The following is a 115,343-nucleotide window of genomic DNA, read 5'->3' on the forward strand; positions in this document are numbered from 1 at the left end:
CGCAAAACAGACCTCGATCATATTGTGCTAAACTCTGATATAAAAGCCATCGCTATTGTAAATAAAAAGCACCAGATGTTAGACAAATTTATACAGACCGAGCCGGGTAAAGAAAGGGCCTACCACCAATTACCTTTATTAATTGTGCCCTATATGGACCGTAACTGGTAATATCCATTATTCGAATACGGCGCGGCGGTTAATTATACGGCCCTGCTCGCTTGAGTTATTTGCTCTTGGATCCATTTCGCCATAACCTTTTGCAGTTACCTGCGCTTCGGGAACGCCATTTGCTACCAGGTACATTTTAACGGCACGTGCACGCGCTACTGATAAACTGATGTTATGGCCAACTATACCCTCTGATGATGCATAACCCCTTATGGTAACCTTTTTAGCGGGGTGCGCTATCAGATCCTTAACTACAACATCCAACTGCTGATAATATGAGGAAGGAATTGTTGAGCTGTTATAATCGAACATCACAATAGGATAAACAATAGTTTTTGCCATCGTATCCAGTTTATTTAAACGGGCAAGTAATGCACTGTCAGGTTTATTAACAATAACTATAGGGCATCCAGAACCATCAACTGTAGTGCCTTTTGGCGTGTGTAAACATTTATCAAAGTAATCGGGCACACCATCACCATCCTCATCATTTTTAAGGCTGTCAATTTTATGCTGAAAACTCAGCAGGCGGGTTTTAAGCGTGCTATCAACACGTACCGAATCTTTTACCCGTTCGTAAACCGATGGCATGCTGCTTACCCAGTCGATATTGGGTTTTGATTTTTTGCCGATAGACATTTCCAGGCCAAAGTACCCGTAAGAGAATTTGTTTTTGCGTGATGAACGGGCAAAATTGGTAGAACTAAGTGTTTTCCCGACTTCGCCCAAATTGAAGGTGTTACCATAAGTGCCGTCAAAAAAGTCATCGTCAACAAAGTTTGCGGTATAGCCGCTATTAAATGTAAACCTGTCATTAATACGGATTTTTAAACCAATGCCGGCTTGTGTGGTTAACTCATGCACAAATGTTTTATCGCGCGTAAAGCCTACATGGCCCTCATAGCTTACTGTGGTACCATCAACATAATTAACCGTAGGTGCAAACCCGATAAAGCCCGAGCCTGCCAAAACAAAAAAGTTAAGCGCGTTGCGGTGCTTAAAAATATCTAAGGAGCCAATTTGTATAATACTTGTTAAAGATAGAGAATAAGCAAGATTGGTATTAAATGATTGTACTATTGATGCATTCCCTTTATAATATGGAGGATTTGAGCCTGCAACATGCCCCGTTAAAGCATCGAATTGAAAACCAACCGAATGTATTAATTGCTTACGGACAGATATGCCAAACCCTTGTTTAATTGATACATTGGTAAAGTTGTTTGAACCGCCAATTACTAAGAATGGTGATAATATGCCTGTATTTATACCGATGTTCCATGTCCTGAAATCTTGTATACGGTTAATTGCTTTCAGCTTAACGGCTTTCAGATCGTGCCAAACCAGGTCTTGCGGGATAGTTCGATACGCTGTTATTGTATCCTGTCTGGCAGCACCCGTTTTATGGGCTGATGCAGTATCTTGCGTGGCTTTTGGTTTAGCCAGTATATAACGCTTAACCAGGGTGTCATGCTGCATTGTATCCCTAAGAGATGTTACCTGCGCATTTGCAGCCATACTGAATATGCTGAGGCATAAAAATATACGCAAACGTAATTTCATTTTTTATTCAATTAATCGGGGGAACCAAAATTTTACAGAAAGCTTTGGTTTTTGAAAAGCATTAGACAAACATCAAGCCACCCAAACCCAAAAAAAACAAGTAAAACGCAAAATCCGCGGGTATGTACGCTTTTTTACTAAAGGCAGATTTCATTAAAAATCATTTTTTGTTTTTTGGAATAAAAAAACGCGGAACAGGATGTGAGATTTCAGGATAGTAAACTGCTTTTATCCGGTAACAACATTCGCGGAATAATTTACTGTGTTATAATTTTTTAATTATATGCTTTAAATCACCAGCATCCATTATCAATTTATTAATAATCTGAAAGAAATTTACCAATATCAAAACACAAAATAAACCGGCAATTAAACAGCGTGCATTTTGCGTCGTTAAAATATAGTTGTCTTTTTTGTGATGCCGACCTAACAAAAAATTTTATTTTGTTAAATTATTTTACGTCCTGCTCTGGTAAACAGGCCAAAACATTACAAAAAAATAACAATCCAACGCTAAAAAAATCTATTCGCAAAGTAATCGCTGTAAAATCATTGTTGAAAAATGTAGAGGTTTTTACCAGTCAGCTATCGTTTTCAAAAGCATTCCCCAAAAGTGTTGCTTTTTTTCCCCATGCAAAATCAATATGGAATTACATTATGTCATTTGATAAGCCTAATTTTACCGTTATAACAAAGCTAAGGCAACAACGCCTGATAAAAATTTGAAACATCAACATGTGGTATAACAATATATTAGAAACCATAGGCCATACCCCACTGGTAAAGCTTAATAAGATAGTAAAAGATATACCGGCAACGGTTTTGGCAAAAGTGGAGACTACAAACCCGGGCAACTCCATAAAAGACCGAATGGCGCTTAAAATGATAGAAGACGCCGAACAAAACGGGCTGCTGAAACCCGGAGGTACTATTATAGAAGGTACATCGGGCAATACTGGCATGGGCTTGGCTATGGCGGCCATTATTAAAGGGTATAAATGTATTTTTACCACAACGGATAAACAATCGAAAGAGAAAGTGGATGCCTTACGTGCTTTTGGTGCAGAAGTAATTGTTTGCCCCACCAATGTTGACCCTGAAGATGCCCGCTCCTATTATTCGGTATCATCGCGCCTGGTGCGGGAAACGCCAAATTCCTGGAAACCTAACCAGTACGATAACCTGTCGAACTCGCAGGCGCATTATGAGCAAACCGGCCCGGAGATATGGGAACAAACTGAAGGCAAAGTAACCCACCTGGTTTGCGGTGTGGGTACCGGGGGAACCATAAGCGGTACAGCAAAATATTTAAAAGAAAAGAACCCCAACATTAAAGTACTGGGTATTGATACTTATGGCTCTGTATTTAAAAAATATAAAGAAACCGGCATTTTTGATAAGAACGAGATATACCCATACATTACCGAAGGTATTGGCGAAGACTTTTTACCGGAGAACGTAGATTTTAACCTGATAGACCATTTTGAAAAAGTAACTGATAAAGATGCCGCATTAATGACCCGCGATATATCTTTAAAAGAAGGCATTTTTGTGGGTAACTCATCAGGATCTGCCATAGCCGGGCTATTGCAGATGAAAGGTATGTTTAAAGAGGGCGATGTAGTGGTAGTAATATTCCCGGACCATGGGTCGCGCTATATGGGCAAAATGTTTAACGAGGACTGGCTGCGCGAGCGCGGCTTTTTAACCGATGCCAAACTTACCGCCCGCAGCATCATAGCCAAAAAAGAAAAAACCGAGATAGTGACCATTGATTGTGAAAAAAGCATAATGGAAGCCATCAGTACCATAAAAAGCCTTAATATATCGCAAATACCTGTTACTCAAAAAGGTATGGTGATAGGTAAAATAACAGAAAGCGGTATTTTAGATGCCTTGCTTGAAAATCCATCACTGCGTTCATCAACCGTGAAAAGCATTGCTACGGGCAGTTTCCCATTTGTGGATCTGAATACGAGTATTGATAAGATATCGGCGTTGATCAATAAGGATAACAGCGCGGTGCTGGTTGAAGATGAGCAAGGGCGGATAGAGATTATTACGCAGTATGATATTATAAATGCGATAAGCGGGTAATCCTGCTGCAGTATAACCAAGACGTCTTTGCGAGGCACGAAGCAATCCTAAACTATTCATTAGCGCTTTGCATGTCGCAAACCTTTCTATCGAGGATTGCTTCGTTCCTCGCAATGACGAAAAAACACTAAACAAATATTAGCGAATTGAGATTGCCGGAAAGAAATATAGTACCGTTTTAAACAAAATAAAGATAACTACAACAAAGAGAGTTACCAGACCGCTACGTTTGGTTTTTAATTGAAAAGCGATTAGGAATGCTATTATGGAATAAATAATGCCATTAGCAAATAAACTTCGCACATATAAAAAGAGCCTATCACTGTCGAAAGTTTGGACCCTCACCAATTGAAATTGCATTTCAGAAATGAAGCAAGTTATTGCTCCCAACAACGTAAGGTTCAGGATAGTAATATCTCGGTTTACTTTTAGAAAAGCTTTTTCGGTATAGGTCAATATCAATAGCGTGGAACCCGTAAATATTAAGCCATATAATTTTATAGGTGTATTTGGTATGTATTCCGGCAAAACGAAAAACAGGTCCGCGTAAAACGTTGCTGTCATTGCGGAAAACAAAAGCAGACTAAATATCAGTACATTATTTACCTGCCCGGCCCACATCTTCCGTCTCACATCATCCATCTGATCCTAATACTCCAAAGGCACAGTAGGCTCCTTTTTACTGGTACTCATAATCATCATCGTCTGGAAAGTTTTTACAACCGTTATTTTACTGATCTTATCCATGATCAGTTGCTCATAGGCTTTAATATCGCGAACGTAAACCTTTAGCAAAAAATCGCACTGGCCGGTTACGTGGTGGCATTCGGTTACTTCTTTAATGGCTTTTATCTCGTCAACAAAAACCTGGATGGTGTTGTTCTTATGAAAATCGAGCGATACCTGGATAAAAGTTTTGATACCCAGCCCCAATTTTTCCTCGTCAACCAAAGCATGATAGCTTTTTATAAAACCTGAATTTTCAAGCTTACGCACACGCTCTAAAGTAGGTGCCGGCGAAAGCCCTATTTCTGTTGATAACTGGAGGTTGGTTATACGCCCGTTCTCTTGCAGTGTTTTTAAAATAGTCAGGTCTATTTTGTCTATATCGGTAGTTGCCATAATGGTTACAAATATATATTTTACATTTAAACAAAATAAAATTTTTTAAAATAGATATTCTAACAAAATAAATTTGTTACAACAGCTTTCATTTCATAAAATTTAGGCAAGTCTAAAAATTTAATTAGATTTGTTGAAATGAACTCATACACAGAAGAGAATTACCTTAAATCTATCTATCACCTATCGGTACCAACTGATGAAAGTGTGAGTACAAACAGCATAGCGGCGTCAGTAAATACCAAGGCAGCCTCGGTAACCGATATGTTGAAAAAACTGGCTGATAAAAAGCTTATTAATTATACCAAATACCAGGGTGTTAGCTTAACCGAAGAAGGCAAAGCCATTGCTATTAATATTGTGCGTAAACATAGGTTGTGGGAGTTTTTTTTGGTAGAGAAACTCCACTTTAAGTGGGACGAAGTGCATGAATTAGCCGAAGAGCTTGAACATATTACATCGGTTGAATTGATAGACAGGCTGGATAAGTTTTTGGGCAACCCCAAATACGACCCGCACGGCGACCCTATACCTGACAGTACAGGCTGTATAAAAAAAGACGAGTTGATACCCATATCAACCCTACAGCCCGGGCAAAGCGCCATTATTATGGGTGTACGCGAGCACGCCCCTGTATTTTTACAGTATCTCGAAAAAATGAATTTAACCATAGGCAAACAAATTAAGCCAATTGAGGTAATAGCATTCGACCATTCGGTGTTGTTAAGCGTTAACAACAATACAGTGAGTATTAGCCGCGATGTGGCAAAAAATATATTAGTTACCATATGAGCAGGCAAGAAAAATCATTAGGCAATGTACATAGTTCGGTAGCTACCGAAAACAAAACAGGCTGGCGCAAGGTAATGGCCTTTTTAGGCCCGGCATATTTAGTGAGCGTTGGCTACATGGACCCGGGAAACTGGGCAACAGATATTGCCGGCGGCAGCGCCTTTGGCTACAGACTGATATGGGTATTGCTGTTATCAAACATGATAGCGTTGCTGTTGCAATCGTTAAGTACAAGGCTGGGTATTGTGCGCGGGCTTGATCTGGCACAAGCCTCAAAAAACACCTACACCCGTTTTGTAAACTTTTGGCTGTACATACTGGCACAAATAGCCATTATCGCCTGCGATCTGGCCGAAGTAATAGGTATGGCCATTGGCTTGCAATTGCTTTTCCACCTGCCGTTATTGTGGGGTATATCATTAACCGTGAGCGACACCCTGCTCCTGCTGTTTTTAATGAATAAAGGCATGCGCAAGCTGGAAGGCTTTATTATTTCCATGATATTTGTGATAGGACTGGCATTTTTGATAGAGATGTTTATTGTGAAGCCGGATATAGTTGAAGTAGCCAAAGGCTTTTTCCCGCATAATATGAAGGGGGCCGAGCTGTACATCGCTATCGGGATATTAGGTGCTACAGTGATGCCGCATAATTTATACCTGCATTCTTCGCTGGTGCAAACCCGTAAGATAGACCGCAGTGATGAAGGTATAAGCAACGCGCTTAAGTTTAACTTTATAGATACTACCATTGCCTTAAACCTGGCATTTTTTGTAAACGCGGCCATATTGATACTCGCGGCAAGCGCGTTCTTCCGTAATGGTTATTTCCAGGTTGCCGAGATAAAAGACGCTTATAAACTGCTCGATCATATTTTTGGCGCGGTGGCGCCGGTGCTGTTCGCGGTGGCGCTGATCGCTTCGGGCCAAAGCTCAACCATTACCGGTACTTTGGCCGGGCAGATCATTATGGAAGGCCATATTAACCTGCGTGTACAGCCCTGGCTGCGCCGCTTGTTAACGCGTCTGTTAGCCATTGTACCTGCAGTATTAACCATTGTTTACTTTGGGGACGATGCGCTCACCAGTCTTATTATATTAAGCCAGGTGGTATTGAGCCTGCAGTTAGGTTTCGCGGTTATTCCGCTGATCCACTTTACAGCCGATAAAGAGCAGATGGGCAAATTTGCCATTGGTCCGGTTGTTAAAATACTGGCATGGCTAAGCGCGTTAATCATTGTAGGGTTAAATGCCAAGCTGGTGTATGAGCAAATAGGCACCTGGCTTAAAGATTACCCGGCATCCGCAATGTGGATATATACTTTAGTGATACCACTTACTATCGGAATAGCAATACTGTTGTTGTATGTATTTTTCAGGCCAATATTCTTTAAACACCATAAATCACCATTAATGCGTGTGCCGCATGGTGTTGCTGCCGTACTTACCGATTTTGAGAACACGGTATATAAAAAGATAGCCATTACCATTGATTTTTCGAATAACGATAAGGATTCTCTCCGCCATGCTATTATGCAGGGCGGAAAAAAAGCCGAATACACGCTGATTCATATTGTAGAAACCGCGGCAGCAAGCTATCACGGTACAGAAACGCTCGACCATGAAACGCAAAGTGATAAAGAGAATCTGGATAAATATGTAGCCGCGTTAGAGGCAATGGGCTATCAATCGCATTCCATCATAGGCTATGGCAAGGCATCCAACGCAATAGCGGATATTGTAAAGAAAGAAAGCATAGATTTTATTGTGATGGGATCGCACGGGCACAAGGCTTTGAAGGATTTGATATTTGGCACTACCGTGGATGCGGTAAGGCATAAGGTAAATGTACCGATATTGATCGTTAGGCCGGGGGCTAAAATATAAAATCCGAAATCAAACATCCAAAATCCGAAATCGCATTATCTTTGCACCGTTATGGCCGAGGAGAAGATTTACATCAAGAATAAAAAAGCATACTTTGAATACCAGATACTGGATAAATATGTAGCTGGCTTAAAGCTACTGGGCACCGAGATAAAATCCATCCGTGACAATAAGGCAAACCTGAACGATGCTTTCTGCACCTTTATCGGTAGCGAGTTATTTGTGCGCAACCTGCATATTGCAGAGTACTCGCATGGCTCATTTTATAACCATGAGCAAAAGCGCGACCGGGTGCTGCTCCTCAACAAAAAAGAACTCAAAAAACTACAAACCCGTACTGAAGAAAAGGGTTTCACCATAGTCCCGCTTGCCATCTTCATTAACGAACGAGGCTTTGCCAAACTCGAAATAGCCTTAGCCCAGGGTAAAAAAACCTTTGATAAACGCGAAACGATGAAAGAACGGGATAGTAAGATTGAGATGGACAGGGCTTTGAAAAGATAGAATCAAGAGCCGAGAATCAAGATGCAAGACAATAAGACTAACTGTAAAAATCTTGATTCCTGATTCTAAATTCTTGCCTCTTTTCTCTACCAGGCTCTATCACCTACCAAGGGTACAAACCTAAAGGTATCAAGTACTATCTTTTCGTAGTCGGTTTCGCTAACTTTGAGTACCGTTACCATTTTCTGACTCTGCTCATCGCCTACGGGAATAACCAGTATGCCACCTATAGCGAGTTGCTTAAGCAAATCCTCTGGTACAAAAGGTGCCCCGGCGGTTACAATGATCTTGTTAAAGGGTGCGTGTTTGGGGATACCTTTTGAGCCATCACCACAAAAGAAATTAGTTTTATAACCTATATGGGGTAATACCTGTTTGGTACGATGATACAGCTTTTCCTGGCGCTCTATAGTGTACACCTTAGCGCCTAATTCCAGTAACACACAGGTTTGATAACCACAGCCGGTACCTATTTCAAGCACCTTATCACCTTTGCTGATGTGGAGCAGTTCGGTTTGGTAAGCTACAGTATAGGGTTGCGAAATGGTTTGCCCTTCGCCGATAGGGAAAGCGATATCCTTATAAGCCTGGTTCCAAAAAGTTTCATCGAAGAAATAATGTCGTGGTACTTTACCCATGGCAGCAAGCACCTGCGCATCTTCAATGCCTTTTTTGTTCAGTAATTCAACCAGGCGTTTACGGGCGCCCTGCTCCCTGTAGTTATCAATATACTTGTAAGCCATTCTGTGTGCGAAGTTATAAGAAAGGCCAATACAGATATCCACAAAAGGGAAAATGTGAAGAAAAAGATGGTTGGACTTACTCCGTATACTTTATCTTGATCACCAACTTTTTATCATGCTCAGCACCATCAACCTTAATATTCACTCGGTGCGCATCCGACGGGAAGAACAGATAAAATGTGCCGGGGCGCGCATCATATTGCTTGCCTTCAACTTCGTAATGAGCAACATCTTTAGCCTCATTGTACGGGTCGGTTACTTTAGCAGCTGCAACAGGCGCAACAGCCATTCCCTCGCCACCCTGAACTACGTATTGAAAATCAATGTATTTGCGGTGCGATTCCCAGTTGGTTTGATCGTAAGCTTTAGTAGGGTTATCGGTAACTGATGCAAAGGCATTAGTGCCGTCGATAGGATATTTACCTACAGGCAGCGAGTCGAGGTTGGTACGTTTGATATAGGCGAATACTTTATCCCAAATATCTTTGTTCAGCTTGTATTGTTTGGCAAACTCAACGGTGTTGGTTAAAGGGGCCGGTACAATTTTCACACCGTTAAGGTAAGTGTGTGCAGTAAACCATTTATCGGCTTCGGCTTTAGTTTGGGCCGATGCGGCTTGATTTGTTATAAAAAGAGTGATTATAGCTACGGTAGCCGATAAAAGTAATTTTTTCATAAATTATTTGTTCAGTATTGGTGAGGTAAATATAGATAATAGCTTATTTATTTAACAAGCAATTAAGTAACGATATTATGGTAATTACAATAACTAAAAAGTCGCCCTGATTATGGGGGGCGACTTTCTAATTAATTATCAAGCCGAAGTTCGGCACTGTTGACTATAGCCATTTTACGGTCGCCTTCCTCTTTGTGAAGTTTCTTGCTGAACCGGTGGCTGTTGTTGTTCTTGTTGTTGCGGTGCAGCCGTTGCCGCAGGCTTTTGCTGATTGTTTTCTACCGGCCTCGGGCGCTCAACTGTTGTTCTTGGCTGTTGCTGCGGAGCTTGTTGAGGTTGCTGTTGTACCGGCGGCTGTTGCTGATTACCCTGCCCCCTAACCGGGCGCTGGTTTCCTTGCTGTCCATTGTTGTTGTTGTTGTTGTTGTTACCCTGGTTGCCATTATTTGCCGGCGGCTGTGTTACAACCGGCTGTTGGGCAGGAGGCGTTGTTGCAGGCTGCTGCTGGTTACCATAACCACCATTACGGCCCGGGCGTTGCTGATTATTCTGGTTGCCATTGTTGTTACCCTGGTTACCATTATTTGCCGGCGGCTGTGTTACAACCGGCTGTTGGGCAGGGGGATTTGTGGCAGGCTGTTGCTGATTACCGTAACCACCATTACGACCAGGGCGTTGCTGATTATTCTGGTTGCCATTGTTGTTACCCTGGTTACCATTGTTTGCCGGCGGCTGTGTTACAACCGGCTGTTGGGCAGGGGGATTTGTGGCAGGCTGTTGCTGATTACCGTAACCACCATTACGACCAGGGCGTTGCTGGTTATTCTGGTTGCCATAACCGTTGTTGCCCTGGTTGTTATTTGGGTTACCATTGTTTGCAGGTGGGTTTACCACAGGCTGCTGGCCGGTGGTAGCAGGTGGCGGATTAGTACCACTGCGTACCGGTCGTTGGTTACCATTATTACCGTAGTTGCCGTTATTATTCCCTTGGTTATTGTTACCATTGCCTTGTTGATTACCCGGCCTTCCCTGCCCATAGTTCTGTACATTACGTGGCGCCGGCCTTGAACCTGAGTTTTGGTTGGTTGGCCTGATGGTAGGGCGATAAACCGTTAAGCCACCGTTACCATAAGTTTCGCCGGGGCGGTTATTGTTACGGATAACCACGGGACGCACCCTATCATGAATAGAGCGCTCCACATCAGCCACTACCGGGCCACGGTTGTACCTACCATTACCATAACCTTTGGTTTGGTACATGTTATCAATGATCACTACGTTGCGGTTAATTACTGTGGTATTGTTTATCACCACGTAATTATAAACGTCGTTACGGTATATGTGCTGACTCGGTACGTAGGTCCAATAGTTAGACGGCGGGTTCCAGCCAACGCTGATACTTACACCAGGCGAAAGCGGTGCCCAGCCATAATAGTCGCCGCTTTGGCCCCATGTTACCCAGGCAGGTGCCCACTCGTTGCCGGGAGCCCACATCCAGCCGTAGCCATTCTGGTAAAACCAGCGGCCATAGTGAAATGCTGCCCATCCCCATTGGTAATTTGAGGCCCAGGTCCAGCCATAATCAGAGTATACCCAATGGCCATTTGTAGCATATGGCCTAAAATCGGGGCCCGCATTAGGTTGCCATACGTAACCATAGTTAGGGTCGTTTATCCAATTGCCGTAAGGGCTCAGGTCATCATAAAAGGTTTGATAATCTCCGTCGGCCTGGTATACCTGTTCTGGCTGAGCAACCGGGCCCTGTGGATTCTGACTATAATATTGCACATCGCAACCCGCTAAAAAGAGGGTTGATATAATTAAGGTGCTTAACTTTTTCATCTTATTTAGTATTTGTATAATGTTATGACGATGGGAAATTGCAAAGGTTGCATGACATCTAAGTTATTTATGCATGCATAGTAAATTGTTACGTATAGCCAGTACAATTAATACGGGTCAACATCTGGTTGTACTATACAACCCTTACTAAACTTGATTGTTTGGTTGATATGATTTATGTGGTATCAATCATTAGTCTTTTTTACAAAACGGCTACTTATCCAGCCCATTTTGGAGGCAGGATGTTTATCGTCATCATCGTAAAAAACATCGCTTTTCACCTTGCTTTTTACATCCATCTCAACTAACCACCAAATCCGGCCTGTATTATCAGTTTGTGAGGCGATAGCCCTACCGTTTGAGCCTTTAGCCAACTCACCAACAGCGTCGCCTTTCAAAGGCTCTCCGCTAATGAAGGTTTTACAAGTATCATCTATCATCGGCTTGGTACGTATCTTATAATGATCATCTAACACGCAAAATTTGATGGGTTTGTCAAAATATTCTTTAGGAAAATAAGTATCCTGGTGATGACCTGTAAAGTATATTAGCTTAAACTTCGGGATATTATTCATAAAACTAACCGTATAAATTTTATTGAAAGTCATATGTGCTGCACAACACCCCCAATCCTTAATATATAATCTCGAAACCTTACTACTCTCAAAATCAATCCTGTCCACTCCTTGAAAATCCTTAAAAATAATTTTGAATCCCTTACCTGTATTTAATATAAAAGCAATCTCCTTTGGCTCACCTCCGCTATCTCCGTCAAATATTAGGTCATTTTTGCCATCACCATTAAAATCTACCACGTGCAATGCTTTTTTAAACTCATCTATCCGAGGGTCAAAACTTAGGTTATATACTCTATATTCATCAGTTAAAAAGCTTTGCGCTACTTTCATAAAACTGTTTTTAAGCTCATCGTCCCGCTTCTCAATATCTTTCCACTCAAACTTTCTATCACAGTAAGGATATAGTAACACTTCATTTCCTGATAATACTGCTCTTGGGTCAGAATGGCAGGCGCAAAATAACACCAGTATAATAAAGGCAGCTCTTCTCATAGGTAAGGATCAGGCTTTAAAGATAATATTTCGTTGATTGCTTATCAATACGGGTCAACATCCGGCTGTACGATACAACCCTTACTCAGCTTAGTTGTTTGAAATTGTAATAAAACATCCTGCAATATGGCTTTTACTTTGGTGATGGATACGGTATCCTTCTCAAACTTGAGCATGATGTTTTTTATGTAGTAATTGCGGATACGGTTAATGAGCGGAAATTCGGGGCCTATCACCCTGTCGCCAAAATGCTTGCGCAACTCCTTGGCAATATATTCTGCCTGCAGGTATAGCTTTTCGGGTTCTTTGTGTTTGATGTTAAGTTCGATGATACGATAGAACGGCGGGTATTTGAAAGCCTTACGTTCTTCCATTTCGGTATTGTACAGATCAGTATAATCATTTTCTATCACCTGTTTGATCACACGATGGTTTGGATCGTAAGTTTGGATAACCACCTTACCCTGCTTACCTCGGCGGCCTGCACGTCCGCTTACCTGCGCCAATAGCTGGAAACTGCGCTCGTTGGCGCGATAATCCGGGTACTTGAGCAGGCTATCAGCACTGATGATACCAATAACGGTAATATCCGGAAAATCGAGTCCCTTGGCTACCATTTGTGTCCCGACAAGGATATCTATCTTTTTCTCCTCAACATCATTCAGGATATTTTGGAAAGCCATTTTGGAACGGGTGGTATCCAAATCCATACGGGCGATGCGGGCATCGGGCATTAACAGGCTCAGCTCATCTTCCACCTTTTCGGTACCAAAACCTTTTTGTTCCAGATGCGCCGAACCGCAGGCGGGGCAAATATTTGGCGTATCCTCTTTATAGCCGCAATAGTGGCAATGCAGTTTACCACTGCTTTTATGGTAGGTAAGCGTTACATCGCAATTGATACATTTTGGCGAGTAGGCGCAGGTTTTACAAAGGATTACCGGTGCATATCCCCGACGGTTTTGGAAAAGGATGACTTGTTCTTTTTTCTCCAAAGCCAAAGCCATATCTGCCATCAATACGCTGCTGAAATGCGATTGCATGGTTTTGTTCTTGGTTTCCTGCGTAATGCTGACTACTTCTATCTGTGGGAGCTGTACACCACCAAAGCGTTCAGTAATTTCTACCAAGCCATACTTATCGGTTTTGGCGTTGTAATACGATTCGAAGGATGGCGTGGCCGAACCCAACAACACTTTTGCATGGTGCACATGGCTCAGGTATATGGATGCATCGCGAGCGTTGTAGCGTGGGGCCGGATCGAACTGCTTGTACGAGCTTTCGTGCTCTTCATCAACGATGATGAGGCCAAGATCCTCAAAAGGCAAAAAAACGGATGACCGTGCGCCAAGCACAATCCTGAAATCGCCTTTGAGTACTTTTTGCCACACCTCAACCCGTTCATTATCGTTAAAACGGGAATGGTAAACGCCTATAATATTGCCAAAATACTTGCGCAGGCGCTCGATGATATGGGTGGTAAGCGCTATCTCCGGCAAGAGGTAAAGTACCTGCCTGTCATTAGCCAACATTTGCTCAATAAGGCGGATATACACCTGCGTTTTTCCCGATGAGGTTACGCCATGTAACAGCACCACATCTTTTTGCTCAAACTGCGCTTTGATGCTGCTTAATGCTGTTTGCTGCATTTCGCTCAGGGTAAAGCCTTCACTTAGTTCGTCCTCTTCGGCATACAGGCGGCTTACGTTCTTTTCATCGGCAATAAGTACGTCTTTATCAAGCAAGGCTTTTATCGCCGCAGGGCCTGCACCACTGGCTTCGGTGAGTTCGGTTTTTGATATGAGCTTTTGCTTGCGCGATAATTGAATGTAAGCTAGCACCGCGTCGGCCTGTTTGGGTGCCCGTTCCAAAATCATGAGCAGCTCACGCATTTGGTCCGGGTTGTTATATACCGGATTGAGCGACAAAAAAGTGCGTTTGCGTGGTTTGTACCGGTCGCTTACTTCTTCGGATATATGAATGATGTTCTTTTCGAATAGCTGCTTCAATATCGGCATCACTGTTTTTTGCCCGAGTAATTTGGCTATATCGCTAACGGTAAGCTCGGGCTGCAGATCGAGGGCATCAACTATCAGGTACTCCTTATCGTTCAGTATGCTCTTATCATATTCAAAACCTTTATTTAGTGTAACTTTAGTTTCGCTGGCAAGTTTTAAGGCAGATGGTAAAGCAGCGTTCATTACTTCGCCAACATGGCAGAGGTAATAATCGGCAATCCATTTCCAAAAACTTAGCTGAGCAGGATTAACTATCGGCTCGTTATCCAATATATCAATGATATATTTCGCCTCGTACTTTTCGGGAACCTGGTTACCTATGGATGCGATGATGGCCGTGTATAGCTTGCTTTTACCAAATTGCACCACTACCCTTTTACCTATAGCTACAGCGCTGTTCAAATCAAACGGTACGCGGTAGGTGTAGTTTTTAGCGATAGCCAAAGGCAATATCACCTCAACAAAAAGAGTTTCTCTTTCGGTAAGTGTTGGTTCGGCAAAGTCGAGCATGCTATTTGTTCCTAAATCCGGCAACTGCTAATGTAACCCATCCGGCAATAAATAACAAGCCGCCAATAGGTGTAATTGGCCCCGCAATACTTATACAGCCCCAGTTTAAAACATCGCGACAAGCCAGCAAGTATAGCGAACCCGAAAACAGGATAATACCAAACGAGAATAAATAGAACGTGGTATTAATGATCTTACTTTTAAAGCGCGAAAATGTAGACAGGAAAAGCAAAGCGAAAACGTGGTAAAACTGGTACTCTACGGCGGTATGCCAAATGGCGAGCTGATCGGCGGTGAGCACTTTTTTTAAAGCATGCGCACCAAAAGCACCGGCAATTACAGCCAATAATCCGAAAAAAGAAGCGGTTACGATGATGCGTTTATTCATTGGAAATTTGCGCTAAGTTAACAAGTTGAAAAGAATTACTTAGACAAGGCAGCGTAAAAATATACATTTGCACTGCCGACTATGATACGTAACCTGATTATTACCCTGATATTGATCCTTGCCGTTGCAGGGATAACGGTTAAGTATTTTAAAAACCTTAACCCACCGGGAAAACGATCGGGCAAGGTGATGACGGATATCCCTGCCGATGCCGCGCTAATATTTGAGTATAAGAACGATGGCAGCTTTTATGATATTTTTAAAGGCAATACCCTGCTCAGCACCCTTATTGGCGATGTGCGTACCAATGAGCTGACTGACCTGAAGACACATTTACTGGATAACCCGCAATTGAAGCCCTTATTTGATGGTAGCAGCATATTTATATCGCTGCACCCGCAAAGCGGATCGGACAACCTTGATTTTTTGATAACGGCAACGGGCAATGATAAGCTATCGGGATATGTTGAGGCTTTGGCCAAACGCCCGGATAGCAGCGGCATGATCATTCACGATCTGAAAATTGGTGGTAAGCCAGGATTTAATATTTACCTCAACAGTACCAAACGCAGCCTCTACCTAATTACCGATGGGGATAATAACGTATCGGCAAGTTTTTCGAAAGCGCTGGTGGAGGCATCGGTTTTGTATCGCGATAAAAAGCATGAGAATGTGTTTGTACAGTTATCCGACCAGCAAAATGCCAACTCGATAGCTAATTTGTATGTGAACTATCTGCAGCTATCGCCCCTGTTCGATAAAATGTTCAAAAACACGAATACCGACATTTTCCGGAGTTTTAGGCAGCTTAATTCGGGTGGCGCGCTTACACTGAATTATAAAACCGATGCGCTGATGTTTAACGGTATCAGCAAAGTTGATGGCGCGGATACAAAGAGCTATCTCAGCCTGTTTCGTTACCAGCAGCCCGAGCAAAACGAATTGAAGGATATTTTCCCGGCTACAACGGCTTACAGCATTAATTTCGCGGTATCGGATGCTGTTAAGTTTGAAAACAACTTGTTTCAATGGCAAATACAAAACGGCTACAGTACAGAAAAAGGCCAGGTATTTAGCCGTATAAAAAAAGAAACCGGTGTTGAGCTTACCAAAGCCTTTATGGACGCTTTGGGTACAGAGTTTGCCGTCATCACCACCAAATACCAGGAAAAGATAGCGTTGGTTAAGATAAAGAACGGGCTTAAATTTCGCCCGTATATGGTAAACATCAGTAAAATGCTGAATGATGATGTTGGGCAATTTAATTATGATAAAATACCTTTTTACCTGCTTGGCGAGGCCTTCAGCATTTTCAGGAGACCCTATTTTATGATCGTTGATAATTACCTGATGATCTGTAACTCGCAGGAAGGTTTATCGGGCTATTATAATAACTATACCAAAGGCAACCTTTTGAGTCACAATGAAGAGTACCGCCGTTTTGATAACCTTCAGGCCGAGCGCAGCAACGTATCGTTTTTTGTGCATTTTAAAAATGCAGGGCAATTGTTGAAAACAGACCTAAAGCCTGAATACGCCATGGCCTTTGCTGCAGATAAAACCGGTTGGAACAACTATTACGCTGCCGCGTATCAGTTCACAGCATCCGAAAATAATTTTTACACCAATTTTTACATGCGGGTTAATATGCCCGATAGTTTGAAAGTGGCGAGGATGGATACGGCGGCGGTGGCGGTTTCGCAACCATAGCCTTATTTAGTTCCCCTCCTGAGATGGGGCACGTTGGATTGCGAAGTTGCAGGGGTGTGTTGGTCGCACGGTTAAGGACACACCCCTCCACCCCTCTCAAGAGGGGAATCGCACTTATCCCACCCTCTTTTTCGATTGCAATTTCAAATGATTTATTTTCCTATTTTCGCAGCCATATGGAAGCTAAGACTAAGGCCGTTTTTTTAGATCGTGATGGTGTTTTGAATAAGGAGTTGGGCGATTACGTTTGCCGTGTTGACGACTTTAAAGTGCTTGATAATTTTGAAGCATTAAAAACACTGCAAGACCGTGGCTATTTACTTATTGTGGCTACCAACCAGGGCGGCTTAGCTAAAGGGTGGTATACCGAAGCCGACCTTGCCACTATGCACCAGCACCTACGCGATACCTACAAAGCGCATGGCGTTGAGTTTACCGATATGTTCTATTGCCCGCATCACCCCGATTTTACCGGCGACTGCGATTGCCGTAAGCCTAAACCGGGCCTGCTGTTGCAAGGCATAGCCAAATACAATATCGACCCGGCACAATCCTATTTTATTGGCGACCGTGAACGGGATGTAATAGCCGGTACTGCCGCTGGTGTTAAAGGGATATTGATCGATAGCGATCAGCCGATCAGTTCGGTGTTGGATCAAATCAAATAATCCGTCATTGCGAGGCACGAAGCAATCCTAAACTTTACTTTCGTGCCATGCATGATTGCGATATATGATTGCTTCGTTCCTCGTAATGACGCGTTGGAAGTTTACTTACTCAAATACTTCCCCATCGCCTTTTCTAAATCTGCATCCATGCGGTAAGCGTCAAAGTAGAATACCGGTTTCCCGCTTGCATCAGGCAAGCAGGTGTAGTAGTCGATGAAAAGCTGTACCTGCTTATCCAGCGTCAAAAATTTTGATTGAAGCTCAAAACCCGGTGCGGCACGTTTGGCTAATAGCTTGGCATACCTGGCTTTCTTGGTAGTATCCATCGGCGCAAGGCCAACCTCCATACGTATGTTATCCATTTTGGTGGTATCGCCAACCAGTAAGCGGGCAAGCATCATAGGGTCCTGCACACGCACGCAGCCATGGCTTACGGCACGCCAATCGCCTAAAAACGCTTTTTTATTGGGGGTATCGTGCAGGTAAACGCTGTTATCGTTATCAAAAATAAACTTGAATTTGCCCAAGGCGTTCAGGTCGCTGGCATCCTGTTTAAAGGTGTATGGAATATGCTCGCGTTTGATGTGCGCCCAGGTAATGGTATCGGGCCGTTTTATCTCAATATCATGATAATACACCCTGATGTTATTGTTATCAAAATAATCCGGATTTTTTTGGGCAGCATAATAGATCTCGTTTTGGGCTATACTGCTGGGTATGCGCCATGTTGGATTAAGCTGTATGGTATTGATATGGCTGGTTAAAACCGGGGTTTGGTGGTTTTGGGGCTTATCATCAATATTATGCGTTTCCAGGAAGTGTTTTAGCCTGTCATCATAATCAAGCGGGCGTGGTTCGCCAACGCAAACCCGCATGTTGAGCATGGCCTTGCCATTTTGCACCCACTCTAAATTAAACGCGGGTATATTCACAAAAATATAGCTATCTTCTTTAGCCGGTATTTGCCAGCGCAGGCGCTCCATGTTCAGCTTAATTGTTTTTATACGGAACAGCTTTGGGCTATCCACTACATCCATATTAACATCGGCCAAAGCCTTTTTCAGTTGCAGGTAGGCTATGCTTTTAGGTTGTACCTGGTCCAGGTAAGCCATCAGGTTATCAGTGTCAAGCGCTTTTTTAAAACTTGTACTATCAGGGCGCTGTGGCGCGGTTTCGTAGCGGCGGTAAAGTCTGTGCGGGTTAATCACACCAAACTGCAATACACTCGAATAACTTATTAAAGCGTTAGCGGCTTGCAGTTCCAGCTTTGCTAAAACAGGGTAAACCTCCGTAATAGTTTTAAAGCGATTGGCTTGTATGGTATCTAACAAGGCCGCTATATCGGCTCCTTTAAAAATTTCGGGGTTAATGCCGTGCTCATTGGCATGGTTAAGATATTGTACCAGTTTACGCAGTTGGCCATCCGTTAAAAAGTTTTGTACCAGCCGTGGCTCAAAATTATTATTGGTATAATAGTTTTCAATAGCACCGGCGTAATGCAATTTTGGCTTGAGCAGATCGAATTGTTTTATAAACTCGGCATGGAAAGCTGCGGTATCATAATCCTTATATACATCGTTTTTATAATGCTCCGTAAGTTTGGTAGCTATTACTGGTTTGTGCTTACAACCGGTAATAACTATAAAGGCAACAACAAGTACTAAAAAAACTCTTTTGGGTATATTTTTTATCATCCGGATCCGATCATCAATTCGGCAACAAAAGTAATACGGATAATTGGATTAAAAGGATATATTTATTTCGATAATATAAACTTAAGTATTTATACCTAAATGATCAGCTTCAGCAAAGGCGAAATACCATTCATCAGGCTAGTAGTACCCTTTTTAACGGGGTTATGCCTGGCGGCGTATTTTTCTTGGGCAGGATATGACAGGTTATTACTATGGTTGTTTGGCGGCGTAATGTTGTTATTTATCATGCTCAACATAGCTTACAAAAGGCTTAACATTTACAAACAACGCTGGCTTGGCGGCCTGTTGATGCATTTTTTATTGATGATAGCCGGGGTTTATTGTTTTGATGCTAACTCAGAAATAACGCGGGATGACCATTTTTCGAAAATCAAATCGCGCTACCTTATTGCTACGGTAAGCAGCGAACCTAAACTAACCGGACAAACTTTAAAGTTTGTTGCTAAAGTTGAGCGATCATACCAAAACAAAGGCCTGCAAACTGTAAGCGGCCATTTAATGGTTTCGGTTAAAACGGACAGTACTTTTAATCCTCATTTGAAATATGGCGACAGGCTGCTGATCCCGGCAAATTATACTGCAATAGCTGCACCTCTAAACCCCGCGGAGTTCAATTACAAAAGCTATATGGCCAACCAAAACATTTACCAACAGGCGTATCTGAATGGTAAGCAAATAACGGTTTTAGAAAGCGATAAAGGCAACCCCATTATCAGCTTTGCATTAGGGCTGCGCCAATACCTGGTGAATAAACTAAAAGTCAACATGCGCGATACCGATGCCATTGCCGTAGCATCAACCATCATATTAGGTTACCGGGCCGATTTGAAAGCTGACGTGCGTGAGGCCTATGCCAAAACAGGTACAATGCACCTGCTGTCTGTCGCTGGTATGCATGTAGGGCTCATCTATTTTTTTGTGAGTTTCTTTTTAAGTTTTTTATTAAGATTTAAGCACGGTAAATTATTAAAGGTTGTGTTGAGCATCGTGCTGATATGGTGCTACGCTTTAATAACCGGCTTTTCGCCGGCGGTGTGCAGGGCGGTTTTGATGCTGAGCATGGTAATTATAGGAATGAGCTTTAGCAGGCATATCAATAAGCTGAATGTATTGGCAGTATCGGCCTTTATACTGTTGCTGTACAACCCGTTCTATATTATGGATGTGGGCTTTCAGTTATCGTACATAGCGGTTGGTGGCATTATTATCATTCAGCCTTATATATACCGGTGGCTGAGTTTTAAAAACAAAATAGCCAATGAGTTTTGGCTGGTAACTTCTGTATCTGTGGCGGCGCAACTGGTATTGTTTCCGTTAGGGGCCTTTTACTTTCATGATTTTCCGGTTTACTTTTTGGTGAGTAATTTATTTATTGTGCTGCCATCGGCTATTGTGATGTATGTGGGCATCATCTATATGGCTTTGCCTGCAATACCCCTGCTATCAACCTGCATGGCATGGGTGCTTGAGCATACTGTCATCATCATGACAAAAACATTGCTTTATATTGAACATGCTCCATTTGGCAGCATCGAAAAAATATGGCTGACTTATACCGAGCTACTATTACTGTATGCTTTATTGGCAGCTATACTTATTTTCCTGCTCACCAAAAATAAGGTATGGTTTAAAACAAGCTTTGCTTTAATGCTAATATTTATTGCACTCACAAGTGTTAAACAACTTGCCAGGGCCGATGAAAACACAGTAGCATTTTGCAGTATCAGCAAGCACCCTGCAATAATGTTCCGCAACGGTAATAAGAGTATAGTTTTAACCGATCTGAAAACGGATGACAAAAGCTATCAGTACGCTATCCAACCAATGTTGGATAGCTGCGGCATTACCGAAGTGAGCAATTATGATGTGAACGCCAGCATCAGCAATGCCTTTTTAATGAAGAGCGGAAACCTTATTCAAATAGGCGATAACAAAATACTCATCATCAATAAAAGGTTTGGTAAAAGGCTTTTCCCACAAAAATTAGCGGTTGATTATATTTACATTACAGGCAGCCCTGCTATTAATTTGCAATATCTGATGGAAAACTATAACTTTAGAATGGCAATTGCAGGGAATAATAATTCGTCCCAATTGTTAAAAAAGCTTGATGATGAAGCATCGGCCAAAAATATACCTTTTTATAATTTAAAACGTAACAAAGCGTTCATCACAACATCTAATATTAATTAAAACACAAACACGTAAAAAATATAATAATGAATATTCTATCAATTAAAAACGTTGCCTTAACTATTACATTGGCTGCAAGCATTTTTACAGCATCGGCGCAAAAAAAATATAACGAAGGAATTATCAGCTACAATATTAGTGTGGCCGGACAAAATGTAGAAAGCAAATGTAGTTTTAAAGGCGATTCGAGTCTAATATCCAACCAGTACGGCCCGGCTAAAGTACAGATGGTAATAAAAGGAAACTTTGATTATTTTGCTGTATTAGTTGATGTCCCTGTTGCATCTATAAAAAAAGCTGCTGTTATGACTCCCGGTGAATTAGAAGAAGCCGCATCTTCTGCACCTGAATACACGATTACAGCCACAACCGAAACAAAGAAAATTGGCGATTACAATTGTAAAAAATATATAGAAAAAGATAATAAAAGCGGAGTTTCATTTGATGCCTGGATAACTACGGACATTAGCTTACCTGCGAATATTTTAACAGGCGCTTTTAAAGACATAACAGGTACACCTATTCAATTCACTTATGTACAGCAAGGTACACCTCAATCAATCACCTTAGTATCCGTTAGCGAAGTAAAAATTCCTGCGGAGACTTTTAGCATCCCTAAAGATTTTGAAAGAGTGAGCATGGATGACATGAAAGCAATGATGAACCGCGGAAAGAAATAACGATAACAATTAAATAACACATTAATAAAGGTTTTTTAACATGGAGTTAAATAGTTAATTTAGCGGCCCATGTTAAAAAACCTTTTTGCTTTAGCAAGATTCTATATTTTCTGGTTGTTATTTTTCTTTTTGACGAGAGTTAGCTTTATGCTTTACTTTCGCAATAAGCTAAAAATAGCCAGTCTCGGCGAAATATTAGAGGTGTTTTTTTACGCCATCAGGCTTGATTGCTCAACTATAGGGTATATAGTAATTATCCCGCTTTTGATATCTGTTTTGGGATGGTTCATCCCGGGGTTTCACATAAAAACTGTTTGGTATAAGGCTTATATATGGACATGCCTTGTATTAGTTTGCTTTTTAACCATACTGGATTATAATATTTTTCAGGAATGGGGCACTAAGGTTAATTACCGGGTTTTTGACTCTATCATTCACCAGTTTTCAGAGTCGATGGCATCAAGCGGCTCTGCGCCTGTTGCTTTATGTGTTACTATTGGGGTTATTTTATTGGTGTCGGGCATATTACTATCCAACCGGATCATTGATTATAAATACCAGGGGCCTAAACTGAGCATACCGTTAAAAATCACCTCTTCGGCCCTGCTTATCCTCATCAATTTCTTTATTATCCGTGGTGGTACGCAGGATACGCCCATTAACCAGAGCATGGCTTATTTTTCTAATAAGCAGATACTTAACCAATCGGCTTTAAATACAGAATGGAACCTGTTTGATAATATTTACCAAAACCTTCGTGCACAACACAATCCTTACATTTATATGGATGCTAATGTAGCCGATAGCTTAACACGCGAGCTTTTTGTTACCAAATCTGATTCAACGGTTCATATTTTAAATACACGCAGGCCCAATATAGTTATCATACAGTTGGAAAGCTTTACCGCCGACCTGATCGAATCATTAGGCGGTGAAAAATGTGTTTGTCCAAACTTTGAGAAATTTATACACCAGGGCGTATTGTTTGATAGTGTTTATGCCGCCGGCGATAGAACAGATAAAGGTATTGTAGCGATATTGAGTGGTTTCCCATCGCAGGCAATACGTACCATTATCACCAATAATACCAAGCAGGAAAAACTCCCCTCTATACCGGGCGTATTGCAGCCTGTAGGTTATGCTAATTCGTTTTTTTATGGTGGCGAAGTAGAGTATATGAACTTCAAATCATATATGCTGACCCATAAAATTGACCATATTACCGGCATGGATAACTTTGACCGCAGCCAGATCGATTCGAAATGGGGCGTGAATGACGGTACATTGTTTGACACACATGTTCAATACCTGAATAAAGAGCGTAAGCCTTTCTTTTCGCTAATTGAAACACTCACTAACCACGAGCCCTTTGATATGCCGGCCAAACCCCACTTTCCGGGCGATAGCGTAACCAACAGGTTCAGGAGCACAGCGTATTATACAGACTCGTGCCTGAACGCTTACTTTGAGCATGCTAAAAAGCAGGATTGGTATAAAAACACGCTGTTTGTTTTAGTTGCCGACCACGGGCACCGTTTGCCGCGTAATACTTCAGAATCATATCAGCCGGCTAAATATCATATCCCCTTGTTATTTTTTGGCGGCGCAATAAAAGATGAGTATCGCGGTAAGCATGTTATTAAATTGGGTAACCAAACTGATATAGCGGCTACCGTTTTAGCACAAATGGATATTCCTTACCGGGCTTACTTCCGTTGGTCAAAAGACCTGTTAAATCCCACAAGTCAACCATTCGCATTTTTTGATTGGGACAATGGTTTTGGCTTTATGACACCGCAGCAAGCCATATCATTTGATAATCTGGGTAAAGAAGTTATTTATACCAAACACCCTAATGTGCCAAAAGCTGTAAACGAAAAAAAACTGCTTTACGGCAAAGCTTATTTACAACAGGTTTTTACCGAATATATGGCTTATTAAGCTTTAGTATTGGGCTTTACTTTTGATGATTCGTGCAGCATGCCGCTCATATCAATAATATTCTCATCAATATCCGATACGCATTTGTTCATCAGTTTAATACATTCTTCCTGCTCTATTAACTTATCACGCTCCAGGTTAAGCAAGCCCTTTAAAGTAGCTATGGGGCCGCGTATCTGGTGCGAAAGATGCAGCGAGTAATCGGCAAGCTTTTTGTTTTTCACCTGCAGATCTTTAGTACGCTCATCAATAATCTCTTCAAGGTGATGATTGATCTGGTTAAGGTTTTCTTTCTGCTCGGATATTTGTTCGTTAAGTTCGGTTAAATGTTTATTAATTTTTGCCTTGCGATTAACGTTATTTACCAGCAAGAATATTACTACAGCCAACAAGGCAGCTACTATGCTACTGGCAATAAATAATGTACGGCTATATTTTTGTTGCGCTATGATTTGCAGATTCTTTTGATCTTGTTCGTTTTGTTTATACCCGGCTTCGCGCAAAGTTAGCCTCACCGATTCATTTTGGATATAGCTTGTACTATCCTGCTTATATATATCTCTTAAGTTTTCTAAGGCACCTTTATAATCTTTTAGTTTAAACAGCATTTCATACCGTAAAAACTTATAATCGTGCTGCATACGGTCTGTTTTAAGGATATCAACATATGTTTGCCCCTGGTTATAGTATTGCTTGGCTTGCTCAAATTGCCCCTGGGCTAAAAATATACGCACCAAGGTAATATTTGTACCGGCAACAGTTGAATTAAGATCGCGCTCGATAGCCCGCTGATTAGCCTGCAAAAGAAGAGCCTTGGCTGTATCCAACTCATGCTTCTCATAATATATAACCCCCAAGTTTTGAAGACACTGAATGATCAATACATCATTTTTTGTTTTAGTAAATAAATCATAGCTCTGTTTATAATCATCCAGCGCTATAGTGTAACTCTTTTTTTTGAGGTAAGCAGTACCCAGGTTAAGGTAACAAGTAGCTACCAGGTCATCATCCTTAAGTGCCTTGGCAACATTCAACGCTTCTTTAAAATAAACTATAGCCTGGTCATAATCAGTCTCGCGGTATAAGTTACCTATGTTGTTTAATACCCTCGACTGGCCTTTCAAATCGTGCGTGTCGTCGTAAAACTTTTTAGCTGTAAGATAGTATTGAATGGCCGAGTCGGGCTGGTTAATATAATAATAACCTATACCTAACTCGCGGTTTGCCTCGGCTACACCTTTTGAAAATTCCAACTTTTCGGCCAAGGCTAAAGCCTTTCGTGCCTGTATGATAGTTTGTTTAGGGTTAGTTAACCTATTATCAAAAGCCTGCCTGTTTATCTTCTTCACCTCGTTAGTGTCATTCCCCATAATGGGTGCTGCTTTAACTGATATAAAAGTTAATAACAAAGCAATAAAATATAAACAGGGGCGCAGAAAAATAATTTTCATTAAATAAAAATACTATATTCAAATCTTGTACACAAATTAAACAATTTGTTTTGTACGGCGTATAAATAAAAAAGTTATTTTTCCGGGATAAAAAGAGCGTAAAAAAAATATTTTAAAAAAAAGTCGCAAATTTAGAAAAAAAAATTTGGTAATTAAAAATTTGTTTTTACTTTTGCTTAAACAAACTATTGAAATAAACACATCAAAGAATTTACATTTAGCTACTTATGAAAAAAATTATCGTAGTCGCATTTGCGATTTTAACAACAGGATTCATTTCTTCCTGCACTAAAGACAACAGTGTTAAACCGGCTATCAAAGCTACCACACTTACTTCAGGCGATTTAACTACCGGTTCTGCTGACGGTACTCCTCCGCCTCAATAGTCTTAATTATACATCTATACCTTAATACCTATTTAAAACATAATAAAATTTACTAAAATGAAAAAGATCATCATCATAGCTTTCGCAGTATTAACAACAGGGTTTGTTTCTTCTTGCACTAAAGACAACAGCGTTAAACCGGCTATCAAAGCTACCACACTTACTTCAGGCGATTTAACCACCGGTTCTGCTGACGGTACTCCTCCTCCTCAATAGTCTGCTAATTATACATCTATACCTTAATACCTATTTAAAACATAATAAAATTTACTAAAATGAAAAAGATCATCATCATAGCTTTCGCAGTATTAACAACAGGGTTTGTTTCTTCTTGCACTAAAGACAACAGTGTTAAACCGGCTATCAAAGCTACTACATTTACTTCAGGCGATTTAACCACTGGTTCTGCTGACGGTACTCCTCCTCCTCAATAGTCACAATTAATATATCCGACAAACAACATCCGTTAATCCTTTAAATCACACACCATGAAAAAGATCATTATCCTCGTTATTGCATTATTATCAACAGGCATTGTATTTTCTGCTATCAACAACAAAAAAGAAGAAACCGCTAAACCGGTTGTTGTTAAGGTACAAAAGGGAGATTTTACCGCAAGAGCTACCGGCGATAACAATACCAACACACTTGCTTCTGCCGACTAATTCTGATATTGGTAGAGAAAAAACACACTCTTATATTGAGAGAGATAAATATGTGTGCTATAAGTAGCTTAATTAAAACTATTTAACTACGATCATTTTCTTACTCAGCTGCCTGCCTGCTATATTCATTACATAGATGTATATTCCCGGCGACACATTGGTAAGATCAACAACAACTTGATGATAACCGCTATTATAGGCACTTTGAGTAATAGTTTTTGTGAGCGCACCTGTAATACTATATAACTCAATATCAACACTACCAGCTTGCGACATGCTAAAACCTATTGTAGTTTTAGTATTTGCCGGGTTAGGAAAATTCTGGTCCAGCCCTATCAGCAATAACTTGCTTTCAATAGCAAAGTTTATTACATCAAACAAAATATAAGCTATAAACTTATTTCCTGCAGCATTAGGGTGTATGCCATCGGCCTGGTAATACTTTTTAAAGTCGTTACCCAAACCCGCGTTAATATCAGCAAAGTAAATATGATTTTGAGCCGCAAGCTTTTTGTAGCCCGCATTTATAAGTGCTATTTGCTTGTTAATAGTTTTATAATAGATTCCTTTGGTTGGGTCGAGGTTTTGTAAGCTGCCTATCACAGTGGTTAAACCATGCCTGGCTGCAATATCAACCATCTTCTGCATGTTCTGTATAGTCAACTTGTAACTGGCATTTAATTGTGCAGGTGTTGGCGGAACTTTTTGACTGATAAGTTGAATGGCATCATTGATACCCATCAAAATAAATACAAACCCCGTGCGCCCGTTTATAGCGCTTTCAAAACGCGCCAGGCCCTGGGTTGTGGTTTCGCCTGATATACCATTATTGGTTATAGATACCTGTTTGCCAACGTAACAGTATTGAAAATTTTGCTGTAGATAAGGTTGGAAGGTAAAGCCTGCAATACCCTGAACCGTACTGGCCCCAAATGTGGTAACATTTATGGTATCCTTAATATAAAACTTTGAGGCAGCACTACAACTTGGGGTTTGGCTAAAACCCTTAAATGTGCCAAAGCAAGCAAAAGCAAGTAATAAAATTATCTTTCGATAATGCATTGAGTTAATTTTAATAGCTTAAACGCAGGTAACCAAACAAATATACAATGTTAAAACTAAATTCAGGGTAGCTTATTACAATTAATGCGCCAATTTTAACTATCGCGCTAAGCCGATAAGGGAATAAAAGTTAAATTCTATATTTGCATTCATATTTTTGAAGCATGAACACCATTAAACAATACGTTACAGAACACAAAGACAGGTTGTTAAACGAGCTATTTGAACTGCTCAGGTTCCCGTCGGTAAGTGCCGACCCCAAATACAAGGAACATGTGCTACAAACTGCGGATTATGTTGCCCAAAAGTTAAAAGATGCCGGTGCCGACAATGTTGAAGTTTGCCAAACTGCCGGTTACCCCATTGTTTATGGTGAGAAGATAATTGACCCTACCTTACCAACTGTATTAACCTACGGCCATTACGATGTGCAGCCACCAGACCCCCTGGAGCTTTGGAAAACCCCTCCTTTTGAGCCAACCCTGCGCGATGGTAAAATATACGCCCGCGGCGCTTGTGATGATAAGGGCCAGTTTTACATGCACGTAAAAGCTTTTGAACTGATGATGCAGACCAATACCCTGCCCTGCAATATCAAATTTATGATAGAAGGCGAAGAAGAAGTAGGCTCTGATAACTTGGGTACTTTTGTAAAGGCAAATAAAGAGCGTTTAAAAGCCGATGTAGTATTGATATCCGATACATCAATGATTAGCATGGAACACCCGAGCCTGGAAACCGGCTTACGCGGCCTGTCATACCTTGAAGTTGAGGTTGTTGGCCCCAACCGCGATCTGCACTCGGGCGTATATGGTGGCGCCGTGGCTAACCCTGCTACTATTTTGGCTAAAATGATAGCTTCATTACATGATGAGGATAACCATATTACCATTCCGGGTTTTTATGATGACGTGTTGGAACTTAGCGCCGATGAACGCAAAGCCTTGAACGAAGCGCCATACGATGAAGAGGAATACAAAACCGACCTTGATATAAAAGAGGTTTGGGGCGAAAAGGGCTACAGTACTTTAGAGCGTACCGGCACCCGCCCTACTTTAGAAGTGAACGGCATTTGGGGTGGCTACATTGGCGAAGGTGCCAAAACCGTACTGCCATCAAAAGCGAACGCTAAAATATCAATGCGCTTGGTGCCTAACCAACACTCCGATAAAATAACCAAACTGTTTACCGAGCACTTTACCAAAATAGCGCCCCCTTACGTTAAGGTTAAGGTTACCCCGCACCATGGCGGCGAGCCTGTGGTTACGCCAACAGAAAGCGTAGCTTTCCGCGCTGCCGAAAAAGCCATCGAGGCGTCGTTCGGTAAAAAACCTATACCAACACGGGGCGGCGGCAGCATACCAATTGTAGCTTTATTTGAGGCCGAACTGGGTATTAAAACCGTACTGATGGGTTTTGGTTTAGATAGCGATGCCCTGCACTCGCCAAACGAAAAATATGATATTTTTAACTACTATAAAGGCATAGAAACAATACCTTTATTTCATAAATATTTTGCAGAACTGAGTAAGGCTTAATTGTCGAAGCATTTTGACTTTTAACTTTTGACTTTTAACTTTCTAAATGGATATATCTGTTGTAGTACCCTTATATAATGAAGTAGAATCGTTGCCCGAGTTAACCAGTTGGATAGCCAAGGTAATGGCCGCCAATAGCTTTACTTACGAAATTATCCTGGTGGATGATGGCAGTAACGATGGCTCGTGGGAAATGATACATAAGCTAAGCGAGGGAAACCGTTTTATCAAAGGCATACGCTTCCGCAGAAATTACGGTAAATCGGCCGCGCTGAATACCGGCTTTGGTAAAGCGGAGGGCAATGTGGTAATTACCATGGATGCCGACCTGCAGGATAGCCCCGATGAGATACCCGAACTGTACCGCCGCATCACCGAAGAGAAATACGACCTGATATCGGGATGGAAAGCCAAACGGCACGATCCGCTCAGCAAAACCATCCCAACAAAACTGTTTAACGGCGTAACCCGCCGCATGAGCGGCATACACAACCTGCACGATTTTAACTGCGGGCTAAAAGCTTACCGTAAGGCTGTTATTAAAAACATAGAGGTATATGGCGAAATGCACCGCTATATCCCGGTTTTAGCAAAATGGGCCGGCTTTACTAAAATTGGCGAGCAGGTGGTAGAGCATTTCCCGCGCAAATACGGCACAACCAAATTTGGCTTGAGCAGGTTTATTAATGGTTTTTTAGATCTGTTATCGATATTCTTCGTTGGTAAGTTTGCTAAGCGCCCAATGCATTTTTTTGGCAGCCTGGGTGTGTTGAGTTTTTTGGTGGGTTTTATAGCAATTATTTGGATCATATCGGATAAATTGTACAACATAGCACATCACCAGGTGTACCGCGATGCTACAGAACAACCTTTGTTCTACATTTCGCTGGTGGCCATAATTGTAGGTTTTCAATTGTTCCTTACGGGATTTGTATCCGAATTAGTATCGCGCAACGGTACTGACAGAAATAAGTACCAGGTTGACGAAGTGATTTAGTTATTAAAGCGTCATTGCGAGGTACGAAGCAATCCTAAACTTTGTATGTTTGCTACATGCCGCTTTAGGATTGCCACTCTATCGCTCACAATGACGTGGTTTTTTTTAAAAGACATCTATAATAACACATGTTTTTCTCCATTATCATTCCACTATATAACCGTCCGCAGGAGATAAAAGAACTGCTGGAAACCCTCGTAAAACAAACATATACCCAGTTTGAGGTTTTGGTAATTGAGGATGGGTCTGTTGATGATGCGAAGGATATTGTTACCACATTTACCAATAAGCTTGATATCAGTTATTATGTAAAGCCAAACGAAGGCCAGGGTTTTGCACGTAATTTTGGTTTTGCGAGGGCTAAAGGTGATTACTTTATCGTTTTTGATTCCGACTGTTTAATACCATCGCATTATTTGGATAACGTAAAAAACTACCTGTACACCCATCACCTGGATGCCTACGGTGGCCCGGATGCCGCCCACCCATCCTTTACACCTATCCAACGCGCCATCAGCTACAGCATGACATCGCCTTTTACTACGGGCGGTATTCGCGGCAATAAAAAATCTATCGGGCAGTTTCACCCGCGCAGCTTTAATATGGGCATATCGCGCGAGGTTTGGGAGAAAACAGGCGGCTACATCATTACCCGCTTAGGCGAAGATATTGAGTTGAGCATTCGTATCCATAAAATGGGCTTCACTATCGGCCTGATACCCAATGCTGTGGTTTACCATAAACGCCGCACCAATTTTTTGCGTTTCTACAAGCAGATTCACTTTTTTGGCAGGGCGCGTATCAATATCTACAAATTTTTCCCATCCGAATTAAAGGCGGTTCACTTTTTCCCTGCTCTTGTAACACTGGGCTTGCTTTTCATTATTTTAATTAATATATTTAATAGCCCGATAGCCCAAATTTTCAACCTTTTGTTAGCTATTTACGTATTGTTAATATTTATCCATTCGTGGATCAAAAATAGTTCGGTAAAAATTGCATTTTTGAGCATAATAGCCGCATTTATACAATTAACAGCTTACGGGCTGGGCTTTATGGAGGATTTGTGGAAACGAGTAATAATTAAATCATCATAAATGTATCACCCATTTACCATAGCAGAAACCTTATCAACTGCCTGGAATATTTTTAAAAAGCACTTTGTTACCATTATTGTTTATTCGGTAGTGGTATTTTTTATCCTGCTTATACTTGGTGTTATACTGGGCTTATTATTTACTGCCCAGGATTTTTATATTGATATGCTGGTTTCGCTTATTGTAGTAGTACTACAGGCCTATACCACTTTAGGGCTGTATAAACTCATTTTCACACTCATAGACAGCGAATTTTATGAGTTCCACATCTCACAGATATTCCCCAAGTTTACCATGCTGGTAAGTTACGTAGTTATCGAGTTTATATTGGCTGCATTAGTGGTTACCTATAAACTGTTTTTAGATAAGGTAACATTAAACGAAATGGTACGCAACATCGCCATTATTTTAGGCACAGTGGCAGGTTTGGTGTGTGTACTCAGGATACTGTTCTTCAATTCCTTTATTGCCGATGATGATTCGGGTCCGTTTGAATCGATAAGTCAAAGTATAAAATTAACAAAAGGCCATATTGTACATGTGCTTTCTATTTTAGGAATTATTATACTCCTGATAGCCATACCGGCAAAGCTGGCGCAGTATTTCCCTCCTGCTTCATTATTCATTATTTTTAGCTATCCGTTTGTTAACATATTTTTAGCGGTAACTTATCGCAAGCTGGTATACAGCCATAAAGACGTTGACGACCTGGACTCTGAAACCATTTAAACATGGGATTAAAAGCTTTATTAAGTAAACCCTTTGCCGCATGGGCCAACAGGGGCATCAATAAACTGCGCACCAACGCGGTTGAACTGCAGCAAAAAACATTCGAAAAATTAATAGCCGATGCCAAAAACACCGCTTTTGGCCGCGCCTATAATTTCCGCGATATTAACAGCTATTCCGTTTTTACCAAAAATGTACCCATAAGCGATTATGAGGACCTGCGGCCTTACATTGACCGTGTAGTTAACGGCGAAGAAAACGTACTATGGCCGGGCAAGCCTGCTTACCTCGCTAAAACATCGGGCACAACATCGGGCGTAAAATATATCCCGATAAGTAAAGAGAGTATGCCCGAGCATATCAAAGCCGCGCGCAATGCTTTATTAAGCTACATACACGAAACAGGTAACGCCGATTTTGTTGATGGCAGCATGATATTTTTGCAGGGCAGCCCCATAATGGCCGAAAAGCATGGCATACAAACCGGTCGCCTGTCGGGCATAGTTGCTCACCACGTACCGGCTTACCTGCAAAAGAACCGCAAGCCCAGCTATGAAGTGAATTGTATTGATGATTGGGAGCAAAAGGTTGATGCCATTGTTGATGAAACGCTGAACGAAGATATGCGCCTCATATCGGGCATACCGCCCTGGTGCCAGATGTATTTCGACAGGTTATCCGCGAAAGCCGGGGGCAAAAAAATAAAGGACATTTTCCCCAACTTTAAGTTGTATGTATATGGCGGTGTAAATTACGAGCCGTACCGCGCGCGTATTGAAGAAAGCATTGGCTTTGGTATTGATACGATAGAAACCTACCCGGCATCCGAAGGATTTATCGCTTTCCAGGATTCGCAAAAAGAAAAGGGCTTGTTGCTGATGGTAGATTCCGGCATATTTTACGAGTTTATTCCCGTTGATGAATACTTTAACGCTAATCCAACCCGCCTGAGTTTGGGCCAGGTTGAACTGGATAAGAACTACGCCCTGATACTGAACACCAACGCCGGGCTTTGGGGCTACAGCATTGGCGATACGGTAAAGTTTGTATCTAAAAACCCCTACAAAATTGTAGTGACGGGCCGTATAAAACACTACATCAGCGCCTTTGGCGAGCATGTTATTGGCGAAGAAGTAGAACATGCACTGCTCAGCGTTGCCAAAGCCGAAGGTGTGGATATTACCGAGTTTACCGTTGCCCCGCAGGTAAACCCATTGCAAGGGCAGCTACCCTACCACGAGTGGTTTATAGAGTTTGGCACCGCGCCGAAGGATATGGTGGCATTTGCCTTAAAAGTGGATGCCGCGCTGCAGAAAAAGAACATCTACTACTTCGACCTGATAAAAGGCAGCATATTGCAGCCCTTGGTTATACGCAGTTTACAAAAAGATGCCTTTATTAATTATATGCGCAGCAAAGGCAAATTGGGTGGGCAAAACAAAGTACCCCGCCTGGCAGATAACCGGAATATTGCGGATGAGTTGGGTGAGTTTGTGATAAAGGAATAAAGAGCAAGGAATAGGGGTTTAGCTTTACACATTATTCTTCATTTGCACATTTACTCATACACACATTTACACATTGAATGCCATGTGTTTATTCATAATATTGTTATTTTTGTAACCGCGCTTAATTTGCAGCGATAGAATTTGTTGATACGTACAATGCACCCTAACGATAGTAGTATTAAAAACATAGCCATTCTTGGCTCAACGGGCAGCATTGGCACACAGGCGCTTGAAGTTATTGCTCAAAACCCAGGCAGGTTCAGGGCTTACGCGCTAACTGCACTATCCAACGCCGACCTGCTTATAAAACAAGCCATAGCCTTTTTACCCGAATATGTAATTATTGCCGATACCCATAAATACCCATACGTTAAGGCCGCGCTGAGCCATGTACCGGTAAAAGTACTGTCGGGATATGATGCCCTTACCGAGGTGGTAACTGTTGCCGAAATTGATACCGTGCTTACCGCTTTGGTTGGCTTCGCGGGCTTAGAGCCTACCATCGCTGCCATTAAGGCAGGTAAAACCATTGCCTTAGCCAATAAAGAAACCCTGGTGGTAGCAGGTGAATTAATTACCGACCTGGCTAAACAGCACGAGGTAAAGATACTCCCTGTTGACAGCGAACACTCAGCCATTTTTCAGTGCCTTGCGGGAGAAGAAAATAACGCGATAGAGAAGTTGATACTCACCGCTTCGGGTGGCCCCTTCCGCGGTAAGAGCAGCGAATTTTTAGCTGGCGTTACTCGTGCGCAGGCATTAAATCATCCCAACTGGGTAATGGGCGCCAAGATCACTATCGACTCGGCTTCGCTGATGAACAAAGGCCTGGAAGTGATAGAGGCCAAATGGCTGTTTGATGTAAGCTTTGAGCAAATAGACGTTATTGTGCACCCTCAATCTATCATCCATTCAATGGTGCAGTTTGAGGATGGATCAATAAAAGCGCAAATGGGCTTACCCGATATGCGCCTGCCCATACAATTCGCCCTCACCTATCCCGAAAGAATAAAGAGCGATTTTAAACGTTTTGACTTTGCAAATTACCCTAACCTGAGTTTTGAAAAACCGGACATGGAGACCTTTCGTAATTTAGCTTTGGCTTACGAGGCGCTCAATAAAGGAGGTAATATGCCATGCATTATTAATGCCGCCAATGAGGTAGCCGTTGCCGGGTTTTTAAACGGCGATGTTGGCTTTTTACACATGAGCGATGTGATTGAGACCTGCATGCAGAAAATTACTTACCTGACAAAACCACAATTGGCAGACTATTTGAATACTGATAAAGAAACACGCATATTAGCGCAAAGTTTAATACAACAAATGCCCAAAGCGGCAATTACTATTTGATTTAAAATACAATAATGGTTATAGTTATAAAGATAGCCCAGTTACTAATGGGCCTTTCAATTTTAGTTATTTTACACGAGTTGGGGCACTTTTTAGCAGCCCGGGCGTTTGGCATTAAGGTAGAAAAATTTTACTTATTTTTTGATGCCTGGGGTGTAAGCATATTTAAATTTCATTACAAAGGTGTTGAGTACGGTATGGGCTGGCTGCCCTTAGGCGGCTACGTAAAAATTGCCGGTATGATCGATGAATCGATGGATACCGAACAAATGGCAGGTCCGCCGCAGCCCTGGGAGTTCCGCTCAAAACCGGCATGGCAGCGTTTAATTGTGATGCTGGCAGGTATATTTGTTAACATTGTTTTGGGTATTTTCATTTTCTGGATGCTAACGCTAAAAAACGGCGATACCTTTACCCCTAACGATGCCTTAAAATATGGCATAGCGCCAGGTAAAACAGGTGTACGGATAGGTTTAAAAGCCGGCGATAAGATCACCGAAATTAATGGCAAACCAATAGTACATTTTGATGACTTGCTCACATCGAAAGTTTTGATGGGTAACTCTTCGCTCACTGTTGTACGTAATGGCGTCACAAAACAAATATTAGTACCTGCCGATATTTTAAACTATGTTTCGGATGACGGTCCGGGGCAATTTATTGAGCCGCGTACTAAGTTTTCTATCAAACAGGTTACCCCAAAAAGCAATGCCGAAAAAGCACATTTAATGGCGGGCGACAGCATTGTTGCCATAAACAACCAGGCGGTAGCTTTCTTCGATGAATTTAAATCGAAGCTTGATTCTAACAAAAATAAAATGGTTGCACTTGGCGTAAAGCGAGGCACACAAACATTATCGGTAAATGCACAGGTTACACCTGAAGGTACTTTGGGCTTTTTAGCGAACAATGACCTGCCTAAAGAAGAAATTAAAACCTATGGCTTTGTAGAGGCTTTACCCATCGGCGCTTCGCACGCGTGGAGCACTTTTGCAGATAATGCTAAGGGGCTTAAAAAAGTTGCACAGGGCGAAGTAAAGGCTACCAAAGCATTTGCAGGCCCTGTAGCCATAGCTAATATGTTTGGTGGCGTTATCAACTGGACTCGTTTTTGGACGCTTGTAGGCTTCCTGTCTATGGCCCTGGCACTAATGAACCTGTTACCTATACCTGTGCTGGATGGCGGCCATGCCATGTTCCTGCTTATTGAGATGGTAAAGGGCAAACCATTAAGCGATAAATTTATGGAACGCGCCCAACTGGTAGGCTTTGTAATATTGATATGCCTGATGGTATTTGTTTACGGTAACGATATTTTGAAGCACGTAATAAAATATTGATTGCATGACCGAATGATTGAGTAAACGTATTCAATCATTCGGTTATTCAATAAATCAATTATTGATTCCCCATGAATTATTTCGAATTTTACCAACTTCCTGAATCCTTCAGCATTGACGAAGCTGCGCTAAAAAAGAAATTTTACGCGATGAGTAAACAATACCATCCCGATTTTTACGCGAACGAAAGCGACGAAAAGCAACACGAAATACTGGAACTATCCACCATCAATAATAAAGCCTACAAGGTTTTAAGCGACCCGTACCGCCGCATGGAGTACATTTTGCAGGAACATAACCTGCTTACTGGCGATAAATACCAGCTTGCTCCGGATTTTTTAATGGAAATGATGGAAATAAATGAAGCAATGACTGAGGCAGATGATGCGGCGCAGCTCAATACCATAAAAACACAAATAACTGATAGTGAAGCCGAACTGAATAGCAAACTGGCATCAGCAATAAGCAACTATCAAAGCACTGATGATGCAGGCCGGCAAAAACTATTAGAAAGCATCCGCGATATTTACTACAGGCAAAAATATCTGTTGCGAATTAAGGATACTTTGAATACATTTGCAGCCCGATAAGAAACAAACCGACGTTTGTTTAAACATGCCCAGCTGGCGGAATTGGTAGACGCGCTGGTCTCAAACACCTGTGGGAAACCGTGCCGGTTCGACTCCGGCGCTGGGTACAAAGCCGGAGTAAACACTTTTATTAGTTTTTACTCCGGCTTTGTAATTTTGTAACTTGTTAAGCCAAGCTTAACTGCGGGGGGCCCTCATTAAATATTTCAGCTCATACCATAATACTCAAGAAAACGAAATAACCAGTACATCCGGTGCTGGATACAAAAAATCCCGAATGAGATTTAAATAAAAAAAGGATTTTATAAAGAAGTCTTAAAATGGCCTTCAAATAATTTGAAGGCCATTTTGTTATACCTCCCGCTTTTTTAAAAGCTCAGGCAAAGTGCTGTGAATCGGCGTTGCAACTCCGCTCCTTTTCAGGTCCGCCAAAATATTTATTAAGCATCACTTTGAATTTCAAAGTACACCTATTAACTTTGTATTGCAAAGTACTTTTACATTTAACAATAATTTTAGATCAAGCCTGCATACAACAGTAAACTCAAACTCATCCATATGAAAGAAAACATACGCTTCCATCTTAACGATCCGAAGCAACTTGAAAAAATGTACCGCGCCGGCAAGGTGCCTTTTAAGCAGGCCTTTGCTGAGCTTTATCCCGAAGTAAGCGGTACGCCTATCGCCGATTTTTGGCACGAGCGATTGAGCTTCGAGAATGAAGAAATCAATCGGGGTACCAGCCGCGATATGATATTATTGGTAATTGCCGCCCTGCTGGCAGGCTTTATCGCTAAAATACCTGCAATATTTTCCATCAGCGAAGATTTCTTCTATCCCCGCAACATTGGTTTTGTAATTTTCCCCTTGCTCACAACATATTTTGCATGGAAAAATAAGTTATCTAACAGCAAAATTGCTTTTGTGGCCGGCGCTACTGTTACAGGGCTACTATTTATTAATTTATTACCTGATGCCAAAAACAGTGATAGCTTGATTTTATCATGTATCCACCTGGCGTTGTTCTTATGGTCGGTACTTGGGTTTGCTTTTGTTGGCGAAACCGGTAATAACCAGGAAAAACGCCTTGGCTACCTCAAATACAATGGCGATCTGGCGGTTATAACCGCACTTATCCTCATAGCAGGCGGCATTATGAGCGCCATCACCGTTGGGTTATTCTCTATCATCGGGCTTCACATTGAGAAGTTCTATTTCCAAAATATCGCGATAATAGGTTTAGCGGCTGCACCGATAGTGGGCACATATCTTACCCAAACCAATCCGCAACTGGTAGGCAAGGTCTCGCCGGTAATCGCTAAGTTGTTTAGCCCATTGGTGGCAGTTATGCTTGTAGTATACCTTACAGCAATGATCTTCTCCAACAAAAACCCATATAATGATCGCGAGTTTTTAATAATATTCAACGCGTTGCTGATAGGCGTCATGGCCATCATTTTCTTTTCGGTGGCCGAAACGACAAAAGACATTAAAAGTAACTTACAGATATGGGTATTATTTATATTAGCTATCCTGACGATAATAGTTAATGGCGTGGCGCTATCAGCTATCTTGTTCCGTATCTCAGAATGGGGCTTAACACCAAACCGGGTAACAGTTTTAGGCGGTAATGTTTTAATCCTTATTAACCTGTTATTGGTAAGCGTTCAACTTTTCAAAACGCTTAACAGGAAAACAGAATTGGCCGCCGTTGGAAAAGTAACATCTTCTTATTTACCTGTTTATATGATATGGGCAGCAATTATAACGTTTATTCTACCCTTTGTATTTGGATTTAAATAATTGCGGATACCAACTATGTAATCCACCAAAATTAGCTCGTGGGAACGAAAAACCGGAGTACATTACAATAAATGCAATGAAACCATCATATGGTTTCATTGCATTTTTATTTTTCGTTACTTTTAAGACAAGGATTAGTCTGTGATTTTTATTTTATAACCTCCGCCTGAGTTGTATTATGTTTAAATCAGGGATCCATATTTAAGGTTGATCTTCATTCAGCTCGTTTCCCTTCGCTTTCTTCTTATCCGCAAAACCATTGTCTATTCTTATTATTCTTAAGGCCATGTACGGTTTTCCCGGCAGCTTTATTTTTTGTTGTTGTTTGTCGTCAAACGAGTAAGTGTCCATTACTTTAACTTCAAAAATTTTATCCATCGGTGTTATGGTCATATTCCAGGTATCAATTACATCAACCTTAAATTTCATACCCGGGGCCAACATGGCCTTTGGTAATTTAAACTGCCAATCCGGAGGCGTATCTGTGCCAAAATAAATGAGATAGTAATTCCCATACTTACCAGCTATATTGGGCGTGAAAAACCTATCTATCGGCTCCAATCCTTCACGTGGACCAGTCTCCAATATTTTTTTCAGAAAAGCGATACGCGCAGGGCTTTCGCCGATCAATTTGCCACCACCACTTATCCAATCAGTGGGTAATGTTTCGCCATGGGTAGCATAACCGCAGCCAATGTAAGCGTTCCAAAAGCGAAAGGTCATCTCCTGGCCACTTAACTGCCCCCAGCGTTTGCTTATGTTGCCTTCGTAATTAATTTCATCGTTAACAATAGGTTTTTTGTAGATATCGCGTAATAACGATGTACCCCAGGGGCTTTTAACTACATTATAGTATTGCAGGCTTACGTGTGTAACCCAGGGTTTTGTATAGTCATAAATACGGTCGGCGTTATGTATAGATCGTAAATGACCATAAGGATCTGCCTTTTGCACTACCTGGAAATACCGGTCCCAATCTTCATCCGTTAAATGCTTGATAAAGCTGTTTTCATTACACATGCTCCACCAAATATTGTGATAGGCCGCAAAGCGCGCTACCATATATTTTAAATAAAGGATATTGGTGGCATCGTTCATCATATCAAAACCCCATTTGCCTTTATCGTAAGGGCTAAAAAGGATCAGATCAGCTTCGATACCATTTTCGGCAAGATCTTTTATATCGTTTTCCAGGTTTTTAAAAAACTCCGGGTTAAAATGCGAAAAGTCAAAAGTTTCCTTACTTGTACCCACAAAAGGGAATACGGTCAACTTTCCCGGGCCCTCAACATAATTTGCTTTATATGGCGGTATGGCCAGCATGCGCACCTTGTTAAATGGCGATGCCCTTAGTGTTTCAATTGTTTGTGCACGCCGTTCTTTATCCTTAAAAGCCCATTCATAAATAGTTGTGCCAAAGGGTGTAAAAGGTGTACTATCCGCGTAAGCAAAATGATATTGATGGCTCACCGCTACCGGGCCATGCACATTTGTCAAAGCTTTTGTGCAAATAAACGTGCCCTTTTTATGGTCAAGCTCAGCATGGTTACTTTTAGTGATATAGGTCCATGTTCCGGCTGTGTCGGGCATAAAACGTATCTTGTAAGTGCCATCACCATCATAAAACCCGTCCGGCTTAAATATATGCCTCCCGTTGGTAAACTCCGCACTCAACTGTACATCTAAAAAGGGATTGCCTGCATCCGTTCCCTTCAATGTAAGTTCAAACACATCCCATTGATGAATGGCTTGCTGCCCTTTCACCGCAAGGTAACAGGGTAATAATAAAAGTAACATCAAACATTTTCTAATAATTTTTGATCGCTTCATTTTACCGGTATAAGAGTAAGTGATTAAAATGCAAAAAGCGGTTTTAACAGAACCGCCCCACATAATGCGGGGCGGCCTGGTTATAAACCAAATTCAGAGTAAACCAAACCCTGAATATGATTACAGTGATACTTTATTTATATTTAATAACCATTGGTTCCAAATTCGGCCCCATTGGTGATCTGACTAAGGAAGCTGAAAGGAATAGGGCGATTATAATGTATTGCCGGATTAAAGTTTGCAACAGCTGTAGCATTGTATGTAGCCAATCGGGTTTCAAATGCTTTCTCGCGTTTTAAGAGCGCCCAACGGCTGTACTCGCCACATAACTCACGGGCGTACTCATCAAACACATCGTTCATTGTAGCTGTGGTCAGCATCATTCCGGTGGTTGTATTAAAATCGGCCGGGTTTCTGCATGCGCGCTGCCTTAATACATTTAAATATGACGCAGCCGAGCCTCCGGTATGTAACGCAGCTTCAGCGGCTATCAGGTAAACTTCGGCCATACGCATGATCATGATGTTACCTAATTTTTGCTGAAAGTTACCGCCAAGCCATCCGCCATCAAAATTATGGTTAAACTTCATCATAGCCGGGAATAAGTTAGCGAGGGCGCTGTTTGGTAAGCCATTACCCGCGCTAACCGCTTTGTATGTACTACCCGTTGCATCCGACGGATCAAACAGGTCGTCAATATTTACGGTCACATACCTGCGGGCTTTTTTATCTAAGGCGGTAAGCGGGTCTTTGCTTAAATAAACAAAAAACCTGTCTTCATTCTGCGCCAGCGGGTAAGGGTGTACATTTGCATTTGGTATAGTTTGTAATACCGAAGCATTGCCCGAGTAATCACCCTTAGGCCAGATCGATGGGATATATTGCCATGTAGCATTTGCTGACGCGTTGCGGGCATTTACATCGGCGTAAGGATATATTTTTTCGCCCACATGCGAAGCATCAATACCGTATTTGGTGCATATAGCCGCTGTTAGGGTAACGGTTGCAGCAGCATAGGTTACGTTTGCAGGGCTCGGGGCACCGCTGCCAAGGTTATTGATGGCTTGTACGCCCGAGTAGTTTGCGTAGGCTGTTACAAATGTATTTTCCCAACGCTTATCATAAGTAGCGTTAAAGCAATTGATGAGGTATTTGGTAGGCGCTATAAACTGCTGGTTTAAGCGTCCGTAATAAGCATTAGAGGTGTTTGAGTTTACGCTTCTTTTAAACACATCCGCGGTGCCAAAGGCATCATCAAGTTTTGGATAATAATGAAGGTAAATGTTAGGCTTGGAGTTACCGGTAAAAGCATCGTATGATGGATCATAAGGGTTAAGGCCATACGCTGTAAACAAAGCCTCAGCATTATTCCTGTTATTGGCCGCGGCAAACACTTTTGCAAAATCATCATAAGTGGTGGCATTATATGCACCCTTATTGTTGATCAGATCATCGGCAACTTCTTTAGCACGCTGCCAGTATGATTTTCCGTTCTCAGTTAATCCCTCACCGCCACCTTGTGCATATGCACGTGCCAGCAAGCCAAGTGCAGCCTTTTTTGTAACGCGCGCGGCGTTGTTTTGATACGGTGCTACCGGCAGGTCTGCAGCAGCAGCAGTCAGGTCTGCAATAATTTGCGTGTAAATTTGAGGCACAGGTGTACGTTGGGGGCTCAGGCTGTGTTGCGGATCATCGTTCACAATTAACGGAACACTGCCAAAATGTGTAACTATTACAGAGTAATAATAAGCTCTCAGGCACTTGGTTTCTGCCACCAGGGTTTTAATATCATTAGCATTCGCAGCAGCATCTGTTAATTGGGTTGAAAGCGCGATCGTTTTATTACAACTCGCAATTGAACCCCAGGCAAAATCCCATACGTTTTTTATAATGCCCGAGCTTGTAGTTAATGCTTCATAACCCATTATATCCTTGTATTGATTATGGTTAGCGTAAGGATACGTCCACAAGTCGGTACCCACTTCTGATACTAAACCATACTGCAGGCCAATAAGCGAGCCAAAAAGCCCGGTATAACAGTTGGACTGGTATGCTTTCCAACCCGCAAAATTTGTTAATACATTTTGCTCTGATAAGGAGGTTGGGTTAAACTCATCCAATTTTTTACATGATGACACACTCATTGTAACAAGCAACAAGCATAATCCACATTTATAGATCCTTTTTATATATTGATTTTTCATGTTCGTAATTTTTATTAACAGCCAATGTTAAAGTGTGATATCTAAACCAAATACAAGCTGCTTAGTTAACGGATAAGCCAGGCCTCCATTCATTTCAGGATCGTAATCTTTTAAGAAATGGCTTTTTGCAAGCACTACCGGGTTTGTAACGGTGCCATAAATACGGAACCTTTGCAGTCCTATCTTTTTGCCAATGTTGCCTGGCAATGTATAGCCAAGTGTAATGTTTTTAACTTTAAAGAATGACCCGTCAACAAAATTCAGACCTGAAAAGCCGAGTGTCGAGGTCGAAGTAGTAACGTCCATCACCGGGAAATCGTTTGAAGGATTTGTTGGTGTCCAGTAGTTGAAATCAGCAGGGAATGTTCTTGAAGGGCTTGCATTGATTGCAAACGCACCTGGCTGGTACCATCCCATTAAATTGTAGCTAATGGTTTGCCCCCAGCGCATGTAACTATATACTGTCAAATCGAAATTCTTGTATTTAAAATGATTTTGAAATCCAAGTGACCAATCCGGAGAATTATGCCCAACAAATTGGTTATCGTTAGCACTGTAACTATAAAGTGAATTTGCTGCTGTAAGCGCAGGATTGAATTGTTGAGCCGCAGCCAGGTTGGCGTAGTAATAAGTGGTTGTACCATTTGCAGCTTGTTTGGTATAAACACCGGTGGCAAGCTTGGTCATTCCCGGAACATCAATTTTCAGATCGCCTGGGTATTTTCCAAAGGCTGCTGCGTCTGCCTCTTCGCCAATTTGCCAAACTCCGTTTACTTTATAATTGCGGAAGGAATTTACCGGCTGACCAAGCATCAGTGTGTATGATGTACCTGTATTAGCAACATTATCAGTATTATCGGTTATTTTAAGCACCTTTTCCCAGTTGCGTGAGTAGCTGATTGATGATGACCACTCAAAATCTTTGGTCACTACGTTTCGTGTGCTTAGCGCCACCTCGATACCTTTATTGTTAGTTTGCGCTATATTGATATTGGTTTGATAATTTGTACCCGGGGTATATGTGCCATAAATACTTGGCAGGGCCACCGCAAAAATAACACCGTTGGTGTTGGTGTTATAATAGTCTGCCGTCAGATTAATCCGGCCATTAAAAACAGAAGCATCTAAACCGAGGTTAGTACTTGTTGATTTCTCCCAGGCCAGATCAGGGTTAGTTAAAAATAACGAATTTCTGTAGATTGGTGTTGTTGTACCGCCCACGGATGAGTTAACTGCCTCAACATTAGAAACAGAACTGTACGGATCTATTTTAGCTGTACCGGTAATACCCCAGCTTCCGCGAAGTTTCAGGTCATCAAGCCAGCTTTTGGTGCCGGCCATAAATTTCTCATCAGATATCCGCCAGGCTGCCGAAAATGCTGGAAAAGTATCCCATCGGTTGGTTTCGTATAATTGTGATGCTCCGTCGTGGCGCACACTGGCCGAGAAAAGATATTTACCTTTATATGAGTAATTAAGGCGGCCAATTAAACCAAAACTTTTTGACATGGTATAAGATGTGATAGCCGTGGTATTTACATCTCCGGTAAATTTGTACCATTCAAAGTTATTGGAGGTAATGTTACTCTGGTTCATCTCGGTTTTATTATTTTGATTATAATAATATGAAGTAACACCGGTGAACGTCAATTCGTGATCTTTCCTTACTTTAAGATTATAGGTCAGAATGTTTTCCCACTGAAGCCCCTCATAACGGTCTTGATTAACCTTTGCTTTAGCAATATTGGCGTTTGCATAGGTATAACTTACAGAGCCTATCCCATCAAAGCGGTATGAATTTGAATAATCCATGTGTACGCCCGCACGCGACAAAATACTTAATCCTTTTATTGGCCTTACTTCTACATAAGGGTTAAAAAACACCTTCGTATTGTTATCAAGATTTTCATAAACACCGGGCTGATAATCAAGCAGCAGGTTATATACATTGTTGCCAAGCACTGTATTTAATGATCCATCAGGATTGTATGGTTGTATAAGGGGATCTGTGGTTATGGCATTCTCCAGTTTATCCTGCGCCTTATTCCTAACTACGTACGATGCCTGGAGGTTAGCTCCAATAGAAACCCAGTTTTTTATCTTATGGTCCAGGCGAATGTTGGTTGAATATAATTTGTAATCATCGCCCCTGTACTGGCTGTTCTCATCCTGCAGGTTAAAAGATACATAAGCTTTGGTAGCCTCTGTGCCACCTGAAGCAGCTAAACTATAGTTTTGCGTGTTTGGATTTTTTCGGAGTAAAACACCCGGCCAGTCAACAAACTGCCCTTGCTGATAAAGCGCATATCTTTGCGCGCCAAAAATTGTCGGATCGTCTGCCGGCGATTGCCATTGCGCCGAGGTGGTCACCGTGCCAACAGTATAGCTTTTTACCCATTTACTGTTTGCTTTATCTAATACATAACTGTATGCGTCCCGCTTGGCTCTCAAATAATCCTCTCCGGTAAGCATTTTCGGCAAAACCGACCATCCGTTAAAACCATAATAAGAGTTGAAATCAATATTCATTTTACCTGATTTTCCGCTTTTTGTGGTGATAATGATAACGCCGTTAGCACCGGCAGAACCATAAACGGCTGTCGCTGAAGCATCTTTCAACACATCTATCGATTCTATGTCATTCGCGTTAATAGTCGCGTAATCTCCGGGCAAACCATTAATAATAAAGAGCGGGGTACCGTCAGCCTTGAATGACCGGGTGCCACGTAGCTGTATGTTTACTCCTGCACCGGCCTGGCCCGAGGTACGGGTAATATCCAGACCGGGAACCCTGCCTTGTAGTGATTCTATAGGATTGGGGCCTGGCCTGGCTGTAATGTCTTCAGATTTTACCGACACCACAGATCCCGTCAGGTCGCGCTTTTTTGTGGTACCGTAACCAATAACTACTACTTCATTAAGGGCTTTGTTCCCATCTTCCAAAACCACGTGAATGTTATTTTTGCCTTTTACCGATACTTCCTGGGTTTTAAAACCAATAAAGCTTATCACCAATACGTCTTCGCCGCTGGCAAGGGTTATGGTAAATTCGCCATTGGCGTTTGCCGCGGCAGATTTTGTGCTATTTTTTACTTTAATGGTGGCACCGGGCACCGGCTCACCTTTACTATCTACTACTGTTCCTTTAACTGTAATATCAGCCAGGTTATTGGCTGTGTTGGCAGCTGCCTTTATATACGGCGCACCCGTATCCGCCAGGGCCGATACCGAAAAGGCAAGTAAAAAGGGGATCAGGAACAAGCATCCTCTGCCCAATCGCAGGGCAACGTCTTTGTGTAAAGTTGTGTTCATAACATGAGGTTAATTAATTGGTTTAATTATAATGAGCTTCTGTATTCACAGCCACCAATACTACCAGGGCCATCCTGAAATAGCTGATATTATCGTATTCAAAAAAAATGTACCGACTGATGATCTCGGCTAAATAATTGGTGTGAGCTTAACAGTTACTCGTTCAACAAATATCAAACAGAGTAGGTGCTAACAATTGGCAACATTTATCAACTTAATATACTATTTTATCATGAATTATTTAAGTACTTGTATTTCAATTATTTAACAAAAAAATAGCTGTTTTTAAATTTAGCGATGCCCTTTTATCAGTTATAAATTCGATACCTTTAGATAGCCGAATACAACCTTTTACCTATCGCTTAATAAATACTTATTTTATTTTAACAATTTGACTATCAGTTAAATAACCAAATAATCAAATAACGTTAAAAGTGATTGCTTCGCTAATAAGAACAATCTGCCGGGTGTTCACGCTTAATCTTGCTAAGGCAATTTGATCTACCAAATCGATCAAACTATCCCCTTGCCGAAGCGGGTTGTAGGAGCTTTGGAGAAATACTTGTTGAAAAATAGTATATTAGTTACACACCGTTTATGAGATACATGATAGGTATCCATGATACCAAATATTTCTCGCAACGGTTTAAAAAATAATGGGGGGTATTGCCCAGCGAGTATAAAAAGAAATTAACTGATGGTTAGTTACGCTGCGTAATCATGTGTTTGAAAAAACAAGCAGGTTTGAATTAGCTGGTATTTACTTTGTTGAAATTATATTTAAGATTATACATCTGTTTCAATACAAAAAAGGGGGCTTTACCGCCCCCTTTTCAAACTCTTTCAAAAATCGCAAAAATGCTTACTTACCCACCACTATACTATTTAAATAGTTTTCAAGATTAGTATACCCACTTTGGCCGAAAAGCTTACCGGCATCTTTGACATTTTTAGGATCGAGGCCGTGGCTGCTTTCCCATGCATCTGGTATGCCATCGCCATCAGTATCAGTTAAGGCGCGCGCGGGGGCAATTGTGCCTTGTCCGCCTGCATCAGCTTCAGTTTTAAATATCTTGCCTTCTTTACCTAATGATTTTAAATATCCAATGATGCGGGTATCCACAGCATCGCGATGTAAAGATGCGCCGGCACCGGCCAAAACTTTCTTATAGGCAGCCACGGCATCATCTGCCTGAACATTAGGTTTAAATGTAGGCTGTTTTTGCAATGTAGCACCTTTTACCGAGTTCGAATCGACAATAATAGCAGGTGTTACCTTTTTGCTTACAAAATCGGTATCGTCAACCATACGGCCGTTCAAGATGCCATCCTTATTCATATCCACATAATTACCGCGGTGGTAAACATGATCGGTAGTAGTAAACATACCTAAAAAAGCGTGGCCCGAGTTGGGCCCGGCTATAAAATAATTACCAATAATATCCTGGTAATGATCGGCGCCCGAGTGGCCGCCAACCAGGCCATTCACACCCCAGTTATATATTACGTTATTAACGTATTCAATACCGGCCTTAGCTTTAGGGTTACGGCTATGATTATCTATCCAAAGGCTATGGTGAACAGTTACATTATGCGGATCTTCAAACAAAGCGCCAAATCGCTGCGGATCAATAGGCTCACCTATAAGGCAATATTGCAGGGTAATGTTTGTTGTACCTTTAATGTGAAAATTATCCCAACGGCCCCACTCTACGGTAACGTGATCAAATATCACATCGGTGCAATTATCGGCAACTACGGTACAGGCTCCCCTCGACATGTTTATACTTCCGCGAAAGCGCATGTATCTTATAATATCATTGGTTGAAAAGCCAACCTTGTTACCATAAACTACGATACCCTCACCCGGAGCGGTTTGTCCGGCAACGGTAACTTTAGGAGCAGCAAGTATAGCGTCTTTTATCTTTATCACACCGGCCACATCAAACACCACGGTACGTTCAGGTTTGCTCACCGCGTCTCTGAATGAACCTTCGCCGGTATCATTTAAATTGGTAACATGATAAACCGTTCCGCCACGGCCCCCGGTTGCAAAGCGGCCAAAACCTTCGGCTCCGGGGAATGCCAATTGCTGCGCATAGCTAAATAAGGCCAGTAAACTGGTACAAACAGTAAGGTATATTTTTTTAGACATCAGTATTCTTATAAAAAAATTATTGCCAATTTATTGCCATTTGAATGGCAGGTACCAATTGGCTTTATCACTTAAACGGCTACGTACTGCCGCGGCATCGCTGGTATTACCGGCAGCATCAAATTTTGCCCCAATTTTGTTGGCAAGGTAATTAGGGTCGGTAGTTTGGCGTCTTAAAGCTATACGCAGCAAATCGGCCCAGCGGTAACCTTCATAAGCAGTTTCCAGCGCGCCCTCATCAATTATTTTGTTTTCGGTATCGGTAACAAGGTTACCTGCATCAAAAGTTACATTTTGATTAACGGCCCTGCCGCGGATGCCAACATTACGATACCAAACACCATTAACTGCGCCTTTAGAAGCATCAAAGTTGAAAGGATAAGTATCGGGCACACCGTTGTATGTTGATACCTTGGTTGGCAAACCGGTATACAAACCATCATTAATTAAAACGCCGGCAAGCTGGTTTCTGCCTTGCAGGTTGGCAGCTTCGGCATAACGTAAATGCAGTGTTGCCGCACGATAAAGCAGCCAGATACCTGTTTTGGTAGTCAGCGGTGATAACGCGCTGTAATTGCTTACATATTTTAGTACTTCCGGCTTGCCGTTAGTAATCCTGTATGAAGCGTTAGGCCCTCTCCTGTCGCCAATACCACCATCCGAACGTACCTGGTTATCCCAGTTGTTTATAGATAATACTGATGGCTTAACCAGGTATCCCGCTGAAGCGGAAAAGATGTTAATGAATGGATTTACAGCAAAGTTCTGATCGAGCGGCAAGGTCCACATGCGCTCAGTGTTAGTTTCAGACTCTGATAACAGATTCGAAAATATGTTTTGCCAAGGGTTTATGGTACCTGTGGTAAACAAGGTATTACGCCCGCTGTTATCGTTACCTATCTTGTAAGTATCGTACAAGCTAACGGCAAAATCGGCAGATGAGGGTGTATTGCTTCCGGTTTCCATCACGTCTTTATAGTACGATGATGCTTTAAGATAATTGCCTTTCCACAAGTTCAGATCGCCCAAAAAGCTGCGGCGGTGTATAAAAAATTTAGATACGCCATCTCTTATCGGATAAATACTTGTTGCCATAATGAGGGTTGGGCTTGCCGTCGAGGTATTCTGATCAAGGTATTTTTTTGGGATAGCCTCCGTAAAAGCGATCAGTTGGTCAAGTAACTGATCAAAGGTAAGTTTTGGAAACTTAGCCGCATCCGCAAGGTCATTAATATTCGCTATCGGATCAGTAACATAAGGTACGCTGCCATAATGTATGCCCAATTGCAGGTATATCCAGCTGCGCAGCACACCAATATCGGCATAGCGCTGATAGTACTGGTTATCATCAAGCAATTTATTTTGACGCATAACGTCAAAGTTCTTCATCGCGTCGTTACAGTTGTTTATTACTTTATAAAACGGGCGTGGGTCGGCATAGGGGTTATCGGCAGATACCGTGTGGGTGCTTAATTGCTTTAAATAAATATCCGAGTTGGATGTAACATCCAGCAGGTCGCCGCGAAGTTCGTTCAATAAAACGTACCTATCGGCAAGACCAACAAACTGGCCATATATACCTAATATGGCACCATCGGCGTCAAATATATTCTGATACACCTGGTTTTGCTGCAGGGCATCTTCGGGCTGTATATCAAAGGTTTTTTTACAAGAGGACATGCTGCCCATGCATAGCATCAGCAATAATGATCCTTTAACTAAACCAGATAAATTCTTGTTCATATACTATTTATTGTGTTATGATAACTAACTCTTATTTAATTACAGGCCTATACGTACACCTAACTGAACCGACCTGATCTGAGGCTCTAAACCTGTATCAATACCCCGGGCATAGGCGGTACTTGCCGCGCTAAACTCCGGATCGTAACCCAGGTAACGTGTAATAATAAACAGGTTACTGCCGGTAGCATATACCGTTGCCGACCTTAACAAACCGCCTTTTACAGGGACGTTATAGCTTAACGATACATTTTTAAGACGCAGGTATGAGCCATCCTCTATCCAGCGGTCAGAAAAACGGGCATTACCGGTTGGGTCGCCCCATGAAGCACGCGGTACATCTGTATTCTGGCCATTATTACGCCAGCGGTTAACAACATACTGCGTTTGGTTTTGAACACCACTTAACGACTCGAGCGATGCCCTTGTGCTATTATAAAGCTGGTTACCAACGCTAAAAGTAAACATAGTATTCAACGTCCACCTTTTATAGCTTAACGTATTAGTATAAGCCCCGGTAAATTTAGGGTTGGGGTTACCAATAACATCCCTGTCTTTACTGTCAATAACTTTATCATTGTTTATATCGGCAAAACGCACATCACCACCTTTAGGCGCAATTAAGTTTCCGTTAGCATCTTTATAGCTTAAGCCCGAAGCCGCGGCCTCAGCATCAGTTCTGAATATGCCATTGGCTTTATAACCGTAAAACAGGTTGGCAGGCATACCTTCGCTTGTAAGCATAGTGGCACCTCCATAAGTTACAGCAAAGCTACCATTAGGCAAGCTTAATACTTTGTTGCGGTTGGCTGCTATGTTAAGGCCCATATCCCACTGTAAATTGGCTTTGCTAATGAGGCGCCCGTTAACTGCCAGCTCAATACCATCATTACGCATGCTGCCGCTGTTGCTTACAATGTAATTAAAGCCCGATGCGGTTATTGCCGGCTGATAGATCAGCATATCGAATGTTTTGTTATGATAAGCATCAAAGCTGAAGGTAAGGCGCTCATTTAAAACAGAAGCGTCAAAACCAAGGTTCAGTTTAGAGGTGGTTTCCCATTTTAAACCCGGGTCACCAATATTTCCACGTACCAAACCCTCACGGTTTACAAAGTTTTGGGCTACGTAATAGGTTTTTGCAGCGTAGTTGCCAATATCATCATTACCAACAAAGCCATAACTTGCCCTAAGTTTTAACGATTCGATAAACTTAACATCAGCCATAAATTTCTCTGACGAAATAAGCCATGCGGCTGATAACGAAGGCAATGCTGCATATTTAAACCCGTTGATAGTTAATGAGCCCGGTATTTGTGTACCAAAACGAGATGAACCATCAACAGCTAAGTTGAAGGATAAAAAGTATTTATTATACGCTGAGTAATCAGCATTAAAATAAGTATTTAACCAGTTCCATTTGCCTAATGTTCCAACAATATCGCGGGTTGAGTTAACTGTTCCACTCAGGGTAACAAAGCTATCGCTGGCGGTATTAAAACCAATACCGTTGTCAGACTCGCTACTGTTGCTTGCAAACCTGAAACCTACGTTAGCAGATAGCTGGTGCGATGGGTTAAACTTAGTTTTGTAGGATAAACGCGTATCGTCATATAATGACGTGAAACCCTGAACATTTGCCATAACCACATCACTGGCAATAAAATTACTGAACGTTTGCGGCGCAATACCATTTTGAGGAATGAAAACATTCTCGCGCACTTTATCAAAAGTGAGGCCCAAAAGGGTCGAAACGGTAAATTTATTATTTAAAATATAATCAAACCCCGCCGATCCGAAAAACCGATAGCTGCGGCTCAGGTCCTGCATTTTTGTACTTGCTGCTGCAAAAGGGTTGCTTATACCCAATATATCGGTATCGGCGATATTAGGCGATAAGGCCCCGGTTGAAGAAACATCATAAGGCGATAAGAACGGAGCTTTAACCAAAGCTAAATACATGGGGTTGGTATTATACGCCAGGCCCTGGTCGCGCAGGTTTTGCTCACTTTTGGTAAAGGCCATATTAATTTTAGCCGTCAGCTTTGTTGACAGGTTAAGGTTGGCGTTAAACCTTGTTTGGTAACGGGTAAGGTTAGTATTGCTGGTTAAACCATTGTTTTTTAAATAACCCATTGATAAGGCATACGTAGCTATGTTATCGCCACCGGTTACTTTTAAATAATAGTTTTGGCTGTAACCACTACCTGTTACTTTATCCTGCCAGTTGGTATTTTGATGATAGGTGTAGTAAGAAGGATTAGCATTATCATTAAAATAAGGCTGCGACTGAATGATTGCATCGGTAAGGCCCGGTGCTGTTTTGAGCACATCGGCTAAGTAAACGCGGTAATCTGCAGCGTTCATAACCGGTAACTGCTTTATGTTGGAATTATATCCGCCATAGGCCGAAAAATCAAGGCGTGTAGCTACGTCTTTGGCACGGCCGGTGGTAATTAATAGTACACCATTGGCGCCTTTTGTTCCATAAATAGAAGCACCGTCCTTTATCACGGTAATATTATCAATATCCTTAACATCAATATCAGCCATACGATTTGTGGTATGGCCCGAAATTAACGAGGTGCCATAGTTATTGGTATCGTATATCATACCATCAACAACTATAAGCGGCTGGGTTGTAGCATAAAGCGAGCTATAACCATGTAAAAACAGGTCGGCCCCAATATCAGGCGTTCCTGAACGCTTTACCGCGTCCAAACCTGCTATGCGGCCCTGAATATAGGAGTCTGGCGTTTCACCCGGCCTGTCCCAGCTACCTTGCGTGTTAACAGAAACTACCGAATAAGGCAACGTATTTTTTGATTGCTGGCCATATGGTAATGTAACCAAACTATAAGCAGAATTGTAAGATTCTTCGAACAGGCTTACCGTAACAGCCGAACTGCCACGCAACGAAACTTCTTTGCGCTGGTAGCCCGGGCCGGAAATGTTAAGTGTAGCGTGTGTGCCCGGAACGTCAATTTTAAAGGCTCCCTTATCATCAGTTAAAGCAGCCGAAAAGCCCGGTATTGAAATATTGATACCCGGCAGTGCTTTACCTGTAGCGGCGTCTTTAACTACACCGCTTATCTGTATCTTTTGAACGGTATTATTGCCCTTTGTTGTAGTAGCAGTTGTTGGTGTTGTTTGCTGAGCCTGTAAGGGCACAGCGGCAGCAGCAGCCAAAACGCCTTGTATAAGAAGTATTTTTACCGGTTTTGTAAAAAAATGCATAAACTTTTATTTATAAATAACAGCGTTAATTAACTGGAACTAATTTGATATAATCAAGTGACAGCGCGGTTGGTGCCGTACTGGTAACACCCGTGGCCGAAACCAGGAATGTGTACAGTGTGCCGTAATTGGCAGGCGTGTATGTGCCTAAATAAACCTCGTTATAATTCAATATACCCGATGGCATGTAGCCTAATGTTGCAAGCTGTGTTTCGGCCGCTCTGGGGTAACGTGCAGTTGGACTAAAATCAACCTTCATGTTAAACGATGTGGTTAATATATCATTAACCGCGCGCCAGTAAACCTGGTATTTTGCCGTAGTAGCTACAGTTTTATACCTGTAAAAATACAGGGGATCAGGGCTTGAAGTAATGCTGGTATTCTGTATATCGGTATACTTTACACCATTTGGAGCCTTTTTAGTTTTGATGGTATATGCCGAGGGGATACGTAATGAATCGAGCGACTCTCCTTGTAATGTAATCACAGGTATCTTGTTCTGGAACATTGTGTAGCTAATGTTATTTACTACATAAGCTATGCCGTTACTTAACTGGCGTGTTTCAACAATGGCGCTTTTATCCAGGTGTATCTTCACCCCTGTTGTTGATACCATAGAGTCTGGCAGACTGTTAATGTTGTACACGCGGTTTATTACCAGGTCTTTTGTAATGGCAAACTGGGTAACTGTATCTGTTATAGTTGCCGATGTGCTTACATTATAGTATTTGCCTATCTTATTTCTTTCATTATCATAAGCCTGATCATTTAAAATGATATAAGTAACCAAACTGTCTTCGCTGCTGATATCGGCAACTTTCTGGAAATAGCTGTTTTTAACAACCGGGAAAGTAGTACCTGCCTGGTATACGGGTTTACCTGTAGCCGGATCAACATACAGGCGCACACCCTTTGATGTATCTACCTCGGTATGGAAAAGACTTTGTAAAAAAGCTTTTTGTTTACCGGCCACCGAACTTAACAAATACTCGTAAGCATTGGGCTTTGGCGCCGATGCCACATCAATAGTATGCAATACGCCGTTATTTACATACACATCAGCTTTTACAATATTAGCATCATCAAAAGTAGTTGCAGTAAAAGTGATGTTTTTTCCGCTCAGGGTTCTGATCTTTAAGGATGGCTGGGGCATCCTTACAAAATAAGCCTGGTACGAAATATGGTTACGTACAAACTTTTTAAGTTTCCCTGTATCGGCAATGATAGTTGGGTCGATAGCCTGCATGGCAGTATTGTTAGGCGCCCAAACCGTAAACGAGTTTGATGAGCCCAGCACTATATCATAGCCCGACTTAACCAGGTAGCTGTAAAAGATACTCAGATCGGATGTTTCACTGATCTGTTGCACCAATGTTTTATTTAGCGCCTGGTCTGTTATGGCATTGTGATCTTCCCAGCCTTTTTTACAGGCCCCCAGCATAAAAAAAGCAAGGAAAAAGATGGCACCTGCCGCATATATAATTTTAGATCTGATCATTTTATATGTATTCGTATAAGTTTTATGGTTTCAATTTTTCTTAAACTGATTTGTTATGGTATTATTGAACCATCGGGATTGAACTTAGGGTTCTGCTGGTTGGCATTTACCGGGATAAACTGTAGCATATCTATATTATTGGTAGTTTGCGTACCGTTAATTGCCGTTAGCCTGAACCAGTACCTGCCTGTTGTGGTAACATTTACAATACCCATTAACCTTGCCACCTGTGCCCCTGCTGTACTTGCCATATAGGTTTTATAACCAATAGCTTCTTCGGCCTCAAAATCAATAACACTTACCCCGTTAACGGTTTTGTTTATACCCGGGCGCTTGGTAATAAAGTTGAGTGTACGGGCATTAGCCAGCGGGAACCTGTCGGCAGTACCATCAAGGCCCATAGATGCAGCCACCTCGCAAGATGTGCCACCGTTACTTGTTGATTGTTGTTGCGCAAAATAACCTACCCAAACTTTATACTGGCCACGTACCAGCAATGGTGTTCTAAACTCAACCCATAACGGGTAACTGCCGCTAACGCTCAAAGGCACTTTCAAAACATCAATATTATAAGATGTTTTGCTTGTACCCGCACTTGTACCGTACAGGTATTGTGGCGTATTAGCCGTGTTAGTACTGATAGCGCCCGAAAATTTGATATCGGCAATGGCTTTTATTTCGGTATCGGTTAGATAGATATAGTTGGCCTTTTTATAAACCGCGGTATTCTTCATAATATCCGGAATGGCACACACATCAAAAAATACAGCATAAGGGTAACGCACTTTGATGATAAAGTTTTTTGAAGCATCGTGCAATACGCCGTTGCTGGCAGATATATCGCTCAGCGGGCGGTTAAGTATAAAGCCGGGTTCATACACCCCGTTAAAATTATCATCGTTTATTAAAACAGTTTGGCCTGATAATTTAGTTGTTAATACCTGTGATGGTGCGAGTGTGGGCTGCGCGTTATCCACTATAATATCGGCCAGGTATTTTGCACCATATATAATGTGGTTATCCATAAACAAGTGCAAACTATCTGTCGTCAGCTTAGGGTTACCTGTATTAGAGTACTTTGCTAAAACCGACGCGTAGCTGCTAAAGCCAGCCAAATTGAAAACAGAATCGGTTTGTGCTATTACCGTTAACCAGCGTTTTGCACTATCAGGATTATTTGCCGGTACAATATTAAGGGTATCATACAGCGTAGTTGCCTTCATAATCTGGGTAAATATGCTGTATTTAGGGTTTGCCTCGATAGTTTTAGCCAGCGTTAAACGAGCCGGTATTAAAACATGATCGATTGTATGGATAAGGCCATTACCTACTGATATATTAGGTGTAATGATATAAGCCTGCCTGTTTACCCATATTTTGGTTACGCCACTGGTATTAACTGCACCTGTAATTAAATACTGCCCGTACATGGTTAAATTAGGTAATTTACCATCAGTAAACCTTGATACTGGTATAGAGTCTTGCAGTAAATGAAACCTTACAAAGTCTTTCCAATCGGCGGCACTTACATCTTCTACCGCGTTTTTGCCAATATCTTTAAGATATAGCTTTATGGCGCTGTTAGTAGGCGCAAAAAAGGTATACGAGCCATACGCTTTTAAATACGATGCCGTTCCGGATATGTTCAATATCTTGCTCAATTCCGAAAACTGATCGGCATTATTTTCAAAATATTGAGTAATGTTTACCGTATCGGATGTGGTGTGTTTGATCGATTCCTTTACACATCCCCATGCACAGATCAATAGTACGCTCACAAACAGAACGTATGCCATTGGTTTTTTAAAGTTTCTTTCCATGATCTTTAAATTTTATTGGTAAAATGAGTTTTGTACCAACAATTTGTTGGTTTGTATTTCGTATGAAAAAATTGGCAGATAATGACTGCGGTGGTCGCGATATTTATTAATTACCGATTGCTGTTTGCTTGGTAGCGCGCTGCTTGCAACAATATCCAGCAAAATATTTTCGTTAGCGTAATTATTACGCTTTGCATTACGCAGTATATCGTACCATCTTTTGCCTTCAAAAGCAAATTCGCGGGCACGTTCATTAAACACATAAGTTGATACCGATAAGGCCGATGTAAAATCAGGATCGGCAATAGTTACATTATTAACGCTTGCAAACGCGTGGCGGCTATTCCTTAACTGTTTAACAAGGTTTGTAGCCACTGTGCCATTGTTAACATCGCCGGGTTTTACCCATGCTAATGCTTCTGCTTTCATTAGCAAAACATCAGCATAGCGGTACACAAACCAGTGCGTGTATGATGTTGTAACGCTTTTACCGGCAGTAAATTTGTTTATGTTGCTATTTGACTCAAGGAACGAGGTACCACTCCCCCTTACATCTTTATTTGAAGAATCGTTAATGTCGATCCCGAATAAATTACCTGCAACCACCCAATCAGCCGCATTAAACTCATGCGATGGGTTGGCAAACATGGCAAAGAACGGGTTAAGCGCCTGCAGGTTATATTGAAATTCAAATATGCCCTCTACCGAATTTCCGTTAGTATAAACATTATTAAAAAAATCTCCCTGTAGTATACCTTGTGGCAATAGTTGATACATGTTTGATTGAATTACCACATCGCAGGCATCAATAGCGTTCTGGTAATCTTCCATCCACAAATAAGCATCGGCTAAAATGGTATAGGCAGTGTATTTCGTTATTCTGCCTTTGTCATCAGCCATGTTACCGTATGATGGTACCGCGTTTTGCGTACCAAATTTCAGATCTTCTATAATCTGGTTATACACGGCCTGCTGGCTACTTTTCGCGATAGGTTTTAAATCTGTATCACTTGCTGTTGCATCTGTTTTCAATGGTACTTCGCCAAAGGTGCGCAGCAGATAAAAATACATCAGCGCCCTAAGCGTCCTTGCCTCGGCCAGGTAAGCGTTTAACGTCGGCTGGGTTAAGGTATTATCATTTTTGATAACATCCGGACCATATTTTATAACAAGGTTACAGTAATTAATGGTCCTGTAAATAGCCTCCCAGTTAGCTAATGAGTTGGTTGATACCAGGTCATCATGCAACATATCCAGTTCATCGCGCTGTATGGTGCTTAAACCTGATGATGATTGCCCCGAAGCTGTAGGGTCATTGGTAGGCTGTACCATATCGGCACGCAGCTCGCCCCAGGCAAACAGGTATTTGGCTAATGGGATAGTTTTTTTTGTAGTAGGAATTATTAATGACGCGTAGCAACCAGCAACACTGGCATCAAGCTGCTCTTTGGTTTTCCAGTAATCCTGCCTTACAAGGCCATCCTGTGGTTTTACATCCAGGTATTTATTGCATGATGATGTTATACCGGCGGTTAAGATAACAACCAGTAACAGAAACTTATATTTGATATTGTTGATCATTTGTTTGTTTGCTAATAGTTAAAATCCGACTGAAGCACCTATTGTATATTGAATTGCCGGGGGCGTTAAAGCATTATCAACCGGGTAAGAAAAAGGATTTACCGACCCCACTGTTGATATATCAGGATTTTGGCCTGTATAATTTGTCCACGTTGCTAAGTTTTGGCCTGTAACATAAATACTGGCCGAGTTTAGTTTAAGTTTTTGCAATAGCAACTTTGGCAGGTTATAACGTGCCGTTATCGTTGCCAGTTTTACAAATGATGCATTTTCAACATAACGATCGGAGCCCAGCCAGTTGTAGCCTTGACCAAATAAAGCACGTGGTATATCGGTAACATCACCCGGGTTACGCCACCTTCTTAATACGGCAGTGCTTTGGTTATCTACACCGTACATATTGGTGGTATTGATTTTGGCGCCGTTAACAATATCATACCCCCAACGGAAGTTAAAGAATGCTTTTAAGGTAAAGTTGCCATTAATGGTTATAGACGGACCAAAACCACCCACAAACTTAGGTATGCCATTACCCAGGTAAACCATATCACGGTAATCAATATTACCATCATGGTTAATATCTTCATACCTGGCATCACCCGGTTGGAATGTATAGTCTATCAGCGGATAGTTATAACGCATATACACGATCTGTCCGTTTGGCCCTACAATGTTTTTCCCGTTTTCGTCTGTAGCCACGGTAGCATCTTTATCTTTATAAACACCATTGTATTTAAAGCCGTAGTATGAACCAAATGGGTTACCAATAATGAGATATGATTTATATTTACCCAATCCAGGTACGCCTACTGAGCTTTCGCGGGGGTAATCATCAGATACGGATGTAATGCTGTTAACGTTACGTGCGATATTAAAATCGAAACCAACAATAAGCTTACGTGTTTTAACAGGGATGGTACTTAAGCTTAACTCCCACCCGTTATTGTCAACCGTACCTATGTTCATGCTAACCGACTGGAAACCTGAGCTGGTTGCTATGCTAAGATCCTTATAAAAAAGGTCTTTGGTGGTATTCTGGTAAAAATCTGCTGAAGCGATGATACGGTTTTGAAACAAACCTAAGTTGAAACCTAAGTTTTTACCTATCAGCGTTTGCCATTTAAGTGATGATAATTCGATATTTGATGGCACAACAGCGGCCCTGCCATTATAAGTAGCGCTAAAAGGGCTGTATGTATTATAATAACTGGCATCAGGTGCATCGCCCGAGGCACCGTAGCTTAACCTCATACTTAGTTCATTCAAAAATTTCACATTTTTTAAGAACCGCTCGCCTGATATCCGCCACCTTGCAGCAACTCCGGGAAAGAATCCGAAACGGTTATTGGGGCCAAATTTTGAGTTACCATCAACACGGCCGTTAAGGCTGATTATGTAGCGTTCCAGATACGAATACTGGCCCTGTAACAATACACCTACACTGCGCGAAAGGCTCTGGGTGGATTTTAAATCCGGACTAACCTGCGATGCGTTAGAAGGATCTTGTAAAAACGATGATGCCGTATTTGAATTGGCTGCAGAGTAAGAAGCTGAATTGGTTTCGTTACTTTGCACGGATAGTAAAGCCTGCAGGTTGCTTTTCTCTCCTAAGTCAGGTGTGAGAATAAAGTTAACTTTCGATTGTACGTTATACGAATCGCCGTCACTTTCCGTTCCAAGGTTAACAGTAGTTTCGGTACTTGGCCTGCCTGTAGCTATCTGTGGCAAAAAGGTTTTTGATTTACTGTTATTTACATCAAATACAATATCAACAGTTGATACCAGCAATGAGGGCAGAATATTGTACTGCAAGGTAAAGTGTGGTCTAATACGCTCACCATATAAGTGGCTAACGCCTGTATTAGCTAATGCCAGCGGGTTATATGTATCAGGGTATTGCCCTTGTATGTTTGATGCCGGCGAAAAATAAGCCGATGTTTGGTTACCATACTCATCATACGCGAAGGGTGCCATACTTGGCATTTTATCATAAGCTACACCACGTAAAGTGCTGTTATAGTTAAGGCTATTATCAATGTGGGTATAGGTTAGATCGGTACGAAAATGCAATTTACTCGATACGATATAATCAAGGTTTATTGTGGAAGTGATACGGTTCAGATCTGTACCCAATGTTGTACCGCCCTGGTTGGAATAGCCCACCGAAGCATAATATCTTGCTTTTTCGCCACCGCCACTCATTGATATGTTATGCTCCTGTGTAAAACCAATACGGGTTATTAATCCTATCCAATCAGTATTATTGCTGTAATTGTAGTAATAGTAAGCATCAAGCGGATCATGCTGAAAAGCCTTGTTCTGCCCGTTATTTCCTAAAAAATCAAGCGGTACGCCGGTAGCGTTCATAAATTCTTCGGGTATAAGCGTGGCGTATTTATCGCCATCTAACAACGGAATAGCTTGTGGCTGCTTACTTGCACTACCCTTAAAGCTGTAGTTAATAACCGGTTTACCAACCTGGCCGCGTTTGGTATTGATAATGAGCACGCCGTTTGCGGCTTTTGCACCCCATACCGATGTTGCTGCAGCATCTTTTAAAACTGTAATATCCTTAATATCTGCCGGAGCTATATTTAACAACTGGCCATATTGCTGATCATCAGCCGTACCAAAGTTAAAATCGGAAGGTATTTGTGTTTCATAAGGCATACCATCCAACACTATTAATGGTTGGGCGTTGCCTGTTATTGATGCTGTACCCCTGATACGGATAGTTGTACCTGCACCCGGATCGCCCGATGTTGAGCCAAAATCCACACCTGGTAAACGGCCTGCCAATGCCTGGTCAATAGATGATACCTGTATCTCTTCAAGATCTTTAGCGTTAACTGTTGCTGTAGATAAGGTTGAATTGCGCAGGTCGATATTTAAACCGGTGCCGTTGTTAACCACACGGCCACCGGTTACATTAACGGTATTTAAATTATTCTGGCCGCTTTCTAACGATACATTAATTACGCGCCTATCGCCAATAGAGCCCGACAGATAGGTTTTATAACCGATATAAGAAATTGAGAGTTGGTTATTGATATTGGAAACCTTGATAGCGAAATTTCCATTAATATCTGTTGTTACGCCGGTAACGGTACGGTGGTCTTTATCAAACTCAATAACCGATGCTCCAATAACAGCTTGTTTGTCTTTTTTATCAACTACTTGTCCGCGTATGGTTACCCCCTGCTGTGCCTGTGCCATTGCAGCTCCGCAAAACAAGCAGGCAACAATAATTACAAGACAAAGACTTTTTGGTAAAAGTGATTTCATATTACTATTTAGTATTGGGTTTTATTAATTGTAGTTCAAATAGTTGTCGATAGTGTGTATTACCGTGCGGTTAGACAGGTTATTACTCGTACTTACCACCACGTTAGCGTTTACACCTTTATGGTCTGTTACTACCATGCTACCGGGTTGATTAGTGATATTCACGTACGTTGCACCTCCTGTTTCGTTAACGAGCATCGTGATGAAAGTATTTGCCTTTTTACCATCCGGAACTACCGAAGCACCATTGATAATATGATACAATATGAACTTACGTACCAGATCGATATCAAGCGCGGCAGTAGGTGCCGATGCAGGCAATGCACCTGTAGTTTTGTTACCAGGCAACAAGCCGGCTTTTATAGCGTTTGATATGGCCGCGTTAGTAGGTACAAAAATGGTGTAGTTATTATCGGTACTTGTACCAATACCTATTATAGCCTTAGTTGTGGTATTATAAAAAGGAGACGTTGACAAAAAAGTATAAAACGACGAGTAGCTTGCAGGGTACAGCGTAGCTAAGTTTTGAATGTGCTGACCTACGTTTAAATTAGTAAATGATAGTAAGCCATCAACATAATAAGCAGTCCCATTTATAGCTGTAGCGTCTGTTTTTAAAACTTTAAGATCGGTACCCGAATCTACTGTGCCACTGGTTTGTATCCTGTTGTTGTTATACTTAATGTATTCGTGGTTAATGGTTTCGATAATGCCGGTACCACTCAGGCTGGTAAGATCAACACCGGGCAATACGCCGGTTGAAAACATGCGCAGGGCGATATCACGATAGATCAGATTATGTGCATAGCTTGAAGATGATGATGATTTGAAACCCCATGCCGTTGCGCTGGTACTCACACTGGCTTCATTATACCGCCAGCCGTTAAGCGCCATCACCGAATCAGACATGATGAATAATGTATTTTTTATAGTAGGTTGGGTTATTTGCGCCTTAATGCCTGTTGGCAAATAGCTGTTTGCCTGGTAGGTCATGTTAGTTTTAGGATCAAGGTACGGGATACCATAAATGGTACGGAAAACGTTTGATTCCTGCGGTTTATTTACACCGTATAATATACCGTTGCTTAACATTTGTTTATCAACAACATCGGCAAGGGCCATTGTAGTGCCTTCTAACTGGTAGTTAGTACCGCTTTTAAACTGGCTTGGCCATAAGCTTGAAGGCCACATTACCGAGTTTAAAAAATCGATGATCACGCTTGGCTGTGCCGTTTTAAAGAAAGAGCCACCCAGTTTACCCAATAGTTTTTTGCGATACGCGTTCATGGCCAAATTGTTAGGTACCACCATCGACCAGCCGTTAGACTGTGAAGCGTTAGCGATATACCCTGAAGCAAGCGGATCCTGGTAGTTTTCGTTATTTGGCGAAAAAGCCAAACGTCCATCGTACGACTTGATGTAAACCTGATCAGTTGAACCGGTTGCCACAAACAGGTTGTGTGTGATGTAAGCGTTTGCGTTGTATGCCGAAAGCGAATCGAGCAGTTTTTTAAATTCGCTGTAATCAGGGTTAGTGCCCAAATATTGGTCTAAACTTTTAAGCGGTACAATTACCTGGTCTATCTCGTTAATAAAACCATTGCTGGCTACAATATCTTTATTAAGCACCTTAGCGCCTGCTACGTTAAAGCCGCTATAAGTTGTATTAGGATAAAAGGAATTGTAATCCGTTGCCGATAGCCCATTTGTTGATAAAAACAGGTCGGTAAAGTATGGGATATACTTATTGTTATTATCCCCCTCCACATAAGTGTATAAATTGCTACCGCTTTTGTATCCATTATTGCGGTTAGTAGCGATGATCTTGTTATGGATACCATCGGTAGATGGCTGAACCCAATCGTAAAATGCGGTTTTGCGTTTATAGGCTTCACCTGCAATACTTGCGTTTGTCCCTGCTACCTGGTATGTACTCAACTGATCCTGGCGATAACCATTAAATACCAGCGAATACTTAACTATCGATTTAGCTAAAGAATCAGTTATCGAAGCATCAGTTAAACCTGTAGCGGTATAATACTTTTCAAATGCGGCATCATTTGGCGCAAACATGGTCCACCAGCCGGTAGTGCTCAAAATATTTTGGTAGCCGGCTTTGGTAATAACCTTAGTAAGGTGCTGAAAATTACCCCGCTGCTGTAACTGCTGAAAAATAGGATCACCCAGGTTGGCAGGGCTTGCATAGTAATCGTCGAATGCTTTTTTATGGCAGCCGGCTCCGATAACGAGCATTAAGGTACATAAAACTGATAGTCGTAAAAATCTAATCATATAAATTGTTTATAATGATTTGTTGATTGCCCATGGGCAAAAAATTAATTGGTTACTTATGTTGTTAATAATTGGTATTATTAGCGCCGGCAGTTAACAATGTACCGGATGATGTTGGGATATAACTATCACAGGCTTTTACCCAGTGGCAAAAACACATAGCTTTAAACAAACCATCCGGCACAGGCAACAGCCCGGCTTATAATTGATAGCTCAAAAGTAAAGTGAAATGCGTTTAAGGGCTTTTAATATTTGACAAATTGCTTTTAAAATTTGTTATATTATGCTTAAAATAGCTAAAAAAACGAGGTTTTTGATTTTCGTATGCTTTTAGTGAGCTAATTTATCATCAACTACTTTACGCGATTTTAAATACTCGGTTGGCGATGTTTTATACTGCTCTTTAAAACAGGTACTGAAATAGCCCGAACTGCTAAAACCTACCATGTAAGCAATTTCGGATATGGTATGTTCGCCCGCATCGAGTAATTGTTTAGCACGCTTAAGGCGCATATCGCGCACAAACTCAACCGGGGCAAAACCGGTAAGGCTTTTAAGTTTTTTATAAAAAGTTGTACGCCCCAAACCTACTGATATGGCTACACTATCAATATTAAAATCAGGATCAGCAAGGCTCTCCTCTACTATCTTAATGGTATCTTTTAACAATTGCTCATCCTTTGATGTAATGAGTATCTCGCCCGGTGAAAGTTGCACCAGGTTTTTAGCATTCAACAAGTTTTCAAAAAGCTGCCTGCGCTGCTTGATCAGACTTTCAACCGAGGCCAATATAAAATCGGTGTGGAAGGGTTTGGTGATATAAAAATCAGCCCCGTATTTCAATCCTTCTATCTGATTCTCTACCGATGAACGCGCTGTAAGCAAAATTACAGGAATGTGGCTGGTAGCAATATCATTTTTTAACCGGTTGAGCATTTCAATACCATCCATATTAGGCATCATCACATCGCTAATGATCAGATCCGGCAATAAAGAGCCAGCCAGTTTTAATCCCTCTACACCATCAGCAGCATCTTTAACCAAATAGTGAGGTTCGAGCTGGCTGCACAAAAACTTACGCAGATCGGCATTATCCTCTACAACCAACACATTCGGTTTTGCATGCAGATGTTCCGTAATATTATTTAAATCATCATTGTAATGAGGAATCAATACGGGCTGCTCCAATCGCGGCGAGTGCGCTTCTTCTTCAAAATCTACCTCTGTAGTATTAAAATGATCTTTACTTAATTGCAACTCAATTAAAAAGCACATACCGCCACCTGGGTTATTAATAGCCTTGATAGACCCATTGTGACTGACAATCAGCTCTTTTGATAAGGCCAGGCCAATACCGGTACCCTTCAGGTTGGTCATGCTTGCTTTATCGCTTTCGTAATACAGTTCAAATATCTCGTTCAGCTTGTTCTCGGGTACTCCACTGCCCTGGTCGGTAACGGCAATAGAAAAGTTTTTTTCGCCCTCAATGTATCTTACATCTACGTTTATGGCTGTGTTAGGCATAGAAAACTTAAAGGCATTTGATAGCAAATTGTAAATAACAATATCTATCTTTTCCCTATCTATCCAGGCATATAGCTCATCAACGTCAGCGTTAACTGTTAAACTTATATTCTTTTCTTGTGCCAGTTGCATAAAATAACCGCTTAACTCATGCATTAAGGCTACAATATCCACTTTTGCTACCTTGAGGCGCATTTTTCCATTCTGCGCTTTTCTAAAATCGAGCAACTGGTTAATAAACCTGATCATGCGGCTGGTATTTTTATTTACCACATTGATATAATCGCGCTCTTTGGCCGATAGGTTATTACTCTTTTCAATTTCTTTAAGCGGACTAACTATTAGTGTTAAAGGTGTTTTAAGTTCGTGCGAAATATTGGTAAAAAAACCAAGTTTAAGTTCGGTAAGCTTATGCTCTATAATAATGTTATTACGCAACTTTATCATGGTTGTAATAATGCGCCTTGCAATTATAATGGCTATCACGAGCAAAATAAAATACACCAGGTATGCCCATATGGTTAGCCATGGCGGTGGCAATATGGTTATGATGAGTGTTTTTTGCGGGGTGTTGGTAAACATATCTGTGCTTACGCTTTTTACCCTGAAAGTGTATGTACCTGGCGATAAGTTAGTATAAGTGGCCTGGCGCTTGTTTTTAACAAAATTCCACCCTTTATCCGAACCTTCCAGAATGTAAGCATACAGCACCTTGTTGCTTGCCCGGTAATCAAGTACGGTATAATCAATACCTACTATGTTTTGATCGTAATTTAAGGTAAGATGGTCGGTTTTATCAAGAGCGTAGGTAAGTACCCCTCCGGTGCCGGGTTGTACATTCTCGTTGTTAACACTAAGGTTTGTTAGCGCCATATTAGCGTAAAACTCTTTATTGCGTACCTTATCGGGATGAAAAGATATAAAACCATCAAGGCAGCCAAAATAAATAAGTCCCGATCGCGATCGTAAACAAGCGGCCTCTGCAAACCGGTAATCGGTTATACCTTCATACGCGCCGTAGTTGTTAAAAACTTCGGTGCGGGGTTCAAACCGTGAAAGGCCGTTTTCTGTAGCTATCCACAGGTTGCCCCGGTTATCATCAACCATGCCGAGTATAATATCATTAGGTAATCCATCGGCAGTAGTGTAAAATTTAAAACGGAGTTTACCATCAGCATCGGCAATTTGTTTATAAAGGCCTCCACCAAAGGTGCCTACCCACATTTGCCCGGCGCGGTCTTTGTGTATAACCTGTACCGAGTTATTACCCAAACCAGCCAGGTCGCCGGGAACTTTAAAGTACCTTGAAAAAGTATAATTATTGGGGCCGCCCTTATCAGGATTGAAAATAACGAGGCCATTGTTGGTTGCTATCCAAATACGGCCCCGGCTATCCTGATTTAAATGCCTGATGACATTACAGCTTGCAATTGGATAATTTTTAAACGCGTTTTGATAATTTTTAAATGTTACCCGATCACCATCTTTTACAACAAGGTTTAAGCCTCCGCCAAAAGTACCCACCCATATACGGTGCTTATTATCTTCAAATACCGAATATATTTGTTTGTTGCTAATGCTATTCAGATCATTGGGGTCAGGGATAAACCGGGTAACCTTATACTTTGAATGGTCTGCGTTAAGAGGCACAGCCATTAACAGCCCCCTGCCTTTGGTGCCCAGCCATATGGTACCGTCGCTGCCTTCTGTAATGGTATATATACTACCTACCTGGCTTTGAGGCATGTTAACAAATACATTATCTATTTTTCTGCCGTTTTTATATACAAACAGCTCACCGTATTTATTACCCGCCCATATACGGCCCTGCTTATCCTCTAATAACGAGCGTACATCATTGCGCGATTTATTTAACGCATCGGCAACAAGCACCTCGTGCCTGAAGTTTTGAGGCTGAAAGATGACCTTATTTACCCCGCCCTCGTGTCCGCTCAGCCACAGCACATCGGTATCATCAGCATAATAAGCCGAAATGATATTGGAAAATTGTTGATTAGGCGAACCCGGTTCATCATAAAAATAAGCAATGTCATCCTTTTCGGGATCATAATAACCAAAACCGCCCCCCCTTAAAATAGTCCAAAGCACACCATTAGATGTTTCAAATACACTGTAATTGGTATGATGCCCGTTGGTATACGTATCTGTTTTTTGTGTGTAGAGTTTAAATTTTTGTGTTGATGGATCATATTTCATTGCCCCATCATTTTCAGGCTCTATCCAGAGTTTTCCGTTCCTGTCTTCGTACAAAGAACGCATGATAGCTGATTCCGGGACTGTGGCGTAACTGATAGCCCATGTTTTGGGATCAACGATAGCCAGGCCATGATCGGATGTTACATAAATATTGCCCGACTTAGATACCAGTATGGCATTTAACCTGGTATTTTTTGCAATAGTTGTTGTAGTAAATACCCGTGATGAAGAGTTGAATGAAATTAACTTTCCATCGGTAGTGCCAAAATACATAGTGCCGTTATGTTCGGCTACGCAATTAAAATCGTTGTCGGAGCCAAATACGGTCTGCTGATTGGCAAAATACACAGGGTTGTAATGCTGTGTGTTACCTTTGGTAAAACAAGATAATCCGGATAAGGTTCCTACCCATACCCTCCTCCTGCTATCTTCAAACAAAAAATTTACCTTATTGCTGCATAATTTAAAATCGCCTTTGAGGCTTTTGTTATACCGGTAAATCTTTAGCTGGCCGGTAGCTTCGTCGTTTACAGCGCACAACATGCCCTGGTTAACGGTAAGCAGCCACATATCGCCCGAACGGGACGGCACTATTTTTTCAATAACGCTATTGCTTTGTTTACCAGGCGCTTGTGGTATAGATAAAAACTTTTCGGTACGCTTATCAAACCTGTAAACCTTATTATCATAAGTTTTTACCCATAGGTAGCCTGCCCTATCTTCAATAATGTTCCTGATTTTGTTATTGGATAAACTTGAACTATCGCCGGGCCGGGCTTTGTAGGTTATAAATCCCTTCCCATCAAACCTGTTGATACCATCCGAGGTACCAAACCACATAAAACCTTCCTTGTCTTTGGCTATACACAATATCCCATCCTGCGACAAGCCATCTTCGGTTGAATAGTGCTTTATGCTACATTTAAGCTGAGCATAAGCATTAAACCGAAAAACAGAAAATATAACAATCAGAAAAATACGTATCCACGTAAACAATTTCCAATTACCCATTTTTAAACAAAGTATTTTTTAGGCCTCAAAACCCAATCAGGTTTAGATATACTGCAAAGATAGGCAAAAGCAAAGCACATCAGTCATGCACTGTTATGAAATGCAACCGATTGTTTGTTGTGAAGAATCTATACGACGTATGATTTTTTAATTCTCAATCATAAAGGATTTTGTTTCAACACCAGCTTCATAAAGCTGAAAATATACTGCCTTCACTATGTTTATGGATTTTCAATTTAATGAAACTGACATGTCTTACTTTATATAATTATTAAATTTTTTATTGAAGAACATGCTAAATAATAAAAAATCATAATACAGGACAGTACAGGACGGACTCATGAATAATATCTATCATTTTTACATATTGTATACCTAAAAAAACACATAACTAATTTCTTAAGCTATACGGGCTATTTTTAATGTTTATTTAACCATTAAATCGGCTACATATCTAATATCTTATTTATTGCACATATATTACTGCAGCAGTTACGGCTTATACATATTCAATATTTTAAATAATCATTAAAATCAATAAACCTAAAACTTAAACCTAAATCAAAAAATGAAAAACAAAATTAAAGTATTATGCTTAGCTATTATGTGCGCTGTAGCCGTGATCGTGTCTTGCAGAAAGGCCAATAGCGATACTGTGCTTTCAATTCCGGAATTATCGGCTCAATTACAAACATCTCAGGCATTTAACAGGTATATGTTATTCTCTGCGAGATTAAAACGAGGACTCATAGCCGATAAGTATAATCTAACTAAAACTACCCTTAAAAATTTCAAAGCGGTAGTCTCTGCAAATGAGGCAACAAATAAAAAAGAAACGTTGGCTAATATGGCAAAATCTTTTACGGCCGCCGGAATTGATAATGCCAAAGAATTTGTTTTCCTGAATCTGAACATACAGCATTACCATGATTTGCTGCTACATGATTTTCCGCAATTAAAGGCTATGCCAACAAAAGATGCCATTGCGTTATTGCATAAGGTATATTTTGACATAGAGGGAAATAAGGCTCATGAACCCTCAATAAAGGATTTATATGCAGAAAGGCAAGTTAATCAGCAAAAAAGACAGTTGTTAAAGTCGGTAGATAAAATTCACACTTTAAGTGAACTTGATCCTATTTGCTATAGCGTTTGTAACTCAAATTGTTTTATTGCTTATGCAAATGCTTTGGCCCAAGCTGAGCGGGTTTGGGATGGTACTACATTTGACTGCCAGGCAACATACGAAAAAGATTACAATGCAGCCGAAACTTATGAACAGGAAGCTGATGCTTTGTACAATTGGGGTGTTTGCCTGGGAGATGCCGATGATACTCTTGCCGACAGCATTAATGCCGCCGGTGATGCAAACTCTGAATGTGTAGCCAGTTGTAGCACTAGCTGCCTCGTTGCAAATTAAGATAATACCTGCACCTATTTACAAATGGGTGCAGGTATTTATTTGATCATTAAAACCCCTTCCTTCTTATTGATGGCTTTTGTGCTGGCATGCATATCTCTTAAAAGATACTTAAACAGAAAAACATCTATTCATAAATAATTTTTCTAAATAATAAATATCAGACAAAGCAGGACAGTTCAGTACAGTTGCCGAAGTAAATAATAATACTTTTACAATAAGCATCAAAACCTAAAAAAAATCACCTAATTCATTTTTTCATAATAATATAAGTGCCTTTAACGCATTTATCTTATTTAATAACAAAATACACGGTCTCGTATTCTTGCTGATTGAATATTTTGTTTTGAATATATCCCCTGATAAAATTATTGAAAAATAATCCCGCTGCATGTAAATACCAATTCAAGCAGCACGCTATAATTAAATTTATCATAGAGTAATTTTATAAAAACCATAAACCTAAATCAAAAATGAAAAACAAAATCAAATTTTTATTCTTAGCTATTATGTGCGCTGTCGTTGTGATCGTGTCATGCAGAAAGACGAACAGCAATGCTGTGCTATCAATTCCAGAACTATCTACGCAATTACAGTCATCGCAAGTATTTAACAGGTATATGCTTTTTACTACGAGGATAAAAAGAGGAGTCCTTGCCGATAAATATAACTTAACCAAAGCCACCCAGGAAAAGCTTAAAGCGATATGGTCTGAAAATAAAAAACAAACAATGGCCAACATGGCACAATCTTTTACTACAGCCGGGGTTGACAATGCTAAAGAATTTGTTTTTCTGAACATCAATGCACAACGTTACCATAATTTATTATTGCATGATTTTCCTCAATTGAGGAATATGCCTGCAAAGGATGCGGTTGCGTTAATGCATAAAATTTATTTTGACATAGAAGGAAATCAAGCTCATGAGCCATCGATAAAAGATTTATTTGCAGAGAGGTTACTTAATCAAGAAAAAAGAGGGCTTTTAAATTCGGGCGATAAAAAGCGTACTTTAGATATACTTGATGGTGCTTGTTACAGTGCTTGTGCTACGCCTTGTGCTAAGGCTTATGACGATGTATTGCTTAGTGCCGAAGAAACTTTTGCTACTGTTTGGTTTGCATGCCAGGAAGATTGGGATAAAGAATATAATGCAGCAGAAACTTACGAAGATGAAGTTGCTGCTAATGACAAATTTAATCTTTGTGAGGGCGATGCGTTATTAGCTTATAATACTGCAATTGTTGATGCTATTGGTACAAGAACATCTTGCGAAGCTGGTTGTATCAGCCAATGCACAATTCCGGAGAATTAAAGATAATACCTGCACCTATTTACGAATAGGTGCAGGTTATTTATTAGCATGATAAATAATTTACCCCTTTGATATGTTTAAATGCTGTCTGACAAATTAAAAGCCAATTTGTACCGCATTGTATTTTTATTATACCTGATAAACAATACGCTTTTTTATATATTAACAAACTCGATCGAGGTTTTACATGCTTACCAAGCTGCAGATGTAATTAAAAGCGCACTAAATTGCCTGTTAGGTTTAATGGCATTGTGTGTTTTTGTCTTTTTTGAAAAAGACCGTAAAGTTTATCATTCATCCAAAATTGCTTTTTTATTTTTTACACTACTGGTTATCACCTTACATTGCCTGCTTACTTTAAACCTGGGCAAGACTTTGTTTTTTTTACTAGATCTTATGATCAACCTGATATTGCTCAGCATTTTTGTTTCTGCCAGGCAATTCAGTGTATTGAAAGGGAATAAGTTTGTTTGCATTTTATATGCTTACATTAGTGTATTAATACTTATTTGGCTAATCGAAAATACTTTCATCCACATTAGCCCGGCATTTGATAATCAAGTTATATTTTCTAACTATTTAAGTTTCCTGGTAATTGTTATGCTATGTGTACCTAAACCCGATAGCTTAACATATAAGGTTACTGATGGATTGTTGTTTATTTCTGTGTTCGCTATAGCAGCCATTAATTCGGCACGCACTGGTATTTTGGTATTGTGTGTAGCAGGAATTATAATTGTAATACAGCACTATGCTACGTACCTGAACAAAAAACTTGTGCTCGCGTTTTTTTCAGCTACTTTAATATGTGGTTTATTTTTTTTAAAATTCAGTTCATCATTAGGGCGCTATTTTATTTTAAAAAATTCCCTTGCGCTTGTAGCCAAATATCCCTTTGGAGGTGTTGGCTTAAATCACTTCTCTTTTCACTACAATTTGCAGCAAGCCGAGTATTTTGAGAAAAACAACGGTACTGAAATTGAAAAGTACCTGGCCGACAATATATACACGCCCAATAATGAGATACTGCAACTGCTTATAGAATTGGGGGGTATTTGCTTTATTCTGATATTTCTATTTTGGCTTAAAGTTATTTATGAGGATTTAAAATCGGCAAAAAAAAATCGGCCATCATCATATATATGGTATACATCTGTATTGATATTGTTTTTGATATCGTACCCATTGCATAATTCAATTTTTGCCTATACACTTTTAATAAGTTGGTTTTTTTTGCCAACAATTACTCCGCCTAAGCAAGTTTATTTAAGCCCTAAAAAGATCTCCTTTGTGCTTGCTTTACCACTGTTAATTTTGATTAGCTGCTTATCTTTTTATGTAATTCAATTTAAACATCTAAACGAGTGGAAGAACACTGAATATAATGATGACATAAGTGAATTTAGCTATAAGAAATACGATGCTATTGAGCCGGGCATTTATTATAATGATAAATTTCTTTTTAAATATAGCCAGGTACTATATAGTGGCGGACAGTTTACAAAGGCCGAATCAACATTAAATAAATTGTTAAAATATAGGTGCTCAATCTTTTTCCTTATTTACAGATCGGATATTGAATTTGCAGCTCATCATTACCAGGAAGCTGAAAAAACGCTAAAACTGGCTATAAACATTGCTCCAAATAAATTTATAACGCGTAGTAAAATGATGTACTATTACCTGAATACAAAAGATACTTTACAAGCAAAAAAACAAGCGGCTCTTATACTAAAGCTCCCGGTAAAGGTTTCAAGTCAGATCATTACTGATATTAAAGGGCAATGCGTTTCGCTGTTAAAAAACTAATAAATGTGCTATGCATTATTTAAAGATTAACTTGATTTTTTTATCTCTTTTTATATGCCTTATTGCCTGTAACTACCAAAGCAATAAGTTACCAAAAGATATATTACGTGCATTGGATATTGCGGGGAATAATAAAGACAATCTGTTAAAGGTGATAAAAAATTACCAATCTCCTGCTGATTCCCTTAAGCTTAAAGCTGCTTATTATTTAATTCGAAATATGGAGGGCCAATACCATTATAGCGGCCAGGCCATTAATGAATTTGATGCTTTTATAAATAATGTCGATTCGATGACCCTGGCACGAAAAAGCGTCTTTAAAAAAATGGCTGATTCGGCATTCCGTGTTGATCCTTTATATGATACCCTGGAGACTATAAAACTTTATAAGCGAACAGTTCTTAATGCCCTGCAAAAAAAACATGGCGAATGGGGTAAATCGGATGTTAGAAAAGTATCCGACCTAACCTCTATCACAGATGATGTTTTAATTGAAAATATAGACATGGCTTTTGTAGCATGGAAATATCCGTGGTGTAAAAATCTAAACTTTGAACAGTTTTGTGAATACATATTGCCTTACAAGGGTTTAAACGAGACCCCTGTAAAATGGCGGGCCATGTTAAATAAAAAAATGCAATGGGTGGTAAATGAAATGGAAAGCAGCACTGATGCAAAACAAGCCTGTATACTTATAAATGACTATTTAAAAAAACAGTTTATTATAGAAGGAAGTTATTTTAAATATCCGTTCGATTTGGATTTTAATCAACTTAACAAACTCCGGATGGGTAAATGCGCGGATGCTAATCATTTTGCTTCCTACGCGATGAGGGCCATGGGTGTGCCGGTAATAAGTGATTATACACCTTATTGGGCAAATAAAAATAAGGGGCATGATTGGCTTGTATTGTTATACAAATACAATAATCAATCATTTATTGGCAGCGAATCTAACCCGGGAGCTGATAAAGTTGATTATACCGGAAGGCGGGAGTTAAAAAGAAAGCGTGCAAAAATATTCAGGCAGACTTATGCAAAACAAAAGCAGCAATTTGACTTTAGCAATGAAATGGATTTTGTTCCACCCTTGTTTAGTGATAAACATTATATAGATGTTACTGATTTGTATATCCCGGTATCAGATATTCAAATTGATCTCAAAATGATGAATCATTTAAAGGAAACAAATTTTGGGTACCTGTGTGTTTTTAATAACAATAAATGGACTCCCATAGCTTGCTCCAAAATTGATGATAAAGGATTGATCTTCAAAAAAATGGGCCGAGATATAGTATACCTGACGGTAAGTTATAATTTGGGCGAGATGGTTCCTATAACTAAACCGTTAATTTTATCGGCAGATGGGGCTGTAGTGTATCTGGATACGGAATGGAGTAAAACTTTTAAAAAAATTACACTGTTCAAAAAATACCCCCAGGATAAAACCAATTTAATTGTTCCGGGCGAACACTATCAATTATTTTACTGGAATAATAAGTGGATAAACTTAGGTACACAAAAGGCGATAGCAGATTCATTAACTTTTACAAATACTCCGCAAAACGCCTTGTATATTTTGAGGGATATTGACAAAGGTGAACAGGAAAGAATATTTACAATGAAAAACGGGAAACAAATATGGTGGTAAATACAAAATTGAGGATGGCTTTTATTGCTGTACTTTTTTTAATGGCTTGTAAGCACCGTAATGTAGAAACATCTGCTAAACCCCCGACTGACCCTAAACTAATGAATGAACTGGTAGATTCTTTAATCTATCAGCCCGATCATTCACAAAAGGAATTTATTCCACAAAGCCTTTTGAAATCAGAGCCCTTGGCAAGCATAATCAACCCCGGCAACTTTAGCGATTCGGGTAAGGTTTTTACAATTGACAAAGAACGCACTGTAAATATTTTTGCAGTTGGCGAAATAAATAACAGCCTTATAACCGGTAATCACGTTAAATATATACCTTTTGATCGTGCCGAATTATACTTTGATCTTAAAAACGATAAATCCAGGGAGTTTAGGTCAGGCGATGATGATAGACAATTTGTACTTTCATACGGCCTCCCTAATATTGAAGGTTTAAATTTTGTGAGTGATGACGTTAAAGTCGAAATGAATGAACCAACCCCTAAACAATATGTTTTTGAAATGAGGTTAAGCTGGAAAAGCTTAGGGTTTGTAAAGCCTGTCGTGGGTCGTAAAATTGGTTTCAACAGCCGTATAATAGACAATGACTATCCCGATGAAAGATCTGATATTAAGTTTATAAACCGGCCAAAACTAATCAACCTGTTTGGCACTGAAGCCAACTTGTTTAACCCCTCATTGTATGGAACATTGCTATTAGATGGAGATGTTAAGTCGGCAGTTGATAAACATGTTATTGCCTCGCAAAAATTAGAAATAAATAAACCAAAAATCGATGGCAAAAAAGATATGTTGTGGGAGCAAGTTATGCCCGTTAACATTAACACAGTTATTAAAGGTAAAATAGAGGGGCAACAGGATTTAAATGCAACAATAAGATCATGCTGGGATAGCAATTACTTATATTTTTTAATTGAAGTTACAGATGATCGGAAGGTGTTTTTTAACGGGCTCATGGATTATGGCTGGATAGAAGATATGAAAGGGAATATTAAATGGTTAATGAGTACCGTTACGGCCGGGTATGCAGGTGGCGCAGCTAAAAATCAAATAATCGTATCAAAATTATCTCTTCCCCCCGGAAAATATAAATTAAGGTATATAACGGATGAGTCACATGCATTTGGCAATTGGAATGCCCCACCCCCAATCACACCATTTTATGGAATTGCTGTGTACAAATAATCATATCAATATGTTTCTTGATAACAGCATACTAATTAGTACAAATCTTCCTGATTACATTTAATCTGAAAGGAGATATGTCTGACTAATCAATTTACACTTTATTTTGATTAACAAAACTTTCGGGATGGGTAATGGGCATTCGCAACGTATTACCGCTATTGAGCACTTTTTGAAAACTTAAGCCGGATAAGATGAGGTTTGATTCCTTGATCAAGGTGTTTAAAGCTTTAGCGGTATATATTCCGCAAAATGGCTCTGCAAATTGCTCATTTTGATACACGTAATAATCAAAGCCGGTATTTGAACGGTATGCCTCAACCAAATGGTTTAGCGTATCCCTCTCCATCCCTATCATATCACAGGCCAGCAGTAACAGATCATCATCCGGATATTTTTGATGTACGCTTAATAAACCGTTGAGCGGCCCCGCTATATTTTGCGAATCTGCAACCAGCATATCAGTGTTAAATACAGATTGATACTTTTCTGATTGGGAACTGTTAATAGAAACAACTACCGGCAAATTAACATCTGCCAATTTATTGGCCATATAAGCTGCCCAGCAAATATTTTGTATAGGAATAAGCCCTTTATCGGTACCCATACGCCTGCTTTGGCCGCCACACATTACTATGCCTCTTAACTGTTCCATTGATGCGCCAAAGATAGCGAATCGAGCAATACAAAATCTTGCTTTGGCGAATCGCATGTAGGGCATTGGTATTGCTCAATCGTTTCGAACTTTGTGCCCGGCGCAATATTATTGATATCATCGCCATAAATTTCGTCATATACCGTCATGCAGTTTTTACATTGATAAACCTGTTTATCAGGTGCCGCATTAGCTTCTGCTACGGTTGGCAGTTGCGCAGGCTGGTTACCTTCATTGTCCTGCAGTTCATAAAACATATCGCAAAGTGCCATCAGATGGGTGCTGATATCAGGTTTTGCAACCTTTGGCCTGAACACTACAAAATCTTTAGAGTTAGGGTTAAAATCGCGGGTGTGCAGTATCTCAAAAATATCTTCGCTCCCCTTGCTGCCGCTGCGCAGTTTGTTAATGATAACCGAACCAAAAAGCCCTGATTTACGCTTGGTTTTTACAGCAAAACATAAACGGTAGGTACGGGTATCGGCTTCCTCAAACTCGCGTACCAACTGGCGTTTAATGAGTAGGCCTTCATCGCACAGGTCTTCAACCTGCCAGTTCAATTCGTTGGCAGCATGGCGCACGTTAATGCGGTAACGGTTTAGTATGGTGCCCCAGGCTTTGCGATCGGCTTGCTCAATACCTTTAATAACAATCGACTTCCAGGGGGTGGTATATAGCTGCCCTATACGAGTTTCAAGACATAACGCGCATATCTCTTTCAAAAAATCGACACGGAACAACTCATCACGGCGATAAATACCCAGCCATTGTTTGTTATTGTTATAGCGGTTAAAACCTTCGTAAAAAGGTAAGTGAAACTCAGGCAATTGCAATGTATGCGTATATGGCTGCAACAAAAACTTTGTTTTGGCCGTTACCTTTTTGTGCAATAAAGCGCCATCAATAACCGGCTGATCATAAAACAGTTTACGGTTACCCAATATTTCCTGCTCTATGATTTTACTGATACCCGGAATATCTTCCGAATATATGAGCGAGGGCCAGCAGTATAAAATATTGGTTTTAGGAAAACGTACATACAGGTACCAAAAATTACTTACGTCCGAAGAGATAAAATTAAAGTTACCCGTAAAAAACGGCACAAAGGTTTGCGAGTTATCAGCAAGGTTGATTTTAAGGCGGGGCTCATAGTCAAAAAGATCCAATATATCTTTATAAACACCTTCCTTTAACCAGTTGGCATTATAAATAATATCCTCAGTAACGTACGAACTGATGATATTTGGATATTCATCCGCATCAACTTCGTAGTTAATATCGTTTATAATGAGTTCGTTTTTCAGATCGTCTAACTCGGTATGATCTACCTCAAAAAGTAATTGCTGCCTGTTACCAAAACGCACATGGGTAACATTGGCATTTTGGGCACCTGTTAAGATATCCAATAACTCGCCTGCTGGTACAATACCGCCCGGCAGGTTAATTTTTATCATGTGTTTTTGAGCGCTTGCTTCCATCAGTTCAATACCCCCTCTAATTTTGCTTTCTCTGTTATTTCATCCAAAATACGTTTTACCTCCGGCCTGCACGATCCACAACCTGTACCTGCGCCCGTTGCGGTGCACAGGGCCTTTAACTCGGTGCAACCCTCGTTAATTTTGTTGGTGATGTTACCTTCGCCAACATTATTGCAGCTGCAAACCAATTTGCCAATAACAGGCTCGGCCTTGTTACCGCTGCGCAATAATTGGATACGTTTTTCGCTTAGCTCGGTTTTGTTGGATATCAGCTCCCTGAACTCCTGAAACTCGCTCTTATCGCCGATAAGGATAGTGCCCACCAGCCTGTCCTGGTGAATGATACATTTTTTATAGTAGCGTTGGGCCTTATCTATAAATACAATTTCTTCATAACTCTTATCATCAGGGCATTCGGGTAAACCAATGCTGCACAGGTCAAACCCGTGTATCTTAATGATATTCATAAACACACTGCCCTGGTAATAGCTTGATATATCGCCGTTAAGGTATTTGGCTACCACATCGGCCTGTTGTTCGGCTGCCGCGGTGATCCCATATAGCGTACCCTCAAATTCAGCGATCTCGCCAATGGCAAATACATCTGGGTCGCTGGTTTGCAGGCGCTCATTAACAATAACGCCGCGTTTACACTCCAACCCGCTCTCTTTGGCCAGCTCAAGGTTAGGCGTAGTACCAATAGCCAGTATCATGGCATCGCAATTAATGCGGGTACCGCTTTTAAGGCCTACGCCGCTTAATTTATTACGGCCATAGTACAATTGCACCTCTTCATCATAATAAATATCGCAGCCCTGGTCTATCATTTCCTCATGCAATAACTGGCTGCCCAAAGCATCCAGTTGGCGGTTTAGAAAACGCGATGTACGTTGTATAATGGTGATCTTTACCCCTATCTCGCGTAATGATGCCGCCATTTCCAAACCGAGTAAACCACCACCAACGATTACTACGTGCGCATTGGCTGGGATGTGATTTTTAAAGTTATCGGCATCGGTACGGGTACGCATGGTAAAAATACCCGGTAATGATGGCACATTTCGCGGTATAGCAGAGCGGCTGCCTGTAGCCATTACCATTACATCATAATGGGTTTTATTGCCACGGGAATCAATAACGAATTTGCTTTCGCGATCAACTTTTTCAACGCTTACGCCACGCAGTAATTTAATTTTATAGCCCGGTTCTTCCTCATCGGTCATTTTAACCAGTTGCTCCCAACGTTGCTCGCCGCTGATATAATCGGGCAGCATTACGCGGTTATAGAATGGAAAATCCTCTTTGCTGAAAATTGTGATCTCATCGTCGGGATTGATCTCACGGTACGATTTTACAAAACCATATGAGCCAGCGCCAGCGCCAATAACTACAATACGTTGAAAAGGCTTTTTATATTTTTCGATAGCAACGGCGCAAAACTTAAAATCGGGCTCTTTTGATATCGGGTCGAGTATATCACTGGTGAGGTTATTCGCGCGGTTCAGATCGCTGCCTAATACTTTGCCCCAGTGCATAGGTAAAAACACAACGCCCTGCTTAATACCTGTGTTAAATTTAGCTTTTACACGTACCTCGCCACGTTTTGATCTCACTACGGTAACCTCGTTATCGCTGATATTCAGCTTGCGTGCATCAGCGGGGTTGATCTCGATAAAGGCTTGCTTTATGTGTTGGTTAAGCTTGTTTACCTTACCCGTTTTACTCATGGTATGCCAATGGTCGCGTATGCGACCGGTGGTTAATATGAATGGAAAATCAGGGCCTATCGGTTCGCTCCTGTTAGCATCGGGTACGGCATGTATCTGCGCTTTGGTACTTGGCGTATAAAAACTATGGTCGGTAAACAAACGTGCCGTTCCCCTGGATATCGGAGTTTCAACAATTGGTTCGGCAACCACCTTCTTTTTACCAGCTGCTTTTGGCGCGGCAGCAGGTTTTGGATAAGGCCATTGTACCGTTTTAACCTGTTTTAATATATCATAGCTTAAACCGCTCACATCAATATTGGTGCCCGCGGTTAGCGCGGCATGTTCTGCATAAACTTCGGCAGGGCTCTCAAAATCAAAACCAGGGTAACCCATTTTTCGCGCGAAGCGGCATACTATCTCCCAATCGGGCATGGTTTCGCCCGGCGCATCGAGTACTTTGTTAAGGTAGCTGATGCGGCGCTCGGAATTGGTCATGGTACCTTCTTTTTCGGCCCATGCAGCTGCAGGTAATATCACATCGGCATAAGCCAAACTTTCCGATTTATTGGTTATCTCTTGTACAACCACAAACTTGGCTTTCTTTAAACCTGCTTCGGCAAAGCGGGCATTGGGTAAGCTGGTGAGCGGGTTTGTACATACTATCCATATGGCTTTTAGCTTTTCATCGTTTAAAGCCTCAAACATTTCGGTAGCGGTAAGGCCGGCTTTTTCGCCAATGGGCTTGCCGCCCCAAAATTGCTGTACTTCGGCACGATGCTCCGCATTTTTCATATCGCGGTGTGCCGGGAGCAGGTTAGCTAAGCCCCCAACCTCGCGCCCACCCATGGCATTGGGCTGCCCGGTTAACGAGAACGGCCCTGAACCCGGTTTACCGATATGGCCCGTAATGAGGTTAAGGTTAATTAAACTCAGGTTTTTGTTTACACCGATGGAGCTTTGGTTAAGCCCCATGGTCCACATGGATATAAAGCCCTTGGCATCGCCAATGTATTTTGCGGCTAAACGTATATCGGCTTCTTTAACACCGCAAATAGCGGCTGCTTCTTTCATTGGTTTTGAAAATACCAATTCACGGTATTGCTCAAAGCCTTCGGCATGGTTGGTTATAAAATTAAGGTCGATATCACCATTCTCAATAATAGCGCGGCCAATGGCATGGTTTAATGTAATATCCGTACCTGGGTTCAATTGCAGGTGCAGGTCGGCAATGGAGCAGGTATCGGTTACGCGCGGGTCAACTACTATAATTTTAGTGCTAGGATTAGCTGCTTTATGTGCCTCAACGCGCCTCCACAAAATGGGATGGCACCAGGCCGGGTTTGCGCCGGTTACATAAAAGCAATCGGCCAACTCAATATCATCGTAGCAAATGGGTACGCTATCTTCGCCCAAAGCCAGCTTATAGGCAGCAACAGCGCTGCTCATACACAAACGCGAATTGGTATCGATATTATTGCTGCCAATAAAGCCCTTCATCAGCTTATTAAGCACATAGTACTCTTCGGTTAAGCATTGCCCCGAAGCATAAATAGCCACCGAGTCGGGGCCATACTTATCAATAAAAGTTTTAAAAACCGCCGCGGTTCGGGTAAAGGCTTCGTCCCAGGTAACACGCTGTAAGGGCATGTTTTTATTGTACCGCATTTGCGGGTACAGCAGGCGGTCGCTCAGGTCGTTAGCGGTATGGTGCAGGTTAATACCCTTGCTGCAAAGCATGCCACGGTTAACGGGATGATCTTTATCACCCTCGAGCGTAAGGGTATTGTTCTTGTCTTTATTAAGCAGAATGCCACAACCCACGCCGCAGTAGCAGCAGGTTGTGGACAACTGTTTATTGGTATTTTTTTTACCCGACATAGGTTGTATAAGTAGTACTGGGTTAAACTTCGGCAACGGCTAAAGCCTGTTCCGTTTTTTCTTCGGGTTGTGCAAAAACTTTGTAAAACCGGGTTACCAGTATAATTGCCGATACCCCTATTACCACAAAACCGATATATGTAAATGCCTGCGCATAAGTGATTGTTGATGACTTGAACAGGAAACCGAACAACATCCCGCCAAGGTTACCACCCGCACCAACTATGCCGCTAATGAGGCCAACATTTTTTGTATTGATAAATGGCACAATGCCATAAGTAGCTCCATTTGACATTTTAAGGAACAAAGCGAATGTTAGCATAGCAACAATAGCCAATACCAGCGAGCCTGCCTGTGCAAATAAAATAATGCCGATACCCTCTAATAACAACACGCCGGCTAAAAGCAGACCTTTACCCCGCATGCCATATTTACCGCCAACCCTATCGGATACGATACCGCCTAAAGCGCGGGCAAAAATGTTCATAGCTCCAAAAATACCGGCCCAAAAACCGGCAGAGCTTTGTGATAAATGGAAGGTATCAACAAAATGCAGCGATGCTACGTTATCAAAGGTTAGCTCCATACCGAAGCACGATGCATAGGCTAATGTTAAAGCCCATACGCGCCAGTCGGCTAATACGCTCCAATCAGTTTTTTTGGCTTCGTCTTTTGAGTGGCCTATTTCGTCGAAGTTTCCGGCGGGGGTATCTTTTGTATATTTATGGTATAAAAATGCCATTACCAGCATCATCGTTCCGGGCACCATCATGGCATAGCGCCAGGCCTCGCCTTTGGTAAACCCAAAGCCTACAATAGCCGCGAATATTAAAGGCATTACCATGTTGGTAACACCTCCGCCCAGGTTACCCCAGCCGCCGGTAACAGCGTTAGCGGTACCTTTAATTTTAGGACCAAACATTTGCGATGTATGGTACTGCGTAATAACAAACGATGCACCAATAACGCCAATACCTAACCTAAACAGCAGAAAAGTAGTGTAACTATGCGCCAAACCCACCAAAAACACGGGTACCGAGCCAATAATTAATAACCTTACCGCGGTTTTGCGCGGGCCCCATATATCGCAAAGTTTACCTATAATAAGCCTTGCTATAATGGTTGATGCTACCGAGGCAATAATGATATTACCTACCTGGCCTTTGGTTAAACCCAATTCGCCACGTATGGTAGGCATTAAAGGCGCCAGGCCAAACCAACCAAAAAAGCATACAAAAAACATTAACCATGTAATATGGAAGGTTTTCATTTGTATGCCCGAAAAGCTGAATATGTTAAGCTTTTCGAGTGGTTTTGCTGTTGATGTATTCATTTTTTGTAAGTTTTGTAAGTGTAAGTAGTAATTTTTTTGTTTAATCGTCTATCGAGAACTTATCGATAAGCAGGTTCAACAATTTATCGTGTATGGTCATATAAACCGGGTCGTGAACAATGTCTTTCTTATTTCGCGGACGAGGCAATGGTACATCCACAATTTCTTTAATGGTAGCTGCAGGGCCGTTGTTCATTACCACCACACGGTCTGATAAAAAGATAGCTTCTTCAATATCATGGGTAACCATAACAATGGTTTTTTCGCGGTGGTCCATATTCCAAAGCTTTAACAACTCTACGTGCATCGAGCTTTTGGTTAAAGCATCTAACGCGCCAAAAGGCTCATCAAGCAATAATATTTTGGGATTGATAGAAAACGCGCGGGCAATGGCCACCCTTTGTTTCATGCCGCCCGATAACTGGCCCGGCAGTTTGTCTTTGTGCTCCCACAGGTTAACCATTTTAAGGTTGGTTTCTACCAATGCTACTTTTTCGGCAGTGGTTTTATCGCTTAGTGCCGAATCAACCGCTACATAAATATTTTTGTAAACCGTTAACCAGGGCAGTAAAGAGTAGTTCTGGAAAACGATACCCCTATCCGGACCCGGCGCGGTAACTTTTTTACCGTTGGCTATTACTTCGCCGCTTGTTGGCTTAACCATGCCGCTAATGGTACCCATCAGGGTTGATTTACCGCAGCCCGAGTGGCCTATCAGCGTTATGATCTCGCCTTTATTAACCGACAGGCTAATATCTTTAACGGCTGTATACACGCCTTTAGCTGTTTTAAAGCTAACAGTCATGTTCTTTACTTCGATGCTTTTATCTGATGATATAGCTTGCTCCAGTAACTCATCAGCAATACTACTGATGTTTTCGGGAGTGGTTGGTGCTATTGTTGTTGTGCTCATGATATTAATATTTTAGTGTAAGTAAAAGGGCCTATACCGCGTATGAGAACTTTTGTTGTAACCAGGTAAAGCATTTATCGAGCAGTGAGCCTACAATGCCTATAATAATAATGGCTACCAATATTTTGGCGATGTTGCCACCGTTAAAGCCTTCTTCCCAAACAAAATAGCCAAGGCCCTGCCCGCCCGAAAGCATTTCGCCGGCCACAATGACCATCCATGCTACTCCTATTGAAAGGCGTAAACCGGTAATGATGTGTGGTAAGCTAAAAGGCAATAATATTTTAGTAAGGTATTTGTATTGCGAGAAGCCGAAAGCTTTGCTCACATTTTTATGATCTTGCGGGATGTGCGACGCGCCAAATGCCGCGTTGATCAATGTTGGCCACAGCGAGCAAATGAAGATCATGAAGATACTTGCATGTGGCGAGTCTTTAAAAATGGCCAGCCCCAAAGGGAACCATGCCAATGGCGATACAGGCTTTAATATTTGTACAATAGGGTTTACCATTTTCATGGCTATTTTGCTGCTGCCCATTATTAAACCTAATGGTATTGCAAATAAGCTACCCAATCCAAAACCGATGGCTACACGGCCTAACGAGCTTAGTAATTTAGTACCTATACCTTTATAATCGGGGTCGTTTTGCATAGGGTTATGCATTACTTCTTTAAAAACCACCCATGTAGCTTGTGGATTAGGGATCTCGTTTTTGCTGATCTTTGACACTAATGCCCAAATACCTCCAAGAATGATCATACCTGCTGCGAAGTATAATACCGATAGTGCTGTTTTAGCCGAAAATAGATCTTTCATTGTTTATTTGTTTTATGCTTTTGTAATCAAAGCCGGGGCCTTACAAACCCCGACTTATCTTAACTACTCACTATTTTAACCTACATACTATTTTTTAGCGGCTGCTATATATGCTGCTGGACTGTTCGGATCGAAGGTTACGGTTTCCAGGTTTGTTTTAAATGGTTTCATATCCTCCTGAATTGGCACACCCATACTTTTTGCTACCTCGGCATACAGGTCGCTCATGATAATTTTTTGTGATATCGCTTTATAATCAGGTGCTGCGGTTATCAAGCCGAAACGCATGTATTGCGCCATGAACCAGATACCGTAAGATACCTTTGGCGTATTAACCGCGCCATTATTGTAAAACAACATGTAATCGTCTTTATATTTCTGAACACCCAGGTCGCAGCCTAAATCTGTTGAACCCATTAAGCGGGCCTCAATAACCTGAACGGGGGCGTTAACATAGTTTGGCTTGCTTAAAAACAAGGCCGCTTTTTTACGGTTGCCCATTACATCAAGCCATTTGCAGGCTTCAATAATAGCTTTCATTACGTTTTTGAGGTCTTCTTTATCGCCTTCGGCAAAAGCTTTGTTTACTACCAATGCTTTTTCGGGATGGTTTTTCCAGATATCCTGGCTGGCAATATGGGTAAAGCCTATATTTTGTGATGCTGCAACACCATTCCAGGGTTCGCCTACGCAAAAACCTTCCATGTTATCAACCTTCATGTTAGCAACCATTTGCGGCGGCGGGATGGTAATTATACCAACCGATTTTGCATTAACACCGGCAGCGGCTAACCAGTTACGCAACCATATATCATGCGTGCCACCGGGGAAAGTCATGGCGAAGGTTACTTCTTTACGCGCTTTGATCTCTTTTATCGCGCCTGCAACTTTTTTCAGGTCTTTAAAGCCAACTATACCGCAAAAATCTTTTGATAGGGTAATGGCCTGGCCGTTGTTATTCAATGTCATAGCGATACGCATTTCTGATCCGGCTTTACCGCCAATACCGGTGTATACCGAAAAAGGCATTGAGAAAAGGCAATGGGCGCCATCTAACTCACCGTTCAATATCTTATCGCGAACAACTGCCCATGATGCTTCTTTTGATAGTTGAACATCAACGCCATATTTAGCGAAGAAGCCCATTTCTTTAGCGATAACTAAAGGAGCGCAATCTGTTAATGGGATAAAACCCAGTTTTATTGTTTTTTTTGGTGGTTTAGCACCTGCAATTGAGTTAACCAATACCATCAGCAAACATATTATTAATGTTAGCTTCGTTTTTGTGTTGATATATTGAGTTTTCATCGTTTGTTTAGTTTTAGGGGGGTTATTGTTTAATAGCTACCGGTTTGGCGTAAAAGAAATCGGGGGTAAACTTGAACATTACATATCCCCAGAAAGCGGTTTTATTATAAGTTGAAGCAACGGCATCGGTAGTGGCCTGTCCTTTGGCAAAGGTCATGCTATCAGAAGCTTTCATTAATGAATAGCCCAATTCAATATTGGTAAACTTGTTCATTTGGTAGCTCAGTTGCAGGTCAAGCTCGTTACCTAAGTCTTTATCTATAACCGATCCATCAGCTTTCTTCATATCCTTATTCAGGGAGAAGTGATGTATATCGGCACCTAAAGTCAGGGTATTGGCAGTGTACTTCACTTTAAAGTAAGGATTATTTAAACCACCAACAGGCGAGCCGGTACCTGTATAGAAGTAATCCATATATCCCCAGAATTTATGCGGGGTACCATATAACGGATCAAAACGATTGTCTTTACCTGACGGGTTAACGACATCATTACCTGATAACACATCGTATCCCGGTGTAAAGCTAAAGCGGCCTTTTTGGTAAGTTAAAGCAACGGTATAGTGGTATGCATCCAGATCAACATTATCGCGGTCTTTACCTGATTGCTGGTAATAAGCCGCCTGTAAGGCTATCTTACCAAAACCCGATGCATTGCCTAACGTATGGTTAATCATTAAGCCATAAGTGTAACGGTGTATTGGCGAGTAATCAAACAGATCGGTGTTATTGGCTTGCACAAAACGGCGACCATAAATAAAACCACCATCGGCCGTTGTTATGGTAACGGGGTTGTACTGCCCAAAGTTGTCGTTAAAGAACAAGGCAGAAAACTTAGTCTGGTCTATTTTTTTGCTGATATATAAACTTGTGAACGATTTATAATCCTGGGTAGCACCGTTTGTTCCGGTTGGGTTACTATATACAGGTGTACCCGTAGCCGCGCTTTTTTGGGATGCACTACCACTCGGCGCCAATGGCACTATGCCTGCCGGTGTAGGTACAAGCACGCCATTGCTATTTGTTACATAAGCCGGTATATTGCCGGGTACGTATTCGGTATTGGTTACCCCTGCAGCATCGGTATTTTGGTTAAAGGCAAAACCGAGGTCAACCTGCCAGCCATGATGAACAGCTTTTAATAAAGCCATATCGTGGCGGCGGCCTTGTTGTAACCAATCCAGGTTACCAATAAGGCGGGCATCATCATAAACTAATTCCTGGCGGCCAATTTTAAAAGTTAACAGATCCAACCATTTAAACTTAACGTTTGTATCAGCCTTATTTGCTAACGTTAACTCCGCCCAGCCTTCGTGTAAAAATAAGCGGTTATCCGTAGCTGATATTGACGATGCATCGGCACCAAAAACACGAACATCCTGGATACTTGTTCCTATAGTTAACAAATCCCATTTGTAACCAAAAGTTAAGCGTGTGCGTTGCGAGATGAAACCGCCGGGCTGCGCGTCGGTTGTTACTAAGTTGCCATAGCCATTTCTATATTCTGCCCTGGTGCGCAGTTGCCCGGTGAGTGAAATTTGGGCCTGGGTATTAACAGTTTGGAATAAACCTATTGTTAATAAAATTGCAGAAAGTCTGCACGTGTTGAGTACATTTTTATACATTTGATAAAGTTTTAGAGTTTGTTAAAGCACTTGAACTAATACCCTCGCCCGGAATGCGACCTCCGGCGGGGGCTTTTTTTTGTTTTAAATGTTAAAGCCTGAACTTTTTTTATCCATATCTATTCTTTTTTTGTTTGCGACCTGTTTAATTATCATAAATATATTGTAATTAACATAAAAACACAAGTAATTTTACACTAAATGATAATTTATATGATTTAAATCAGAAATTTTTGGATTTTTTATCGATTTTTAAATTACAAACCAAAAAATAAAAGCAAAATGATGAGTTTGATAAATTTTTAAATCATTTTTTTGGATAAAAAGATTTAAAAAATCATTTTTTATCCAAAAATTATCTCATAAAAATCATTTTATGTCATTTTTTAGAAATCTTCTATTGTTTTTTTACTAAAACAATAGAAAAAACCGAGTAATTGTTAGTTTTGCTATAGTTAATATTACACAGAATATATAAATTAATAAAACTGATCTACATTAATGAAAAAAAGCAAACAAGAATGCGATTTAAAAAGCTGTTTTCTGTGTAAACTTTGCGTTAAAGAGTGGCTGCCCGCCGTAAGCGCGAGCCGTAAAAACTTTGATGTAAAAAAGGGAGAAGTGATAGTTAAAGAAGGCGACCCGGTTACCGGTGTCTATTTTGTTAACTCAGGCAATGTTAAAGTGCATAAAAAATGGGGTAATGATAAGGAGCTGATCGTTCGCTTTGCCAGCGAAGGTGCAATTTTTGGACACAGGGGTTTAATAGCAGAAAGCTATCCAATATCGGCAACAGCGCTTGAACCTACAAAAGTTTGCGCGTTTGACCTGGAATTTTTCAATACTACATTAAAGGTAAACCACGAGTTAGCCTATCAAATGATAAAATTCCTGTCGCACGATCTGCAGGAATCAGAAAAACGGATGCGCAACCTGGCGCACATGTCGGTAAAGGGCCGCCTGGCACAATCATTATTATCATTAAAAGATCAATTTGGTTTGGCCGAAGATGGGTCGCTTAAAATTGAATTAAGCCGCCAGGACCTGGCATCATTTGCCGGAGCAACTTACGAAACTGTTTTCAGGGTGCTTAACGATCTAACTTCGCACAAGCTGATCTCATCGAATGGCAAAAGCATTACCATTGTGGATGATAAAAAATTATTGGAGCTGACTAAAGATAGCAGCTCCGAATAATCAATCATCTAAAACTAAAACTCAAACTAAACTTATTCAATGCCTACATAAACCTTACCCTCAAGTACTTTTACAGGGTAAGTTTTTATTTGATATTCATCGCCGCTAAGGCACTCGCCCGATAAAAGCGAAAATGTTTTTTTATGGAAAGGGCAGGCTACTTTAGGCTCACAATCTTCGCCTGCACTACCAATCATACCGCGCGATAAAACCATTTGTTGTTTATGCGGGCACAGGTTTTGCGTTGCGTACCATTCGCCACGGCGGCTAAAATTAAATATCGCTATTTGTTCGCTGCCAATTTTAACACAGCCCCCACCATTATCCGGAATATCATCGGTAAAGCAGGCCATTACCCATTGTATGTTTGTTAGTGTTTCCATTTTCAATATTTTTTAGCCCGGAAGACGGAAGTCTTCCAGGGTGAGTTTTTTAACTTTTATCTTTTGACTTTCAACTTATAACCTACCACTCTTTAGCCTTAACCTGATCGCGCATTGGCACAAATACTGCCTGCGGATCCTTTTCGGCCGGAGCGTTAACAAAGTGATTAAAGCGCTTGCGCAGCTCGGGGCTTTCAACAACCTCTTTCCATTCGCAGTGATAGGTATCAATAAGGCCTTGTATCTCTTCTTCCAATTGCTCGTTTATACCGAGGCTATCATTCATTATCACATTTTTAAGATAACTCATGCCACCTTCCATTTTGTTTAACCAAGTTGCGGTACGCGTTAACGGATCGGCAGTTTTGATGTAAAACATCAGGAACCTATCGAGGTATTTGATACACGTCTCGCTATCAATATCGGCAGCCAGCAACTGCGCGTGCTGCGGTTTTGAACCACCGTTACCGCATATATATAAGTTCCAGCCTTTTTCTGTAGCGATGATACCAAAGTCTTTTGCCTGCGCTTCGGCGCACTCGCGGATACAGCCACTCACGCCACCTTTAAGTTTATGCGGAGAGCGTATGCCTTTATATCTTTCTTCAATTTCGATGGCGAACGAAACACTATCATGCAAACCAAAACGGCACCAGGTACTACCTACGCAACTTTTTACCGTACGTAATGATTTACCATAGGCATGCCCGCTTTCAAAACCGGCGTCTATCAACTCCTCCCAAATCTGGGGCAGATCGCCCATGTGCGCGCCGAAAAGATCAATACGCTGCCCGCCTGTTATTTTAGTGTACAGGTTATATTTTTTAGCCACCTGCCCTATCACAATAAGCTTATCAGGTGTTATCTCGCCACCCGGGATACGAGGAACTACCGAATACGTACCACCTTTTTGTATATTAGCCAAAAAGCGGTCGTTACTATCCTGTATTACATCCTGCTTAACAATAAGATCGTTCCATAAGCCCGAAAGTATGCTGGCCACTACCGGCTTACAAACCTCGCAACCATCGCCACGGCCATAATGATCAAGCACCTCGTCGTAATTTTTTATTTTATTGATGCGAATGAGATCAAGCAATTCCTGGCGCGAATACTCAAAATGCTCGCATATTACATTTTTAACATATAAACCATTAGCTTTCATGGTACCTGTTATCAGGTCTTTCACCATAGGCACACAGCCACCGCAGCCTGTACCGGCTTTGGTGCATTTTTTCATACCATCAATGGTGGTAATATCCTGGTTATTAACGGCGTCGCAAATAGCGCCTTTGGTTACTGCCTCGCACGAGCAGATCAGCGCGTCTTCAGGTAAACCCATTACGCCTGCGCCGGAATCAGCCTCGGCACCACCACGGGCACCCAATAACAGATCTTCAGGATTAGGCGGCAAAACCAGCTTATTGTTCACTGTTTGCAGCAACATATTATAAGCATCAGCATCACCTATTAATATGCCACCCAGCAGGTATTTACCATCCGTGCTGATGTTTATCCTTTTATATACACCCTTATGGGTATCTTCAAATATAATTGTGCGGCAATCAGGATCGGTAATAAAGGCATCGCCAAAGCTGGCCACATCAACACCAATTAATTTAAGCTTGGTGCTCATATCAAAACCTTTAAACGATTTGTCGCCCTCAACCAGGTACGATGCTACTACATCGGCCATTTCGTAACCCGGTGCAACCAGGCCGTATATCATACCATCGTATAAGGCGCACTCGCCGATAGCGAAAATACGTTCATCGCTGGTTTGCATTTTTTCGTTCACCATAATACCGCCGCGGGTACCTACATGCAGGCCGGCCAATTTAGCCAACTCATCGCGCGGCCGTATTCCTGCCGATATAACAAGCATATCGACAGGGAGCACGCTCTCATCATTAAATTTAAGTCCGGTTATTTTATGGTCGCCTGTAATACATTGTGTGCTTTTGTTAAGATGGATATTTAAACCCAGCTCTTTTAGTTTTGATTGCAGCATAGCGCTACCCATCGAGTCGATTTGCCTTGGCATTAAGCGCGGGGCAAACTCTATCACATGCGCCTCGGGAATACCCAGGTCAATTACTGCTTTGGCAGCTTCCAGGCCTAACAAGCCACCACCCATTACAGCGCCAACCTTGCAGTTAGCCGCATACGCTTTTATCAACTCCAGATCTTCGATAGTACGGTAAACAAAAACACCTTCATTTTCAATACCCGGAATATCGGGCACAAAAGCCGATGAACCTGTTGCTAATACAAGATAATCATAGTGATATGTTTTGCCATGCAATGAGTGAACGGTTTGTTCGCCGGGATTGATCTCCTGTACGGCATCATTAAGGTATAAGGTAATACCATTATCAGCATACCAACTTTCGGTTGACATGGATAGGTCTTCGGCAGATTTGCCGCTAAAATATTCGCTCAGGTGAACACGGTCATAAGCCCTGCGGGGCTCTTCTCCGAAAACGATGATGTTAAAGTTAGCTGATTTACTGACAAGCTTTTCGCAAAACTTGTAACCAACCATACCATTACCAACTACAATTACAGTAAGTTTTGACATAAAAAAAGTTTTAAATGTTAAAGCACTCTTAAAGTAATTAGCCTAAATGCGACCTAAAGCGTAATTACAGTAGCAATTTTAAACAAAAGTTAAGACAAAATCAAATAATTGTATTAATTTAGTAATATAATTTAACATTTTATTCAACATTTACTAAATTTTAGTATGATATAAATCATATTTTATTGATAAAATGAAATAAAATTTAGTTTTTACATGAAATTATGATTTTAACGCCATAAAAAACGAATCATTTTTTAATAAATTAATAAAAACAACAAAAAACACCTGAAATAATTCCCAACACTATGAAAATACGCATCAAAGGCAACTCAATTCGGTACCGTTTAACAAAAACAGACGTAAATACCCTAAGTGAAACAGGATATATTGAAGAACATACCGATTTTGGAGCGCAAACATTGGTATATGCTTTACAAAGTAAAAAAAGCGGTGGCATGGCAGCGATGCTGGAGAACCAGGAAATAACATTGTATATATCTGATGAAATGGTAACCGAATTAACCACTACAGACAGGGTTGGTTTTGACTATCACGACGGGCCCTTATATTTATTGGTTGAAAAAGACTTTACCTGCCTTGATAATGTTGCCGAAGACCAAAGCGATAATTATCCCAACCCATTGGCAACGGCTGTATAACCCCGCAGCGACCTTACCCCCTCCCCATTATATCAACCGGACAATGCTTTATTGTTCGGGCATGGCCCACATAACAGTACAGGATGCTATAGTTGCGATATTAGCTCATTTTTATAGCGCCATTACCTGTTTAAACAGGCCTAAATATATTGCTACCATGATTAGAAACATTGCTTGCACCACACTATACCTGTGCTTTTTGATATGCACCTTTGCAAAAGCGCAAACACAAAACATTAAAAATGATGTATTTTGGGATACACGTGACGGGCGCCCCATATATAGCCAGGGCGGCGGCATATTTCGGTTTACTGATCCGGTTAGCGGGGTAAAAAAATATTACTGGTATGGTGTACATTATTTAGGTGCCGAAGTTTATCGTAAAGACCCATCGGTAACATATAAAGGCAGCGGCTTTGCATCTGTAACCTGCTACAGCTCTACCGATATGGTAAAATGGAGCTTTGAGGCAGATGTGCTAACTAAAGAAAGCATAAACCCTTCGGGAAGGGTTGGCTGGGTAGGCCGTTTAGGTGTGGCCTATATTAAGGAATTGAACAAGTACGCCATGTTTGTTCAGCATAGCGGTAAGGTGCTTATTGCGGTAGCCGATTCGCCAACAGGGCAGTTTACCTTGCACCAGGAGATTAGCATGGAAGCAATGATAGGGACGAGCAATACGGGCGATCAAACTGTATTTACCGATGAAGATACCGGGATATCTTACCTTATTTACTCGTACGGTAAGGGCCGCAACAAAATTTATGTTTCTGAAATTGGGGTAAAGGATGGCAAAGTGAACCTGTTAGATTGTAAACAGGTTTTCCAGGGGGCAAGCCGCGAGGGGAATTGCATGTTCAAATACAAAAGCAGGTATTATATGTGCGCATCAAACATATACGGATGGGATGCTTCCTTCGCTTATTTTTTGGTTGCCGATAACATCAGGGGGCCATATACGCCATTTAACAATATGCAGGTAATGGATGGTTGCGCCGATGATTACGCGCACGTTACCCAAACCGGCTTTTTCTATACCATAAAAGGCAGCAAGCAAGAAACAGTTATTTACTGCGGCGACCGTTGGGCTGACTTTGCAGGCAATGGTTTAGGGTACAACCAATGGTGCCCGCTTTCCTTCAACGGTAAAAATCCATATTTTAATTCGCTCAGCTCATGGAATTTAAATGCGCAAACCGGCGAATGGAACGTAGCCGATGATAACAACTATGTAAAGAACGGCAGCTTTGAGGCCGACCGTAAAAATATACCCAGCCCGGTTAAACCTGTGCAAAAACAACTAACAGGCTGGGAAACTACTATTTTATCAGGGCATCCAATAGTAATTGGCTCTGCAGACTCGATAGTTTTAAACCATGTGAACAGCGAAGCCGACAGGAAAATAGTGACAGGCGAAAAGAGCCTGAATATTACCGACAAGGTAAATTTTAAACGAAAGGTATCACAGATAATTTCGTCTTCGCCTTTTGTACAACTCCCAGACGGACTTTATACCTTAACTGCAAAGGTGAAAAACAGTAAAGGTTTTAACAAGCTTGAAATGTATGCTGATAATAGAGGCAACCGTGTTAATTATGCTATCCAAAACGAAAACACATCATGGCAAACCATCAGCATATCCAATATCCCCGTTAAGGGCGGCAAAGTTGAAATTGGCTTTACGGCAGATGGCGCAGCAAATGCCTTTTGTTATGTGGATGATATCGCTTTACTAAAAGCTCAATAACCTACCTCACATAAAAAGAGCGCGCCTTAATTAAGGCGCGCTCTTTTTATATTATTAATGTTGATGTTGCTTATTCGCCACCCGGGCCGCCACCACCCGGACCACCAAAGCCGCCACGCGGACCACCATCGCGAGGGCCACCATCAGGGCCGCCCGATGGGCGTGTGCCACCTGCAAAGTTTTGCAGCCTTAATGTAAAGGTTAGCAAGAAATACCTGCCCAACTTATTACTCTGTGTTTGGTTAATGTAGCTACCATTTTGCGTGGTGCTGTAGCCTGTATTCTGGTTAAACAGATCGAAAGCCGATAAGCGCAATGCGCCAACGTTTTGTTTTAAAAACTTCTTCTCTACATAAGCATTTAAAATGTTAGGGTTGGTTGCACCTGTATAATTATAGTACATGGTGCGGGTAAAATCGTAACTCAGGGTTACTGTTTTGTTAAAGTAGTTTTTACCGTTCAGGCCTACGGTTAGTGTTTGCAGGTTGTTGGCCAGGTTATTTTGCGTTAATGAGTTGTTAATACCTGTAACACCATAACTGGTACTTACCTCGGCATCAATAACATCCTGTATGCTGGTGCGGAATTTAACGCCTTGCGTAACATTGATGGCTTTGGCTATGTTTTGCTCGGTAGTCATTACGTAGGTTGTTGGCGCTACATTGCTGATATATGCTATGTTATTGCTGTAGCTGATGTTCCCATTAAAACTCAAGGTATATTTACGCTCCTGGAAAGGTTTTGAGTACACATAGTTACCCGATGCCATATAAAAACCACCCGCATTTAAATATTGGGTAAGCGTAGTACCTTGCAGCTTAGTATTTGGCGTATACGTTTGCGGGTAAGTAATGGTGTTAGCCACTATCTTATCATTAGTTTGGGTGAATTGTAAACCCGCGAACAATACATTACCGGTTTGAAAATCGAACTTATTATAACGTAACGATAGGTTATTGTTAAACTCCGGTTTCAAATCGGCGTTACCTTGTACCGGGTACAGGCTGTTCGAAAAATCGGTTACGGGTTGTAATTCACTGTACGTTGGCTGGTTGCTTGCACCGCTATAGTTAAAGTTAAAAGATTGGTTGCGCGATACATTGTATACAAAGCGTGCCGTTGGTGCAAAGTTATAGGTAGTTACACTTGTATTTACACCTGTTTTAGCTGAGTAGCCGCTCAGTACAGCAGGCTGGAAAGCCATACCTAAAGTGTAGTTATATTTTTGTTCGATAAAGCGGTAGTTAAGCCCTATCCTGTTGGTGATAAAATTGAAAGCGTAATTGTTACTCAACAGATCATAATGATTGCGCGAGCCTGAGGTAGCAAGGGTATCGTTTTCCTTATCGGATGTGGTGTGGGCGTAATGATAAGCGTAATTCAACTCCAAATATGATGTTTTGCTTAATGGCTCCAGGTATGATACTGCCGCGCCCACGCTATCCAGTTTTACATCGGTGCTTATCAATTGATTGGCTGGCGCACTTGCCGAACCCGCAATGTAATTATAAACCGGATTTTGTGTTTGCGTCAAAGCGGTTGAACCGGCGCTAACGTTAACGCTCAGGTTACGGCCCCTTGTCATAAACTTATGGTTAAACAATACATTAGCCCCTACATTTGGCGAGCTTGAGTTTAAAGTAGAATTTAAATTATAGTTACTTAGCAATGCACCACTGCGTGTAAGCAAACTTGTTTGCGCTGCCGAGGTATTGATACTTGCATAAGTTAGCGTAGGCACTATTTTTAAATAATTAAGGGTATCCATCTTATACTCAATATTCAGGTTAAAGCGATGGTTGGCTTTTTCATCAGTTTGTGTACTGCTTAAGCTATTGATGCTTGGTGTTGTTAACGATGTATTGTTTTGAGTGGTTGAACTGGTAGTGTTTACCGTGTTATCAGAAAAGCTGTAGCTGCCATAAACAGATATTTTTTTACCCCACTGATCGCGATAGTTTAAACCTGCCGAGCGGGCCGCGGTAATACCATTACCACCGGTAGATGTACCGCCTCCGCCACCACCGCCGCCCGGGCCACCACCACGGGGACCGCCACCGCCAAAGGTAAACAGGTTGGTATTTGTGTTGTTCAGGTTAGCTAAAGCCGCTATCTGCTGGTCGCCATTAAATTTGAATAATGAACCTGAACCCAGGTAACGGTTGGCTTCATTTTTACCCAATATGGCATTTTGCGCATCCGCGCCTTCGCCTGCGTTAAGCTGGCCAAAGTAGCCATAATTTTTATCAGCCCTTATGGTAATGTTTAATATCTTTTCAGGATCGCCGGTTTTAACGCCGGTAAGGTTGGCCTGGTCGCCGTAGTCATCAATGATCTGTACATTTTGTACAATATTGGCAGGCAGGTTTTGTGTGGCGGTTTTCACATCGCCACCAAAAAAATCTTTACCATTTACACGCACTTTGGTAATGCTTTTGCCCTGTGCGGTTACATTACCGTTTTTATCAACATCAACCCCCGGCAGTTTTTTCAGCATGTCCTCAACCGGCGCGCCATCCTGTACTTTGTAGGCGGCGGCGTTAAACTCTAAGGTATCTTCTTTCATCTTCACCGGGATAACGCTTACAATATTTACCACATCAAGTTGTGTGCTGCTGTTTTTCAATAAGATAGTACCCAACGAGAACGAACCCGTTGCCGGGGCGCCTGCAAATGTTTTTTGATAAGTGGTATAACCGATACCCTTAATACGAATTGTAAAAACAGGTTGGCTAAGGTTTTTAAAAATGAATATGCCATCCATACCTGTACTCATCGAGAGGCTGTCTTTGGCCGTTAACATGGTAACAGTAGCTCCCGGTACGGTAAGGCCGGTGGTATCTTTAACCAACCCGTTTACGGTGTAGCCTTGCTGGGCAAAGCCCCGTTGTGCTGTAAAAAGCATTGCGATAATTAATAATTTTTTGAACATATCCTTTGGTGTTTGCGTGATCAATTGTTTTACTATGGCTCAAAGAAAAGGTGTATTTGCGGGCCTGAAAAACACGATAGACCATTAGGAAGAAGTAATCGACCATTGAGCCAAAACGACAAAAAAAGGTTAAAAAAAAACTTACTATTCCCGCTATATCATGCCTCATCGGTTAAAACCGCCAAATGGTCGATAGGGAATACGATTTTGACGATCAGGCAAATGATGATCGTTTTTGTATCTTTATCATTGTTGAAAAACACAGCTCATGAAACTATTGAACAGGAATAACATATATATTTTAGTACACGCTTTCTGCTGGCTTATTTTGGCATTGGGTGTGCTCTACTCGCATCCAAACAGCCCCGATATTACCATTACCAATGGCTTTTGGATAAGACAAACCGACCTGCTCATCATCCTGATGGGGGTATTTTACTTTAATTATTATGTGCTTATCCCAGGCCTGCTTATCCGCCGTAAGGTGATCATTTACATTTTGGTGGTGATAGCCTTATTAGTTGGCGTTACCTGCCTCAATAGCTTTATCAACAGCACATTTCATCTTAATCCTTTTGTGTTTAACCATCCACGCCCGGAGCATAATGGCCCCGGCGGCCCGGGTGGCCACCGCGACCGCCACGGACCGTTTGGATTTGAAACCTATGTACCCGGCCTGAACCTGTTGATGATAGGATTGGGTATCACCATCAGCTTTATACAAAAATGGCAGCAGGAGGTTAACCTGCGCCAGCAACTGGAACAGGAGAAAACAGCAACAGAATTAACACTGCTCAAAGCGCAGATCAATCCGCATTTCTTTTTCAATACGTTGAATACTATTTATTCATACACGCTGTCGGATGGAGATATTGCGCGCACGGCCATTACCAACCTGTCAAAAATGATGCGTTATGTGCTATATGATGCTGCAGGTTTACAAACGCCTTTAAACAAAGAGATAGCTTTTATTAAAGAATATGTAGAACTGATGAAACTGCGCATAAGTGCTAAAACTACCGTATTGCTGCAGGTGCAGGAAGGCATGGGCAACGCTATGATAGCACCAATGCTGTTTTTACCTTTTGTAGAAAATGCTTTTAAACACGGCGTAAGCGGTGTTACCGAAGGGCAGATCAGCATCTGGATAATACATACTGCCGACAAAGTTGAGCTGATTGTGAGAAACACCGTTTACGAAACCCGCCGCGAAAGCGAAGACGACAGCAATGGTATTGGCATACTAAACACCACCCGCAGGCTCGACTTGTTATACCCCGAAAAATATACCCTTACTGCCGGCCTTGTTGCCAACTCGGAATACGAGGTTAAACTAAAACTAACGTTATGATATTAACCTGCATAGCTATTGATGATGAACCACCTGCGCTGGAACTATTGCGCAGGTTTATACAACAAACGCCCTTTTTAAAGCTTGTGGGTAGTTTCTCCAACGCTATTGAGAGTTTGCGCTTTATCAGCGAAAACGAAGTTGACCTCATATTTTCGGATATACAAATGCCCGACCTGAGCGGAATTGAGCTGGCACGTATCCTTTCGGGGAGAAATATGGGTAAGGCACCATCTATTATTTTTACTACCGCATTTGACCAGTTTGCTTTAGAGGGCTACAAACTTGATGTGATAGATTACCTGCTAAAGCCTTTTGGCTACGAGGACTTTTTGAGGGGTGCGAATAAAGCCCTCAATCTTTCTTCGCGCAAAGCAACGATAACAACACAGGCCGAACCTGTTGCTGTAAAGGAAGACGAATACATTTACCTGAAAGTAGAGTTTCAAACGGTAAAAATAGCTTGCGCGGATATTACCTATGTTGAAGGTTTGAAGGATTATGCCAAACTGTACCTGATCAATCCCGAAAGAACCACCCTATCGCTCATTACGTTAAAGGCGCTCGAAGAAAAGTTACCCAAAAGTAAGTTTATGCGTATCCATAAATCAACCATCGTATCGTTGGATAAAATAACCGCTGTAACCAAAAACGCGGTTTATATTGGCAAAACGATGTTCCCGGTATCAGATCAGTACAAAGATGAGTTTGCAGGTTTTGCTGAGCGTTGGCGGTAATAACACTTATACTAATTAACCACCTGCGCAATTTCACTTGCCGGTAACGTAAACTTAAACGTTGTACCAACATCAACAGTACTGTCAACAACAATGGTACCGCCATGCTGGGTAACAAAATCGCTCACGAGTAACAAGCCGAGGCCACTCCCCTGCTCATTATTTGTGCCTGTAACAGATCTGTTATTTTCTCTGTTAAACAGGTTGTCGCGCACTTCGTTACTCATCCCTATACCCGAATCTTCAATATATACACACACCATATCATCTTCGTGTTTTGCATTGATGATAACACTGCCACCATTAGGGGTATATTTTATGGCATTTGTAACCAAATTTTGAACTATAGACCGCAGCATTAATGAATCTGCCTTAACACATAGGTTTTCAAATATCTTATTTTTTAGTTTTATGTTCTTTTCTACCGCATTTTGCTTTAGCAGTTCCAATGCAGCTTCAACGCCATCAATCAGCCGGATACTTTCGGGATTAAAACTTACTTTCTGGCTCTGTTTTTTAGCCCAGTCAATTAACTCATTCAATTGGTCGAGCAATTTGTTTGATGTACGATGAATGATATTAGATAGCTGCTTAACCTGGCCCGCGCTTAGCTTATCCGGGGCTTCATTCAATTTTTTGGATGAAGCCAATAATGCCGTGAGCGGATTCCGCAGGTCATGCGATATCACGGATAAAAACTTATCTTTTGATAAATTAAGTGCCTGTAACTCTCCGTTAAGGGTTTCCAATTCTGTAGTGCGCGCCAAAACACGTTGCTCCAGTTCCTGGTTAAGTTTCATCAGGTCCTGGTTAATTACCTGCAGCTTTTCTTCCTGTTTTCTTAATAACAGGTTCTTTTTATGCAACTCGGCAAATACAGCTACTTTAGATCGCAGCACATCGGGGTTAAATGGTTTTCTAATAAAATCCACCGCCCCGGTTTGGTAACCTTTAAACATGGCAGCTTCTTCATAATCGTGAGCTGTGATAAAAATAATAGGGATATGCTTGAGCCTGTCGCGCTCATAGATCAGTTCGGCAGTTTCATAGCCGTCCATTATGGGCATTTTCACATCCAGCAATATCAGCGAGAAATCCTCCTCTTTCAACAATATTCTAAGCGCCTCCCGGCCCGAGTTTGCCCTGAAGAAAAGATAATTCCCTTTCTCCAAAGCAACCTCCATCGATAATAAGTTATTCTCATTATCATCAACCAACAGCAGCTTTACAGGTATACCGCCCGTTGCTCTTTTATTTACCATTTCTACTTAATTAGCCATACCCGCATTAACGATAACAACTGATCTGTTTTAACAGGCTTAGTGATATAATCTGACGCGCCTGATGAAATACATTTCTGCCTGTCGCCAATCATCGCCTTGGCTGTTACGGCTATAATAGGCAAATTTTTGTGGCGCGGTTCTTTACGTATCATTTGTATGGTTTCGTAACCATCCATTTCGGGCATCATAATATCCATCAATACAATATCAATCTTTTTATCGTTATTTAATATCTCCAATGCTTCCCTGCCACTTTCGGCTGTTATCACATCTATGTTCGAGCGCTCAAAAACTGCGGTCAGCGCAAACAGGTTACGTACGTCATCATCAACTACCAATACCTTTTTAGCATCCAACACATCGGTAGTTATCCTGGTATTGTCAATCATTTTAAGCTTGCTTTCGCTAATGTATTTCTTATCGATGTGCAACAATACCAGTATCTCTTCGAGCAGATGAATGTGCGAATCGGGCGTTTTGGTAATGATCTTATGGTTCAGTCGTTTCAGTTGTATCAACTCATCCTGCGTAAAATCGCGTGCTGAATGTAATATCATGGTGGTTTGTTGCTGCTTTAACAGGTTGATCCTGTTGATGAGGTCGAGACCATTGGCATCGGGCAGCACAAAATCCAGTATAATACAATCGAACATTTCTTTCTTCAATACCGATAGTGCCTTTTTAGCCGTTGTAGCACCAAAAACTTCAACCTTATCGCTCGATAGCAGTTCGGATAAACGTTGCAGTTCATTTTCGTTATCTTCTATTACCAGCACACGCTTTTTAGCATGATCATGAAACTGAACAATACCGCTTATCAACTCATCAAGCGAAGTATTGGATAGAGGTTTAAGACTAAATGATTTTGCACCAAACTTGAGCGCCATTATCTTGTTGTCTTCGCCCGATATTACATGTATAGGTATATGGCGCAGGTTGATATCGGTTTTTAACAGTTTCAGTATTTTCCACCCATTTGATTCAGGCATATTTACATCGAGTGTAATTGCTATCGGGTTGTATTTAATAATACTGTCGAATATTTCGAGATAGCTTATCGCTACGACAACCTTCACATCAAAATCATGCGCCTTATCAATTAATATCTTGGTAAAACGTATATCATCCTCTACCACCAGCAATACTTTGTCTTCGGCAACAATATTGTGGCGGTCGTCATCAATCACCAGTTCGGCGGTGTCTATCAGGTTAGCGCGCAGATGCTGTACAGGGTAGTTTTCCTTAACTTTTACCGGTATAGATTTCTCTTCTTTATATTTTAATGGCAGGTACAGTGTAAACGTACTACCCTTACCTAACTCGCTGCCTACAGTAATGGTACCACCCAATAACTCGGCGAAACCCTTACTGATGGACAAGCCTAAGCCGGTACCACCGTATTTACGGCTTGTTGAACCTTCTGCCTGCTGGAATGCTTCGAATATGATACCCTGGGTGTTTTTGGAGATACCTATACCCGAATCTTCTATAGAAAACGCGATAACGGATTCATTATCGCTAAGCGGGTTCTCCTGGCCAGGGGCCGGTTTGAATATGCTTAATTTAACACGACCTTTCTCTGTAAATTTAAAGGCATTGGAAAGCAGGTTTTTCAGGATCTGATTTAAACGCTGCATATCCGTTTCCATCAACTCAGGCAAACCATCCTGTATCTCGATCTCAAATTTAAGGTTCTTGGCTTCGGATATTGGCTTGAAGGTAGACTCTGCAAAGCCCGTGATCTCTTTAAAACTAACCGGCATTACATCAGCCGCGATAACGCCCGACTCGATCTTAGAAAGGTCGAGAATATCGTTGATCAGCTGGATCAAATCATCACCGCAAGAGTGGATGGTTTTGGCAAACATCCGTTGTTTCTCCGTAAGGTTACCTTCCGGATTCTCAAACAGTTGCTGTGCCAATATGAGCAAACTATTTAACGGTGTACGCAACTCGTGCGACATGTTGGCCAAGAACTCTGATTTGTATTTGGAGGTAAGCGTTAACTGTTCAGCTTTTTCTTCCAAAGAGCGGCCCTTATCATGCAGCTCATCATTCGCGCGCCTTAACTCTTCCTGCTGAGCTGAAAGCTCACCCGCCAGCGATTGTGATTGCGATAGCAATTCCTCGGTACGTGTATTGGTTTCGATGTTGTTGAGTACGATACCGATACTTTCCGTTAACTGATCCAAAAAGTCGATGTGGGTATCGCTAAAGTTTTCGAAAGATGCCAACTCGATTACCGCTTTTACGTTGTTCTCAAAAAGTACGGGTAATATTACCAGGTCAACCGGTGCCGCGCTGCCAATACCCGAACTGATCTGCAGGTATTCGCCCGGTACGTTAGATAGCCTGATGCGTTCTTTATCAGTAGCACATTGGCCTACCAGACCTTCGCTTAATGAAAATTCCTGGTCTATCAGCTTACGACTCTTTTGCGCGTAACCTGCAAATAGTTTCAGTTTTGGTTCATCAGCAAGCTCAGGCTGTTCTAATATATAGAACGCGCCGTAACGGGCATTCACCAGCTCTGCAAGTTCTGATAGTACTTTGTTTGCCACCGCGTTCCTGTCGCGCTGGCCCTGCAGCATCTGCGCGAATTTGGCTAAGTTGGATTTCAGCCAATCCTGCTCATGGTTACGCAAGGTTGTGCCTTTCAGGTTAGCGATCATCTGGTTAATGGTATCTTTCAAGGCCTCCAACTCGCCCTTCGCATCCACACGGATGGTTCGGGTTAAGTCACCTTTGGTTACAGCCGATGCCACTTCGGAAATAGAACGTACCTGTACCGTTAAGTTTTGTGCCAACTGGTTCACGTTCTCGGTCAAATCCTTCCAGGTACCCGATGCGCCCGGTACACTGGCCTGGCCACCCAAACGGCCCTGCACACCCACCTCACGCGCCACCGTGGTTACCTCATCGGCAAATACGGCAAGAGTATCAATCATTTCGTTAATGGTATCCGTCAACTGCGCCACCTCACCTAAAGCGTTAATGGATAAGCGTTGTTTCAGGTTTCCTTTCGCGATACCGGTTGCTACCTTGGCTATACCACGTATTTGCCCGGTTAAGTTGGATGCCATCTGGTTTACCGAGTCGGTCAAATCCTTCCAGGTACCACCCACACCTTTCACGTGCGCCTGGCCACCCAGTTTACCTTCTGTACCTACCTCACGCGCCACACGCGTTACTTCGGATGCGAAGGAGTTGAGCTGATCTACCATGGTATTGATGGTATTTTTTAGATCCATGATCTCGCCCTTTACGTCGATGATTACCGTTTTGGATAAGTCGCCACTCGCTACGGCTTTGGTCACCTCGGCAATGTTACGTACCTGCGATGTTAAGTTGGACGACATCTGGTTCACCGAATCCGTTAAATCCTTCCAGGTACCCGCAACACCCGGCACAAAGGCCTGGCCACCGAGGTTACCATCGGTACCCACCTCACGGGCCACACGCGTTACTTCGGATGCGAAACCGCGCAGCTGATCCACCATCGTATTAATGGTTTCTTTCAATTGTAGGATCTCACCCCGTACGTCAACCGTAATCTTTTTGGACAAGTCACCATTCGCTATCGCGATAGATACATCCGCTATATTTCTTAATTGGGCCGTTAAGTTACCGGCCATTTTATTTACCGAATCCGTTAAATCCTTCCATGTACCATCCACACCCGGCACATTGGCCTGGCCGCCAAGCTGCCCTTCGGAGCCCACCTCACGAGCCACACGCGTTACTTCAGATGCGAAACCGCGGAGCTGATCCACCATCGTATTAATGGTATCTTTTAGTTCCAACAACTCGCCTTTGGCATTTACCGTGATCTTACGGGATAAATCGCCCTTTGCCACCGCTGTTGTTACCTCGGCAATGTTACGTACCTGCGAGGTTAAGTTATCGGCCATTTTATTTACCGAATCTGTTAAATCCTTCCAGGTGCCACCTACACCCGGTACGTTGGCCTGACCACCTAATTGCCCCTCAGAACCTACCTCACGCGCCACACGCGTTACTTCGGAACCGAACGAGTTGAGCTGATCCACCATCGTGTTAATGGTAATCTTCAACTCGAGCATTTCTCCCTGTACGTCAACCGTGATCTTTTTGGATAAATCACCTTTTGCCACCGCCGTAGTTACTTCGGCTATATTACGCACCTGGCCGGTTAAGTTACCCGCCATCTGGTTTACCGAATCCGTTAAATCCTTCCATGTACCACCTACACCCGGCACATTCGCCTGCCCACCTAATTGACCTTCGGAACCCACCTCACGTGCCACACGCGTTACTTCGGATGAGAACGAGTTGAGCTGATCCACCATCGTATTAATGGTATTCTTTAACTCCAACAACTCGCCTTTCGCGTCCACCGTGATCTTTCGGGATAAATCTCCCTTCGCCACTGCCGTGGTTACACCCGCAATGTTACGCACCTGGTCGGTAAGGTTACTACCCATCTGGTTCACCGAATCAGTCAGGTCCTTCCATACACCACCTACTCCCTTTACACGTGCCTGACCTCCCAGCTTACCTTCGGTACCTACTTCGAGCGCCACACGCGTTACTTCGGACGCGAAGGAGTTGAGCTGATCCACCATCGTATTGATGGTTTTCTTCAACTCGAGCATCTCCCCTTTTACGTCAACCGTAATCTTTTTGGATAAATCACCATTTGCTACCGCTGTTGTTACACCCGCTATATTACGTACCTGCGAGGTTAAGTTACCCGCCATACGGTTTACCGAATCCGTTAAATCCTTCCATGTACCCGCAACGCCCGGCACCTTCGCCTGGCCGCCGAGTTTACCCTCGGTGCCCACTTCGAGCGCCACACGCGTTACTTCGGACGAGAACGAGTTGAGCTGATCCACCATTGTATTGATGGTATTCTTCAGCTCCAATATCTCACCTTTCGCTTCCACCGTGATCTTCCGGGAAAGGTCACCCTTCGCCACCGCCGTTGTTACCGCCGCTACGTTACGCACCTGGGCCGTTAAGTTACCGGCCATCTGGTTCACCGAATCGGTCAACTCGGCCCAAACACCTGCTACACCTTTAATTTTTGCTTGCTCACCCAGTTTACCTTCCGAGCCTACCTGCCGCGCTACCCGGGTTACCTCCATCGAGAAAAGCTGCAGTTTGGAAAGCATTTGGTTGGATTCCTTCGCGATACGCAAAAACTCACCTTTTAAAGGGTGTCCTTTTATCTCTAAGGGGATATGTTTTGACAAATCGCCATTGGCAACCGAGTTGATCATACCCGCGATCTCGAGGGTTGGCGAAGTCAAATCTTCTATCAGGTTATTTAAGGAAGCAACGCCCCCGGCCCATTCGCCTTTGGCATCGGGCATTTCAATACGTTTAGAGAGGTTACCTTTTTTACCGATGGTAATCTCGGCTGATGATATTTCGGCAACCAGGCGCTGGTTCATTTCGATAATATCATTTAATACCTCACAAATACGGCCATTTATTCCTGCTTGCGTAACAGGCATACGAACATCAAGCTTTCCGTTTTTAACCAGCGAAAGTACTTTTAGTAATTCTTTAGTATCGAGCGACTCTTGGCTGTCGATATCAAAATCGGGCTTTTTTTTAATGGCATTATCAAGTAAATCCTGTTCCATGGTTTAGCGGTTAGGTATCAAAAATTGTGATAATATTAATATAACGCCTTGCGGCGCTGCAAATCAGACTAATTGTAAATAGCATTAAATACCTAATATTGTATTTGTCGGGAATACGCACTAAAAACATTAAAACAATGTTTTTATAAATAGGTTTTAACGAATTTATTTTTTTTAAGTTTTGTTTTGGATAGTATATATGCGGATCGTGCGCATTAGGGATGGATTTCAGGGCTTACAATTTCCCTTAGTGAAACGGTAGAGCATTATAAATCCAAAGAAGAAAATCTCATTCATAACAAAAAAGGCGATGAGTTGTCATCGCCTTTAATCATTAGTCCTTGATATATTATTGTATAATCACCTTCACTGTTTCTATATGCCCGGCATCTTCAATAGTTAAAACGTATTCGCCGGGGATTGGCTTATTGTTTAGCCTTACCTGGTAAATGTTATCGGCAGTGGCCTTAACATTTGTTTTAAAGATATTTTTTCCGGCAACATCTATGATATTTAAGTTGTATTGGGTACCGGTATAACCGTTAAGCTTCAGGTTGATCAGTCCCGATGAAGGGTTAGGGTAAACTATCGCTTTTTTAACACCTGTTTCGGTAGATGCAGGGTCGGTTACAGTGGTTCCGCTGCCAGCCGGCAGCGTGGAAGCAAAAATAGGTACACCCGATGCTGTGGTTGAAACTACTACGGTAACTTTGCTGGTATAGGTACTGCCATCAGATCCGGTAACGGTAAAATTGAAAGAGCCTAAACCGGTAAAATTAGTGGTTGGTGTAAACTTAGCGATACTGCCGGTAAGCGTTACCGTACCATTTGTGGCGCCGCTTACGCTATAGCCTGGCGAAACGCTGCTAAAGCCACCTGCAAATATGGAAAGATCAACATTTACAAAGTTGTTTTTGGTGGTTGACGCATGAGGATCTGCAAGCCAGTTGATATAACGCTCAATGTTGGCATAGCCATCTCCGCCAATGGTCATGGCATCGTTAACAGATGTGCTTAGTCCGTTGGCTGTTTCCCAAAAATCGGGCATACCATCATTATCGGTATCGGTTGGTTTTGTACCCGATGAGATAGTTCCGTAACCGTTGTTGCCTAAACCGGTTTGAGTTTGACTGGTGTACAATGAGCCATCGGGTCCTGTGGTGCCCGCGCCGGTACCTGTAGTACCTGATCCTATGGTTTTAACCTGACTTATCACTAAAGCATCAACCTGGTCGCGCGGCAGCGCACCCGCCCTTGATACCGAGTACCTGAAAGCGGTTTGCGTATTTAAAGGCGTTACGGTAGTTGTTAAAGGCGACCATGGTGATGTTAATATGGTGCCAGGCCCCTGGTACCAATATGGCGTTGTTGTTGCTCCGTTAAGCACGCCGTCATTATTGTTATCCTTTAAGTTGCCGCTGTAGTATATGGATTGGTTTTTATCCACCTGGTACCAGGTATTATCAGTACCTGCCGAGGCCGGGCCAAATACAAAGTAATTGTTTACAATATCATGCTTAAAATTGGTGCTGGTATGCGTGGTATAACCCGCAGAGCAGTTGTACAACACATTATTAACAAAAATGGTGTTCACCTTAGCCAGCGGGTTGCGGTTATGCGAGTTGGCGAAGATGTTGTAGAACCAGGCCCAGTTGCCATTTACAGCTTCGGTGTGCGCGCCAAATTGCTGGCCGGTAGGGTTGGCAATGATACAGTTTTGTACCGTGATGTTATCAACGGGATGGTTTTGCCAATCGTCGGTAACGCCGTCGATATTATTCCAAGGGGCAAACGCGAGCGAGGAATGATCCAGGATCATGTTAGTGCCCCGGTAAAAGCTAACCGCGTCATCTGTGCTGCTGGCGGTTTCGCTGCCCGGCCGGATGCGGATGTAGCGGCAAATGATGTTGGTGATGCTGGCAAAGCCAATTTCGCCGCCCTTAAAGCCGATGCCGCCGCCAGGTGCGGTTTGGCCTGCTATGGTAATATTGCTTTTAACCGATACCGCGGTTAATAAGCTGATATAACCGCCAACATCAAAAACAACAATACGGTTTGATACACTAACAGCATCGCGGAACGACCCGGCACCCGAGTCGTTAAGATTGGTAACGTGGTACACCGTACCTGTACGGCCACCGGTGGCGTATCGCCCGAAACCGAGCGCGCCGGGAAATGCCAGCGTTTGCGCCTGCAGGCAACTGCAACTAAATAATAGCATTGCCGAAAGCAATGTTTTTTTGGGAGTTTTTAATAATAAAATGTTTCTCATAGGTAGATGGTTATTGGTTAATAATTATAAAATATAATAGATACCTGTATATAACAGGATGCTTTAGATCCAATAAATTGGTAATCAATTGTTTTAAATAACATGGCGCGGCAACGTGAAAGGAAACGGCAGCTATAATTGGTTATGATAAATGTATAGATGTTATTTATTTATGATATTAAAAAATTGACATAAGTATTTTAAAAATTGGTACATGGAATAATATTATATAGTGAAAGATTGTTGGCGACATGGACGGGGAAGGATGCGTGATATTGGTTATGTGTTATGCTTCGGGGATTGCAAATCCCCGGGTATTAAGGTCGAGGATTATAAATCCCGACCAACATGGTTGGCTAGCTATCGCTGAGATGGCCACGCTGCCGCTCGCCATGACATGATGGAGAAGTACCTGCTTTTCTAAAACAAAAACGGACCATAAGTTTTGGCTTATGGTCCGTTGAGGGTATGTTTTGGGAGATGGGCTTAAACGCCCAGGTCTTTCATGATATCATCTATCTTGGTATCCAGTTGCTTTTCGGTTGCGTGGAATGCTTCCTTGCTTGCCAGTTTGGTAGTTACGCTGCAATAGAACTTGATCTTTGGCTCGGTGCCTGAAGGGCGGGCAGATATGATGCTGCCATCGGCAAGGATGAACTGCAATACATCTGACTTAGGCAGATCGATAGGCTTTTTGGTATTGCTGTTCAGGTCGGTCTCTACGCTGAACTCGTAATCCTTTAAGGCCGCTACTTTAATGCCTCCTAAAGTTGAAGGCGGGTTTTCGCGGTATTTTTCCATCATGGCTTTGATCTCGGCGGCGCCGCTCTGACCTTTTTTGGTTACCGATATGAGCTTCTCTTTGTAGAAACCATATTGCAGGTACATATCAATAAGGGCATCGAACAGGCTGCTGCCTTTGTCCTTGTAAAAGGCTGTCATTTCGGAAATAAACGCGCCGGATACGATGGCATCCTTATCACGCACCAGTTCGCCGATAAGGTAGCCGTAGCTTTCTTCGCCGCCGCCAATAAAAGTGGCTTTGCCTTGCAGCTTGGTGATCAGCTCACCAATGTATTTAAAGCCTGTTAAAGTATTATAGCAGGTAACGTTCTTCGCTTTCGCGATCTCGTCTATCAGGTTTGATGTTACGATGGTTTTAACAATGTATTGTTTGCCATCCAGCTTTCCACGCTCCTGCCACGCGGTAAGCAGGTAGTTGATGAGTAAGCTGCCGGTTTGATTACCGTTCAACAATACAAACTCGCCTTCGCTGTTTTTAACAGCTATACCTACGCGGTCGGCATCAGGGTCGGTTGCTAATACCAGGTCTGCATCAACTTCTTTGGCCTTTTTAAGGGATAAGGTGAGCGCTTCTTTCTCTTCGGGGTTTGGATAAACCACCGTAGGGAAGTTACCATCCGGGGTAGCCTGTTCTTCAACAATGATCACGTTCTCAAAACCAAATTGCTTTAGGGCTTTTGGCATTAAGGTGATACCTGTACCATGTATAGGCGAGTAAACGATCTTCAGGTCTTTTTGGCGTTTGATGGCATCCGGAGATACCGATAGCGCGGTGATGGCATCCAGGTAAAGCTTGTCTATCTCCTCGCCTATCAGTTCAATATTGGCATCCACGCGGTCAAACTTCACCTCGTCAATACTACTGATGGCCGCTACTTCGTCCATTACCGCTTTATCTTCGGGCGATACGAACTGGCCGCCATCAGCGCCGTAGGCTTTATAGCCATTGTATTCTTTAGGGTTGTGCGAGGCAGTTAACATTACACCGCTCTTACATCCCAAATGGCGCACCGCGAAAGATAGTTCGGGTGTTGGGCGCAGGGCGCTGAAAAAGTAAACGTGGATACCGTTTGCCGAAAACACTTCGGCAGTGATGTTGGCAAATACATCAGAGTTGTTACGGCTATCGTGCGCTATGGCAACTTTGATCTTTTCGCCGGGGTATGTTTTTTTAAGGTGATTGGCCAAACCCTGTGTTGCCGAGCCAATGGTGTATTTGTTGATGCGGTTTGAGCCCGGCCCCATAGTGCCACGCAAACCACCGGTACCAAATTCAAGGTCGCGGTAAAATGAGTCGGATAGTTCGGTAAATGCTTTGTCGTCAAGCATTTTTTGTATTTGTTGCTTTACATCGGCATCGTAATTGCCGTTAAGCCATGTGTTTACTTTCTGAAGAACAGAAGGGTCTAATTCCTGCATGTTATGTTATAATTAGTTGATAGTTGTATGAATATTCTTGCTTATAACAAATATGGTAATAAAAAGGATTTAGCCATCAGAAAAATAAAATATTAGGTGTTGTTGATGTCGGATGTTCGATTTCGGATTTATTATTCCCGTCCCCGCAGGGTCCTCTGCGAGAGACCCTGCGGAAACTTCAAATAAATATCAAGCCATCTGATTAAAATTTGACAGACATTGCTTTACCGGTATATGTAACTCGCTTATCAATTTTTAGGGCTTCGCCACCGCCGTTGCCATGGGAAGCATCAACCAAAACGATATTGAACTGCCTTGATTTGAGCATACCTGCGAAAGTACCTTTTGTAGGCGATATGGTAAGTTGCTTTGCCCTATCGTTCCAGTTAAAGGTAAGGGTTGAAAAATGGCCCTTTTCGTAATTGTAGTTATCGTTCTCATCTTCATACAACTCAAAACTACCATTGGCACCGGGGTAAATCCGTAGCTCGATGTTTTTGGCTGGCTTTTGAGTGGCGTATTCCATGTCCTCTCCAATCGGAATAATAGAGCCGGCTTTGATGTAGAGCGGGATGGTATTCAAAGGTGTTTCAGCCGCGATGGTTTGTCCGCCATTATACAGTTGCCCCGTCCAGAAATCGTACCATAGGCCAGTCCCGGGAAGGTAAACATCGCGGGTATGTTTATTGGCCGAGGCGTTTTTACCTGAGTATAATTGCTCGGTAACGGGGCTCACCAAAAATGCCGGGCCGAACATATACTCGTCGGGTATACCGTAGGCGTTTTGATCTGTCCTGAAATCGAACGCGAGGGAGCGCATCATGGTGTAATTGTTTTGGGTTACATGTCCCGCAAGGGAATAGATATAGGGCAAAAGGCGGTAGCGCAGCTTGTCGTAACTCAACAGCGTAGCCTTGGTTTCGTCGCTCCAGTTTTTGGAGAAGAGGGCACGCTCGCCTTTGCCGTGGATACGGAAGATGGGGCAAAACACACCGAACTGGAACCAGCGTGTAAACAGCTCCTGGTTTTCGGGCAGCGACCAGTTAGCGGCCTTCCAATTGAGGTGATAGCCACCGATGTCGGATGTCCAATATGGTATGCCCGATGCACAGGCATTGATGGCCTGCGGCACCTGGCTTTTAAAGGCCGAGAAGGTGCAGGTAATATCCGACGACCAAAGCGTTGTGGCATTACGTTGTTGACCTGCAAAGGCTTGTCGTACTAAAAAGAAGGCCCGCTTGTTCGGGATATCGGTTCGCCAGCCTTTGTATAGTCCTTTGGTATGTTCAAGGGAATAGGTGTTAAAATAATCGATGCCTTTGCCCGGGGCAAAATTATCTTTGCGGCGTTCATCCAATAGTGCGCCGTTGTCGGGTTCGCATTGGTCAACCCACCAGGCATCCCAGCCGTAGCGTTTTACTAAACTGTCGCGGGCTTGTTGCCAGTACAGGTCGCGCGCTTTGGGGTTGTGGGCATCATAATAGGTATCGAAGGTGTGGGTAACTACGTTATCCCAGGTAATATTGGTTAAGCCGCCCATTTGTTTCAGCGCATCGTAGTTCGGCGTGCCTTTGCCAAATACCGGCCAGATGGATATCATGGCGTGGATATTGGCTTTGTGCAGGCTATCAACCATGGCTTTTGGGTTTGGGTAGCGTTCAGGCTTCATTACATGCGAGCCGATAGGCAGCGGGTCCCAGTAGTACCAGTCCTGCACAATGGCATCAACCGGGATATGGTTATTGCGGTAGTTATCCTTAACGGAGATAACTTCCTGCTGGCTCATGTACCTGTCCTGCGATTGGAACAAGCCGAAGGACCATTTTGGGAACATGGGCGCTTTGCCGGTTGTGGTACGGTACAGATCGATAATATGATCGAAATCGGGGCCATAAAAGAACCAGTAGTTTACCTGCTTACCGCTTTCGGATACGTATTTGAATTTGGTATTGCTGTCTTCGCCACCATAAAAATTGGAGGCCGAATAATTATCCCATAACAAGCCAAAGCCTTTGGTTGACAGTAATACAGGTATAGCGCCGGTGAGATATTTGATAGCCATATCCTGGTTGCGGCCCTTGTAGTTTATAGAGCCAACATCTGTAGGGTGGCAGCCTAAGCCGTACAGGGCTTCATCCGCAGGTGAATTGAAGGTGGTACTGCAAGCGTAAGTATCTATCCCGGCAACGGTTTGCGGCTGCATTGCTTTGCCTTCAATGGCGTTTTCGGTGGTGATGAACTGGTCGGCTGAATTGAGATAGGAAACAGAATTGGTTTCTACATCTACCCGTAGGGTTAGTTTAAGGGTTTTAATAATGATAAAGCCACCTGCTTTGCTGACGGTGAACTTTACAGGCGATTTGAAGGCATTATTAACCACCAGCGAATTTTCGGGTTGGAATGTTTTGAGCGTAGTGTATTTTACCTGGACGATATCATCGCGGCAGATGCGGATCTTCATTAGTCCCTTATCTAAGACGAAGGTGACGCCATCAGCTTCGGTTTTTGATTTGATGACGGACGAGAAAGCAGCATCTGCACTTAAAAACAGAACGGCTGCAACAAGCAGTACTTTAACCTTTTGCATGTTATAAAATTATAGGGCTTTTAAGTTTGATGGCATCAGATGAAGTGCCTACCAATACCTCGAACTTACCGGGTTCCAATATCCATTGCTTTTTGGTTTCGCTATAGTATTTGAAGGCATCGGCATTGAGTTTCATTGTGATGGTTTTTGATTCGCCCGGTTTGAGGAATACTTTTTGGAATGCCTTTAATTCCTTTTCGGGACGCTTTACCGATGAGTGGTTATCATGCACATAAAGTTGTGCAACCTCTGCTCCCGCTACCGTACCTGTGTTTTTCAGTGTAAAGGTTACTGTAGCTGTCTGGTGGTTTTTAGCCGTGCTGATATTACTGTATTTGAAATTGGTGTACGATAAACCATGCCCAAAAGCGAACTGTGGCTTAACGTTATACGTATCAAAATAGCGGTAACCTACATAAATATCCTCGTTATATTTTACATCCGTACCATCGCCGGGGAACTCGCCTAATTTGTGCGCGGGTGAGTCTTCGAGTTTTACGGGCCAGCTTACGGTGAGCTTGCCCGATGGGTTAACTTTACCCAGTAGTATTTCGGCTAAAGCGGTGCCACCTTCCTGCCCCGGGTAGCCTACCTGTATCACAGCTTTGGCGTCATTTACCCATTGCGAAACATCGATAGGTCCGCCGCCATACAGTATTACGACGGTGTTTTTATTGGCTTTGATCACCGCTTTGATCAGTTCATCCTGACCAAAAGGCATGTTCATATCAGGTTTATCAATACCCTCGGCATCGTAAGCGTTATCGCTCCATTTGGTGTAATCGTAGCCATGTGTCCAGCCGCCGACAACAATTGCCATATCTGATTTTGAAGCGGCTTCCGCAGCATCCCGTATCATTTTATCATCTGCTTTAGCACCGCGTGTGATGGCATAACCTTGAGAATAGCTGATAGCCAGGTTACCTCCCGATAACTTCCTTAATCCCGCCAAAGCGGTAACCTCGTACTTAGGGCGTATCTGTGAGCTGCCTCCGCCAAAGGCATTTGGCCTGTCGGCATTAGCGCCAATCATGGCTACCGACTTTACATTTTTAAGCGGGAGGATATTATCGCTGTTCTTTAACAGGATAATGCCCTCTTCGGCAACTTTTTTGGCTACTTCGGCATGGGCCTTCGTTGCGTATTCGCCGGGAGTGCGCTTATCAAACATGTGGGTTTTGAACATGATGCGCAGGATGCGGCGCACCTTATCATCAATAACAGCTTCTTTAACTTCGCCATTTTTAACTGCTGCCAAAGCCGGATCGCCAAAGAAGAATTTGTTGTAGTCTTTATCGCCTTTCATATCCAGATCGGTACCCATTTCAATATCGGCACCGCCAAGCAGCGCATCTTTTGTGGTATGGATGGCGCCCCAGTCGCTTATCATAATACCTTTAAAGCCCCATTCGCCTTTCAATACCCGGTTAACCAGGTAATCGTTATAAGTACAATACTCGCCCCTGAATTTATTATAAGCTCCCATAATGGTATTGGCATTGCCTTCGGTTATGGCGGCTTTAAAGCCGGGCATGTAAAGTTCGCGCAAAGCACGCTCGCTCATTAATACATTGATACCGCTACGTTTTGTTTCCTGGTTATTGGCCAAAAAGTGCTTTACGCAGGCCGATATACCCTGATCCTGCACGCCTTTAATATATCCTACCACCATTTTTGATATGAGGTACGGGTCTTCGCTCATGTACTCAAAATTACGGCCGTTTAACGGTGTACGCATAATATTGATACCGGGACCAAGGATAACATCCTTACCGCGGTACTTCGCCTCGCTGCCTAATACGGCGCCAAAGGAATAGCCTAATTTAGGGTTCCATGTTGAGGCGAGTGTAATGCCGGTAGGCAGATAGGTTGATGAATCGTTCCCTTTATTTTGCAAGCTCCAACCGCGGCCATGCTCGGGGCGTACGCCATGCGGGCCGTCGGACATAGTGAGTTCAGGGATACCCAATCTTTTTACACCTGTAGATGTGAATGAAGAGTTACCGTGGATCATCCCGATCTTCTCTTCGAGTGTCATCTTTTTGATGAGCGCGGTAATTTTTGCCTCGGTTATGGCATCTTTTTTTTGCTGTGCCGAAATTTTGCCTGTGATAAAAAATAAGGTGCAAAA

Annotated in this window: 74 protein-coding genes and 1 tRNA gene (2 of these 75 cut by a window edge); 34 read left to right on the plus strand and 41 right to left on the minus strand. The window is 41.9% G+C overall.

Features of this window, described 5'->3' with window-relative positions; genetic code table 11:
• A protein-coding gene (locus tag KXQ82_RS09295) for a universal stress protein (protein WP_219487905.1) crosses the window boundary here: on the plus strand, positions 1-171 show its 3' end. The gene continues 657 nt to the left of window position 1, outside the view; the window shows 171 of its 828 coding nt (coding positions 658-828); its start codon lies beyond the left edge, outside the window; its stop codon occupies positions 169-171.
• Positions 172-177: 6 nt separating this feature from the next.
• Here the strand turns inward: KXQ82_RS09295 and KXQ82_RS09300 are convergent, their stop codons facing one another.
• Positions 178-1,734 (minus strand): OmpA family protein, encoded by a 1,557-nt coding sequence (locus tag KXQ82_RS09300; RefSeq protein ID WP_219487906.1) that lies wholly within the window; start codon positions 1,732-1,734, stop codon positions 178-180.
• 735 nt (positions 1,735-2,469) lie between these two features.
• Between KXQ82_RS09300 and KXQ82_RS09305 the strand changes: the two genes are divergently transcribed.
• Complete coding sequence (locus KXQ82_RS09305) at positions 2,470-3,831, plus strand: pyridoxal-phosphate dependent enzyme (protein ID WP_219487907.1); 1,362 nt, start codon at positions 2,470-2,472, stop codon at positions 3,829-3,831.
• A gap of 648 nt (positions 3,832-4,479) precedes the next feature.
• Here the strand turns inward: KXQ82_RS09305 and KXQ82_RS09310 are convergent.
• Positions 4,480-4,953, minus strand: coding sequence for an Lrp/AsnC family transcriptional regulator (locus KXQ82_RS09310; RefSeq protein WP_219487908.1), 474 nt, complete (start codon positions 4,951-4,953; stop codon positions 4,480-4,482).
• A gap of 138 nt (positions 4,954-5,091) precedes the next feature.
• On the opposite strand from KXQ82_RS09310, the gene KXQ82_RS09315 reads away from it, so the two are divergent.
• The 3 genes from KXQ82_RS09315 to smpB are packed head-to-tail and all read left to right on the plus strand — an operon-like array spanning position 5,092 to position 8,135.
• Positions 5,092-5,745, plus strand: a complete 654-nt coding sequence (locus tag KXQ82_RS09315) for a metal-dependent transcriptional regulator (RefSeq protein WP_219487909.1) — start codon at positions 5,092-5,094, stop codon at positions 5,743-5,745.
• Complete coding sequence (locus KXQ82_RS09320) at positions 5,742-7,631, plus strand: Nramp family divalent metal transporter (RefSeq protein WP_219487910.1); 1,890 nt, start codon at positions 5,742-5,744, stop codon at positions 7,629-7,631. The genes KXQ82_RS09315 and KXQ82_RS09320 overlap by 4 nt, the downstream gene beginning before the upstream one ends.
• 51 nt (positions 7,632-7,682) lie before the next feature.
• Complete coding sequence (gene smpB / locus KXQ82_RS09325; RefSeq protein ID WP_219487911.1) at positions 7,683-8,135, plus strand: SsrA-binding protein SmpB; 453 nt, start codon at positions 7,683-7,685, stop codon at positions 8,133-8,135.
• Between the two features lie 86 nt (positions 8,136-8,221).
• Here smpB and KXQ82_RS09330 read toward each other — a convergent pair whose 3' ends face one another.
• The 6 genes from KXQ82_RS09330 to KXQ82_RS09355 all read right to left on the minus strand — a co-directional run bounded on the left by KXQ82_RS09330 (position 8,222) and on the right by KXQ82_RS09355 (position 15,382).
• Positions 8,222-8,878 carry a protein-L-isoaspartate(D-aspartate) O-methyltransferase gene (locus KXQ82_RS09330; RefSeq protein ID WP_219487912.1) on the minus strand — a complete coding sequence of 219 codons (657 nt, stop codon included), beginning with the start codon at positions 8,876-8,878 and terminating at the stop codon, positions 8,222-8,224.
• A 76-nt stretch (positions 8,879-8,954) separates the two neighbouring features.
• Positions 8,955-9,554 carry a NanQ anomerase/TabA/YiaL family protein gene (locus KXQ82_RS09335; RefSeq protein WP_219487913.1) on the minus strand — a complete coding sequence of 200 codons (600 nt, stop codon included), beginning with the start codon at positions 9,552-9,554 and terminating at the stop codon, positions 8,955-8,957.
• A 174-nt stretch (positions 9,555-9,728) separates the two neighbouring features.
• Positions 9,729-11,396 carry a DUF6600 domain-containing protein gene (locus KXQ82_RS09340; protein WP_219487914.1) on the minus strand — a complete coding sequence of 556 codons (1,668 nt, stop codon included), beginning with the start codon at positions 11,394-11,396 and terminating at the stop codon, positions 9,729-9,731.
• A gap of 185 nt (positions 11,397-11,581) precedes the next feature.
• Positions 11,582-12,466, minus strand: coding sequence for a hypothetical protein (locus KXQ82_RS09345; protein WP_219487915.1), 885 nt, complete (start codon positions 12,464-12,466; stop codon positions 11,582-11,584).
• 44 nt (positions 12,467-12,510) lie between these two features.
• Entirely contained in the window at positions 12,511-14,994 is a 2,484-nt protein-coding gene (gene priA / locus KXQ82_RS09350; RefSeq protein WP_219487916.1) for a replication restart helicase PriA, read from the minus strand.
• 1 nt (position 14,995) lies between these two features.
• On the minus strand, positions 14,996-15,382 hold the full coding sequence (locus KXQ82_RS09355) for a DUF423 domain-containing protein (RefSeq protein ID WP_219487917.1): 387 nt from the start codon (positions 15,380-15,382) through the stop codon (positions 14,996-14,998).
• A gap of 81 nt (positions 15,383-15,463) precedes the next feature.
• On the opposite strand from KXQ82_RS09355, the gene KXQ82_RS09360 reads away from it, so the two are divergent.
• On the plus strand, positions 15,464-17,092 hold the full coding sequence (locus KXQ82_RS09360; RefSeq protein ID WP_219487918.1) for a hypothetical protein: 1,629 nt from the start codon (positions 15,464-15,466) through the stop codon (positions 17,090-17,092).
• A 176-nt stretch (positions 17,093-17,268) separates the two neighbouring features.
• A complete protein-coding gene (locus KXQ82_RS09365; protein ID WP_219487920.1) occupies positions 17,269-17,760 on the plus strand; it encodes a D-glycero-alpha-D-manno-heptose-1,7-bisphosphate 7-phosphatase in 492 nt (163 codons plus the stop codon).
• A 101-nt stretch (positions 17,761-17,861) separates the two neighbouring features.
• Here KXQ82_RS09365 and KXQ82_RS09370 read toward each other — a convergent pair whose 3' ends face one another.
• Together KXQ82_RS09370 and KXQ82_RS09375 are read right to left on the minus strand one after the other, a co-directional pair.
• The gene (locus tag KXQ82_RS09370) at positions 17,862-19,454 is read right to left on the minus strand and encodes a L,D-transpeptidase family protein (protein ID WP_219487922.1); all 1,593 of its coding nucleotides are present in this window, start codon (positions 19,452-19,454) and stop codon (positions 17,862-17,864) included.
• A 95-nt stretch (positions 19,455-19,549) separates the two neighbouring features.
• Positions 19,550-19,702 carry a hypothetical protein gene (locus KXQ82_RS09375; protein WP_219487923.1) on the minus strand — a complete coding sequence of 51 codons (153 nt, stop codon included), beginning with the start codon at positions 19,700-19,702 and terminating at the stop codon, positions 19,550-19,552.
• Here KXQ82_RS09375 and KXQ82_RS09380 point away from each other — a divergent pair.
• From KXQ82_RS09380 to KXQ82_RS09390, 3 genes are all read left to right on the plus strand, one after another.
• Complete coding sequence (locus KXQ82_RS09380) at positions 19,701-21,668, plus strand: ComEC/Rec2 family competence protein (RefSeq protein ID WP_219487925.1); 1,968 nt, start codon at positions 19,701-19,703, stop codon at positions 21,666-21,668. The two genes, KXQ82_RS09375 and KXQ82_RS09380, sit on opposite strands and share 2 nt — an antisense overlap.
• A 26-nt stretch (positions 21,669-21,694) precedes the next feature.
• Positions 21,695-22,348, plus strand: coding sequence for a DUF4412 domain-containing protein (locus tag KXQ82_RS09385; protein WP_219487926.1), 654 nt, complete (start codon positions 21,695-21,697; stop codon positions 22,346-22,348).
• A 147-nt stretch (positions 22,349-22,495) separates the two neighbouring features.
• Positions 22,496-24,289: an LTA synthase family protein gene (locus KXQ82_RS09390; protein WP_219487928.1), complete on the plus strand. Its 1,794-nt coding sequence runs from the start codon at positions 22,496-22,498 to the stop codon at positions 24,287-24,289.
• Here KXQ82_RS09390 and KXQ82_RS09395 read toward each other — a convergent pair.
• Positions 24,286-25,740 carry a tetratricopeptide repeat protein gene (locus KXQ82_RS09395; RefSeq protein ID WP_219487929.1) on the minus strand — a complete coding sequence of 485 codons (1,455 nt, stop codon included), beginning with the start codon at positions 25,738-25,740 and terminating at the stop codon, positions 24,286-24,288. The two genes, KXQ82_RS09390 and KXQ82_RS09395, sit on opposite strands and share 4 nt — an antisense overlap.
• 227 nt (positions 25,741-25,967) lie before the next feature.
• On the opposite strand from KXQ82_RS09395, the gene KXQ82_RS09400 reads away from it, so the two are divergent.
• From KXQ82_RS09400 to KXQ82_RS09415, 4 genes are read left to right on the plus strand one after another with little or no spacing between them, the layout of a single operon-like run.
• Positions 25,968-26,126 (plus strand): hypothetical protein, encoded by a 159-nt coding sequence (locus KXQ82_RS09400; RefSeq protein ID WP_219488085.1) that lies wholly within the window; start codon positions 25,968-25,970, stop codon positions 26,124-26,126.
• A 57-nt stretch (positions 26,127-26,183) separates the two neighbouring features.
• Entirely contained in the window at positions 26,184-26,342 is a 159-nt protein-coding gene (locus tag KXQ82_RS09405) for a hypothetical protein (RefSeq protein ID WP_219488086.1), read from the plus strand.
• Positions 26,343-26,401: 59 nt separating this feature from the next.
• Positions 26,402-26,560 (plus strand): hypothetical protein, encoded by a 159-nt coding sequence (locus tag KXQ82_RS09410; RefSeq protein ID WP_219488087.1) that lies wholly within the window; start codon positions 26,402-26,404, stop codon positions 26,558-26,560.
• A gap of 54 nt (positions 26,561-26,614) precedes the next feature.
• Complete coding sequence (locus tag KXQ82_RS09415) at positions 26,615-26,791, plus strand: hypothetical protein (protein ID WP_219487931.1); 177 nt, start codon at positions 26,615-26,617, stop codon at positions 26,789-26,791.
• A gap of 78 nt (positions 26,792-26,869) precedes the next feature.
• Here the strand turns inward: KXQ82_RS09415 and KXQ82_RS09420 are convergent, their stop codons facing one another.
• Positions 26,870-27,853, minus strand: coding sequence for an SGNH/GDSL hydrolase family protein (locus KXQ82_RS09420; protein WP_219487933.1), 984 nt, complete (start codon positions 27,851-27,853; stop codon positions 26,870-26,872).
• Positions 27,854-28,017: 164 nt separating this feature from the next.
• Here KXQ82_RS09420 and KXQ82_RS09425 point away from each other — a divergent pair, with 164 nt between their 5' ends.
• The 10 genes from KXQ82_RS09425 to KXQ82_RS09470 all read left to right on the plus strand — a co-directional run bounded on the left by KXQ82_RS09425 (position 28,018) and on the right by KXQ82_RS09470 (position 38,808).
• Complete coding sequence (locus tag KXQ82_RS09425; RefSeq protein WP_219487934.1) at positions 28,018-29,391, plus strand: dipeptidase; 1,374 nt, start codon at positions 28,018-28,020, stop codon at positions 29,389-29,391.
• 46 nt (positions 29,392-29,437) lie between these two features.
• Entirely contained in the window at positions 29,438-30,388 is a 951-nt protein-coding gene (locus KXQ82_RS09430; protein ID WP_219487936.1) for a glycosyltransferase family 2 protein, read from the plus strand.
• Positions 30,389-30,516: 128 nt separating this feature from the next.
• A complete protein-coding gene (locus tag KXQ82_RS09435; protein ID WP_219487937.1) occupies positions 30,517-31,485 on the plus strand; it encodes a glycosyltransferase family 2 protein in 969 nt (322 codons plus the stop codon).
• Entirely contained in the window at positions 31,486-32,214 is a 729-nt protein-coding gene (locus KXQ82_RS09440; RefSeq protein WP_219487938.1) for a hypothetical protein, read from the plus strand. It abuts the gene before it with no gap.
• 2 nt (positions 32,215-32,216) lie between these two features.
• A complete protein-coding gene (locus tag KXQ82_RS09445) occupies positions 32,217-33,722 on the plus strand; it encodes a GH3 auxin-responsive promoter family protein (protein WP_219487939.1) in 1,506 nt (501 codons plus the stop codon).
• 156 nt (positions 33,723-33,878) lie between these two features.
• On the plus strand, positions 33,879-35,075 hold the full coding sequence (locus tag KXQ82_RS09450) for a 1-deoxy-D-xylulose-5-phosphate reductoisomerase (protein WP_219487940.1): 1,197 nt from the start codon (positions 33,879-33,881) through the stop codon (positions 35,073-35,075).
• 14 nt (positions 35,076-35,089) lie between these two features.
• Positions 35,090-36,415, plus strand: a complete 1,326-nt coding sequence (gene rseP / locus KXQ82_RS09455) for an RIP metalloprotease RseP (RefSeq protein WP_219487941.1) — start codon at positions 35,090-35,092, stop codon at positions 36,413-36,415.
• 71 nt (positions 36,416-36,486) lie between these two features.
• On the plus strand, positions 36,487-37,005 hold the full coding sequence (gene hscB, locus KXQ82_RS09460; RefSeq protein WP_219487942.1) for a Fe-S protein assembly co-chaperone HscB: 519 nt from the start codon (positions 36,487-36,489) through the stop codon (positions 37,003-37,005).
• Between the two features lie 27 nt (positions 37,006-37,032).
• Positions 37,033-37,112: transfer RNA gene (locus KXQ82_RS09465), tRNA-Leu, on the plus strand.
• Positions 37,113-37,563: 451 nt separating this feature from the next.
• Entirely contained in the window at positions 37,564-38,808 is a 1,245-nt protein-coding gene (locus KXQ82_RS09470) for a hypothetical protein (RefSeq protein WP_219487943.1), read from the plus strand.
• Positions 38,809-39,009: 201 nt separating this feature from the next.
• Here the strand turns inward: KXQ82_RS09470 and KXQ82_RS09475 are convergent, their stop codons facing one another.
• The 12 genes from KXQ82_RS09475 to KXQ82_RS09530 form a co-directional block, all read right to left on the minus strand.
• Entirely contained in the window at positions 39,010-40,605 is a 1,596-nt protein-coding gene (locus KXQ82_RS09475; RefSeq protein ID WP_219487944.1) for a DUF5060 domain-containing protein, read from the minus strand.
• Between the two features lie 176 nt (positions 40,606-40,781).
• A complete protein-coding gene (locus tag KXQ82_RS09480; RefSeq protein ID WP_255563567.1) occupies positions 40,782-42,782 on the minus strand; it encodes a RagB/SusD family nutrient uptake outer membrane protein in 2,001 nt (666 codons plus the stop codon).
• Positions 42,783-42,869: 87 nt separating this feature from the next.
• On the minus strand, positions 42,870-46,154 hold the full coding sequence (locus KXQ82_RS09485; protein WP_219487946.1) for a SusC/RagA family TonB-linked outer membrane protein: 3,285 nt from the start codon (positions 46,152-46,154) through the stop codon (positions 42,870-42,872).
• Between the two features lie 862 nt (positions 46,155-47,016).
• The gene (locus KXQ82_RS09490; RefSeq protein WP_219487948.1) at positions 47,017-48,309 is read right to left on the minus strand and encodes a hypothetical protein; all 1,293 of its coding nucleotides are present in this window, start codon (positions 48,307-48,309) and stop codon (positions 47,017-47,019) included.
• A gap of 30 nt (positions 48,310-48,339) precedes the next feature.
• On the minus strand, positions 48,340-50,052 hold the full coding sequence (locus tag KXQ82_RS09495; protein ID WP_219487949.1) for a RagB/SusD family nutrient uptake outer membrane protein: 1,713 nt from the start codon (positions 50,050-50,052) through the stop codon (positions 48,340-48,342).
• A 39-nt stretch (positions 50,053-50,091) separates the two neighbouring features.
• Positions 50,092-53,289 (minus strand): SusC/RagA family TonB-linked outer membrane protein, encoded by a 3,198-nt coding sequence (locus KXQ82_RS09500; RefSeq protein ID WP_219487950.1) that lies wholly within the window; start codon positions 53,287-53,289, stop codon positions 50,092-50,094.
• Positions 53,290-53,314: 25 nt separating this feature from the next.
• Positions 53,315-54,787: a fasciclin domain-containing protein gene (locus tag KXQ82_RS09505; RefSeq protein WP_219487951.1), complete on the minus strand. Its 1,473-nt coding sequence runs from the start codon at positions 54,785-54,787 to the stop codon at positions 53,315-53,317.
• Positions 54,788-54,840: 53 nt separating this feature from the next.
• A complete protein-coding gene (locus KXQ82_RS09510; protein ID WP_219487952.1) occupies positions 54,841-56,607 on the minus strand; it encodes a fasciclin domain-containing protein in 1,767 nt (588 codons plus the stop codon).
• A 12-nt stretch (positions 56,608-56,619) separates the two neighbouring features.
• Entirely contained in the window at positions 56,620-58,188 is a 1,569-nt protein-coding gene (locus KXQ82_RS09515) for a RagB/SusD family nutrient uptake outer membrane protein (protein ID WP_219487953.1), read from the minus strand.
• An 18-nt stretch (positions 58,189-58,206) separates the two neighbouring features.
• Positions 58,207-61,473, minus strand: a complete 3,267-nt coding sequence (locus KXQ82_RS09520; protein ID WP_219487954.1) for a SusC/RagA family TonB-linked outer membrane protein — start codon at positions 61,471-61,473, stop codon at positions 58,207-58,209.
• A 24-nt stretch (positions 61,474-61,497) separates the two neighbouring features.
• Positions 61,498-63,726: a fasciclin domain-containing protein gene (locus tag KXQ82_RS09525; protein ID WP_219487955.1), complete on the minus strand. Its 2,229-nt coding sequence runs from the start codon at positions 63,724-63,726 to the stop codon at positions 61,498-61,500.
• 369 nt (positions 63,727-64,095) lie between these two features.
• Positions 64,096-68,517, minus strand: a complete 4,422-nt coding sequence (locus KXQ82_RS09530) for a hybrid sensor histidine kinase/response regulator transcription factor (RefSeq protein WP_219487956.1) — start codon at positions 68,515-68,517, stop codon at positions 64,096-64,098.
• Positions 68,518-69,085: 568 nt separating this feature from the next.
• Between KXQ82_RS09530 and KXQ82_RS09535 the strand changes: the two genes are divergently transcribed.
• From KXQ82_RS09535 to KXQ82_RS09555, 5 genes are all read left to right on the plus strand, one after another.
• Positions 69,086-69,937 (plus strand): hypothetical protein, encoded by an 852-nt coding sequence (locus KXQ82_RS09535; RefSeq protein WP_219487958.1) that lies wholly within the window; start codon positions 69,086-69,088, stop codon positions 69,935-69,937.
• A 473-nt stretch (positions 69,938-70,410) separates the two neighbouring features.
• Positions 70,411-71,253 carry a hypothetical protein gene (locus tag KXQ82_RS09540; RefSeq protein ID WP_219487959.1) on the plus strand — a complete coding sequence of 281 codons (843 nt, stop codon included), beginning with the start codon at positions 70,411-70,413 and terminating at the stop codon, positions 71,251-71,253.
• A 396-nt stretch (positions 71,254-71,649) separates the two neighbouring features.
• Positions 71,650-73,062 carry an O-antigen ligase family protein gene (locus KXQ82_RS09545; protein ID WP_219487961.1) on the plus strand — a complete coding sequence of 471 codons (1,413 nt, stop codon included), beginning with the start codon at positions 71,650-71,652 and terminating at the stop codon, positions 73,060-73,062.
• A 31-nt stretch (positions 73,063-73,093) separates the two neighbouring features.
• The gene (locus KXQ82_RS09550; protein WP_219487963.1) at positions 73,094-74,713 is read left to right on the plus strand and encodes a hypothetical protein; all 1,620 of its coding nucleotides are present in this window, start codon (positions 73,094-73,096) and stop codon (positions 74,711-74,713) included.
• A gap of 101 nt (positions 74,714-74,814) precedes the next feature.
• Entirely contained in the window at positions 74,815-75,909 is a 1,095-nt protein-coding gene (locus KXQ82_RS09555; RefSeq protein ID WP_255563580.1) for a sugar-binding protein, read from the plus strand.
• A gap of 94 nt (positions 75,910-76,003) precedes the next feature.
• Here the strand turns inward: KXQ82_RS09555 and mobA are convergent, their stop codons facing one another.
• The 8 genes from mobA to KXQ82_RS09595 all read right to left on the minus strand — a co-directional run bounded on the left by mobA (position 76,004) and on the right by KXQ82_RS09595 (position 87,624).
• Positions 76,004-76,564, minus strand: a complete 561-nt coding sequence (gene mobA, locus KXQ82_RS09560) for a molybdenum cofactor guanylyltransferase (protein WP_219487967.1) — start codon at positions 76,562-76,564, stop codon at positions 76,004-76,006.
• Entirely contained in the window at positions 76,552-78,018 is a 1,467-nt protein-coding gene (locus KXQ82_RS19955; protein WP_255563570.1) for a rubredoxin, read from the minus strand. Before KXQ82_RS19955 ends, mobA begins: the two co-directional genes overlap by 13 nt.
• A 23-nt stretch (positions 78,019-78,041) precedes the next feature.
• On the minus strand, positions 78,042-81,629 hold the full coding sequence (locus tag KXQ82_RS09570) for a nitrate reductase (protein ID WP_219487970.1): 3,588 nt from the start codon (positions 81,627-81,629) through the stop codon (positions 78,042-78,044).
• 22 nt (positions 81,630-81,651) lie between these two features.
• On the minus strand, positions 81,652-82,962 hold the full coding sequence (locus KXQ82_RS09575; RefSeq protein ID WP_219487972.1) for an MFS transporter: 1,311 nt from the start codon (positions 82,960-82,962) through the stop codon (positions 81,652-81,654).
• Positions 82,963-83,002: 40 nt separating this feature from the next.
• Entirely contained in the window at positions 83,003-83,875 is an 873-nt protein-coding gene (locus KXQ82_RS09580) for an ABC transporter ATP-binding protein (RefSeq protein WP_219487973.1), read from the minus strand.
• 31 nt (positions 83,876-83,906) lie between these two features.
• Complete coding sequence (locus tag KXQ82_RS09585) at positions 83,907-84,692, minus strand: ABC transporter permease (RefSeq protein WP_219487974.1); 786 nt, start codon at positions 84,690-84,692, stop codon at positions 83,907-83,909.
• Between the two features lie 87 nt (positions 84,693-84,779).
• A complete protein-coding gene (locus tag KXQ82_RS09590; RefSeq protein WP_219487976.1) occupies positions 84,780-86,000 on the minus strand; it encodes a CmpA/NrtA family ABC transporter substrate-binding protein in 1,221 nt (406 codons plus the stop codon).
• A gap of 22 nt (positions 86,001-86,022) precedes the next feature.
• Positions 86,023-87,624: an alginate export family protein gene (locus tag KXQ82_RS09595; RefSeq protein ID WP_219487977.1), complete on the minus strand. Its 1,602-nt coding sequence runs from the start codon at positions 87,622-87,624 to the stop codon at positions 86,023-86,025.
• 501 nt (positions 87,625-88,125) lie between these two features.
• Here KXQ82_RS09595 and KXQ82_RS09600 point away from each other — a divergent pair.
• A complete protein-coding gene (locus KXQ82_RS09600) occupies positions 88,126-88,821 on the plus strand; it encodes a Crp/Fnr family transcriptional regulator (protein ID WP_219487978.1) in 696 nt (231 codons plus the stop codon).
• A gap of 32 nt (positions 88,822-88,853) precedes the next feature.
• On the opposite strand, the gene nirD is transcribed toward KXQ82_RS09600, so the two are convergent.
• Positions 88,854-89,204 (minus strand): nitrite reductase small subunit NirD, encoded by a 351-nt coding sequence (gene nirD, locus KXQ82_RS09605; RefSeq protein WP_219487980.1) that lies wholly within the window; start codon positions 89,202-89,204, stop codon positions 88,854-88,856.
• Positions 89,205-89,286: 82 nt separating this feature from the next.
• Positions 89,287-91,785 (minus strand): nitrite reductase large subunit NirB, encoded by a 2,499-nt coding sequence (nirB, locus tag KXQ82_RS09610; protein WP_219487981.1) that lies wholly within the window; start codon positions 91,783-91,785, stop codon positions 89,287-89,289.
• 308 nt (positions 91,786-92,093) lie between these two features.
• On the opposite strand from nirB, the gene KXQ82_RS09615 reads away from it, so the two are divergent.
• A complete protein-coding gene (locus tag KXQ82_RS09615) occupies positions 92,094-92,447 on the plus strand; it encodes a DUF7009 family protein (protein ID WP_219487983.1) in 354 nt (117 codons plus the stop codon).
• A 61-nt stretch (positions 92,448-92,508) separates the two neighbouring features.
• Positions 92,509-94,194: a family 43 glycosylhydrolase gene (locus tag KXQ82_RS09620; RefSeq protein ID WP_219487985.1), complete on the plus strand. Its 1,686-nt coding sequence runs from the start codon at positions 92,509-92,511 to the stop codon at positions 94,192-94,194.
• A gap of 70 nt (positions 94,195-94,264) precedes the next feature.
• On the opposite strand, the gene KXQ82_RS09625 is transcribed toward KXQ82_RS09620, so the two are convergent.
• The gene (locus KXQ82_RS09625) at positions 94,265-97,126 is read right to left on the minus strand and encodes a TonB-dependent receptor (protein ID WP_219487986.1); all 2,862 of its coding nucleotides are present in this window, start codon (positions 97,124-97,126) and stop codon (positions 94,265-94,267) included.
• Positions 97,127-97,394: 268 nt separating this feature from the next.
• Between KXQ82_RS09625 and KXQ82_RS09630 the strand changes: the two genes are divergently transcribed.
• Positions 97,395-98,477 (plus strand): sensor histidine kinase, encoded by a 1,083-nt coding sequence (locus KXQ82_RS09630; protein WP_219487987.1) that lies wholly within the window; start codon positions 97,395-97,397, stop codon positions 98,475-98,477.
• The gene (locus tag KXQ82_RS09635) at positions 98,474-99,214 is read left to right on the plus strand and encodes a LytR/AlgR family response regulator transcription factor (protein WP_219487988.1); all 741 of its coding nucleotides are present in this window, start codon (positions 98,474-98,476) and stop codon (positions 99,212-99,214) included. Before KXQ82_RS09630 ends, KXQ82_RS09635 begins: the two co-directional genes overlap by 4 nt.
• A gap of 11 nt (positions 99,215-99,225) precedes the next feature.
• Here KXQ82_RS09635 and KXQ82_RS09640 read toward each other — a convergent pair whose 3' ends face one another.
• The 6 genes from KXQ82_RS09640 to KXQ82_RS09665 form a co-directional block, all read right to left on the minus strand.
• Complete coding sequence (locus tag KXQ82_RS09640) at positions 99,226-100,476, minus strand: hybrid sensor histidine kinase/response regulator (RefSeq protein WP_219487989.1); 1,251 nt, start codon at positions 100,474-100,476, stop codon at positions 99,226-99,228.
• A gap of 2 nt (positions 100,477-100,478) precedes the next feature.
• The gene (locus KXQ82_RS09645; RefSeq protein WP_219487990.1) at positions 100,479-106,130 is read right to left on the minus strand and encodes a HAMP domain-containing protein; all 5,652 of its coding nucleotides are present in this window, start codon (positions 106,128-106,130) and stop codon (positions 100,479-100,481) included.
• Positions 106,131-106,479: 349 nt separating this feature from the next.
• On the minus strand, positions 106,480-108,402 hold the full coding sequence (locus tag KXQ82_RS09650; RefSeq protein ID WP_219487991.1) for a T9SS type A sorting domain-containing protein: 1,923 nt from the start codon (positions 108,400-108,402) through the stop codon (positions 106,480-106,482).
• 486 nt (positions 108,403-108,888) lie between these two features.
• Positions 108,889-110,625 carry a phospho-sugar mutase gene (locus KXQ82_RS09655; protein ID WP_219487992.1) on the minus strand — a complete coding sequence of 579 codons (1,737 nt, stop codon included), beginning with the start codon at positions 110,623-110,625 and terminating at the stop codon, positions 108,889-108,891.
• 202 nt (positions 110,626-110,827) lie between these two features.
• Positions 110,828-113,212, minus strand: coding sequence for a glycoside hydrolase family 31 protein (locus KXQ82_RS09660; RefSeq protein WP_219487993.1), 2,385 nt, complete (start codon positions 113,210-113,212; stop codon positions 110,828-110,830).
• A gap of 1 nt (position 113,213) precedes the next feature.
• Positions 113,214-115,343, minus strand: partial view of a glycoside hydrolase family 3 C-terminal domain-containing protein gene (locus KXQ82_RS09665; RefSeq protein ID WP_219487994.1) — the 3' portion only. It continues 33 nt past the right edge of the window; the window shows 2,130 of its 2,163 coding nt (coding positions 34-2,163); its start codon lies off the right edge, out of view; it ends in the stop codon at positions 113,214-113,216.

It is taken from the genome of Mucilaginibacter rivuli (genome assembly GCF_019391655.1).
GTDB lineage: Bacteria > Bacteroidota > Bacteroidia > Sphingobacteriales > Sphingobacteriaceae > Mucilaginibacter > Mucilaginibacter rivuli.

Bases quoted from the DNA above. Each gene is read 5' to 3' on its own strand.
- KXQ82_RS09300 (WP_219487906.1), bottom strand. From the start codon at position 1,734: ATGAAATTACGTTTGCGTATATTTTTATGCCTCAGCATATTCAGTATG.
- KXQ82_RS09305 (WP_219487907.1), top strand. From the start codon at position 2,470: ATGTGGTATAACAATATATTAGAAACCATAGGCCATACCCCACTGGTA.
- KXQ82_RS09310 (WP_219487908.1), bottom strand. From the start codon at position 4,953: ATGGCAACTACCGATATAGACAAAATAGACCTGACTATTTTAAAAACA.
- KXQ82_RS09315 (WP_219487909.1), top strand. From the start codon at position 5,092: ATGAACTCATACACAGAAGAGAATTACCTTAAATCTATCTATCACCTA.
- KXQ82_RS09320 (WP_219487910.1), top strand. From the start codon at position 5,742: ATGAGCAGGCAAGAAAAATCATTAGGCAATGTACATAGTTCGGTAGCT.
- smpB (WP_219487911.1), top strand. From the start codon at position 7,683: ATGGCCGAGGAGAAGATTTACATCAAGAATAAAAAAGCATACTTTGAA.
- KXQ82_RS09330 (WP_219487912.1), bottom strand. From the start codon at position 8,878: ATGGCTTACAAGTATATTGATAACTACAGGGAGCAGGGCGCCCGTAAA.
- KXQ82_RS09335 (WP_219487913.1), bottom strand. From the start codon at position 9,554: ATGAAAAAATTACTTTTATCGGCTACCGTAGCTATAATCACTCTTTTT.
- KXQ82_RS09340 (WP_219487914.1), bottom strand. From the start codon at position 11,396: ATGAAAAAGTTAAGCACCTTAATTATATCAACCCTCTTTTTAGCGGGT.
- KXQ82_RS09345 (WP_219487915.1), bottom strand. From the start codon at position 12,466: ATGAGAAGAGCTGCCTTTATTATACTGGTGTTATTTTGCGCCTGCCAT.
- priA (WP_219487916.1), bottom strand. From the start codon at position 14,994: ATGCTCGACTTTGCCGAACCAACACTTACCGAAAGAGAAACTCTTTTT.
- KXQ82_RS09355 (WP_219487917.1), bottom strand. From the start codon at position 15,382: ATGAATAAACGCATCATCGTAACCGCTTCTTTTTTCGGATTATTGGCT.
- KXQ82_RS09360 (WP_219487918.1), top strand. From the start codon at position 15,464: ATGATACGTAACCTGATTATTACCCTGATATTGATCCTTGCCGTTGCA.
- KXQ82_RS09365 (WP_219487920.1), top strand. From the start codon at position 17,269: ATGGAAGCTAAGACTAAGGCCGTTTTTTTAGATCGTGATGGTGTTTTG.
- KXQ82_RS09370 (WP_219487922.1), bottom strand. From the start codon at position 19,454: ATGATAAAAAATATACCCAAAAGAGTTTTTTTAGTACTTGTTGTTGCC.
- KXQ82_RS09380 (WP_219487925.1), top strand. From the start codon at position 19,701: ATGCTCAACATAGCTTACAAAAGGCTTAACATTTACAAACAACGCTGG.
- KXQ82_RS09375 (WP_219487923.1), bottom strand. From the start codon at position 19,702: ATGATAAATAACAACATTACGCCGCCAAACAACCATAGTAATAACCTG.
- KXQ82_RS09385 (WP_219487926.1), top strand. From the start codon at position 21,695: ATGAATATTCTATCAATTAAAAACGTTGCCTTAACTATTACATTGGCT.
- KXQ82_RS09390 (WP_219487928.1), top strand. From the start codon at position 22,496: ATGCTTTACTTTCGCAATAAGCTAAAAATAGCCAGTCTCGGCGAAATA.
- KXQ82_RS09395 (WP_219487929.1), bottom strand. From the start codon at position 25,740: ATGAAAATTATTTTTCTGCGCCCCTGTTTATATTTTATTGCTTTGTTA.
- KXQ82_RS09400 (WP_219488085.1), top strand. From the start codon at position 25,968: ATGAAAAAAATTATCGTAGTCGCATTTGCGATTTTAACAACAGGATTC.
- KXQ82_RS09405 (WP_219488086.1), top strand. From the start codon at position 26,184: ATGAAAAAGATCATCATCATAGCTTTCGCAGTATTAACAACAGGGTTT.
- KXQ82_RS09410 (WP_219488087.1), top strand. From the start codon at position 26,402: ATGAAAAAGATCATCATCATAGCTTTCGCAGTATTAACAACAGGGTTT.
- KXQ82_RS09415 (WP_219487931.1), top strand. From the start codon at position 26,615: ATGAAAAAGATCATTATCCTCGTTATTGCATTATTATCAACAGGCATT.
- KXQ82_RS09420 (WP_219487933.1), bottom strand. From the start codon at position 27,853: ATGCATTATCGAAAGATAATTTTATTACTTGCTTTTGCTTGCTTTGGC.
- KXQ82_RS09425 (WP_219487934.1), top strand. From the start codon at position 28,018: ATGAACACCATTAAACAATACGTTACAGAACACAAAGACAGGTTGTTA.
- KXQ82_RS09430 (WP_219487936.1), top strand. From the start codon at position 29,438: ATGGATATATCTGTTGTAGTACCCTTATATAATGAAGTAGAATCGTTG.
- KXQ82_RS09435 (WP_219487937.1), top strand. From the start codon at position 30,517: ATGTTTTTCTCCATTATCATTCCACTATATAACCGTCCGCAGGAGATA.
- KXQ82_RS09440 (WP_219487938.1), top strand. From the start codon at position 31,486: ATGTATCACCCATTTACCATAGCAGAAACCTTATCAACTGCCTGGAAT.
- KXQ82_RS09445 (WP_219487939.1), top strand. From the start codon at position 32,217: ATGGGATTAAAAGCTTTATTAAGTAAACCCTTTGCCGCATGGGCCAAC.
- KXQ82_RS09450 (WP_219487940.1), top strand. From the start codon at position 33,879: ATGCACCCTAACGATAGTAGTATTAAAAACATAGCCATTCTTGGCTCA.
- rseP (WP_219487941.1), top strand. From the start codon at position 35,090: ATGGTTATAGTTATAAAGATAGCCCAGTTACTAATGGGCCTTTCAATT.
- hscB (WP_219487942.1), top strand. From the start codon at position 36,487: ATGAATTATTTCGAATTTTACCAACTTCCTGAATCCTTCAGCATTGAC.
- KXQ82_RS09470 (WP_219487943.1), top strand. From the start codon at position 37,564: ATGAAAGAAAACATACGCTTCCATCTTAACGATCCGAAGCAACTTGAA.
- KXQ82_RS09475 (WP_219487944.1), bottom strand. From the start codon at position 40,605: ATGTTACTTTTATTATTACCCTGTTACCTTGCGGTGAAAGGGCAGCAA.
- KXQ82_RS09480 (WP_255563567.1), bottom strand. From the start codon at position 42,782: ATGAGTGTGTCATCATGTAAAAAATTGGATGAGTTTAACCCAACCTCC.
- KXQ82_RS09485 (WP_219487946.1), bottom strand. From the start codon at position 46,154: ATGAACACAACTTTACACAAAGACGTTGCCCTGCGATTGGGCAGAGGA.
- KXQ82_RS09490 (WP_219487948.1), bottom strand. From the start codon at position 48,309: ATGTCTAAAAAAATATACCTTACTGTTTGTACCAGTTTACTGGCCTTA.
- KXQ82_RS09495 (WP_219487949.1), bottom strand. From the start codon at position 50,052: ATGAACAAGAATTTATCTGGTTTAGTTAAAGGATCATTATTGCTGATG.
- KXQ82_RS09500 (WP_219487950.1), bottom strand. From the start codon at position 53,289: ATGCATTTTTTTACAAAACCGGTAAAAATACTTCTTATACAAGGCGTT.
- KXQ82_RS09505 (WP_219487951.1), bottom strand. From the start codon at position 54,787: ATGATCAGATCTAAAATTATATATGCGGCAGGTGCCATCTTTTTCCTT.
- KXQ82_RS09510 (WP_219487952.1), bottom strand. From the start codon at position 56,607: ATGGAAAGAAACTTTAAAAAACCAATGGCATACGTTCTGTTTGTGAGC.
- KXQ82_RS09515 (WP_219487953.1), bottom strand. From the start codon at position 58,188: ATGATCAACAATATCAAATATAAGTTTCTGTTACTGGTTGTTATCTTA.
- KXQ82_RS09520 (WP_219487954.1), bottom strand. From the start codon at position 61,473: ATGAAATCACTTTTACCAAAAAGTCTTTGTCTTGTAATTATTGTTGCC.
- KXQ82_RS09525 (WP_219487955.1), bottom strand. From the start codon at position 63,726: ATGCTCGTTATCGGAGCCGGCTGCCATAAAAAAGCATTCGACGATTAC.
- KXQ82_RS09530 (WP_219487956.1), bottom strand. From the start codon at position 68,517: ATGGGTAATTGGAAATTGTTTACGTGGATACGTATTTTTCTGATTGTT.
- KXQ82_RS09535 (WP_219487958.1), top strand. From the start codon at position 69,086: ATGAAAAACAAAATTAAAGTATTATGCTTAGCTATTATGTGCGCTGTA.
- KXQ82_RS09540 (WP_219487959.1), top strand. From the start codon at position 70,411: ATGAAAAACAAAATCAAATTTTTATTCTTAGCTATTATGTGCGCTGTC.
- KXQ82_RS09545 (WP_219487961.1), top strand. From the start codon at position 71,650: ATGATCAACCTGATATTGCTCAGCATTTTTGTTTCTGCCAGGCAATTC.
- KXQ82_RS09555 (WP_255563580.1), top strand. From the start codon at position 74,815: ATGAATGAACTGGTAGATTCTTTAATCTATCAGCCCGATCATTCACAA.
- mobA (WP_219487967.1), bottom strand. From the start codon at position 76,564: ATGGAACAGTTAAGAGGCATAGTAATGTGTGGCGGCCAAAGCAGGCGT.
- KXQ82_RS19955 (WP_255563570.1), bottom strand. From the start codon at position 78,018: ATGATAAAAATTAACCTGCCGGGCGGTATTGTACCAGCAGGCGAGTTA.
- KXQ82_RS09570 (WP_219487970.1), bottom strand. From the start codon at position 81,629: ATGTCGGGTAAAAAAAATACCAATAAACAGTTGTCCACAACCTGCTGC.
- KXQ82_RS09575 (WP_219487972.1), bottom strand. From the start codon at position 82,962: ATGAATACATCAACAGCAAAACCACTCGAAAAGCTTAACATATTCAGC.
- KXQ82_RS09580 (WP_219487973.1), bottom strand. From the start codon at position 83,875: ATGAGCACAACAACAATAGCACCAACCACTCCCGAAAACATCAGTAGT.
- KXQ82_RS09585 (WP_219487974.1), bottom strand. From the start codon at position 84,692: ATGAAAGATCTATTTTCGGCTAAAACAGCACTATCGGTATTATACTTC.
- KXQ82_RS09590 (WP_219487976.1), bottom strand. From the start codon at position 86,000: ATGAAAACTCAATATATCAACACAAAAACGAAGCTAACATTAATAATA.
- KXQ82_RS09595 (WP_219487977.1), bottom strand. From the start codon at position 87,624: ATGTATAAAAATGTACTCAACACGTGCAGACTTTCTGCAATTTTATTA.
- KXQ82_RS09600 (WP_219487978.1), top strand. From the start codon at position 88,126: ATGAAAAAAAGCAAACAAGAATGCGATTTAAAAAGCTGTTTTCTGTGT.
- nirD (WP_219487980.1), bottom strand. From the start codon at position 89,204: ATGGAAACACTAACAAACATACAATGGGTAATGGCCTGCTTTACCGAT.
- nirB (WP_219487981.1), bottom strand. From the start codon at position 91,785: ATGTCAAAACTTACTGTAATTGTAGTTGGTAATGGTATGGTTGGTTAC.
- KXQ82_RS09615 (WP_219487983.1), top strand. From the start codon at position 92,094: ATGAAAATACGCATCAAAGGCAACTCAATTCGGTACCGTTTAACAAAA.
- KXQ82_RS09620 (WP_219487985.1), top strand. From the start codon at position 92,509: ATGGCCCACATAACAGTACAGGATGCTATAGTTGCGATATTAGCTCAT.
- KXQ82_RS09625 (WP_219487986.1), bottom strand. From the start codon at position 97,126: ATGTTCAAAAAATTATTAATTATCGCAATGCTTTTTACAGCACAACGG.
- KXQ82_RS09630 (WP_219487987.1), top strand. From the start codon at position 97,395: ATGAAACTATTGAACAGGAATAACATATATATTTTAGTACACGCTTTC.
- KXQ82_RS09635 (WP_219487988.1), top strand. From the start codon at position 98,474: ATGATATTAACCTGCATAGCTATTGATGATGAACCACCTGCGCTGGAA.
- KXQ82_RS09640 (WP_219487989.1), bottom strand. From the start codon at position 100,476: ATGGTAAATAAAAGAGCAACGGGCGGTATACCTGTAAAGCTGCTGTTG.
- KXQ82_RS09645 (WP_219487990.1), bottom strand. From the start codon at position 106,130: ATGGAACAGGATTTACTTGATAATGCCATTAAAAAAAAGCCCGATTTT.
- KXQ82_RS09650 (WP_219487991.1), bottom strand. From the start codon at position 108,402: ATGAGAAACATTTTATTATTAAAAACTCCCAAAAAAACATTGCTTTCG.
- KXQ82_RS09655 (WP_219487992.1), bottom strand. From the start codon at position 110,625: ATGCAGGAATTAGACCCTTCTGTTCTTCAGAAAGTAAACACATGGCTT.
- KXQ82_RS09660 (WP_219487993.1), bottom strand. From the start codon at position 113,212: ATGCAAAAGGTTAAAGTACTGCTTGTTGCAGCCGTTCTGTTTTTAAGT.